Source organism: Pseudomonas serbica, assembly GCF_028823535.1.
In the GTDB taxonomy this organism is placed as follows: domain Bacteria; phylum Pseudomonadota; class Gammaproteobacteria; order Pseudomonadales; family Pseudomonadaceae; genus Aquipseudomonas; species Aquipseudomonas serbica.
Genome location: NZ_JAQIYM010000003.1, coordinates 340,105 through 455,447, shown reverse-complemented (window position 1 = coordinate 455,447; position 115,343 = coordinate 340,105). Strand labels below are relative to the sequence as shown.

Here is a 115,343-nt window from a genome sequence, read left to right as displayed (position 1 = left end):
TGTTGCTTGGGTACGCCGTTGGCAGTTCCGGCGCGTGTGGCGGCATCGAACCCTACGACGAGATCGGTGGCCTGGATGCCGCGCTCATCGGCCCACTGGTAGCGCTGCTGGATGCCCTGGAAATTGCCCACCACGAGCTTTCCCAACCGGCATCGCCCCAGCAATGGAGCCAGCGCTTGCAGGCGTTGATGTCACTTTTTTTCCAGGCCAGTAACGAGCATGACGAGTACTTGCTGACGCAGCTGGAAACGTTGCGTGAGACCTGGCTGGAGAATTGTGAGTCTGTCGGCTTGCACGACGAGCTGACGCTGACCGTCGTCCGTGAAGCCTGGCTGGCCGGTCTCGATCAGGGGCGCTTGTCCCAGCGCTTTCTGGCCGGGGCGGTCAACTTCTGCACCTTGATGCCCATGCGCGCGATCCCGTTCAAGCTGGTGTGCCTGCTGGGGATGAACGATGGCGACTACCCGCGGGCACAACCGCCGCTGGACTTCGACCTCATGGGCAGCGACTACCGTCCAGGCGATCGCTCGCGGCGTGAGGATGACCGCTATTTGCTGCTGGAAGCGCTGTTGTCGGCGCGCGACCAACTCTACGTCAGCTGGGTCGGTCGCAGCATTCGCGACAACAGCGAGCGCCCGGCATCGGTGCTCATTGGTCAGCTCCGTGACCATTTGGCCAGCGGATGGCGATTGGCCGATGAAGGACAGGGTTTGCTTGAGGCCATGACCCAGGAGCACCCGCTGCAACCCTTCAGCGCCCGTTACTTTCACCAGGGCGATGCCCTGTTCAGCTATGCCAGCGAATGGCAGGTGCTGCATCAAGCCAGCGGGCAAGCGCCTGGCCGCGAGCTACTGGATGCCCACGTCCAGGAGGAGCCGTTGAGTCTGGGGCAACTACAGGATTTCCTGCGCAACCCGGTACGACATTTCTTCAGTCAGCGCTTGAAGGTGTTCTTCGAGGCTGCCGAAGTGCCCTTGGCCGATGAAGAGCCCTTTGTCCTCGACGCCCTGCAACGCTATAGCCTGAGCGACAGTTTGCTCGGCGCGGCCCTGGCAGACCTGGATAACACCGACCGGGTGCTGGAGGCGCATGCCACTCGTTTGCAAAACAGCGGGCTGCTGCCCATGGCGGGGTTTGGCGAGTGCCTGCAACGCGAGTTGATCGAACCGTTGCCGGATCTGCTCGCGCGTTATCAACAGCTCCTGGCATTATGGCCAACCCCCCTGGCCAGCGCCCTGCCAGTCAATCTGCAAGTGGATGGCCTGCGTATCGAGGGCTGGCTCAGCGGCCTGCATCAACGTGCCGACGGTGGCTTGCTGTCGGTCACGACGATCCCCAACAGCATCGGTTCGATCAAGTCGCGCAAATGGCATCGGCTGACACGGCCCTGGATCAATCACCTGGTGGCATGCGCCAGCGGCATGGCGATGACCACGGCCCTGGTGGCCAGTGACGACAGCCTGATACTCGACCCCATTGCCCAGGAAGGTGCTTTGCGCACACTGGGCGATCTGTTGCTGGCCTGGCAAGCAGGCATGCGCCAGCCCCTGCCGATTGCGGTCAAGACCGCCTTTGCCTGGCTCGGCCAAACCGATCCGCTCAAAGCCCAGGCCGCTGCCCGCAAGGCCTATGAGGGGGATGGCTTGACCACCGACGGCGAGCGTCGTGAAAGTGTGGCGCTCGCGCGTCAGTTTGGCGACTACGACGCCCTGGTCGCCGATGAAACGTTCGCCGATTGGTGTGACGCCCTGTATCGGCCGCTGCTTGAGGCGCCTTGGCGTTCAGTGTCCAGCGAGGAGCCCCGCCCATGACCACCCAGACCCCCTTGGCCCTGGCGTTCCCGCTACGTGGCAGTCAACTGATCGAAGCCAGTGCCGGTACCGGCAAGACCTTCACCATTTCCGCACTGTACCTGCGCCTGGTCCTTGGCCATGGCGGTGAATGTGGTTTCGGCCGTGAACTGCTCCCACCCCAGATTCTGGTGGTGACTTTTACCGACGCCGCCACTAAAGAGCTGCGCGAACGCATTCGTACGCGCCTGGCAGAAGCCGCGCGGTTCTTCCGTGACGAAACGCCGGCCCCCGACGCGCTGATCAACCAGCTGCGGCAGGAGTACGCGCCCGAGCAGTGGCCCGGGTGTGCCAATCGCCTGGACATCGCCGCGCAATGGATGGATGAGGCGGCTGTGTCGACCATCCACAGTTGGTGTCAGCGCATGTTGCGCGAGCACGCCTTCGACAGCGGCAGCCTGTTTACCCAGACCCTCGAAACCGACCACAGCGATCTGCTGGGTGAAGTCCTGCGCGATTACTGGCGGCTGTTCTGTTATCCGATGCAAGGCGATGCATTGAGCTGGGTGCGCGGCAATTGGGGTGGACCGGCCGCCTTGTTGCCGCGCATCCGCGGGCTGTTCGCCAGCGCGCGCGATACCCTCGCCGGTAAAGAACCGGCGCAGCTGATCAGCGAGTGTCTGCAAGAGCGTCGAGCCGCCTTGCTAGAGCTCAAGATGCCGTGGCGCCAGTGGGCCGACGAGTTGCTGGCCCTGTGTCACGAAGGTGTCGCCAGCAAGAGTGTGGACGGGCGCAAGATGCAGGCGCGGTATTTCGAGCCTTGGTTCGAGAAAATCAAAGCCTGGGCCGAAGATGAGGCCCTGGAGCAACTGGACATCGGCACCGGCTTCACGCGCCTGACCCCCGACGGCATGGCCGAAGCCTGGAAGAAGGGCGCAGTGCCGGATCATCCGGGCCTGGACGCCATGCCCGGGCTCAAGGCCTGCCTCGATGCCTTGCCGACGCCCGATGCCGCCGTGCTGCAACATGCTGCCCATTGGGTAGGCGAACGTTTCGAGGAGGAAAAGCGCCGCCGCGCGGAAATGGGCTTCGACGACATGTTGCTGCGCCTGGACGCGGCATTGCAAAGCGATGGCGGCGAGCGCCTGGCAACCTTGATCCGCGAGCAGTTCCCGGTGGCGTTGATCGACGAATTCCAGGACACCGACCCGGTGCAGTATCGGATCTTCGAGAGCATCTACCGTATTGAAGACAACAGTCCCGACAGCGGCCTGTTCCTGATCGGCGACCCGAAGCAGGCGATCTATGCCTTCCGCGGCGCCGACATCTATACCTACCTGCGCGCCCGTCAGGCGACCACCGGCCGCCTGCATACCCTGGGCACCAACTTCCGTTCGAGCCATGGCATGGTCAGTGCCGTGAACCATGTATTCGACTGCGCCGAGTCTCGCGAGTCGGGGCGCGGGGCCTTTCTGTTCCGGGAGAAAAATGGCGACAACCCGGTGCCGTTTCTGCCCGTCGAGTCCCAGGGGCGCAAGGAAGTCCTGCGCATCAATCATCAGGCCGTCCCCGCGTTGAACATCTGGCACCTGCCGGCCGAACAGCCGTTGTCCGGTGCGGTCTATCGGCAACAACTGGCCGCCGCCTGTGCCAGTGAAATCACCGCCTTGCTCAATGGCGGGCAACAAGGCCTTGCGGGATTCGTACGTGATGATCAGGCGCTCAAGGGCCTGATGCCTGCGGACATAGCCATCCTCGTGCGTGACGGCAAGGAAGCCCAGGCGGTGCGTGCCGAACTTTCTGTGCGCGGCGTGCGCAGCGTTTATCTGTCGGACAAGGACTCGGTGTTCGCCGCGCAGGAAGCTCACGACGTGCTGACCTGGCTCAAGGCCTGCGCCGAGCCGGACGTCGAGCGGCCACTGCGGGCTGCGTTGGCCAGCATCACGCTGAATCTGTCATTGGCCGAGCTTGAACAGCTGAACCAGGACGAACTTGCCTGGGAAGCCCGGGTCATGCAGTTCCGCCGTTATCGCGAGCTGTGGCGCAAGCAAGGTGTGTTGCCGATGCTGCGACGCTTGCTGCATGACTTCAAGCTGCCCCAGGCCTTGATGGCGCGCAGCGATGGCGAGCGAGTGCTGACCAACCTCTTGCACCTGTCCGAGTTGCTGCAACAGGCGGCCGCCGAACTGGACGGCGAGCAGGCCTTGATCCGGCATTTGTCCGAGCACCTGGCATTGTCGGGCCAGGCGGGCGAAGAGCAGATCCTGCGCCTGGAGAGCGACGAGCAGTTGGTCAAGGTCGTGACCATTCACAAGTCCAAGGGGCTTGAGTACCCGTTGGTGTTCCTGCCGTTCATTTGCTCGGCGAAACCGGTGGATGGCAGCCGTCTGCCGTTGCATTACCACGACGCTGCAGGCAAGGCCCAAGTGAGTTTGAACCCCACGGCCGAACTGATTGCGCTGGCCGATGACGAGCGCCTGGCCGAAGACTTGCGCCTGTTGTACGTGGCCCTGACGCGGGCGCAACACGCCTGCTGGTTGGGCGTGGCGGATCTCAAGCGTGGCAATAACAACAGTTCGGTGCTGCACCTGTCGGCACTGGGGTATCTGTTGGGTGGCGGTGCCTGCTTGACCGAGTCGGCGGGTTTGCAGGCCTGGTTGCGCGACCTGCAACAGGGCTGCCCGGCGATTGGCTGGGGCGAAATGCCCGAGGCCACCGTCGAGACTTACCATCCACCACAGAACACCGCGGCGTTGCTGGCCCCGTTGACGGTGCAACGCAAGGCCAGTGAAAACTGGTGGATTGCCTCCTACAGCGCCTTGCGTATTGGCGACAGCCTGAGCATCGGCAGTGATCAGGCGCCGGAAAGCCCCCAGGCGCAGAAACTCTTCGACGACGAACGTCTCGACCCGCAAGCCCCCCGAGAGATGGTGGCCGGCGGTGCCGATATCCATCGATTCCCCCGTGGCCCCAACCCGGGCACCTTTCTCCATGGTTTGCTCGAATGGGCCGGTGACGAAGGTTTTTCCGCCACCCCCCAGGCCGTGGAAGACGCGATTGCCCGTCGCTGCAATCGCCGTGGTTGGGAAGGCTGGATCACCACGCTGAGTGAATGGTTGCAGCACCTGCTCAAGTCGCCATTGCCTGTGGGTAGCAGCCAGGCGCCCGTCATCTTCGCGCAGTTGACCCAATACCAGGTCGAGATGGAGTTCTGGTTCGCCAGCCACAAGGTCGATGTGCTCAAGCTCGACGCCCTGGTGTGCCAATACACCCACAATGGCGTGCCTCGGGTGGCCGCGGAACCCGTGTTGCTCAATGGCATGTTCAAGGGCTTCATCGACCTGACGTTCGAGCATGACGGCCGCTACTACGTCGCCGACTACAAATCCAACTGGCTTGGGGCCGACGATGCAGCCTATACCGAGCAGGCCATGGAACAGTCGATCCTCGACAACCGCTACGACCTGCAATACGTGTTGTACCTCCTGGCCCTGCATCGCCAACTCAAGGCCCGGCTTGCCGATTACGATTACGACCGGCATGTCGGCGGTGCGCTGTACCTGTTCCTGCGGGGTACGCGTGCGCCAAGCCAGGGCGTGTATTTCGCCCGTCCGCCCCGGGCGTTGATCGAGCAACTGGACCGCCTGTTCCAGGGCAAACCGCAGCCCAGGGTCGAACCCGCCTGGGAACAGGGAGTACTGCTATGAACCGTACCTTCGCCGATGTGCTGGCGACGCCACTGAGCGCCGACAGCCTGGCGCAACTCAGCCCCTTGAGTCGTGCCGAAGACCTGTTGCTGCTGCTCTCGCGCTGGGTCGAGCGTGGCTGGTTGCGCGCCCTGGACAAGGCCTTCGTCGGCTTTCTTCACGAACTGGCGCCGGACGACGATCCGCTGGTGCTGCTGGCGGCGGCATTGACCAGCCACCAGTTGGGCCACGGGCATGTCTGCCTGGACCTGTTCGAGACACTCAAGGAGCCGGACTTCGCCCTGTCGCTGCCCCCGGAAGGTGACCTGCAAGGCGGCGCGATGTTGCTGCCTTCGCAGTTGCTGGAATCCCTGGATGGCGCCCATTGGTGCAAGGTGCTGGCGTCCAGCAGCCTGGTTGCCCTGGCCGCGGACGAGCGCGACAGTGTGCAGCAGCGGCCCCTGGTGCTGGCCGGCAAGCGCCTCTACCTGCGGCGTTACTGGGCCTACGAGCGACGTATCGACAATGCGTTGCGTGAGCGCCTGGCGGCCCAGGAAGACGCACCGGATGATTTACCGCAACGCCTGACCGGTCTGTTTGGTCCGGCCAGGCCCGGTGAAGTCATCGACTGGCAGAAACTGGCCTGCGCCCTCGCCACTCGCAGCGCGTTCAGTATCGTCACCGGCGGCCCAGGCACCGGCAAGACCACCACGGTCGTGCGCTTGCTCGCGTTACTCCAGGCCCCGGCAGTAGAGGCGGGCAAACCGCTGCGCATTCGTCTCGCCGCGCCAACCGGCAAGGCCGCGGCGCGGCTGACAGAATCCATCAGTGCGCAAGTGCGCACGCTGAAAGTCGCAGAAGCCCTGCGCGATAAAATCCCTTCCGATGTCACCACCGTGCACCGCCTGCTCGGTAGCCGCCCGGGCACCCGACATTTCCGTCACCACGCTGGCAATCACTTGCCGCTGGATGTGTTGGTGGTTGACGAGGCGTCGATGATCGACCTGGAGATGATGGCCAACCTGCTCGATGCACTGCCGGCCCATGCCCGTCTGGTGCTGCTGGGTGACAAGGACCAGCTGGCGTCGGTGGAAGCCGGTGCCGTGCTGGGCGACCTGTGTCGCGACGCCGAAGCGGGTTGGTATAGCCCGCAGACTCGCCAGTGGCTGCAGGCCGTCAGTGGCGAGAACCTTGAAGCCAGCGGGTTGCAGGAAGATACCCAGGGCACCCATCCGCTGGCCCAGCAAGTGGTGATGTTGCGTCACTCGCGGCGCTTCGGTGAGGGCAGCGGCATTGGTCAACTGGCCCGTTGGGTGAACCAGCAACAGCCCGCCGAAGCCCGAAAATTGTTGGCGGCGCGCAGCCACGACGATGTGTTCTGCCTGCCCCTCAAGAATGAGCAGGATCGGGCGCTGGAACGCCTGTTGCTCGACGGTCACGGTGAAGGGCCGCATGGCTACCGGTATTACTTGAGCCTGCTGCGCAACCAGCGGCCACCGCTTGATTGTCCCCTGGAAGATGCGCGCTGGACCGATTGGGCCCGGCACGTCCTGCAGGCGTTCGACGCCTTCCAGTTGTTGTGCGCCGTGCGCAAGGGCCCGTGGGGCGTCGAAGGCTTGAACCAGCGGGTGACCGACGCCTTGCTCAAGGCGCGTTTGATCGACAGCGACCAGCAGTGGTACGAAGGCCGGCCAGTGCTGATGACCCGCAACGACTATGGTCTGGGCTTGATGAATGGCGACATCGGCATCGCCCTCAAGCTTCCCGAACGCGAGGGACCCGACGCCGGCAAACCGGTACTGCGGGTCGCGTTCCCAAGGAACGACGGCCAAGGCGGCGTGCGATTTGTGTTGCCCAGTCGCCTCAACGATGTCGAAACCGTGTACGCCATGACCGTGCACAAATCCCAGGGCTCGGAATTCGCCCACACCGCCTTGATCCTGCCCGATGCGCTGAACCCGGTCCTCACCAAGGAGCTGATCTACACCGGCATCACCCGGGCCAAGGACTGGTTCACCTTGATCGAACCTCGCGCGGGCGTCTTCGAGGAAGCGGTGCGGCGCCGGGTCAAACGCTTGAGCGGGCTGATGCTGGAACTCAAGGAGGGCAGCGACTGACAGCGTCGATCAGTCGGCAAACAGCATCTGCCGACTGTCACCCATCAACAGGGCCTGGTTCTGCTCGGTCACTGCGCGGATGTAATCCCACAACAGTGTGATCCGCTTGAGCTTCCTCAAGTCTTCCCGGCAGTACATCCAGAACTGCCGGGTGATGGTGACTTCCTGCGGCAGCACCGCCAGCAGCCGTGGGTCCTGGGCGGCGAGGAAACACGGCAGGATGGCCAGTGAACGCCCTTGCTGCGCGGCCACGAATTGCGCGATCACGCTGGTGCTGCGCAGGTTGGCGCTGGCGCCGGGGAGCACGTTGGCCAGGTACAGCAGCTCGGAGCTGAACGCCAGGTCGTCGACGTAACTGATGAACGAATGCTTGCTCAGGTCGGCCGGGCGGCGGATGGCCGGGTGTTTGTCGAGGTATTCCTGGGTCGCATACAGCTGCAGGCGGTAGTCGGTCAGCTTGCAGCAGACATAGGGCCCGTGTTCCGGGCGTTCCAGGGCGATGACGATGTCGGCCTCGCGCTTGGACAGGCTGATGAAGTGCGGCAGCGGGAGGATGTCCACCGATATCGCCGGGTAGGCGTCGACGAAATGACTCAGTTGCGGAGTGATGAAAAAGCTGCCAAACCCTTCGGTGCAGCCCATGCGCACGTGACCGGACAACGCCACCCCGGAGCCCGATACCTGCTCGCAGGCCATGTGCAGCGTGCTTTCGATCGATTCGGCGTACCCCAGCAGGCGCTGGCCTTCGGCGGTCAGGACAAAGCCGCTGGTCCGGGATTTCTCGAACAGCAAGGTGCCCAATGAAGCTTCCAGCGCACTGATACGTCGCGACACGGTGGTGTAGTCGACGGCCAGGCGCTTGGCCGCGGTGCTGGCCTTGCGGGTACGGGCGACTTCAAGGAAAAACTTGAGGTCATCCCAGTTCAGCGAGCTCAGTGATGTGATGTTTTTTTGCATGTTGGACCGGCTTTTATATGCGTTCTTATTAGAAGTTTGCACATCTATACTCCAAAAACAGCCCGATCACCAATTCGCGGCACACGCCTCATCTCAAGGTGACCATTTCGCCTTGGCTCCCAAGATAAAAACAAACATCCGGAGACCGACATGAACGCTTCGCTCACGCCTAACGACACCACCGTACAAAAGGTCAAGCTGTTGATCGACGGCGAGTGGGTCGAATCCCAGACCACCGAGTGGCACGACATCGTCAACCCGGCCACCCAACAGGTGCTGGCCAAGGTACCGTTTGCCACCGCTGAAGAAGTCGACGCCGCCATCAACGCCGCCCATCGCGCCTTCCAGACCTGGAAGCTGACGCCCATCGGCGCGCGGATGCGCATCATGCTCAAGCTTCAGGCGTTGATTCGCGAACACTCCAAGCGCATCGCCGTGGTCCTGAGCGCCGAGCAGGGCAAAACCATTGCCGACGCTGAAGGCGACATTTTCCGTGGCCTGGAAGTCGTTGAGCACGCGTGCTCCATCGGCAGCCTGCAAATGGGCGAATTCGCTGAAAACGTTGCGGGCGGTGTCGACACCTACACCCTGCGTCAGCCAATCGGCGTGTGCGCCGGCATTACCCCGTTCAACTTCCCGGCGATGATTCCACTGTGGATGTTCCCGATGGCCATCGCCTGCGGCAACACCTTCGTGCTCAAGCCGTCCGAGCAGGACCCGATGTCGACCATGCTGCTGGTGGAGTTGGCCATCGAGGCCGGCATTCCCGCCGGCGTGCTCAACGTCGTGCATGGCGGCAAGGATGTGGTGGATGCGCTCTGCACCCACAAAGACATCAAGGCCGTTTCCTTCGTCGGTTCGACGGCGGTGGGCACTCACGTCTATGACCTGGCCGGCAAGCATGGCAAGCGCGTGCAGTCGATGATGGGTGCAAAAAACCACGCCGTGGTCCTGCCCGATGCCAATCGCGAACAAGCGCTGAACGCGCTGGTGGGCGCCGGTTTCGGTGCGGCCGGTCAACGCTGCATGGCCACCTCGGTGGTGGTGCTGGTGGGCGCGGCCAAGCAATGGCTGCCTGACCTTAAGGCGCTGGCGCAGAAACTCAAGGTCAATGCCGGCAGCGAGCCGGGCACCGATGTTGGTCCGGTCATCTCGAAAAAGGCCAAGGCGCGGATTCTCGACCTGATCGAAAGCGGCATCAAGGAAGGCGCGAAACTCGAGCTCGACGGTCGTGAAATCACCGTTCCCGGTTACGAGAAGGGCAACTTCGTCGGCCCGACCCTGTTTTCCGGCGTGACCACCGACATGCAGATCTACACCCAGGAAATCTTCGGCCCGGTGCTGGTCGTGCTGGAAGTCAATACCCTCGACGAGGCCATTGCCCTGGTCAACGCCAACCCGTTCGGCAACGGCACGGGCCTGTTCACCCAATCCGGTGCGGCGGCGCGCAAATTCCAGAGCGAAATCGACGTCGGCCAGGTCGGCATCAACATCCCGATCCCGGTGCCGGTCCCGTTCTTCAGCTTTACCGGTTCGCGCGGTTCCAAGCTCGGCGACCTCGGCCCATATGGCAAGCAAGTGGTGCAGTTCTACACTCAGACCAAGACCGTCACCAGCCGCTGGTTCGATGACGACAGCGTTAACGACGGTGTGAACACCACCATCAACTTGCGTTAAGGAGCCGGACATGAACATCGCTTTTATCGGTCTCGGCAACATGGGCGCGCCGATGGCGCGCAACCTGATCAAGGCCGGCCATTCACTGCGCCTGGTCGACCTGAACAAAACCGTGCTGGCGGAGCTTGAGCAACTGGGTGGCAGCATCAGCCCGACGGCCAGGGAGGCGGCAGAAGGCGCGGAACTGGTGATCACCATGCTGCCTGCTGCCGTGCATGTGCGCAGCGTCTGGCTGGGCGAAGACGGTGTGCTCGCCGGTATCGGCAAGGGTGTGCCGGCCGTGGATTGCAGCACCATCGATCCGCAGACTGCCCGTGATGTCGCCGCGGCCGCGGCCAAACAGGGCGTGGCCATGGCCGATGCGCCGGTCTCCGGTGGCACCGGTGGCGCTGCGGCGGGGACCTTGACGTTCATGGTCGGCGCGACCCCGGAACTGTTTGCGACCCTGCAACCGGTGCTGGCGCAGATGGGCCGTAACATCGTCCATTGCGGTGAAGTCGGCACCGGTCAGATTGCCAAGATCTGCAACAACCTGCTGCTGGGCATCTCCATGGTTGGCGTCAGCGAAGCCATGGCGCTGGGTGATGCCTTGGGCATCGACACCAAGGTGCTGGCCGGCATCATCAACAGCTCCACCGGCCGTTGCTGGAGTTCGGAGATGTACAACCCATGGCCGGGCATCGTCGAAACGGCACCGGCCTCGCGCGGCTATACCGGTGGCTTTGGTGCCGAGCTGATGCTCAAGGATCTGGGCCTGGCCACCGAAGCGGCCCGTCAGGCGCACCAGCCGGTGGTGCTGGGTGCGGTGGCGCAACAACTGTATCAAGCGATGAGCTTGCGTGGGGAAGGGGGCAGTGACTTCTCGGCGATCATCAACGGTTATCGTAAACCGCAATAATCGAACCGATCGACATTTACCGGGAAATCACATCGCGTGATCTCCCGGTTTTTTTGCATCAGGCAAACACGAAATATTTGCGCACGGTTTCCACCACTTCCCACGTGCCTTTCATCCCCGGCTCAATGACGAAAATGTCGCCGGCGCGCAGGTGGATCGGCTCTTTCCCCTCAGGGGTGATGATGCAGTAACCTTCGCGGAAATCGCAGTATTCCCACTTCACGTATTCCACATACCACTTGCCCGGCGTGCAGATCCAGGTGCCCATGATCTTGCTACCGTCTTCGCTGGTGTAGGCGTTGAGGTTGACGGTGTGCGGGTCGCCTTCGAGTTTTTCCCATTTGCAGGCGTCGAGTACGGGCAGCGGGTGGGTGTCGCGAAGTACGGTAATCGGTGCGGACATGATGACTCCGGGCGTGAGGGATAACTGAAGTCGCACCCTATAGGGCCTGGTGCGGTATCAGTTGTCTGTGCTCGACATCGGGGTATCCAGAAACGCAGTGACCTTCACCCGCTCAACGCCTGCCAACGGCTGTGGCGCCATTGAAATTTCCACTCGGTAAACCGCCGATATCTGGCAGTTTGTGCGAAAGCCCCAGGTTTTTTCGAAGGTTTTTGCAAGAACATGCACAGGTATCGCTCGTATCATTCACTTCGGAAAAGGCCGAGAGCTGTGCAATGAAAAAAACAATGTCGTGGTGGGACATCAGCCCGCCCTTGAGTACCGCAACACCGACCTGGCCGGGAGATACGCCGTTTCAGGAAGAACGCGTCTGGACGCTGGGGCCTGAATGCCCGGTGAATGTCGGACGCATCACGCTGTCGCCGCACACTGGCGCCCATGTCGACGCGCCGCTGCATTACAGCAAGGACGGTGCGGCCATCGGCGATGTTTCTCTCGATGTGTATATCGGGCCGTGCCGGGTCCTGCATTGCCTGGGCAGCGACACACTGGTGCAACCCGGGCAACTGCAAGGTCGTCTGGCCAACCTGCCCGAACGCGTCCTGCTGCGTACCTATCAACAGGCGCCGCTGACTAGCTGGGACCCCGAATTCACCGCGGTCGGCAAAGACACCGTCGACCTGCTGGCGAGTCTCGGCGTGCGCCTGATCGGTATCGACACACCGTCGCTGGACCCGCAGCAATCCAAGACCATGGATGCGCACAACGCCGTGGCGCGCCACGGCATGGCCATTCTCGAAGGCATCGTGCTCGATGACGTCCCGGAAGGGGATTACGAGTTGATCGCGCTGCCGCTGCGTTTTGCCAACCTCGACGCCAGCCCGGTCAGGGCTATCTTGCGTCCACTGAATTCACTGCCACATGAGGAGCCTGGTCAATGAGCCAATGTCCGTATTCGCCTGCCAATCAGACAGATGAATGGCATAACGCCGAGCTGAATTTTTCCGACTCCATGAGCTACGGCGACTACCTGGACCTGGGGCGCATCCTCAGTGCCCAGCACCCGTTGTCGCCAGACCATAACGAGATGCTGTTCATCATTCAGCACCAGACCTCCGAGCTGTGGATGAAGCTGATGCTGCACGAGCTCAAGGCCGCCCGCGAACACGTTCGTTTGGGTGAGTTGCCGCCGGCCTTCAAGATGCTGGCGCGGGTCTCGCGGATCTTTGACCAACTGGTGCATGCGTGGACGGTGCTGGCCACCATGACGCCCACCGAATACCACTCGATCCGGCCTTTCCTGGGGCAATCGTCGGGCTTCCAGTCGTTTCAGTACCGTGAAATCGAGTTCATCCTGGGCAACAAGAGCGCGACGCTGTTGCGCCCCCACGCCCATCGGCCGGAGCTGTTGCAGGAGCTGGAAAAAGCCATCGCCACGCCTTCGCTGTATGACGAAGCGATTCGCCTGATGGCCAACGCCGGGCTGACGATCGACCCGCAACGTTTCGAGCGTGACCCAACCGGCCCGACGCAGCATGACGCCTCGGTCGAAGCCGCCTGGCGCGTGGTCTACAAGGATCCGACGCGTTATTGGGACCTCTATCAGTTGGCCGAGAAATTCATCGATCTCGAAGACTCGTTCCGCCAGTGGCGCTTCCGCCATGTCACCACGGTCGAGCGGATCATCGGCTTCCAGCCCGGCACTGGCGGCACGGAAGGGGTGGGTTATCTGCGCAAGATGCTCGATACCGTGCTGTTCCCGGAATTGTGGCGAGTGCGTTCGACCCTTTGATCCAGCAGGCATGAAAAAGCCCCGGCATTCGATGAATACCGGGGCTTTTTGTTGCGCGCTGGATTATTGAGCGACTGGCAAGCGGCGATCGCGCGCCACGCGCACCCGGTAGAACAGGTAGATGATCGCCACCCATACCGGGATGGCGATGACCGAGGCACGAATGCCCGGAATCATCCACATCACGCAGATGATCATGGCCATGAACGCCAGGCACAGGTAGTTGCTGAAAGGAAACCAGAACGACTTGAAGCCCGGCACGATGCCTTGCTGGCCCATGATTTTGCGAAACTTCAGGTGGGTCAGGCTGATCAGCGTCCAGTTGATCATCAACGAAGCGACCACCAGGGCGAACAGCAACTCCAGCGCTTCATGGGGCGCCAGGTAGTTGACCAGCACCGACAGCATGGTGATCAGCGCCGAGATGCCCAGCGCCCGCAGGGGCACGCCCTGTTTGTTCAGTTTCATCAGCGACTTCGGTGCGTCGCCCTGTTCGGCCAGTCCGTAGAGCATGCGGCTGTTGCAGTAGACGCCGCTGTTGTAGACCGAGAGCGCCGCGGTGAGCACCACGAAGTTGAGGATGTGCGCGGCGGTGTCGCTGCCGATCAACGAGAAGATCTGCACGAACGGGCTGCCACTGTAGGCATCGCCGGATGCGCCGAGGGTCTGCAGCAGTTGATCCCAGGGGTACAGCGACAGGAGCACGGTGAGGGCGCCGACGTAGAAGATCAACACGCGATAAACCACCTGGTTGATCGCCTTGGGAATCACCTTGCGCGGCTCGCTGGCTTCAGCGGCCGTGATGCCGACCAGTTCCAGGCCGCCGAAGGAGAACATGATGAACGCCATCGACATCAGCAAGCCGGTGGTGCCGTTGGGGAAGAAGCCGCCGTGGCTCCACAGGTTGCTGACCGACGCCTGCGGGCCGCCGGTGCCGCTGAACAGCATGTAGCAGCCCAGGACGATCATGCCGATGATTGCCACGACCTTGATGATCGCGAACCAGAATTCCATCTCGCCGAAGACTTTGACGTTCATCGTGTTGATCAGGTTGACCAGGACGAAGAACACCGCGGCGCTGACCCAGGTCGGAATCTCCGGCCACCAGAATTGCACGTACTTGCCCACGGCCGTCAGCTCGGCCATGCCCACCAGCACGTACAGCACCCAGTAATTCCAGCCGGACAGGAAGCCGGCATAACCGCTCCAGTACTTGTGGGCGAAGTGACTGAAGGAACCTGCCACCGGCTCCTCGACAATCATCTCGCCCAACTGGCGCATGATCAGGAAGGCGATGAACCCGGCAATCGCATAACCGAGGATCATCGACGGCCCGGCCGACTTGAGCACGCCTGCGGAGCCCAGGAACAGCCCCGTACCAATAGCCCCGCCCAAGGCGATCAGTTGAATATGTCTATTCTTCAACCCCCGCTTGAGCGTTCCCTGTTGCAAGATTTCATCCGCCATCTCGATCCCTTCTGGTTATTGTTGTCAGGCCTGATTTGAAAGATCAGATATTACTCTCGGTAAACTTTTCGTAATACAGGTGAACACTGTCCAGCGCCTGGGCCTGCAACCAGTCCTTGATCGACTCGACCATCGGCGGCGGGCCGCAGACGTACATGTCGACCGGCGCGTCGCGCAGTTCACTGATGTCGAAATGCTCGGCAATGTAGCCGCGCTTGCCCGTCCACTGGGGCGAAGGGTCGCTGACCACTTCGGTGTAGCGAAACCCTGGAAGACGTTCGGCATAGGCCTCGATTCGTGCGCGTTCACACAGATCGGCAGCGTCGCGCACGCCGTAGTACAGATGCACCGGCTGCGCGCAACCGCGTTCGGCGAGATCGTCGAGCATGCCCAGCAGTGCCGACAGCCCGGTACCGCCCGCTACCAGGATCAGCGGTTTGGCCACGTGCCGCAGATAGAAGGCGCCCAGCGGTGCCTCCAGCATGATGTCGTCGCCCACCTGGCAGCGATCACGGATGTAGTTGCTCATGACGCCGTCGGGCAACAGGCGAATCAGGAATTGCAGTTGATTGCGTTCACTCGGCCGATTGGCAAACGAGTAGGAACGCTTGCTTTCGGTCCCGGGAATCGACAACCGCGCGTATTGCCCCGGCAGAAAATCCAGTGTGGGCGTCGTGCCAAGATCCAGGTGCAGGATCGCAGTGCTGGCTGAAACCTGCCTGACTTCAGTTACCGTCGCGCTCAGTTGTGCCGGGCCCGCGGCGTTGCACAGGCTGGAGGCGAAGTCGAAATAGAACGCCGCGTCGGACTTCACCCGCGTCTGGCAGGTGAGCATCTTGCGCTGCTGCAGGTCCAGGCTGGAAAGCGCTTCCTCGTCAACGTAATCCTGGCTGTAGTCGCCCGACTCACAGCGCCCCTGACAGGTGCCGCAAACGCCTTCGCGGCAATCCAGGGGAATATTGATGCCGTTGCGCAGGGCGGCGTCGAGGAGGATTTCGTTGGGTTGTACGGGAAAGAACAGGGTTTTGCCGTCGGCAAAGCTGAACGCTACTTTGTGATTCATGCCTCGGTCTCCAGGGGCTCAGAGGTGGTAGAAGTCGAGTACCGAGTTGATGGTGTCGTTGAGCAGCAGCACATGCTTGCGGCTGATCAGCCAGCTGTCGGCGTGAGGCTTGAGCCGGTAGGTCGCGCGGCCATAGAACTGCTCGGACGTGGCCAGGCGATAGAACAGCGTGTGCCAGTTCAGGCGCACCTCCAGTTCAGCGTTTTCGAGTTCGTCGATCCGCACGTTGTTGATCAGGTGCAAGGTGCGCGGCATTGGCGTCGAGGACGCGGACTTGCCCGTGCGCAGGCGGAACACGCGATCTTCCAGGCCTGAACGGTTGGGGTAGTAGATCAGCGACATCTCGCGCTTGGGGTCGCGGGTGTAGACGTGTTCCGAATCCCATTGCGGCAGGTGGAATTCACTCTGCTCGTCGAACAGCTGGACGTAGGCGTCCCAGTCCTGGGCGTCGCACAGTTCGGATTTGCGGTAGAAAAACTGTTCGATCTGGTACTGCAATTGCGCATTCATCATTGCACCTCACGGAGTTTCAGGGATTTCGCGTCCAGGCCATCGAGCAGGAATTTCTGCCAGTTGCTGTGCTGGTTGACGTAGAGCCCTTCGTGGGTGAACTCGGTGCCGGTCATGGCCGGGGCAATGCCGATCGCCTCGCTGTTGGGCGTGGCGCCGGTGGCCCAGCGATGACTGCCACGGGAAATGTCGCTCCAGCGCTCCAGGCGTGCCTGGAAGCCGCGCTGGGCTTCACGGAATTCCACCAGGTCGTCCGGTGTGCCCAGGCCCGAGACGTTGAAGAAATCCTCGAACTGGCGAATGCGGTTTTCGCGGTCAGCGTCCGACTCGTTTTTCACCCCGATGCACTGGCTGATGATCTCGGTCTTGTTCCAGGCCACCGGGCGGATGATGCGCAGTTGCGAGCTGATCTGGTCGAGGAAAAACAGGCTCGGGTAGATGTTCAGGTTGCGCAGGCGATGCATCATCCATTCGGCCTTTTCCTGGCCGTGTTCTTCGACCAGGCGCGGCATGATGGTGGCGTAGCCCGAGCGTACCGTCGGGTTCGGCATGTCACTGAACAGCACGCTGTGACCGTTGTTGAAGGCGAACCAGCCATCATCGGTATTGGCATCGCCCGCCCCGAGCTTGCTGTAGTCCAGGGTGCTGCCACTGCCGGTGCCGTTCTCGCTGTTGACCTGCTGGCGATGCTGCACCGTGGCCACGTAGTTATAGTGGACGGTGCTGACGTGATAGCCGTCGAGGCCGTTTTCGTTCTGCAGTTTCCAGTTGCCGTCGTAGGTGTAGGCCGACTTGCCGGGCAGCACTTCCAGCTCACCGGTGGGCGACTGGGCGACCATCATGTCGAAGAACACCTTGGCGTCGCCGAGGAAGTCTTCCAGGCTATTGTCGGCATGCACATCGAGGCTGATGAACACGAAACCCTTGTAGCTCTCGATGCGGGCTTTCTTCAGGCCACGGGTGGCCTTGTCGAAACCTTCGGGATACTCGCCAGGCGCCTTGACCTTCACCAGGCGCCCGTCGCTCTTGTAGCACCAGGCGTGGAACGGGCAGGTGAACGTCGACTGGTTGCCCTTGCCGACGCGGGTCAGGGTGGTGCCGCGATGCTGGCAAGCGTTGATCAAGGCGTTGAGCTGACCATCGCCGTCGCGGGTAATGATCATCGGCTGGCGGCCGGCACGCATCGTGACGAAGTCGTGGTTATTGGCCAGCTCGCTTTCATGGCAGGCGTAGATCCAGTTCTTCTCGAAGATCAGTTCCATCTCCAGATCGAACAACTGCGGCTCGGTGAAAATGTCCCGGGCGATGCGGAACACGCCTTCTACCGGACGGAAGTCCAGGCAACCCTGGATAAACGCTTTCCACTGCTCGACGTTTTTTTCGCCACTCATGGGTGTGCACCTGTTTTTTATTGGGGCTAATCGGTGTGCGCATTAGAGGGAGTGGGGTGGGCAGGGGTCTATCCGGTTTGTGGGCGAAGGCAGTCCATAAAATTTGTGGGGTAACACTTGGCTGGGCAGTGACTACCCAAACCGCGCACCAAACGATGAACGGCTGCCCCTGTTTGCAGCAATCAGGTACTGTCTTGCGCAACGTCGAGTGCCTGTTGGAGGCGTTCACCGGCTGCGTTATCCGCATAGTCGAGGATTGCTATCCACTTAGTTGGCGCCGGCGTTCAATGGCTTGGAACTTGCCTTTTCCACGCCTGAGACGCGCCGTCAGAGCGCGCTGGAAAATAGCCCGTGGGTGCACCGTGATGAACAGCAAAACCGATCCGCAGTGTCGCGACATTCGTGTCGACAGCGATGATCTTGAGGCCGCGAGAAACTGGATGTCCGGTATTTGCGGGCCGCATCGACTCGTGACCACGACGCCCGAGCGAATCCGCTTCCATCACAGCGCCAACATGTTCAAGTCGATGGCCACGACCCTGGGCACCATCGAGTACGGCACCGATGTCACCATTGATATCGAAGATCCCGAACACTTCAGCAGTTACAGCCTGAGCCTGCCCCTGGTGGGCGAGCAGGAACTGAGCAAGAACGGCAGCGTGGTGAAATCCGACCGCGACCAGGGGGTGATCATTTCCCCGAATGAAAACCAGCTGCTGGCGATTTCCGGCGATTGCCGCAAAGTCCAGGTGGTAATCACCCGCGTTGCCATGAGCGAGTCCCTGCAAGGCTTGCTGCAAAGACCGCTGGACGAGCCGCTGCGCTTCGAGCCGATGATGGATGCGGTCGACGGAGCGTCGGCGTCTTGGTGGCGCATGGCGCGCTATTTCATCGCCGAGCTGGAACGCAGCAGCGAACTCTACGAGCAGGTCGCCTTCACCCGGGACATTGAAAGCTCTTTGATCAAAGGCTTGATCCTCGCTCAGCCGAACAATTATTCGGAAGAGCTGCGCGAAGTGCTGGGCGTGAAGTTGCCGCACTACCTGATCCGGGCGCGGCAATACATTCACGACAATGCTCGCGAGGCCCTGCATCTGGAGGACATTGAACTCGCCGCCGGGGTTTCGCGCTTCAAGCTGTTCGAGGCGTTCAAGAAGTACTTCGCGTTGTCACCGATGGTCTACCTGAAGAAATACCGATTGAACGGTGTACGCCAGGAGATCCTTGAGCACGGTTCGGCGCGCAATATTTCCGCGATCGCCATGGGCTGGGGATTCAGCCACCTGGGGCGTTTTTCCGCCGAGTACCGCAAGCTGTTCGACGAATCCCCGAGCATGACCTTGCAGCGCAATGAAGCCCGGCGCATGCGCGGCTTCTGAGCGAACCCTGTGGGAGCGGGCTTGCTCGCGAATGCGGTGGTCCAGTGAACATTGATGTCAACTGACACTCCCTCTTCGCGAGCAAGCCCGCTCCCACAGGTTTAGCAGTGCATTGCTCCCTTACTTGCGCACCACCAGGTCCAGCAACGCTTCGCGCTCCTTGATTTTCTGCAGGACGATTTCCGAGCGGATGTCGGTCACGCCCGCCGTGCGGTTCAAGTGGTTGACGATGAAATCGGAGAAGTGCTTGAGGTTGCGCGCTTGCACCCGCAGCACATAGTTGCTCGCGCCGGTGATCACGTACGCGGTGACCACTTCCGGCCACGACTGGACCTTCTTGATAAAGGTCTCGTGCCAGTCCTCGACGTCCTGTCGCAATGACACATGGACGATGGCCTCCAGTTCGATTCCCAGCCGCTCGGCATTCAGCACGGCGCGGTAGCCGGAAATGACTCCCTCGCTTTCCAGCAGACGCAAGCGGCGTAGACAGGCCGACGGCGACAGGGCGACTTTCTCCGCCAGTTCCTGGTTGCTGATACGGCCATCCTGCTGCAGTTGATGGAGGATTCGCAGGTCTGTCGAGTCGAGATTCATGGTTGAAATAAATCCGTGCTAATGGGCATTGAATTCGAATTTTCTGCGAGATAAGTACTATACGGCTGCTCACTTTGCACGAAAATTCTCCAATGCTTCGTTCATTATCTCTCCACAGAAAAGGCCCGAAAACGCCTGAACAAACGCTACGACCTTCAAAGAACAGGACACCCGATGACAACAAGAAACGATTGCCTGGCGCTTGATGCCCAGGACACTCTCGCGCCGCTACGCCAGCAATTTGCGCTACCCGACGGTGTGATTTATCTCGATGGCAATTCGCTGGGCGCGCGCCCGGTCGCGGCATTGGCGCGTGCTCAGGAGGTGATCGTCCAAGAGTGGGGCAATGGCCTGATCCGTAGCTGGAACACTGCCGGTTGGCGTGAGCTTTCCGAGCGCTTGGGAAATCGCCTGGCCGGGCTGATCGGCGCCCGTGACGGTGAAGTGGTGGTGACCGACACGACGTCGATCAACCTGTTCAAGGTGCTCAGTGCCGCGCTACGTGTGCAAGCCAGCAGGTCGCCAACCCGACGGGTGATTGTCACCGAAAGCAGTAACTTCCCCACGGACCTGTACATCGCCGAAGGCCTGGCCGACATGCTGCAGCAGGGTTACAGCCTGCGCCTGGTCGACAGCCCTGAAGAGCTGCCGCAAGCGATCGATCAGGACACGGCAGTGGTGATGCTCACCCACGTCAATTACAAGACGGGTTACATGCACGACATGCAAGCCTTGACCGCACTGGCTCACGAGTGTGGCGCGCTGGCCATCTGGGACCTGGCGCATTCCGCCGGCGCGGTGCCGGTGGACCTGCATCAGGCGGGCGCCGACTACGCCATCGGCTGCACCTACAAGTACCTCAATGGCGGTCCGGGTTCGCAGGCGTTTGTCTGGGTCAATCCACAGTTGTGCGACCTGGTGGCGCAGCCGCTGTCGGGTTGGTTCGGCCACTCGCGGCAGTTCGCCATGGAGTCGCGCTACGAGCCGAGCAGCGGCATTGCGCGCTACTTGTGTGGCACCCAGCCGATCACTTCCTTGGCGATGGTCGAGTGCGGGCTGGACGTTTTTGCCCAGACCGACATGGCCTCCCTGCGCCACAAATCCCTGGCCCTGACGGACCTGTTCATCGAACTGGTCGAGCAGCGCTGCGCCGCTCATGAGTTGACCCTGGTCACACCGCGTGAACATGCCAAGCGTGGCAGCCATGTCAGCTTCGAACACCCTGAAGGTTATGCGGTGATCCAGGCCTTGATCGCCCGGGGCGTGATCGGCGATTACCGCGAGCCGCGGATCATGCGCTTCGGCTTTACCCCGCTGTACACGACCTTCACCGAGGTCTGGGATGCGGTGCAGATCCTTGGCGAGATTCTCGATCAGAAAACCTGGGCGCAAGCGCAATTCCAGGTCCGCCACAGCGTCACCTGATACCGCCGATGTTCACCCTTGTTGCCGGGTTTCCCGGCAGCAGGGTTTCGGTCGTCCTCGATTAACAGTTCTGTGCAATCACAATAATAAGGAGCACGCAGAATGAGACTGTTCACCTGGCCCGCGTTGCCGCTCGCCATCAGCAGTTGCCTAGGACAAATGGCGTATGCCGCCACCGACAATGGATTCGTCGAAGACAGTAGCCTGACCCTGACCAACCGTAACTTCTACTTCTACCGCAACAACCTCAACAACCCGGGTGGTCAGAATTACCGGGATGAATGGGCCCACGGGATCATGCTCGATTACCGCTCCGGCTACACCCAGGGCACGGTGGGGTTCGGGGTCGATGCCTACGCGCAACTGGGCATCAAGCTCGACAGTGGCAAGGGACGTACGGGCACAGGTTTGCTGCCGGTGGATGGAGAGGGTCGTCCCGAGGATGAGTACTCCGAAGCGGGCGGCGCGGTGAAGGCGCGGATATCCCGCACCGAACTCAAGTACGGCAACCTGACGCCGCTCAACCCGGTGTTCGGCACCGGCAATGCGCGACTGTTCACCAGCGTGGCCACCGGCTTTCAGCTGACCAGCAATGAGCTCAAGGCCCTGCAACTGGACATCGGTCATTTCACTGCCGGCAACGACAGCAATTCGACCAATGCCGATGGCGCACTGAAAGCGCTGTACGCTGGCGTGGAAACACGCAGCGTCGATTATCTGGGCGGCAGTTACGCCCTGAGCGATCAACTGAGCGTCAGCCTGTACGGTTCGCAGTTCACCGATATCTGGCGGCAGTACTACGCCAACACCAACTACACCTTTGCCCTGGGTGAAGGCCAGTCGCTGAACCTGGATTTCAACATTTACCGCACTAACGACGATGGTCAGAGCCTGGCCGGCAAGATCGACAACACCACCTGGTCGCTGGCCAGCGCCTACAAGTTCGGTGCCCATCGATTGACCCTGGCGTATCAACAGGTCGATGGCAATGAGCCGTTCGATTACCTGGGTTTCGACCAGCAACCGGGCACTTCGATTTTCCTCGCCAACTCGGTCCAGGTGCTCGACTTCAACGCCCCCAACGAACGCTCATGGCAACTGCGTTATGACCTGGACATGGCGGCCTTCGGCGTGCCGGGCCTGAGCTTCATGTCGCGTTACGTCAGTGGTGACCATATCGACGACAGCCATTACGACGGTGGTCCCAATGGCGCCTATGGACGCTACGGCGACGACGGCAAGCGCTGGGAGCGCGACATCGAAGCGCGCTACGTCGTGCAGTCGGGCAAGGCCAGGGACCTGTCGGTGCGGGTGCGCCAGGCCAGTGTGCGCTCGACCGCACAAGTGGCGCAGGCCGATACCACGGACAACAACGAAGTGCGCGTCATCATCGAGTATCCACTGAGTATTTTCTGATCCGTGTCCTGCTGTGCGTGGCTGATCCCCACCGGGTAAAAACCAAGACGTGCTCTTCAAGAAAGACAATATTCAGAGGACATAAAAAATGACCGATAACACCGGTTTTGAAACGATATCCAACCGCGAACAGGGCCTGCGGCGGCAGCTGACCTCCGGGCAGATGAGCATGATCGCCATTGGCGGTGCGATCGGCACCGGGCTGTTCATGGGCAGTGCCTACGCGATCGGCTATGCCGGGCCGAGCGTGCTGCTCAGCTATGCCATCGGCGCGATCATCACGCTGTTGTTGATGGGCTGCCTGGCGGAAATGACCGTGGCCCATTCGACCTCCGGTTCGTTTGGTGCCTATGCCGAATTCTATGTCAGCCCGCTGGCCGGATTCCTCGTGCGCTACGCCTATTGGGCGGCGATCGTGCTGGCGGTCGGCACGGAGGTAACGGCGGTGGCGATGTACATGAAGTACTGGTTTGCCAACGTGCCGGAGTGGGTGTGGATCGTCTCGTTCTCCAGTGTGCTGATCGTGCTCAACGCGATCAGCGTGAAGACATTCGGTACTTTCGAGTACTGGTTCTCGACCATCAAGATCGGCGCGATTGTCGGTTTCATCATCCTCGCGGTGTACGTGGTGTTCGGTTCCGGCAACCCGGAATACGGCGTGCACAACTACACCGCCCACGGCGGTTTTTTCCCCAATGGCCTGCAGGGCATGTGGGTCGCGGTCATCGTGTCGATCTTCAGTTATCTGAGCGTGGAGATGATCGCGGTGGCCGCCGGTGAGGCACAGGACCCGGAGCAAGCGGTGAAGAAAGCCTTTCGCGCGACCATCGTGCGGCTGGTGGTGTTCTACCTGCTGACCCTCGCCCTGATGCTGGCGATCGTGCCGTGGGTCCAGGCCGGTCATGCCCAGAGTCCGTTCGTCACGGTCATGCAAGCCATCGGCATTCCCGGCGCCACCGGGGTGATGAATTTCGTGATCCTGATCGCCGCGCTGTCGGCGATGAACAGCCAGTTGTACATCACCACGCGCATGATGTTCAGCCTGTCCCGTGGCGGTTACGCACCCAAGTCCATGGGCAAGCTGAGCAAGACCGGGATTCCGCTCAATGCCCTGTTGTTGTCGAGTTCGGGCATTGCCCTGGCGACGTTGCTCAACATCCTGTACCCGGAAAGTTCGTTCACCCTGATGATGGCGATCTCGATGTTCGGCGCCATCTTCACCTGGTTCATGATCTTCCTGACCCACTACTGTTTCCGTCGTTATCACCAGCGCCACGGCGAGCGAAAACTGTCGTTTCGCATGCGCCTGTTCCCCTTCAGCACGCTGTTGGGACTGGTGCTGATGGGGGCGGTGATGATCACCACCTACTTCACCGAGGCCTTCAAGATGACCCTGGTGTTCGGCGTGCCGTTCCTGTTGCTGCTGACGGTGGTCTACGGCCTGTTTTTCAGGAAGCCCAAACCGGCCTCACTCAGTGCGCAAGGCCTCGAGCAGCGCTCTGGCATAACCGGGCAGGCCAGCGAACGAGCGGGCGCACAGCAGTAGTTTTCGCTGTGCCCAATCCTCCTTTAGCGCGTAGCTGTTGAGCGGCTGATCCAGTTCCCGTCGCTGGATCGCCGCCAGCGGCACGATTGCCAGCCCGGCGCCGCGAGCGACCATGCGAATCACCCCGTCGAAGCCTTCCGCACGGATGCGGATCTGCATACGCATACCCGCGTGCAACGCCTGTTCTTCGAGGTACACCGCGAGTGCGCTGTTGGCGGCCAGTCCCACGTAATCGTGCTGCAACGTATCGCTGAAACCTGGCGGTTCGCCCTCGGCCAGGGGATGCCCGGGCGGCATGATCAACACCAGCGGATCGTCACGAAAGGGCAGGGTTTCAAGGGAGTGGGTGTCCACCGCGTCGGAGACGATACCCAGGTCGGCTGCGCCCTGGCGCAAGGCGTGGGTGATGCGCGTGCTGGGCAGTTCCTGCAGGTCGATGTCGAGGTTGGGGTGCTCGCGCAGGAAGTCGGCGAGCAACTCCGGCAGGTATTCGGTGATCGCCGTGGTGTTGCACAACAACCGCACCTGGCCTTTGACGCCTTTGGCATAGTCGGCCAGGTCCTGCTGCATGCGTTCGGCCTGTTGCAGCAGGACGCGGGCGTGTTGGGCGAGGGCCTTGCCGGCAGGCGTCGGTGTGACGCCGCGACGGCCGCGTTGCAGGAAATCTGTGCCCAGTGACGTTTCCATCGCGCGGATTCGTGCGCTCGCGGCTGCCAGGGACAGATGGCTGCGCGCGGCGCCGGCGGTGATGTTGCCGTTGTCGAGGATGTTCAGGTAGAGGCGCAGGTCGGTCATGTCGAAGTGCATCGTCAGCCCATTTACAAGTGTCGTCTGGGAGGGCCCCTTCGCGGGCAAGCCCGCTCCTACAGTGGATCTGTGTCGTTCACATAACCATTGTAGGAGCGGGCTTGCCCGCGAAGGCGTCATTAGCCACAACAAATATGCCAGCCTCTGTATAAACAAGAGGCTCCCTCAGTATATGGCAGATTTTCAACCGTCCAATCCGGGCTCACCATAGCCCCATGAATACCTTCGTCTCGTTCTATCAGAACCTCGGCCTGGCCCTGTCGCTGCTGGTCATCGCCACCTTCCTGCTGGCCGGCGTGATCAAGGGTGTGATCGGCCTCGGCCTGCCAACCATCGCCATGGGCCTGCTCGGCCTGGCTATTGCACCGTCACAGGCTGCCGCGTTGTTGATCATTCCCGCGACCCTGACCAACGTCTGGCAACTGGCCTTTGGCGGGCATTTGCAGGGGTTGATCAAGCGGCTGTGGCCCATGCTGCTGGCGATTTTCATCGGCACTGGTGCGGGTACGCTGTGGATCGGCATGGTCGGTGGGCACTGGGTAGTGCGCGGATTGGGCGCAGCGTTGTTGATCTACGCGCTGAGCGGTTTGTTCCTGCCGACCTTGCGTGTAGGTGCTGGCAATGAGCGCTGGTTAGGTCCGCTGTGCGGCGTGCTGACGGGGGTGATTACCTCGGCCACGGGGGTGTTCGTGATTCCGGCGGTGCCGTACCTGCAGGCGCTGGGCTTGAGCAAGGATGAGCTGGTGCAGGCGTTGGGCCTGTCATTCACCGTCTCGACCCTGGCCCTGGCCGCGGGACTGCTCTGGCGCGGCGCCCTCGGTGGCGGCGAATTGAGTGCGTCGCTGTTGGCGCTGATCCCGGCGGTGCTCGGCATGTGGCTGGGGCAGTGGTTGCGCCAGCGGATCAGCGCCCTGTTGTTCAAGCGCGTGTTCTTCATTGGCCTGGGTTTGCTCGGCGGCCATCTGTTGATCAACGGCTAGCGGGCGACGGGCTGATCATTTCGATGGCACGAATCTCGAAATCCCGCTCCAGGTATTCATCGCGCTGCTCGAGGAACTGCTTCATGTGCGGCAGGTTCGAGTGCACGTCAAGATGCTCCTGGGACTGCCAGATCTCATAGAAGATAAACAGGGTCGGGTCCTGCTTGTCGCGCAGCATGTGGTATTCGATGCAGCCGGGTTCGGCGCGACTTGCTTCTACATAGCCGCTGAAAAACGCTTCGAAGGCGTCGGATTTTTCCGGGCGGGTCTTGGCGTGCAGGATGAAGCCTTGCATTTCACTCATCAGAAAACGCTCCTCAGGTCAGAATTGGCCACAGTCTAAGGCAACAATCACTTACCGATTCGTGCGTGTAGGTCAAATGAATTTTGCGAAAAGTGCGCTTACTCCGCGCGAGGCGGATCGTTAATCTGCCGCCATTCATTTCCTGACCCTTGCCGAGACCTTCCATGAAAAAAGTCCTGTTGCTCAACGGCGGCAAAAAATTCGCTCACTCCGATGGCCGCTACAACACCACCTTGCATGAAGCCGCGCTGAGCGTGCTGGATCGCGGCGGAGTGGATGTCAGAACCACCTTCATCGACGAGGGTTACGACGTCGCTGAAGAAGTTGCCAAATTCCTCTGGGCCGATGTGATCATTTACCAGATGCCCGGCTGGTGGATGGGCGCGCCCTGGACCGTGAAGAAGTACATCGACGAGGTCTTCACCGAAGGTCATGGCAGTCTCTACGCCAGTGACGGCCGCACCCGTTCCGACGCCTCGCAGAAATACGGCAGTGGCGGTCTGGTTCACGGCAAGCAGTACATGCTGTCGCTGACCTGGAACGCGCCGCAGCAAGCCTTCGACGACCCGACTGACTTCTTCGAAGCCAAGGGCGTGGACGCGGTGTACTTCCCGTTCCACAAGGCCAACGAATTCCTCGGCATGACCGCCTTGCCGACTTTCCTCTGTGTGGACGTGATGAAACGCCCGGACATCGAGGCCGATGTGGCGCGTTATGAGCAGCATTTGGCCGAGGTGTTTGGCCTGAAGGCTTGAGGTTCCTTTTGCCCCGCTTCCGGCTACTATCAAGCCTGTTTTTGCATGAGGGGCAACCGTGAAAGCCAGATCCGATGAGTTGCAGATTTTCGTCTGCGTGATCGAGTGTGGGTCGATTTCCGCGGCGGCCGAGCAGGTCGGGCAGACGCCGTCGGCGGTCAGCCGTACGCTGTCGCGGCTGGAGGCCAAGCTCGATACCACGCTGATCAACCGCACCACGCGCCGCATGGACCTGACCGAGGAAGGCAAGTATTTCTTCGAACACGCCAAGCTGATCCTCGATCAGATGGATCAACTCGAGGAGCGCCTGTCCTCACGCCAGCAAACGCCGTCCGGGCGTTTGCGCATCAACGCCGCGTCACCGTTCATGCTGCACGCCATCGTGCCCTACATCGATGAGTTCCGCAGGCTCTATCCCGACATCCAGCTCGAACTCAACAGCAACGACCTGATCATCGACCTGCTCGAGCAAAGCACCGACATCGCCATCCGCATCGGCACCCTGGCCGACTCGACCCTGCACGCCCGCTCGCTGGGGTGCAGCCCGCTGCACATCGTCGCCAGCCCGGCGTATCTGGAACAACACGGCACACCGACCGCCGTGGCCGACCTGGCCAAACATACCCTGCTGGGATTCACCCAGAACGAAGGCCTCAACCAATGGCCGCTGCGCTACGTGCACGGCGATCGCTGGCCGATCCAGGCGTCGCTCAGCGCCTCCAGCGGCGAAACCATCCGCCACCTGGCGCTGGAAGGCCAAGGCATCGCCAGCCTGTCGCACTACATGACCATCGACGACATTCGTGCCGGACGGTTGAAGGTTTTGCTGGCCGAATTCAACAGCGGCTATCGCCAGCCGATCAACGCGGTGTATTACCGCAACTCGCAGCTGGCCTTGCGCATTCAGTGTTTCCTCGACTTCATCCAGAGCAAACTGGCGGTGTACGCTTCCACGGATTTTAGCGGCTGATTCGTGATTCCTGCGCAAGAGTGAATTGGGTCAGCGGGGATTTTTCGCCAGTGATCGCTCCTTGATACTCGTTGCATCACTTATCAACGCAGGGAGTTTCTCCATGAACGTATTCGTTACCGGTGCTGCCGGTTTTATCGGCGGCTCCATCGCCACTGGCCTGATCAAGGCCGGTCACAAGGTTACCGGCCTGGTGCGCAATGCCGAACAGGCGAATGAACTGAAAGCACTGGGCATCACACCCGTAATCGGCACGCTGGATGACAGCGCACTGTTAGCCGAACAGGCCAAAGCGGCCGACGCCGTGATCAACGCCGCCAGCAGCGACCATCGTGGCGCTGTCGAAGCCTTGCTCGATGCCCTGCGCGGCACCAACAAGGTGTTCCTGCACACCAGCGGTTCGAGCATCGTCGGCGATGCCTCGGGCGGCAAGTCCAGCGACGTTATCTACCGTGAAGACAATCTGCCGGAACCCACCGTGGACAAGGCTGCACGCGTGGCCATCGACACTCTCATTCTCGCCGCGGCCAAGGATGGCGTGAACTCGGCCGTCATCTGCAACACGCTGATCTATGGCCACAGCCTGGGCGTCAATCGCGACAGCGTGCAGCTGCCGCGCTTGCTGAAGCAGGCACGCAAAAGCGGTGTGGTCCGGCATGTCGGCACCGGGCAGAACATCTGGTCCAACGTGCACATCGAAGACGTGGTGGCCCTGTACCTGCTGGCGCTGAGCAAAAACGTCCCAGGCACGTTCTACTTCGTCGAAAGCGGCGAAGCGTCGTTCATCGACATGACCACGGCGATGGCCGAGGCGTTGAACCTGGGCAAGCCGCAAGACTGGCCTTTGAAGGATGCCGAAGCCGAGTGGGGCTATGAAATGGCCAACTATGGCCTGGGCTCCAACAGCCGGGTGCGCGGCACGCGTGCGCGGGAGATATTGGGCTGGGTGCCGAAGCGTACGTCGGTATTGGAGTGGATTCGTCACGAGATGGTGTGAGTTCGCTTTAGACCGAGTTGCTGCTTTCGCGAGCAAGCCCGCTCCCACATTAGACCGCGTCCGTCTGGACAATGCGGTTAACTGTGGGAGCGGGCTTGCTCGCGAAGGCATTTCTGAAGTCGCTTAAACTGGCCGCAATGCCCTCGATTCCGTAACATCCGCACACTCATTCTTGCTACTCCCTGCATGCGGTCCCCCATGAAACCAAAACATCTACGCGCCGATGCCCTGGCCGGGCTCACGACGTCTTTCGCCCTGTTACCCGAATGCATTGCCTTCGCGCTGGTGGCTCATCTCAATCCGCTGATGGGGCTGTATGGTGCGTTCATCATTTGCACCTTGACCGCACTGTTCGGTGGCCGGCCGGGCATGGTGTCAGGTGCTGCCGGGTCGATGGCGGTGGTGATCGTCGCGCTGGTGGTGCAGCACGGTGTGCAGTACCTGCTGGCGACGGTGCTGCTGGGCGGGTTGATCATGGCGGCGTTCGGCCTGCTGCGCCTGGGCAAGCTGGTGCGGATGGTGCCGCACCCGGTGATGCTGGGGTTCGTCAACGGCCTGGCAATCGTCATTGCCCTGGCGCAGCTTGAGCACTTCAAGAGTGGTGAGACCTGGCTGAGCGGTACGCCGTTGTACTACATGATCGGGTTGGTGGCGGTGACGATGGCGGTTGTCTATGTGCTGCCGCGTCTGACCCGCGCGATACCGCCGGCGTTGGTGGCGATCTTGGGAGTGGGGTTGGCTGTGCACTTCCTCGGCCTGCCAACCCGGACCTTGGGCGACATGGCACACATCGCCGGCGGCTTGCCGACATTTGCCTTGCCAGACATTCCCTGGAACCTGGAAACCCTAAGCATCATTGCGCCCTACGCGTTCTTGATGGCGATGGTCGGCCTGCTGGAAACCCTGTTGACCCTCAACCTCACCGACGAATTCACCGAGAGCCGCGGTTACCCCGATCGCGAGTGCGTGGCGCTGGGCGCGGCCAATGTGGTGTCCGGTATGTTTGGTGGCATGGGCGGTTGCGCGATGATCGGCCAGACCGTCATCAACTTGAGCTCCGGGGGGCGCGGGCGGCTGTCCGGTGTGGTGGCCGGGGTGTCGATCCTGCTGTTCATCCTGTTCCTGTCGCCGCTGATCGAACGTATTCCGTTGGCGGCGTTGGTGGGGGTGATGTTCGTGGTCTCGCAGCAGACTTTCGCCTGGGCTTCGCTGCGGGTGCTGAACAAGGTGCCGTTGAATGATGTACTGGTGATTATCGCGGTGACGGTGATCACGGTGTTCACCGACCTGGCCATGGCGGTGCTGTGCGGCATCATCATTGCGGCGCTCAATTTCGCCTGGCAGCAAGCTCGGCAGCTGTACGCCGACAGTCATCTGGAAAGCGACGGCAGCAAGCTTTACCGCGTGCACGGCACGCTGTTCTTCGCCTCGACGACCCCTTTCCTCAACCAATTCGACCCGGCCAACGACCCGGCTCAGGTGACCCTCGATTGTCATCACCTGAGCTTCGTCGACTACTCGGCCATTGCCGCGCTGGACACCCTGCGCGAGCGTTACAGCAAGGCCGGCAAACACCTGCGGGTGCTGGGCCTGTCCGAGCGCTGCAAGAAACTGCTCAAGCGCGCCCGGGTGCAACACGACTGAGATCACCGGCGCATCGCCTGCCTGATGATCGTTCCCACGCTCTGCGTGGGAATGCAGCCCGGGACGCTCCGCGTCCCTTCCAAAGCCGAACGCGGAGCGTCCGTGGAGGCATTCCCACGCAGAGCGTGGGAACGATCAGTGCTCGGTGAGGTAATGAAAATCTAGCTGCCTGATTTTCATTATTCGCGACACGCCATATCTCTGAGCGACATCCCTTACCTCTGCACGAAAATTACTTTCACCTCGTTTGAAAGTCGCGCCTCGAAATGTTTTAAGAGTTTCACAAAACTTTCGACGTGACCCTCTCGAGGAGTACCGCATGACCCCGTCCTTCGGCTATTGGCTGCTGGTGTATGCCGCTGTCGCCATCATCGCGCTGATCGTGCTGATCGCCCGTTATCGGCTCAATCCGTTCATTGTCATCACGCTGATTTCCATCGGCCTGGCGCTGGTGGCGGGCATGCCGCCGTCCGGCGTGGTCGGGGCCTATGAGGCGGGTGTCGGCAAGACTCTTGGGCATATCGCGCTGGTGGTGGCGCTGGGCACCATGCTCGGCAAGATGATGGCCGAGTCCGGTGGCGCCGAGCAGGTAGCCCGCACCTTGATCGACCGCTTCGGCGAAAGGAACGCGCATTGGGCGATGGTCTGCATCGCCTTCCTGGTGGGGCTGCCGTTGTTCTTCGAGGTCGGTTTCGTGTTGCTGGTGCCGATTGCGTTCACCGTGGCGCGGCGGGTCGGCGTGTCGATCCTGATGGTCGGCCTGCCGATGGTGGCCGGTCTTTCGGTGGTGCATGCGCTGGTACCGCCGCACCCGGCGGCGATGCTGGCGGTGCAGGTGTACCAGGCGTCGGTGGGGCAGACCTTGCTCTATGCGATTGCGATCGGCATTCCGACCGCGATCATCGCCGGTCCCCTGTACGCCAAATTCATCGTGCCGCGTATCCAGCTGCCGGCGGAAAACCCGCTGGAGCGGCAGTTCCTCGAACGCGAACCGCGCGACAGCCTGCCGAGTTTCGGCCTGACCATGGCGACCATCCTGTTGCCGGTTGTGCTGATGCTGATCGGCGGCTGGGCCAACCTGATTTCCACCCCGGGCAGCGGCCTCAACCAGTTCCTGCTGTTCATCGGCAACTCGGTCATCGCGCTGCTGCTGGCGACCTTGCTGAGCTTCTGGACCCTCGGCCTGGCCCAGGGTTTCAATCGCGAGTCGATCCTCAAGTTCACCAACGAATGCCTGGCGCCCACCGCCAGCATCACTTTGCTGGTGGGCGCCGGCGGCGGCCTCAACCGGATCCTCGTGGACGCCGGTGTCACCGACCAGATCGTCGGCCTGGCCCACGAATTTCACCTGTCGCCGTTGCTGATGGGCTGGTTGTTCGCCGCATTGATGCGCATCGCCACCGGTTCCGCCACCGTGGCCATGACCACCGCCTCGGGCGTGGTCGCGCCCGTCGCCGTCGCCATGGGTTATCCGCATCCGGAGTTGCTGGTGCTGGCGACGGGGGCAGGCTCGGTGATTTTTTCCCACGTCAACGACGGCGGCTTCTGGCTGATCAAGGAATACTTCAATATGACGGTCACCCAGACCTTCAAGACCTGGACGGTGCTGGAGACCCTGATCTCGCTCGTCGCCTTCGGCCTGACCGTGGGCCTTTCCTACCTGATTTAGCCGGAGCCGCCTGCCATGGACATCCTCTACCAGATCCGCGCCCGCCAGGATTCCTTCAGCGCCGGCGAAGGGCGCATCGCGCGCCTGATGCTCGACGATGTGGGGTTCGCCGCTTCCGCCAGCCTCGATGAGCTGGCGCTGCGCGCAGAAGTCAGCACCGCCACGCTCTCGCGTTTCGCCCGTACGGTCGGCTGCAAGGATTTGCGCGACCTGCGTTTGCAACTGGCCCAGGCCAGCGGCGTCGGCAGCCGTTTTCTCGACCCGGCAGGCACGCCGGAGCAGTCGGCATTCTACGGGCAGATTGTCGGCGACATCGAGTCGACCCTGCGCCAGCACCTGTCGGCCTTCGACGAATCGCGATTCGCCGATGCGGTGAAACTGCTGGGCAAGGCGCGGATGATCCACGCTTTCGGCATGGGCGGCTGCTCGACCTTGTGCAGCGATGAGTTGCAAGTGCGCCTGGTGCGCCTGGGCTACCCGATCGCGGTCTGTCATGACGCGGTGATGATGCGGATCACGGCGGCCAGTCTCAGCGTCGATCAGGTAGTGATCGTTTGTTCACTGACGGGCATCACCCCCGAGCTGCTGGAAACCGTGGAACTGGCCCGCAACTACGGGGCGCCCATCCTGGCCATTACCCGAGCCGATTCGCCGCTGGCGCAATTGGCCGACATCGTGTTGCCGCTGCAAAGCGCCGAGACCTCGTTCATCTACAAGCCGACCGCGGCGCGCTACGGCATGTTGCTCGCCATCGATGTGCTTGCCACCGAGCTGGCACTGGCCAATCCTCAAGACAATCAAGAGCGCCTGCGGCGGATCAAACTCGCCCTGGACGATTACCGCGGCGGCGACGATCACCTGCCGCTGGGAGACTGACATGATGTACGACACGCTGATTCGCAATGCCCTGGTCATCGACGGCAGCAACAGCCCTGGCTACCCGGCCGACGTGGCAATCCGCAATGGCCGCATCGAGCGCATCGGCAACTTGCAGGATGCCCAGGCTCGCGAAGAAATCGATGCCGCCGGCCGCGTCCTGGCGCCCGGCTTCATCGATGTGCACACCCACGACGACACGGTGGTGATCCGTCAGCCGCAGATGCTGCCCAAGCTCAGCCAGGGTGTGACCACGGTGATCGTCGGCAATTGCGGGATCAGTGCGTCGCCGGTGAGCCTGCGCGGCGATCCGCCGGACCCGATGAACCTGCTCGGCAGCGCGGCGGCGTTTGTTTACCCGAAGTTCAGCGATTACCGTGCGGCGGTCGAGGCGGCGAACACCACGCTGAACGTCGCCGCATTGGTGGGCCACACCGCGTTGCGCAGCAACCACCTCGACGACCTGTTCCGCACCGCCACGCCGGGCGAAATTGCCGCGATGCGCGCGCAACTGCGTGACAGTCTCGAAGCCGGCGCCCTGGGCTTGTCCACTGGTCTTGCGTACGCCAGCGCGTTCTCGGCCTCCACCGATGAAGTGATGCAACTGACCGAAGAGCTGACCGCGTTCGGAGCGGTCTACACCACCCATTTGCGCAGCGAATTCGAGCCGGTGCTGGAGGCCATGGACGAGGCGTTCCAGATCGGCCGCCATGCGAAATCCCCGGTGATCATTTCCCACCTCAAATGTGCCGGGGCCGGTAACTGGGGGCGCAGCCCGCAACTGCTGGCGTCCCTTGAACAGGCGGCGAAAACCCACCCGGTGGGCTGCGATTGTTATCCCTATGCCGCCAGCTCCTCGACGCTGGACCTCAAGCAAGTCACCGATGCCCACCGCATTACCATCACCTGGTCGACGCCACACCCGCAGATGGGCGGGCGCGACCTGATGGACATCGCTGCCGAGTGGAACCTGTCGTTGCTCGATGCCGCCCGTCAGTTGCAACCGGCCGGAGCGGTGTATTACGGGATGGACGAAACAGATGTGCGACGGATTCTCGCGCACCCGCTGTCGATGGTCGGCTCCGACGGCCTGCCAGAAGATCCGTTTCCCCATCCACGCCTGTGGGGCGCCTTCCCGCGGGTGCTCGGACATTTCAGCCGTGATGTAGGACTGTTCCCACTGCACACCGCCGTGCACAAGATGACCGGCCTGTCGGCGGCGCGATTCGGCTTGAACCAAAGGGGCGAGATCCGTGAAGGCCACTGGGCCGACCTGGTGCTGTTCGACCCGGCGACCATTCGCGATGTCGCGGACTTCAATGATCCGCAGCGAGCGGCCGAAGGCATCGATGGCGTGTGGGTCAACGGGGTATTGAGTTACCAGGACGGTCAGGCGAACGGGCGCAGGGAAGGGCGGTTCCTGGCGCGGGAAGGAGATTTGCGCGAAGGGTTCCAGCACGGCTAAAAGATCGCAGCCAAGCGCGCAGGATCGTTAACCGCTTCGTGCCAGTATTACTCGATCGTTTTGATGGATATGGGAGGCACTTGAATCTACCTGCTCGCCAATGCAGGCACCTAGGTTGTTTGCCATATCCCCTTCGCGAGCAGGCTCGCTCCCACAGGATGCACATCGAACCTGTGGGAGCGAGCCTGCTCGCGAATGGATCTTTCATGCACCGCGCAGTGAGCGTCAGACGCGGAAGTGACTGACCATCATCTGCAACTGATTCCCCAGCCGCGCCAGCTCGACACTGGACGCCGCCGTCTCATCGCTGGCCGCGGCGGTCTGTTCCGAGACGTCGCGCACGTTGACGATGCTGCGGCTGATCTCTTCGGCTACCGCGCTTTGCTGCTCGGCGGCTGCCGCAATCTGCTGGTTCATCGACTGGATGTTGGACACCGTGCGGGTGATGTTCTCCAGTGAGGCGCCGGCCTTGCGGGTCAGGGCCACGCTGCTGTCGGTCAGGGTGCGGCTGTTGTTCATCACGGTCGCCACTTGTTGGGTGCCGTTCTGCAGGGCGGCCACCAGGCCTTCGATTTCCTCGGTGGATTTCTGCGTGCGTTGGGCCAGGCCCCGCACTTCGTCGGCCACCACGGCAAAACCGCGTCCGGCTTCACCGGCGCGTGCCGCTTCGATGGCCGCGTTGAGCGCCAGCAGATTGGTCTGTTCGGCCACGGCCTTGATCACGTCCATGACGCTGCCGATCTTGTCGCTTTCCTGTTGCAACAGGCCCATGGCTTCAGTGGAACGTGCCACCTCGCTGGCCAGGCGTTCGATCTGGGTGATGGCCTCGCCGACCACTTTGTCCCCTTCGCGTGCTTCACCATCCGCCGCGGCGGCGGCCTGGGAGGCTTGCTCGGCATTGCGCGCGACTTCCTGCACAGTGGCGGTCATCTCGTGCATGGCGGTGGCGACCTGGTCGGTCTCGACTTTCTGGCTGTTGACCCCGGCGCTGGTCTGCTCGGTCACGGCCGACAGCTCTTCGGCCGCGCTGGCGATCTGGGTAACGCCGTCGCGGATACCACTGATCAGGTCGCGCAGGGTCACGCCCATGCGGGCAATGCCTTGTTGCAAGACACCCAGCTCGTCGCGGCGCGTCACCCGGACGTCCTGGGACAGGTCGCCGCTGGCGATGCGATCGACCACGGCCAGGGTTTCGCGCAGCGGACCGGTGATCTGCCGGGTGATGACGACGGCGGCAATAATGCCCACCAACAAGGCCAGCAGGGTGCTGATCAGTTGCAGGGTACGCGCCTGGGCGCTTTCTGCGTCACGACGGTCGAGCTGGATCTGATACAGCTGCTCGCTCAGGCTGACGATGGCCGCACCTTGGTCAGTCATTTCCTTGCGCGCCTGCACGGCCTCGCTGTTCGCAGCTTTGTAAGCCTGCAAGGCACTGCGGTAGTTGCCCAGCGCGGTTTCCAGTTGGCGCAGGGCCTCGGGCTGGACGTCGGTGAGATGCACATTGAGCTGTTTCAGGCTGGCAATCGCGGCGTCCAGTTGGGCCACGGCTTTTTGCTCGGTCTCGGCATTGGTGGTCGCGGTGTAGCCACGCACTTCGTAGCGGGCCAGCAAGAACGCTTGCTTGGCCGCGGTGATGGCCTGGAACTGTTCGAAACGCTGATCGCTCGGCGGCAGTTGTTGCACGCGGCTGTTCAGATCGTCGATCAGCGTGTTGGCCGTTTCGGCGTTGGCCCCCATGGCGTCACGCGCGCTGTTGCCCGTGCGGTAGGCACCACGCATCTTCGCCAGGGACGTCTTGTAGGCGTCTATGACAGTGCCTTGCTCTTTGAGCAGCTTGAGGTTTTCCGGGCTCTTGAACTTCGCCAGCAGCGCTTGCTGCTGGTCGGAAAAAGCCTGCAGGGTGGTCTGCACGTTCTGCGCGGTGGCTTCGTCACCGTTGGTCAGCATGTACTGCAGGCGCACCACGCGCAGCTTGGTCAGGCCGGCGTTGAGCTGGGTGATGTCACTCATCCAGTTGCTGCGGTCAATCAGGCTGCCCAGGCTGGTCCAGCCGGTCAGGGCGAGGATGCAGGTCAGGGCCAGGACCAGGCCGAAGCCCAAGCCCAGTTTCAGGTTCACGCTGATGTTGCCGAACCAGCTATTCATCAAAATTCCTCCAGGAACGTGGTGTTTCTTGATCGTCGGTTGGCTGGAAGATTGTTGTTCTTAGGCGCCAGCAAGGTGGGTAGCAGGTCTGTATCGGCCGCAATCGCGAGAGCTGAAAGGATTTTGTCGGACGGATGCTGTAACAAGCTTTTGCCACGGGCTTAAGCTTTTTTTCACATTGGTTTCACTGGTAGCCAACGCCCACCTCCTTACCCTCACGGCACCTAATGACGGGCTGCGAGGCGGCTTGATGTGGAACTGAGACTGAGTCTGTTCGGAATAAACCGCTCGATCGACCTGAGCCGTTTTGCCCGTCATCGCAATGCGCTCGTGGTGCTGGCCTCGGCGCTGCTGGCGCTGCCCTTGACGGTATTGCTGCTACGGCCTGCCGCCGTGCCGGACCTGGCCCATGGCAACGTGGAGGGCGCTCGGGCGCTGTTGGCGGGCTGGGCCAAGGGCGACATGATCGTGCTGGTGCGCCATGTCGAGCGATGCGATCACTCCCGCGCCCCCTGCCTGAGCGGCGACGATGGCATTACCGATCGCTCGCGCAGCGTTGCGGTGGCCGTCGGTGCGCAGTTCGAGCAGCTTGGGCTGGGGAAGGCCGATATCTACAACAGCCCGATGGTGCGTACCGCGCAGACCAGCGGGTACATGTTCAACAGGGTCGACGCTGGCGACGACTGGCTGATCAACTGCAAGGGCACGATGTTGCGCGATGCCCTGGCGCACAAAGTCGCCGGGCGCAACCTGATCCTGGTGACCCACAGCGAATGCATGGCGCAACTGCAAAAGGATCTCAAGCTGCCGGCTTCGACCCTCGGCTACGGTGCCTCGCTCTTTGTTAACGCCCAAGCGCTGCAAGCGCCACGCATGCTCGGTTTCATCGAAGCCTCGGACTGGCAATCGGTGACTACCGAATGAATCTACTCCCTGAATCAGGACACACGATGCAGATGGCTTCCCGCTCGCGTTTTTACTGGCTGAACTTCGGTATCCCACTGGCCTGCGCGGTCGTGGTGTTCCTGATGTTCGATCTGACCCGGATCGACATCGCCTTCAACAATCTTTTCTTTGACCCGGTGACGCAGACGTTCCCGCTGGACCATGTGCACCTGTTCGAAAAAATCACCCATAAATGGGCGCGGATCATTCCGAACTGGACCGGCGAGATCGCTATCATCGGTGCCTTGCTGTCGTTTCTCTGGCCACGCCTGAAGGCGGAAAAACACGCGAAAATCATCGCCTTCCTGGAAAAGATCAAAGTCGCCCCGGTACTGCGCTTTGCCACCCGACATCGTCGGGATTTCCTCTACGTGGTGTTTGCGTTCTCCATCAGCACCGGGGTAATTCACTACCTCAAGGGCCATACCAGTGTGTATTGCCCGATCGAGACCACCCAGTACGGTGGGAAGATCGAGCACAAGGAGTGGTACGAGAATTTCGATTTACTGAAAGTCGCCGGTGACGGTCGCTGCTGGCCGGGTGGGCATGCCTCCGGTGGTTTCACCATGCTCGCGCTGTACTTTGTTGCCCGCCGTTACCGCTGGCGCTATGCCAAGGCGCTCATGTATGGCTCGCTGGCCCTGGGGTTCATCTATGGCACGACGCGGGTGGTGCAGGGCTGGCACTACATGTCCCACACCTTCTGGGCCGGGATCTTCGTGTGGCTGGCGTGTTTGCTGACGGCGCTGGCGTTTTACGGGCGCGCTCGGCTGGAGATGCCGGTGCTGCAAAAGGATTGTCGCAAATTGCGGGTTGAGCGTAGCCCGCAATTTGAGTGAGATGTTCTGTTTTTTTGTTGCCTGGCAAATTGCTTTCGCGAGCAAGCCCGCTCCCACAATAGTCTTTCGGTGGCCGCAGTATTTGCATACGCCGCAGACTAAATGTGGGAGCGGGCTTGCTCGCGAAGAACGATAACGCGGTCTACTTTCCTAGCCCTGCGGATCGACATTATCCAGCGCCCTGTTCACAGCCAGCTCCGCCAGCATGACGATCTGCGCAATCCCCAGTGCGGTGTTGCGTTGGGGGCCTGTGAGGTAAGTGGTGAAATCATTGAGCATGACGCTGGCTGAAGCCAGTGACTCGCAGGCGTGGGCGAGGAGGCTTTCGGAGTTGATGTCGGGGAGGATCGTGAAGAAGGGGCTGGGGCGGTAGGGCTTGGTGGTTTCGAAGGGGGGATCGGGGGTTTGCTTATCCAAGATGATTGACCTCTTGCGTGGGTGCCAGTACTTGCCGTTCTCACACAGCAAAGAGGTGGCAGCTATGTGCGAGGTGAGAATCCGGTCATAGCCACCCGGTCAGACAAAAGTCTGCCCGCACACAGCCGCCATTACGCATCTACAGGCAGCGGACAAGCTGCCGGCAATTATGCGGATACTGGTAGTGCATGGCTATTACTTGCCGGGTTCTCACACCCGATCACTGAGTGGTCAGTGACGACAAAAGATTAATAAGCCCCCTTCCGAGCCACAACCTGAAAGACCTGTGGGATTTTTCTCCGGGATCTGCGCCAGGGTAGGACATTTCTCAAGACAAAAAAAAGCCCGCGGGAGGGCGGGCAAACCGTAGTTTCTTGAATGAGCGAGGGCAAATGTACAGCGAGTTGCCTGAACGCAGGGTGAATAAAAGTTCATGTGGTTCCCGTGGCGCATGCCACCGTGTCTAAGGCAAATGATCCGCGGCAAAATCCTCTTCCGAGCGCGCGCGCAATTTGCCCTTGCGACACGCTTGCTGGAAGCGTTCGAAGTCGCGCTCATTCTGTTCTGCATAGCCCTGGGCATACTGATAGAGCGCATCGGCCAGGGCCTCGCTCTTGCCGATGTAGCCGCTGATGTACGCGGCGCGCCCTGAAGCCTTGGCGTGCGCACGGGCGAGGGCGCGGCCACACAGTTGTGCGTAGGCTGCGAACGCTTCTGCGTCGAAGGTCTCGAGTTCGGCCGAGATCTTCATGTCGCGTAACTGCCGCACGTAGAAGTGACGTCCGTTGGGGCCGGTGGTCCAGCCAAGGAACAGGTCGCTGGCCGATTGCATCAGGCGTTGGCCGTCAACCACGCGCTGACCCTCATGCCTGGCCCGCGACTTGGCCTTCACGTAGCCTGCGAGTACTGAGCGTCGCGCTTCCTTGAATTGCAGGAACAACGGGAATTGCTGCTCGTCGGTCAGCAGCGCCACCAGGCAACGCGTACCGACACTGCCGACACCTGCCACTTTGAACGCCATGTCCTGCACCTCGAAGCGCGACAGCAGTTCGCGGCGGTCGGTTTGCAGCGTGCCGCGGTAGTCGCGCAGGAAGGTGTCATACAGCGGGCGCCAGTCCGAGAGGCGCAGCCAGTCATCGTCGGCATCCAGCAAGGTGGTGTGGTTGTGCAGGTGGAAAATTTCCGGCAGGTCGTCGCGAATGATCAGGCGACCTTGTGTGTCCCGTTCGCTGATTTTCGGCAGCAGTTGCGCATGGGTACGACGCTCGGCTTTCTGTATCGCCCGTTGCACATGCTCCAGGGTGTTTTCGCTCGCCTGTGCGTGTAAGTCGTTGTAAGTGATGGACTCGTACCAGGTGTCCAGCGCGCTTTGTTCGGCGCATTCGAGCATCGTTTGCTGATAGGCGCCCACCAGCTGGTGGCAGACTGTTTCTTCCACGGTACTGCCATGGCGCAAGTCACGGGCAGCCACGAGGAAACTTGCCACCAGCCGCTTCAAGTCCCATTCCCAGGGCCCGGGATGAACCTGGTCGAAGTCATTGACGCTGAACAGCAGATTGCGCTCGGGGGTGGCAAAACCGCCAAAATTCTTCAGGTGACAGTCGCCACAGATCGGCGCAACCAGCCCCATGTCCGGCGTCCCGGCCAGGTCGTGCGCCTGCAGCAGCGCATTGCCGCGAAAGAAACTGAAAGACGACTCCAGCATGCGGCCATAACGCAATTCGACCAGCGATTGGATGCGACCCTCACTCGACGCCTTGATCAGCGGAATCGGATCGCGATGGGCTTTGCCCAGTGCAGCCTGCTGATTGCGCGGACACTTCTTGCGCGCATCCTTGCCTTGCTTGAGGCGGTCTTTGAGTGCGGTCATGGGGGCTCTTTTGGCGGGGGAGCGAGAGGGTGTGCGGTTGAGTGTAGAAGGGGGATGTGTTTTTTTCCGCGCGCCAAAAATGGCTCAATACTCCATCACCTTTTGCCTGCGCAAAATCCATCCCGCCTCCCCAGGCATCAACCGGTACTGAATCTCACGCATTTTCCCGGTCCGCCCCGCCGAGGCCTTCGCGCTGTCATACAGCGCAAAGCGCTGGACCAAAGTGTTTTCCACCACGGCAAACTCGTCCTCGCCCCGATACCCCTCGGCGATCTTCGGGTCTTCGCTGACGGGTGGCAGATAGATCGCACTGAGGGATTTTTTTCGGTTCGCGGCGTAGGCGACGAGCTCGCCAGGCAGTCCGCGTCCCGGTGACCTGATGAAGACATAGATTTCCGGTGAGCCATCCCGATCAAGGTCCCCGACCTCCGCCCGGGCAATGTCGCCCGTCAGGGGGTGAGTCATGGCTGAGTTATCAATTTCCAGCCCTCGCGGAGAGATACGCAGCTCCCGACGGCCATCGACCGATGCCTGCGTCACATGAAAAGCGATGCCTTGCAGTTCGAGCGTCTGGTCGAATGGTCGGCTATAGGCCTCTGTAGCGCCGAGGTTCAACGAGAGACTGTAGTTCGCCACCTCGTTGCGCCGCGCAGCGTTGCGCATGAGGTACACCTGGACAATGTAGTCGCCATCGGCGGGCAGCGGTCCGAGGAAGTGATTGCCCATGATCGAGCCATTGAACAGCGCGTATTCCTCGCCTTTGGCAGTGATATTGAAATAGGCTGAAGCAGTGGAAGGCTTGAGGTCGACCGTCAGCATCTGGCCCGCCTTCGCGCGCAGGCGGTACTCGGCGGTCAGCCGGCCCTTGATCGAGTCGGAGATCCTGATGCTGTCAGCTCCGTTCTTGAAAGAGACATGCTCGACCCGAGGGGCGACTTCGCTGGCGGCCTGTGCCGACAGGCAAACCATTGCCGCTAGGAGGGCGAGAATCCGGGTAGTCATGTTCTGCATTCCTGAATGCTGCTGTTGAATGCCAAGGCAAGTTCGCTCGGCCGAGAATCCGCCAACATTTGAGTCAGTCAGAGTATGTACATTCCTGCCCAATGGGCCCAGATATTCAGTGCAGCACCCATCGAACGACAAACTATCGGAGAGTCTGGCGCCGAGGTTTCTCGCATCTGCTGCATCAACGGCGAACACCTGTTCCTGAAGTCCGAGCCCATTGGCGCGCACAGCGAACTGCCGCAAGAGATTGAGCGTCTGCGTTGGATGAACCGGCTTGATCTGCCTGGGCCAACAGTTCTTGATGCCACAACAGAGAACGATCGCCATTGGTTACTCATGAGTGCCGTCCCCGGACATGACCTGGCCAGTGCCAACGATTTGTCTGCACCTCAAGTGATCAGCATCCTGGCGATGGCGCTGCGTACCCTGCACCAGGTGTCAATTGAGACATGTCCCTTTGACCACTCGCCGGAGCTGCGCATAGAGACCGCCCGGAGCCGAGTGAGTGCCGGGCTCGTTGACGAGGCAGACTTTGACGATGAGCGGAAGGGGCGGACCGCTGAGGATGTTTTCGCAGAGCTGCTGTCGACGCTCCCTGAAACCTGTGATCTGGCGGTCACCCACGGCGATGCGTGCCTGCCGAATTTCATGATCGAAGGCGGCCGCTTTACCGGCTACATCGACTGCGGTCGGCTAGGCATCAGTGATATCTATCAAGACCTTGCGCTGGCCGCCCGAAGCATAGCGCGCAATCTTGGGCAGGCATGGGTAGCGCCCTTTTTTCGTGCCTATGGTGTGGAACCGGATCAGCGACGCATCGCGTTTTACTGTTTGCTGGACGAGTTCTACTGAGCCTGGCTGGCCTCTTCGCGGGCAAGCCCGCTCCCTGCAGGGGGCGTGTGAGCCTTGGTTTACCGAACCCCAGATGCAACAAAACCCGCACTGGGCGGGTTTTGTCTTGCTTCGTATTTGGTGGGGCCGGGGTAATCTGAATCAAGCCGTTATCTTATTGACTTATATGATTAATATCGGTTTTTATTTTTAGATGGAATACCAACTGGAATACCTTGCGAAATTACACCCTAATCAAAGCAGCATCCTCTCGAGTGCAAACAGGCTTTACCAGCACCGGAGCTGGACAGCCTTCTGATGGTTCGCGAATTGGCTGGGCAGGATCAAATTTTTCGACACTGATCAAATCGCAGAGGGGCTCGAGGGATCTGGTGTCTCTGTACAGTGGTCGAAGAACACACACCCGATAAACCTATCGGATCTCTTAGATCTGGGACCCATTGATCGTGTCCAGCTTTACGAAGGTTAAGGCTCAGGCTAAGGTGATGGCATAAGGACATGATTTTCTAACATTTGTCCACGGAAGGTTCTTGATCAGCCGTAGTGAAACTACCGCCCTTCCATTCCGAATTTGTTGCGCCCTGAAAATCGCGTGCCGAGCAAGGTGCTGTCATCGATCGCCAGCGGGATTGGCGATTGACGCATCAATCTGGGTGCTGCAGGCGTCCTGAACATCAAAAAATTGTTTAATTGAAGGCGGAAAGTATGGATTTATCGACGCTGGTGCATCTATGGGGTGCAGCAAGCTCCGAGCAGCTGATCGCGCCAATAACGGTAGTTGGCTTCGTTTTCATTTTGTGCGCTTGGTACTTTGTCCGTTATTTTTGTAGGTCCTTCAAACTTAGCAGTCAGCTGAAAAATCTGACTCAACGCGTGCAGGGTGTAAAAGCGCTCGCCCCGTCTCAGCGGCGCTCTGAATTGGAGCGACTGTTCAATGGAAGCAAGCTGGAGCACTCCTGGCACGAGTACGCTGAAACGCTGCACGACCAGTTTGAGTTTCAGGAAGGCGAGCAGGTCCTTATTCGGTCGCGTGCCACCGCCGGAGCCGCGCATTTTTTCTCCCCTCAAAGTGTGGTTGATACACCGCTGGGGACTGAGTTTTACAAACACCTACCTGGTATTTTGACTGGTATAGGCATTGTCGGAACCTTCTTCGGCTTGATGTTAGGCCTTCAGCATTTTGATCCGAGTACCCCAGAACAGGTAAATGCCAGCGTTGATAAGCTGCTCAAGGACGTGTTGTTTGCGTTCATCGGTTCCTTTATTTCAATCATGGCTTCTATCGCCGTCACGATCACTGAGAAGTGGCGTCTAGGGCAATGCTACAGGCTCCTTGAAACGTTCAACGAAACCATCGACGGGCTTTTCGACAGCGGTGTAGGTGAAGAGTATCTGGCGGAGCTTGTGCGCTCGAGTGCTGAAAGCTCCGTGCAAACCCGTCAGCTCAAGGACAGCCTGGTAACCGATCTGCGGGAAATGCTGCAGAACCTCGTTGATACCCAAGTCCGCGAAAGCCTCAAATTGGCGGATACCTTGTCAACGACCTACCGTGACTCTGGGCAGTTGTTGGCCGATCAGGTAAGCAGTGCGATTGAGAACAGTCTCAAATCCCCCCTTGAAGCTATCGCGGGTGCGGTTCAGGCCGCCAGTGGCGACCAGTCAGGGCAAGTACAGAACCTTCTTCAGGATGTTCTAGTAGCCTTCATGAACAAGCTGGAAGGTACGTTCGGCCAACAGTTTAACGGTCTACACGAACTGATGGGTCAGTCCGTTGCCGCCATGCAGTCGATGCAGCAAGGCTTTTCGACGCTGATCCAAGATATGCGTTCGGCTAGCGAGTCCTCGACCCAAAACAGCTCGACCATGATTGCCCAGTTACTCTCCGATATGCAGGCCGGACAGAATGCCATGCAAGCGGGGATGAACGAGATGCTCGTCAATCTTCAGGCTTCAGTTGCCCGTATCGGTAACGAAGGTGAGGGGGCAGGTGCTCGAATGGCCGAGCAATTGGAGAAGTTGTTTGCTCAAAGCGAGGCTCGCCAACAGGCAATGGCTGAGAATCTCCAGGCTTTTGTTGAATCGATCAAACAGAACATCGGCCAGGGTCAACAGGAAACCATGGCGAAAATTGCGGGCTCCGTTGAGGTACTGGGTGAGCAGCTCTCGGCAGTCTTCAAGCAACTGGAGCATGGTCAACAGCAGATGGATCAATCCACCCGTGCCGCGCAGGCCGACCTGCATCAAGGTACCCGCGACCTGGTGGGCGGGCTGGACGAACAGGTCAAGGCGTTGCTGCAAACAGTGTCTGAGCAACAGAAGTCTGCCCAGGACACCGTCAGGGCATTGAGTGCGCAAACAGAGCAGCATTTGCAAAGCATGCAGCTAGGCGCGGACAAGATGCGGGCGGCGGCTGAACGGTTCGAAACCGCCGGACAAAGTGTTGCGCGAGCCAGTGAGTCGACTGCGGGTCTGATGGGCACAGTCCAGGGCGCAGGTACTGAGCTTGCACAGGCATCACGTGAGCTGAACACCGTGGTCGCGGACTATCGAAACAATCGTGAAGCGCTGGCGAAAACTCTCGCGGTCATCGAAGGCGTTGTTGCAAGTGCGCAAGGGGAGGCCAGCGGTCGCAGCCAGTATCTTCAGGACCTGAAGGTTCAAAGCGAGCGGATGCAGGCGCTTAACCGTGAAGTGTATGAATACCTGGAAAACATCAGTGGTGTGCTGGGTAACGGGTTCAAAGAGTTCGGTGATGGCATGGATCGGACCTTGAGACAGACCTTGGGTAGCCTGGATACCGAGCTCGACAAAGTGGTCAAGCTCCTGGCCGGCGGCGTAGAAGGGGTCAAGGAAAGCATTGATGACTTCGGCGACATCATGGAACGAATCAAGCAGTAACGGAGGCTAGTCGATGTTTGGTAAGCAAATGCCTTCGGCTGCCCGTTCAAAAGACGAGGGAGAGAAGCCTTTCTGGATCTCCTTCGCTGATTTGATGACCGCGATGATGATTCTGTTTCTCGTGGTCATGGTGGCGGCTTTGAGTTCTGTGACGCAGCGTATTAACCAGGCGGAGCAGGGGGAGAAGCAGCGTAATAAGGACATCAGTCAAATCTGCGAGCACCTGAGCCTTAAGGCGAAGACTGCCAGCAAGACCATCGTGGTGGATTGCAAAGATAACCGGATTAGCTTCGGCGACGCTGGGCGCTTTGGGCATAACCAGTACGCGCTGAGCAACGATGGTCAGTCGGCGCTTCAAGAGGTTGTGCCGATGATTCTGGAGGCGGCCAACAGTGAGGTAGGTCGTAAATGGTTCAAGCAGGTGGTGATCGAGGGATCGACAGACACCGACGGTTCCTATCTTTATAACCTGCACCTTTCATTGCAGCGTTCAGAGTGGGTGATGTGCAGTCTGCTCGACAGTCGCAGCCCGCTCCAGGTCGGATTGTCGCCGGAGCATCAGCAGCAAATCAGATCGATGTTCCTGGCGGGCGGTGTGTCCTTTAACAATGCAAAGGACACCAAGGAAGAAAGCCGGCGGGTGGAGTTGCGCATGCAGTTCTTCGGTTTGAAGGAAAAGGAAGACAATCTCAAGCCAGAAGTGCCAGTGTTCAATAACACTGATATGGAAAAGTGTCAGTTGGCGATGAACCGATGACCAGCCCAATCGCCAGGCTATCCGCCGCTATTAACCTGAGTCTTTCCACGCATCGAACAGGGGCGGCGCCTGAACCGTTGGCGCGATTCCCCCGTCTGGGTGCTGCGGGAATTGATCTTTACGAACGATTCGAGCGCGCTGAAAAGGCCTTGCCGCCACCTCAGGAAAAGCGCCGTGCTGCGATAAGCAAATTCCGCAATGTTCTCCCGCTCAACGCCTCTGAATGGCGCTTGGTCTTCGCTGGCCTCTCGGACAAGAGTGAGCGAGTCGGGCCGATTCTGGACGATGACCAGCTATTTGACCGAGTGCACAAAGAAATCCATCACCGTATCGAAAAACGAAAGCTTAGCCGTCGCGATTGGTTGGCGCTGTGCTTTAGCTACTTTGGGTACGAGGCCGCAACGCCTGATCAGAACGCCAATTGGTGTGTGTTGCGGGCAGACGTTCAGCTTGGCTTCGATTGCGTCAGAGGTCAGCAAAAACGCGAGAAGGAATGGGTGCATATTGTCCAGCAACATCAGGAGCTTTTTTCCGAACAGGCAGGTGCCAGGCTGGGTGACCAGATGTTCAAGGGTGAAATCAGCGACCTTTCAGTGCTGCAGACAATTGCGCAGATCCCTGACAGCAGTTGGCTGTGGCGAAGGATCTTCAACGTACTGATCTCTCGTATTTTCATGTTGGATGACGCCGAGTTTTCTCAGCGTTTAGCCGACCTTGTCGAAATTGGTCGGCAGCACCCGCGCTACATGAACGACATTCTGAGTGCATGCCTGTCGCGTTATCACGGGGCAGCCTATCGAGAAAAGCCATCGTCACTGCTTAAGCAGGTTGCACTCGACAATTGGGGCAGCCCTCAGATCCGTTCGAGGCAAAACAGCTGGCTGCAGTATGTTGAAAAAGACGTCTGTGCGATGGTCGTGGCGTGGTTCGCGAAGGAAGATCTGGAGCACTTCTTCAACCTGTTGAAGGGAGACTCCGAGGTTGATCAGTCGCGTCTGTATTATTGGCTGAGATTTGCCAACCAGATGAGTTACACCCGCATTGTCATGGGCTCGGATGCGTGGCATGACAGTGGGCGGGACTTCGTTCATTTCCGTGAGAAGAACAAAGGGCGCCTGAGCAAGTTGGTAGGCGGTCCCGGGCACAATAATGCCGTAGTCATGCAGATTGGAAACTACTTTTTCGTGGAGTTTTCTGGAACAGGTAATGCCTGCTATGTGTACAAAGCAGATGATTCACCGTTCAATCCGGACAAATCTCAGCTTGCACTTAAAGCAGATCTGAAGCAGGCAAGTGCGTTCAATCCTATGCGGCATTCACCTGCACCTAGCCGCCCAAATCGCGTAGAGGGCTGGCTCAGCAAATTCGATGATGCCCTCGAGAAATTGGGTATTCGTGTGCAGAGTCAGGCCGGAGCGCCAGATTCAGCCAGGCAATTGCCTTTCGAAGACCAAGTCCGTGACGCCCTGAAGTCTGTCAAACACAAAGTCTATGACCACCGCGCGCGCGGCGGTGCGTTTCAAGTTCAGCTGGATGACAATGATCAGGCCGCCGTTGCTGCGCTCCAACGCCTGGGCTTCAAGCCCGTCAATCACCAGCCACTCCGGTTCTGGAGACCGTAATGCTCAAGCGTTTCCTCAAAGGCATTGGCCTGCAGCCGAATTCGGCGTTAGAAAATACTGAGCCTGTTTTTTTCATTGAGGAGCAGGGCATTTGTTATCCCCTGAGCTTGGCGGAGAATACGGAGTCCTGGCCGCTGGCAAGCTATCTGGATCAGTTGGAAGAAGAGGAGTTCGTCTCCCAACTCAGCGATCGCTGGTTGTTGACGTGGGATGAACTCTATCGGCTTCTTGATGAACCAGAGCACTTAACCAGTCTGCCGCTATTGGGGTTGCCACCAAAGACTGCACTCATTCCTCAACTGAGCAGCCAAGGCAGCCTTGCCTCCGACGATTTCAAAGTCTCCGTCAGTGGATGGCGTGATCCGCAATCCAACTCAAATGTGCAGGTGCAGCGTACGGGCGGCATCGTCCAGCACCACGGAAAAATGGAGATTTTGCCTGAGTCGTGCTGGAAACTGACCGGTGCGGTACGACAACTTTATCTGGCTCAACAAAACGAGCCTGGTGAAGTAACTAACCAGATTGGCTGGGCCAGCATCAGGAAGTTGGCGCGCAAGGCGGGTGCCGGTATGGATGGCTTCCTGGATAAGACCGTCGTTATCAAACCTGAAAGCTTGCGGCTCAACCCGAGAAAATCGACAGTAGGTAATACGCCGGTTATCGAGCTGCAACCAACCTTCGAAGGCCAGCCGGCAAACTGGCTTGAGAGTTTCGACGGCGCCAATCAGGTTCAGGATCGATACCGGGTGACCGGTGATGATGGATCGTTGACTCACGTCCTGATTGAGCCTGAAGTCAAATCTGTATTGGACTATGTGCGCTCGTTGCCCGGACGTCGGGTCGCAGGCGACGATGCTCTGTCTTTTGTCCGCAATCCGTACAGCGCACTTGGCGAAAGTGCCGCGCAGGTGTTGGATGCCGAGACCTATGAAGACGACCTGGCCGAGGCCGGGATTTTCTTTCACCGCTTTCATCTCGAGCCCAAGCTGGATGAAGCGGGACAGCACATTGTGCAGGTAAACCTGACGCTCGAACCCATCTCGCCAACCCCGCAGCCGCCCATCGAAGTTGAATTCAAAGCGGCTTATGAGCTAGCGCCTTTCGTGCATGAGTTGCAGCTGAAATTGGCCGCTGGCATGCCTGCCGGTTTCTGGCAGGGCTATGAGCTGGAACTCAGCGATTTTGATTTGCGCCAGTTGGCAGGTATCAGCGACCTGCTTAAGCGTTGGCAAAACGAAGCGGCCGGTATTGAGTTCGACTCAGTCCTGGACCTGTCTCTATACGGCGACCGTGTGACTGGCATCGGGGAAGCGGAAAAGATAACTTCGCCTTTCCTCGTCAAAGAGGCGACCGAGAACTGGCTGCCGAAGGATGTGGCGGCGCTGGGCATTGACGCAGAAATTCTTGGGCGTTGGGATCCATCCGACCGCGCTCAATTTGAAGCGTTTGAGCAGCGGTTGGACCAAGCTCGCGCTGCCGGTGATGAAACGGTCTGTTTGCCAGAGTCCGAAACACCGCTCTCGATTGCCGCCGCCGAGCAACTGTTTGAAGCCTGGTCCAAGAAGATCGCCCCTGTCACTACCGGCCTGGTCCAGCAACAGGAAAAGGTCGGCCGCGCCGTACTGCAAATCGGCCACAACATTGACGAGCCGACCTACGTTCAGATTCGGCAGGCAGCCTTACGCGCCGCTTTGGATGCAACGCCTGAGTTGCCCAACCTGCTCAAGCCTGAAGTCGTCTTGCGTGAGCACCAGCTTCAAGGCGTCGCGTGGTTGCAGCATTTGTTCCGCTTGTCCCCCTCGGACGTGTCAGGTTGCTTGCTCGCGGATGACATGGGGCTTGGAAAAACGATCCAGTTGCTCACCTTCCTGGTCTGGTACCTGGAACAGTACCCGGATGACAAGCCAACACTGATCGTCGCCCCGGTTTCGCTGCTCGATAACTGGGAGCGAGAGCTTCACCGGTTCTTCTTCGCTGACGCGCTGCCAGTGCTGAAGCTGTATGGCTCAGCGTTAAGTGCGGTGAAGTTCAAGAAGGAAGAAATCCCTGCTGACTTGAAAGCCAAGGGCATCAAGAATCTGTTGCGCCCGGGTTGGATGGGCGGCGCCCGAATCGTCCTGACGACTTACGAGACACTTCGCGATCAGGAGTTTTCCCTGGCGCGTCAGCAGTGGTCGATCGTCGTGTGCGATGAAGCACAGAAGCTGAAGAACCCCGCGGCACTGGTCACTCAGGCGATTAAAGCCATTCCTGCGAGATTTCGAGTGGCGTGCACCGGTACGCCTGTCGAGAACACCCTGATAGATCTCTGGTGCCTCTTCGACTTCATTCAGCCAGGTTTTCTGGGTGGTTTGAACCAGTTCGGCCGCGAATATCAGCGCCCAATCGAAGCCGCGTTGGAGCGCGATACGGTTGCCCTGGAGCGCCTTCGAGGGCTTATCGATCCGCAGACTTTGCGGCGTACCAAGCAGGACATTGCCAAAGACCTGCCTGCCAAAATTGAAGACACGGCATGCCGTTCGTTGAGCATGCATGCCTTGCAGCGCAATCTGTACCTGTCCGAAATATCCGCGTACAGCCAGAAGCAGCAGATCGAAGAACAGCTCGATCAAAAGACTTCCGGCATGCTTGGGTTGCTGCACAAGCTCAAGCTCATTTGCGCCCACCCTTATAGCGTCCAGCCCGACAAGCGACTGCGCGACAACTCGCCGAAGCTGCAGTGGTTGATGCAGACGCTTGAGTCGATCAAAAGAGCCGGGAACGGCGACAAGGTCATCGTCTTTACCGAGTTGCGTGATATCCAGCGGGAATTGCAGCACTCGATCCAGGAGCATTTCGGGTTTCGGGCAACGGTCATCAACGGCGATACCAGTACCAGCAGTCAGAGCGCCAATAGTCGACAGAAGCTGATCGACCAATTCCAGGAGCTGCCTGGCTTCGCAGTCATCATCCTGTCCACTATCGCCGTCGGGTTTGGAGTGAATGTGCAGGCGGCCAACCACGTCATTCACTTTACTCGTTGCTGGAACCCGGCCAAGGAAGATCAAGCTACGGATCGGGCCTATCGGATTGGGCAGGAGAAGGATGTGTATGTGTACTACCCGACGGTTCGGGATTCGGCGATGCCGACGTTTGAGGCGACGCTGGATGAGTTGCTGAGTAAGCGACGGGCGTTGGCGCGGGACATGTTGCGTGGGGCTTCGGAGATTCAGGCTTCGGATTTTGAGGCGTTGCTGGGGGCGCGCTGAACGCCGAAGCAGACGATTGAAATCCTGATGGTTAACGGGAGATACAAGAATTCACAGGTTTCTGGTTAGCAGGGGTTTGTGATCGGCGATGTGTCAATTATCGGGGCAGGTGGTCCACTTGAATCTACTAAGCAAGCGGTCGTTTCAGTGTGCTGGCGCTGGCTCAACGCAGTAACGCTAGCAAGATCTGAGTGGATTATTTACCTGTGTGCCCGACCAGTATTGGCGCTGACAGCTCAACGGCTTACTGTGCGCGGAAATAGGCATCATGCGTTGCTTAATCCGAAGCGTTCATTGTGTCGATGAGCGCTGAGAGAATCAGCTCGAAAGAGCTGTCACCCGTTATCATGCAGCCCATCTTCACCCGCACCTCAGTGGTTGGGTTTTCATTTTTACAGCGCAGTTTATCTGCGTCGAATGGAGGGAAAAGTCCATGACGGATCAAAAGGGTGGCGAACAAGTCGCTATCAGTCTAGCCGAACAAGCACTTAACGAGGCCCGCGCTCGTTATGCCCCGAGCGAAACCTCAATCAGCGCCGAACCTGAGCCGGTGAAAAAAAAGCGCGGACGTAAGGCCGTCGCTAACACAACCAGCAGCACTCTGCAGGATATGCAGAAAACGCTGTGGGCCACCGCTGACAAGATGCGCGCCAACATGGACGCTGCCGAATATAAGCATATTGTCCTCGGTCTTATCTTCCTCAAGTACATCTCCGACAGCTTCGCCGGCCGCCGTGCTGAGCTGGAGTTGAAGTTTGCTGACGCGAGCGACGATTACTACCTGGGTAGTGAGGACGCCGAGCTGCTGGCCAGCGAACTGGAAGAACGCGACTACTACAAAGAAGTGAATGTGTTCTGGGTGCCGGAAGTAGCCCGCTGGGAGTCGCTGCGCGCCGCCGCCAAACAAGTGGACATCGGCAAACGTATCGACGAGGCGCTGGCCGCCATCGAAGCCGAAAACCCACCACTGAAAAACATCCTCGATAAGCGCTACGCCCGTGCCCAACTGCCAGACGGCAAGCTTGGTGAATTGGTCGACCTGATCTCGATTATCGGTTTCGGTGGCGACGCCAACCAAGCCCGCGATCTGCTCGGCCAAGTGTATGAATACTTCCTCGGCCAATTTGCCAGCGCTGAAGGTAAGAAGGGCGGGCAGTTCTATACCCCGGCCAGCATCGTCAAAACTCTAGTCGCCGTGCTTAATCCGCACCATGGCAAGGTCTACGATCCTTGCTGCGGTTCTGGCGGCATGTTCGTGCAGTCGGAAAAATTCATCGAAGCCCATGGCGGTAAAATCGGTGACGTCTCGATCTACGGCCAGGAGTCCAACCCGACCACGTGGCGTCTGGCTGCGATGAACCTGGCCATTCGCGGCATCGATTTCAACCTCGGTCGGGAGCCGGCCGACACCTTTATCCGCAATCAGCACAGCGACCTGCGCGCCGATTTCGTCATGGCTAACCCACCGTTCAACATTAGCGACTGGTGGCACAGCAGCCTCGAAGGTGACCCGCGCTGGGTGTATGGCACGCCGCCTCAAGGCAATGCCAACTACGCCTGGCTGCAGCATATGCTATTCCACCTCAAGTCCAGCGGCCGTGCCGGCATTGTCCTAGCCAACGGCTCGATGAGCTCCAGCCAGAACACTGAAGGTGATATTCGCCGCGCCATGGTCGAAGCGGATGTGGTGGAGGTGATGGTTGCGTTGCCCGGTCAACTGTTCTTCAATACTCAGATCCCGGCTTGCCTTTGGTTCCTCAGTAAACAAAAAGCCGCTCGCCCCGGCGAAGTGCTATTTATCGACGCGCGAAAACTCGGTAGCAACGTCAGTCGCGTGCAGATCGAATTGCTCGACTGTGAGATTGAAAGTATTGCCCAGACCGTCGCCAATTGGCGTGGGGTGCCGCTGGATGTTGGCGGTGAGATTGCTGAGTATGTCGATGTGGCCGGTTTCTGCCGCAGTGTGCCACTCGCCGAAATCGCCGAGCACGGCCATGTACTTTCTCCGGGACGTTACGTCGGCACCGAGGCGGTCGAAGATGACGACGAAGCCTTTGCTGACAAGATGCAGAACCTCTCCGCTCTGTTGGGTGAACAGCTGGCCAAGGGTGCTGAGCTTGATCAACTGATCCGCCAGAAATTGGGGGAGTTAGGCTATGAGTTCTAAGTGGCCGAGGATCAGTGTTTCGCAGCTTCAGGCTGAAAGTAAGCTCCTTGTAGAGGACGGCAACCACGGCGAGTATCGACCTCGTCCAGACGAATTTGCAGATCGTGGTGTGTCGTTTATTCGTGCTGCAGACATGTCTGATGGACAAGTGTTGTTTAGTTCAGCACAGTGCATTAATGAAGTTGCATGCTTAAGAATTCGCAAGGGGATAGGCAAGCCTGGCGATGTGCTGCTTTCCCATAAGGGGACGGTGGGGAAGGTGGCATTCGCCCCAAAGGACTGCCCTGCTTTTGTGTGCTCCCCCCAAACGACCTTTTGGCGAGTTATGGATGAGCGGATATTAGATAGAAGCTTTTTGTTTGCATATTTGCAGAGCGCCGAGTTCAAGGCACAGCTTGCCTCTCGTAAAGGCGAAACAGACATGGCTGATTATGTCAGCCTGACGGCTCAGAGGCAGTTGCTCTTACCTGTTCCCGATATCTTGACTCAAAGGAAAATTGGGGGCTTTTTCTCGGCATTCAACGACCGCATCATTTTGTTGCGCGAAACCAACGCCACCCTGGAAGACATCGCTCAAGCGCTGTTCAAATCCTGGTTTGTCGATTTCGACCCAGTGCGCGCCAAGGCTGAAGGGCTTGATCCAGACGGCATGGATGCCGCCACCGCAGCGCAGTTTCCTGACAGTTTCGAAGAGTCAGAGTTGGGGGTGGTACCGGTGGGGTGGAAGGCTATGTCCTTTACTGAAACGATCGATGTGATCGGAGGAGGGACGCCGAGGACCTCCATCTCGGACTATTGGAATGGTGATATCCCTTGGTTCTCCGTGGTTGATGCGCCAACAGCGACTGATGTGTTCGTTATCGACACTGAAAAGCACATCACCATTGCTGGTCTTAACAATTCTTCAACCAAGCTTTTAGCAGCTGGAACAACCATAATTTCTGCGCGCGGTACTGTGGGGCGACTTGCACTTGTTGGGCGAGAGATGGCAATGAACCAGTCATGTTATGGCTTGCGTGGCAGGGCTGGTGATGCGTATTTCACTTATTTCAACACTTATCGCCTCGTTGAATCTCTGAAGCAGCGTGCACATGGATCAGTATTCGATACGATCACCCGCGACACTATGGCAGGAGTTTCGATCATTTACCCGGATGAGCAGATCATCTGTGAGTTCGAAAGTGCAGTCTCTCCAGTAATGGAAAAGATCAAGGAAAATCTGAAGCAAACTCAAACTCTCACACAGCTCCGCGATACCCTGCTGCCGCGCCTTATCTCCGGCCAACTGTGCCTGCCAGAAGTGGAAGCCTCCATCGAAAATATGTTGTCGGAGGCGGTCTGAGATGGCTATGAATCTGCGCGAGCGTGTGACTGCACGGCTGAAAAGTGTGCCTGATACCCAACAGACTGCCCGCGAATTGGCGCAGTGGGTCTTCGATGAGTTTCCTGACGAATGCGCGGTCAAGAAAGCAGGCAGTGCCAGCTACATTCAGACTGACAAGGACCTGGTGCAGCAACTGGTGGCCGAGATTGCTGGTTCCCGCCCGCTCTGGCAGCAGAAGCATCCTGAACTGAAAACAACCGAAGGACGGCCACGTCACTATTACTGGTCGGAGATGGATGCCAGCGCTGAAGTAGCGGCGGCTGAAGGGGGCACTCTCGTAACGTCAGACCTGCCTGAGCCTTCGCCGTTGCGTGAGCATGCACTCTATCCAATTTTGGCGGAGTATCTGCTGACGGACGAGCAGAGGGTGTACGCCATGCGGATCAACGAAAAGCGTTCGTCCAACCGGGCTGGTAGTGGTGGCAACGAATGGTTGCATCCAGATCTGGTAGGTCTGGAAGACCTGACTGCTGACTGGACGCAGAACTTACGTGATTGCGTCCGCGTGTTGGGCGAGCGCCGCGCTCGATTATGGTCGTTCGAGGTCAAGCTGCTGCTCAACCGTTCCAATGCGCGCAAGAGTTTTTTCCAGGCAGTGTCCAACTCCTCTTGGGCTCATTTCGGTTACTTGGTAGCCGCCACGGTGGAGGGCGACGGTACGCTCAAAGAGTTACACATGCTCGCCGCAGCTCATGGCATTGGTGTGATTCAGCTCGATGTGCAGAACCCCACGGAAAGCCAGATTCTGATCCCCGCTCGCGAACGTAGTGAAATCGACTGGGATATGTGTAACCGCTTGACTGAAGAGAATGGCGACTTCGCCGAGTTCATTGGCCGCGTACGGCGTTTCCATCAGACCGGTGAGCTGTCAGCCAAGGAGTGGGAGGCCGGCGAGTGATCACATTAGCGGTATTGAACAGCGTGGGCGGGCTGGCTGAGGACCAATCAGGTGGCTGACTAGGCGTTGTAAGTATCAAGAGAGTTTTGGGCCTCGCCGAATTTTAGTGACCGCGCGACTTGCCCAAAACTTTGGACCGGATTTTTGCCGAACATTGCCTTGACCGAGGCAGAGCTGGCAGGCGAACTGAACAGGAAGTGAAATGGAATGACTGAAGACCAACTGGAACAGGAAGCCCTCGGCTGGCTGGCTGAAGTGGGATACACGCGCCTTTACGGACCGGAAATTGCAAATGACGGCGCTAGCCCGGAGCGGGCTCACTACCGTCAGGTGGTCCTGACCGAGCGCCTGCGCAGCGCCATGGCCAAGCTCAATCCCAAGGTGCCATTGGCCGCGCGAGAAGATGCCCTCAAACAGGTGCTCGAGCTGGGCCTGCCAGTACAACTGTCGGCCAACCGCTTGTTCCATCGTCTGTTGGTCAGCGGCGTACCGGTGCAGTACCAAAAAGACGGCGAGACTCGTGGCGACTTCGTCCGCCTGATCGACTGGGCTGACGTTAAGGCTAACGACTGGCTGGCCATCAATCAGTTCAGCATCCAGGGGCCGAAACATACCCGGCGTCCGGACATCATCCTGTTCGTCAACGGCCTGCCGTTGGTGCTGCTGGAGTTGAAAAACCCGGCGGATGTGAAGGCCGACCTGGGTAAAGCCTTCGACCAGATTCAGACCTACAAGGAACAGATCCCGGATCTGTTCCAGTACAACGAAATTCTGGTGATTACCGACGGTAGCGAAGCCCGCATGGGCTCACTGTCAGCAGATGCCGAGCGCTTCATGAGCTGGCGAACCATCGACGGCGAGACTCTCGATCCGTTGGGGCAGTTCAACGAGCTTGAAACTTTGGTGCGCGGTGCATTGGCGCCTGAGATGCTACTCGACTATCTGCGATACTTCGTGTTGTTCGAAGATGACGGCCGACTGGTGAAGAAGATTGCCGGTTATCACCAATTCCACGCCGTGCGCGCTGCCATTCAGCAGGTGGTCACTGCCTCGCGTCCCGGTGGCAACCATAAAGGCGGGGTGGTTTGGCACACCCAGGGCTCGGGTAAGAGCATCACCATGACGTGCTTCGCCGCCCGGGTAATGCAGGAAGCGGCGATGGAGAACCCAACCATCGTGGTGATCACCGATCGGAACGACCTGGATGGCCAGTTGTTCGGGGTGTTTTCGCTGTCTCAGGATCTACTGCGCGAGCAGCCCGTTCAAGTTGAGTCACGAGGTGATTTGCGCACCAAGCTGGCCAACCGACCTAGTGGCGGTATTGTATTTGCCACTATCCAGAAGTTCATGCCAGGGGTTGATGAAGACAGCTTCCCGGTACTGTCACTGCGCCCAAACATCGTCGTCATCGCCGACGAAGCCCATCGCACTCAGTATGGATTCAATGCTGAGCTGAAAGCGCCAAATGGGCTTCAGGCAGCAGAGAGCCAAGCCCGGTATCAGGTTGGCTATGCCCAGCATCTGCGTGATGCGCTACCCAATGCCACCTTCGTGGCCTTTACCGGCACACCGGTGTCCAGCGAAGACCGCGACACCCGTTCGGTTTTCGGTGAATACATTCATGTTTACGACATGCAACAGGCCACTGAAGACGGCGCAACGGTCGCCATCTACTATGAATCGCGGCTGGCCAAATTGTCGTTGAAAGACAGTGAGTTGCCGGCGATCGACGATCAGGTCGATGAACTGGCTGAAGATGAAGAGGACGACCAGCAGTCGCGCCTGAAAAGCCGTTGGGCCGCACTGGAAAAGGTGGTCGGTGCCGAACCTCGGATCAACAGCGTGGCGGCTGATCTGGTTGCCCACTTTGAAGAGCGTAATCAGGGCCTGGTAAGCATGGGGCAGATGCCCGGCAAAGCCATGTTGGTGGCCATGAGCCGCGAGATCTGCGTGCACCTGTACAATGAGATCGTTGCCTTGCGTCCGGAATGGCACGATGAAGACCCGGAAAAAGGCGCGATCAAGATCGTCATGACCGGCAGTGCCTCGGACAAGGCCTTATTGCGGCCGCATATCTATTCTGGACAGCAAAAAAAACGTCTGGAAAAACGCTTTAAGGATCCTCTCGATCCGCTCAAGTTGGTCATCGTCCGTGATATGTGGCTGACCGGCTTTGATGCACCCTGCGTCCATACTCTGTACGTGGATAAGCCAATGAAGGGCCATAACCTGATGCAGGCCATTGCCCGGGTTAACCGTGTCTTCAAGGACAAGCAAGGCGGCCTGGTGGTGGATTACATCGGTATCGCCAATGAGCTGAAAGCCGCGCTCAAGGAGTACACCGGTAGCAAGGGCAAAGGACGGCCGACCGTGGATGCCCATGAAGCCTATTCAGTGCTGGAGGAGAAGCTCGATGTCCTGCGCAGCCTGCTGCATGGCTTCGATTACAGTGACTTCCTAGCCGGCGGCCATAAGTTGCTCGCTGGGGCAGCCAACCATGTGCTCGGTCTGGAAGACGGCAAGAAGCGCTTTGCTGATACCGCGCTGGCTATGAGCAAGGCCTTTACCCTGTGTTGCACCTTGGATGAAGCCAAGGCAGTGCGCGAGGAGGTGGCGTTCTTCCAGGCGATCAAGGTGATCTTGATCAAGCGTGAAGTCAGTCAGCAGAAAAAGACCGACGAAGAACGCGAATTGGCCATTCGCCAGATCATCGGCAATGCCGTTGTCTCTGGCGACGTGGTGGACATCTTCGAGGCGGTGGGCTTGGACAAGCCCAATATTGGCTTGCTCGACGATGCGTTTCTCGCCGAGGTGCGCAATCTTCCAGAGAAGAACCTGGCGGTAGAGCTGTTGGAGCGTTTGCTCGAAGGCGAAATCAAGAGCCGTTACAGCACTAACCTTGCTCAGGAGAAGAAGTTTTCCGAGCTGCTGGCGAATGTGATCAAGCGCTATCAAAACCGTTCTATCGAAACCGCTCAGGTCATCGAAGAGCTGATCGAAATGGCCAAAAAATTCGCTGCCGCTAGCAAGCGCGGTGATGAGCTGGGGCTCAACGATGACGAGCTGGCGTTTTACGATGCCTTGGCCAATAACGAGTCCTCAGTGCGCGAGTTGGGCGACGAAATCCTCGCAAAAATTGCCCACGAGCTGACCGCCAGCTTGCGGGCCAACGTCAGTGTTGATTGGAGCAGTCGTGAAAGCGTGAAGGCCAAACTTCGCATCTTGGTGCGACGGATTTTGCGCAAGTACAAGTATCCGCCGGATCAAGCCGAAGAGGCGGCGCAGCTGGTGCTCAATCAGGCGGAAACACTCTGCGAGGCATGGCTGTAGGCTTAAGCACTGCGAGTCAATGGTGTGGTAGAAGAGGATTCTGTTCGCAGATACGGCCGTAGTTTACGTTGCAGTTGCGGCCGAGATTTGTGAACAGCGCCAGGTCCGTGCAAAGGGTGAGCTTTTTTTGAGTTGTTTAGAACCGTCGAATGCAGCAGCGCAGCGTAGGTCACACGCTTACCATTTGTTCGCCCCCCCGTTTAGTAATTTTTTTACTGCGACCTGTGTACACCAATGCGCCTTACTTGGTCCGGTTAAAGCCATAGTCTTTCCTTTTTAAAAAAACTGGTGTTTGGCGACAAACCCTATCGGTTCGCTCGCTGTGAGTGAACCAATGACTAGCATCGGAAGCTCTCACCAAATGTTTACAGTGACTGAAATAGACAAGGGTTTGTTGCTTCCCTTGAGCGGCCGCGACCCGCTGGGGATCATGCCGTTGTGGCAACGACGGGCCAGAGATTTGGTACCAGCGTTGACTGGTTCGAGTCGACGCGCCGAAGGTTTTCAGGTGCTCCTGACGGCTCTGGCATGGTGGCCGGTATTCGCGCAGGACTCATCGAACAACACACCCAAAGATCAGCAAAAGTTCTTCATTCTGATCGAGCAGGCTTTTGCGCGCGCCTGTCGTTGCGCCGGAGTTGATTGGCTTCTACCAGGGAGTCGGCGCCTGAATAGTGCTGATGAAGGTGTCTGGATTAGTCTGCAAAGTGATCATCAGTTACTCGACAGCCCTTTGGCTAACGGCGTGTGGGGGTTGTATCGCGGACCTGCGCTGAATGCTCAATTGATCGATGCGCATAATCGAATGGACGAAAAACTGGCGAAAAAAATCAGGGAGCAAACACCAATTATCGAGGCATTGTTCAAGGGGGTGAGGGCTGTATTGCGCGGATCTGGGGACCCTGTGCTTTTTGCTCAACGGCCAAGCGCCAGAGTTGTCAGCGGGTTGAAGGTGATCATCGAGCAGGTACCCTCCAGGCGAATTATTCTTGATGCATTCGTTACTCCGGCTAGCTCCACGATTACGCAAGAGCTAGCGATATTGTCGCGAAGCTCAATGCAGGCAGACGACATTCGTCAGTTCGTAACAGTGGCGATCGAGACATTGCCAGCACATGCAGTACACCTTAAGAACGTACAGAGTTGCGAAGGTTATATCGCACCACTGGAGGCTATTTTCGAGTATTTGTGTTCAAAGGCGAATCTAGCTTTAACGCTTGTCGAGAGTGACCTCGCGATAGATCTTCTAGCCCTGCGAGAGGCTGCTAAAGCGTTCGCCGCAGGCGGTAACTATGAGGGCTCATTGCAGGGGCGTGTTGATCAATTGTTAAGGTTGGACCTAAGCAGCAAGCAGCGATTGATTACTTCTCTGCTTGATCATCACCGAGCTGTCAGCGAGTCACGCGGCAATGCGCCTTGGCTACAGCTGGATGAGCAAGGCAAGCTCGAATGCTCGCTGGTCATCAGTACTCCTTCACCTGAGCAACTGCTACCGGGCATTGCCTGGCGCAATGATTACTACCTTGATTGCTTAGGCGCACTCTCTCAACAATTGCGTGCTGGGAGTTCGCGATGAGGGTAACTATTCGAGAGCGACTGTCTGAAGTTGCCAGCCGGTTTAAGCAAATTGAAGTTGCGCTGTTTTCCAGCTTTACGTTCAACGCTGATTTTTTTGAGCAGAATGTTATGCCCGCCCTGTTCGGTGCAGACCCGCAGTCAAGTCGGGCAGTGCGCGAGCAGGTGGTACATCGAGGCCTGCGCAAAACACAGGTCGGAGTGTTCTGTGATCCGGCAGTGATCAAACCGAGTGCAAAAGCATACCGCTACAGCACCTACCCGGTTTTCGTTCAGGGGCGTTTTTTTCACCCCAAGAACATAGTTCTCATTGGCACTGACATGCAGGGGACACGATGGGTTTATGTTGCGGTGATGTCGGCCAATCTTAGCCTTTCGGGATGGGGCCGCCAATGTGAAGGTTTTGCCGATACCTGGCTGCCGGCGCCTCGACAACAGCCGATGCTGGAGCTCAAGAATTTTTTAGACTGGCTCGATAGGAGCGTGCACTCCAAGAACCGTTGTGGTCCGTTGCAACGTGCCATTTCTTTGCTACAAGAAATGCAGCTTCGCCGAAAAATTGCTGACCCTGAACACGCCGAAGCATCGAGAGCTGCTCCCTGCCTGTATTTTTCACCATTACACGATTCGCTCTGGCAATTCGTTCAGCAGCACTACGGAACATTCAGCGCTGTGAAGGCGGCCTCACCTTATTGGGGGGATGTTGCACGAGTGGTTGCACGACTGCCGATGGTTAACTGGACCCTGGTCGCCGCCCGCAAACCGCCGCTTATGAATCAGGTCTATCTCGGTCAGGATACACTTGATCAGTTGTTCGCCAATGACAAGGACCGCCAGGTCATGGCGTGGAAGAGCGCTGCTGGGCGCTTTTACCATATCAAACTCTACGAATTTCAAACCCTAAAGGGACCGGTCACTGCAATTGGCTCTTGCAACTTCACTTGTAATGGCCAGTTTTGGTTGGGCGCTGATGACACACCTGATGGCAATGTGGAAAGCATGTTGTTCGATACCCATGCCCTGCCATGGCCTGAGACCGAACCCCTGAATGCGCAGCAAATACCTGCGACCAGTCAAGAAGAGGAAACGCTCACACCCTGGCCGTTTCATGTTGGTGTGGAGTACGACTGGAAAACCCGGCAATTTACCTGCAGTTTGCACGGTGACATCGCCAGCGGGAAGGTAACTCTTGAATTGCGTGATGCTGGTGCGGCGGTTGTGCTGGATAATCTTAAGCGATGCTACGAGCAGCGAGGTCCTCTGACATCGCGTAGTTTTTTGCTGGCATGGAAAGGGCTTGTTCAGGAAGGCATCGTGACTGAGGTCAATTTGCAGGTTTCGACCGAGGTCTATGGCACCCCCTTGGGCGCGCAGGCAATTCTCGAGTCCTGGCGCTCGGACTTACCTTTTGAGCCGGTACCTAATGACCCAGAAGGACAAGAGCAAGAGAGGCAAGAGGGGACGTTGTGTTTGCCGATGGACGTAGCATTTGAAGCTTCAAACGAGGTGGACTTTGATTCGTTTGACTTGTTTCAGGCACTCAAGGCGCGCCGGAAAAAGCTCGCGGAGGCTGAGCAAGAACAACATCTGGAGTTGCTCATCCATCGTAATGACAGCGTGGCAGCTCTCGTTAAGGCATTCGCACAGGCCAATATTGCCGAAACCGCGAAGTGGATTGTTTACCGTGAATGTAGAAGCTTCTTCGATGCTCACAATGACGACCTGATTCAGGATGTGAGTCGCTACCTCGACGACTCGATCGCCAAAATCCGTCCTGTAGTGCTCCAAACGATTGCCCAAGAATTACAAGGACGTAATGTGGGCGTTGAACCAGAAGGGTTGTTGGCATGGTACGAACGCCAATTCGCCGGGAGTCAAAAATGAAACTGTCTGTCAGCGACGTCAGAGAATTTTTGGATTTCAGTTGCAAAAACCAGTTCGGCGCCAGCGAATCGATGATCAACCTGCAAGCAGAGGGTGTGGCCGCTTTATGCAATATCCTAAAGCGCGAGAGCGTCGCCTACTTGGCCGACGAAGTCGGTTTGGGTAAAACCATGCAAGCGTTGGGTGTGATTGGTCAACTGCTTCGGCGCAAACCCAAGGCGCGGGTGCTTATCATTAGCCCCAGAGAAAATGTCCAGCTCGGCTGGGCGCGAGAGTTTGAAAGATTTCGCGCCCATGTCTGGACCGATCCTGCATGCACACTAGCGCCGTTACAGATGTATGGGTCATTGAGAGAATGGCTTGGCAATCTGCCTGGTGGTCCGAGTATCGCACTGCTGCGTCATCCGAGTTTTACTCGCCCTGTATACGTTGGGGATTCTCAGGATTGGGGGGATGCCGTGCAGAGACTGGCACTTGAGCATATTACGTTGCCGCGGAAAGTGCCGGAAAGCAAAGCGGCCGATCGCAGCCGTGATTTTAATTTGCATTTCGCTAAAGCAGTCAACACTTGGTTACATACTGAAAATATTGAGTTCGATCTGGTTGTAGTCGATGAAGCCCAATGCTTACGGAACCCGTCAAACCAGACCAATAGCGTGCTTCAATCCCTTTTGAAAACTCGGGTGAAACAATGGCTGTTCATGAGTGCTACACCAGCTCATTCTGGGGTCGACAATATCGCCACGGTGCTCAATGGCTATCCGGACCGAGGTCCGTTGATTGAGACTACGCAGCTGACTGCACCCGATAATCATGCAGCAATGAAAACCCTTGCCCGTTTCATGATTCGAAGGCCACGTCGATACGTCGTTGCAGGCAAGGCCCTGAATAAGGGTGACTATCGTAAAGACGACCAGTCCACACTGTCTCTGACCTGCAAGTCGAGTCTTGATCTACTGTCGATAGCCCTAGTGCAGAAGCGCTTGGTGGATGTACTCGATGCTCGGGGAAATCGGTTTCGCAGCGGTTACATGGCTTCGTTTGAGAGCCTTGAAGATTCGCTTAAAGGCCGAGCAACTGGCACTTTAAAAAAAGCTCCGGATGACTTGGACGAAGAGCCAGAACAGGGCGACTTTCATGTTGACACCAATGTCCGCCTCGATGATTCACAGTCACCGGACGCCGGTTTTGTTAGTGCACTGAGCCGTGATTTTGTAGAGAACTTTGCGTTTGATCTGCCGCATCCAAAAATTGATGCGGTTGCGCAAGACCTCGCCCTTGCTGCATTTGGTATTCAAGGTCACCAACGTGCGCAAGTCGGTGGCGTCAAGACTCTGGTGTTTTGCCGCCGGATCAGCAGTGTCCACACCTTGCGCCAGCGATTGATGCAGCAGTACAACATCAGTATCGAGGTGCGAAGCAGGGACTACTGGAAGCAACACCTGGACTGGGAGCATGGGTTTACCGGGAAGAAAGCAGGGCCAGCAGATCAAGAAGCGGATAGCGAATTCTCTGGCGAACCCTACGATGAAGGCGACGGGACCAACAAGCTGCGCGTAGCCCTGCGTCCCAAAAGCTGGTTACGCAATTTTCAATCAACATTCCAGGATGGCCAGCGTAACGCGCTGTTCTTTGAGCACAACTGGTTTGTGCGTCTGTGTCGCGAAGGCGGGGTAGAGCCTCGAGAAGCTTGCGAGCAAATTCCTCCAACGTTGTGGGCCCAGTCATTTGAGTTCGCCACACGAGGCAACAAACGCTACCGGCGCAGCCAGTTCCGCTATTTGCTCTGGCAGTGTCTGCGTAATCATCCACAAGCGGTCTTCGGACTCAGCAGCGAAGCGGCCAAACACTGGCAGAGTGCGTTGGAGCCATTGTTCCCTGAGGTTCATGAGCCTATTGAAGGCAAATCGCTCAAACACCATGAAACCGATCCGGATCTACTGTGCTTCACAAGTCTGTGGAGCTATGTTGAATGCCACACGCAAGATCGGGCACTGGTGTTGCCAGGTGCAGGTATGCATCCGCACATCTCTGAGATCCTATGGCGCCAGATTTTGGGTCACGTGCTTGCGCAATACTTGCGGCTTAGCGACGGGTTGGTCGATCTCTATTGGGCAGATCACCGTGCTAAAAAACAGAAGCAAGGAACGCTACTTGAACCTTTTGTGGAGTGGCTGTTAAGCACTGATAGAGACGCTCAGCGTTTGCGAAGTGTATGGGGGGCATGGGTCAAGGATCATGTATTGATCTTCTCTTCTGCAATCGGCGAAAGCCCAGGTTGCTCAAATGACAAACTGAGCATCCTGGCTCGACGCGAGGACTTTGACTTCCTTCATCAAATGGACCCGGTGGTTGGCATTACCGGAAACAGCAAAGGCCACAAACGCCCGATCCAACAATTCAATACACCGGGGTTGCCCTATGTCATGGTGGGTACCGATACCATCCGCGAGGGAGTCAACCTGCACCTGTATTGTGACCGAGTGATGCATTATGGCATGGCTTGGACTCCGGGCGACCTTGAACAACGTATTGGTCGAGTGGACCGTTATTTCAGTCAGATAGAACGCCGCCTTAATTGCGCTGATACTGAAAAGTCTCCAAAGCTGGAGATCCACTATCCGCATTTGCGTGACACATTAGAGCGCCAGCAAATTGAAATTCTCTTGGAGCGAAAGCGCAGGACCGATGAGGTCGTTGATCCAGTGTTCGCCGTTGGACAAGGAGCCACAGGCAGTGGCGAGATTCGACAGGGGCTGCCTGTCGGCTGGGAGAGCAATCCAGTTGTATCGGTGGCTGCCGGATTTTTTAGTACGGCAAGGCACTTACCAAAGGAAGGCTAGGATTTAATTGATCGTTTAAGCGCGGCGCCTACGGATTCGGAAGCTTGCACCTCATGTTTCGTACACAAGCAACGGATGGCACCAAATAGCGGCATCAATTACAGCTGTGCAAACCGAGGGCAAGAATTTTTCTTGCTCGACGTTTATCTGAGCGCATTTAGTTACATCGCCTTCCGTGGGGCCATGTCGGCATATTTTATCGATCTCTTAAGTTCATCCCACGCATAGTGGGGGCGAGAGTCAGACTCTGATCTGTCAATAAAACGCACCGATCTCCACCTGCTTTCTGACTTCTGCGCAACTGTATCAACACGCTGGGTTGCGTTATGTGCATGAGAAGTTGTCCTGTGCAAGCAACCAGCATTTTCTGGTAACAGAGAGCAGCTTACTCTCGGCTCTCGCGCAGGCTCGTGCAGACCTTCGTGCAGGTGGTGATGCATAGCCATATCAGATTAAAGTGATGGCCTTTTGCTGCTCTGTTTCACAGAGCTGCCCGTTCAAACCTGAGGAAATCGTTTATGCAGGAAGCGGACTCGTTAAAGCCTGGCTTCATGATCATTCACGGCAATCGTTTGGACGATTTGCGTGAGCTAGCGGTGAGCTGGATGCAGCGCTACCCGTTGGCCCCGCTGGAAAACGAAGTCGTGCTGGTGCACAGCAACGGCATTGCTCAATGGTTGAAGCTGGCGCTGGCCGAAGATCCTGATAACGGTGGCTGCGGTATTGCAGCAGCGTTGGATGTGCAGCTTCCTGCGCGTTTCCTGTGGCAGGCCTACCGGTCTGTCTTGGGGGCCGAGACAACCCCCGAGTCGTCGCCGCTGGACAAGACTGCACTGAGTTGGCGCCTCATGCGCTTGCTGCCCCAATTGCTCAACAAAACCCATTTCAGCAGTTTGCAACGTTTCCTCCAGGAGGATGACGATCAGCGCAAGCTTTACCAGCTTTCCGAGCGGTTGGCAGATCTGTTTGATCAGTATCAGGTCTATCGCGCCGACTGGCTGGAGGACTGGGCGGCCGGGCGTGATCAGCTAAAGCACATCAAAGGCGGTGTGAAACCGCTGGATCCCGACAACCTGTGGCAGGCGGAGCTGTGGCGTGAAGTGCTGACGGATGTTGGCGAGGGTGCTCTCGAGCAGAGCCGCGCCGGTGTTCACAAACGCTTTGTAGCACACCTGCGTGAAGCAGGGCAGGCCCCGGCCGGGTTGCCTCGGCGTGTGGTGGTATTTGGTATTTCGTCAATGCCGGCACAGGTGCTCGAAGCCCTGGCCATGCTCTCGCGCTACAGCCAGGTGTTGCTGTGCGTGCATAATCCTTGTCGCCATCAATGGGGCGATATCGTCGCCGACAAGGAGTTGTTGGGCCATACCTATCGCCGTCAGCCGAACAGAAATATTCCCATGGCGGCGAATCAACATGGTCAGCCTTTGCTCGCTGCGTGGGGCAAACAAGGTCGCGACTACATCAATCTGCTCGACCACTATGACGAACCCGCCAGTTATCGCCACTTGTTCGACGGTCTCAATGGTGGGCGTATCGATTTGTTCAATGATCAGCCGCCTGAAAGTCTGCTGAGCCAGTTGCAAAGTGACATTCTTGAATTGCGTCCTTTGGCTGAGACCCGCGAAGTGTGGGGCCCTGTCGACGTGGCACAGGATCGCTCGGTGCGCTTTCACGTGGTCCACAGTGCGCAGCGCGAAGTGGAAGTGCTGCACGATCAGTTGCTCGCCCGCTTCAGTGCCAATCCCCAGCTAAGTCCGCGGGATGTGATTGTGATGGTGCCGGACATCAACGCGTATGCGCCGCACATCGAGGCCGTGTTTGGCCAGGTGCCACGTCATGATCCTCGATATCTGCCCTTTACCCTGGCTGACCAGGGACAGCGTGGGCGTCAGCCGTTGCTGATTGCTCTCGAACACTTGCTCAAACTGCCCCATAGCCGTTTCGCCGTCAGCGATATTCTCGACCTTCTGGATGTACCGGCGCTGCGGGCGCGTTTCGGTATCAAGGAAGCGGATGTGCCGATCCTGCAGCGCTGGATCGACGGTGCCGGCGTGCGCTGGGGACTCGATGCGCAACAGCGCGAGAGCCTGGACATGCCCGCGGACCTGGAGCAAAACACCTGGCGCTTCGGCATGCGCCGCATGTTGCTGGGCTACGCGACGGGCCAAGGGCCGGAGCTGAATGGCATCGAGCCCTACGATGAAGTGTCCGGACTGGAAGCGGCACTGGCGGGGCCTTTGTTGAGCTTGCTTGACCACCTGGAAATTGCCCGCGAAGACCTGCTGCAACCAGCCACACCCGTGCTCTGGGTCGAGCGCCTGCAATCGCTGTTGAAGGTGTTCTTCCGCCCGGTGGGGGATGCCGAAGAATTGCTGGTCAATCAATTGCTCAAGTTGCTCGATGACTGGTTGCGTACCTGCGAGTCCGCGCGGTTCGACGAGCCGCTGCCGTTGAGCGTGATGCATGAAACCTGGCTTTCCGGCATTGAAGAGGGCGGCCTGTCGCAGCGGTTTCTCGCCGGTGCGGTGAACTTCTGCACGCTGATGCCGATGCGTGCGATCCCCTTCAAAGTGGTGTGCTTGCTGGGTATGAACGATGGTGATTACCCACGCCAACAATCGCCGGTCGATTTTGACCTGATGCGTAACGATTACCGCCCTGGAGATCGCTCGCGCCGCGAGGATGATCGCTACCTGTTGCTGGAGGCATTGCTGTCGGCCCGAGAGCAGTTGTACGTGAGCTGGGTCGGCCGAAATATCCGCGACAATAGCGAGCGCGTGCCCTCGGTGCTGATCGGGCAACTGCGTGATCATCTGGCCAGCGGCTGGCGTTCGGCAACGCCCGAGGCGCTGCTGCACGCCTTGACTCAAGAGCATCCGCTACAGCCTTTCAGTGCGGCTTACTTTGTCGACCAGCCTGGGCCTGATGGGCTGTTCACTTACTCCCACGAGTGGCGCGAGGTGCATGATTCTCAGGCTGAGCGGCAATCGGTTGAGCTGCTGCCACAGCTCACGCAAGACACGCCACTGACCCTGCGCCAACTGGCCGGGTTCGTGCGCGACCCGGTCGGGGCGTTCTTCCAGCAACGGCTCAAGGTCAATTTCGACAATGACGAATTGACCAGCCGCGACGACGAAACCTTTCAGCTCGACGGCCTTGAGAACTGGCAGCATCAGGACCGACTCAGCCAGGCGCTCAAGCGTTGGGTTGAAGAGGATTACCGGCCTGAAAACGCAGTGGCCGAGCTTGATCTGCATGTGCAGCGTTTGCAGCGTGAAGGCAAGTTGCCGCTGGGCGGCTTCGGTACGTTGAGCGCATCGGCATTGGCCGAGCCGCTGCCGGACATGCTCGAGCGTTATCACGCGCAGTTGCAGGCGTGGCCGGAAATCGAGGAGGGCCAGACTGCCGCAATGATCGCCTCCCACGAACCGACCCCGGGATTGAGTGACTGGCTGGGCGGCATTCGCCGCAATGCCCTGGGTGAGCGAGCGTACTTGCAGCTGGACAGCAAGAAGCTGTGTAACGACGACAGTTGGCGCTGGCACAACCTGGTTCGTCCCTGGGTGCGCCATCTGGCGTTGCAACTGAGTGAACCGGGCTGCACCACGATTCTGGTCAGCTTGAACGGTGATGTGGTGTTCCGGCCAATGTCAGCGCAACAGGCGCAGGAACAGTTGAAATCGCTGCTCGGCGCCTGGGTGGCGGGCATGCGTGAACCGCTGCCGGTCGCCTGCAAAAGCGCATTCGCCTGGCTCGAAGACACAGGGGCAGGAGGGGAAGACAACGACGCGACTTCCGAGAAAGCCCGCGAGACGTTCGAGGGGGGCTACATGCGTACTGGAGAGGCGGATAGCTCTTTCGCCTTGCGCCGTGCGTACGCAGACTTCGACCAACTGTGCGCCTCCGGTCATTTCACCTCATGGGCCACGCGCCTGTATGGCGGACTATTCAATCATCTTTCTTCGAGCCGCGCAGGGAGCGACCAATGAAACCGCTGAATCTCAACCCCCTCGATTTTCCCTTGCATGGCAGCCGATTGATCGAGGCGAGTGCCGGTACCGGTAAAACCTTCACCATCGCCTTGCTGTATGTACGCCTTGTGCTTGGCCATGGCGGCGAGGCCGCCTTCAAGGACCTGCTGACACCGCCGCAGATCCTGGTCGTGACCTTCACTGACGCCGCGACCCAGGAACTGCGTGACCGTATTCGTGCGCGTTTGACCGAAGCGGCACAGTGCTTTCTTGAGCCTGATCGCAAACACGACAAGCTGCTGCAACAGCTGCGTGCCGAGTACCCGCCGCAGGAATGGCCCGATTGCGCGCGTCGGCTGCAACTGGCGGGTGAGTGGATGGATGAGGCAGCGGTCTCGACCATCCATGGCTGGTGCTATCGGATGCTGCGTGAGCATGCCTTCGACAGCGGCAGCCTGTTCACCCAGACCCTGGAAACCGACCAGAGTGAGTTGTTGGCCGAGGTGGTCCGTGACTATTGGCGTCGGCATTTCTATGAGTTGCCGGTGGAGCAGGTGCGAGCCATTGGTGATTGCTTCAAAAGCCCCCAGGACTTGGGGCATGCACTGAGTTCGTTGTTGTCTCGACGCGATGCGACTTATCAATACAATACCCAGCCCCTTGAAGCCCCTGGCTCTTTGCAGGCATTACTCAAGGAACCCGGTGAATGGTACGGAACAGTCGGCGAACTGGAGCGTAACGCTCGCAAGCTTTGGCTAGAACATCAGAACGAGCTCGAGGATGTGTTGCGCAGCATTCGTCCTCACATGAATGGTAATACCTACAGAAAAATCGATCAGGATGACGTCTTCAACGGTCTCCTGAACAAGCTGGCACAGTGGTCCAGGGGACAACCTGCGCTGCATAACGTGCATGCCTTCGGCCAGGCCGGCATAAAGCTCAAGGGCAAGGCCGTGGTGCCTCAGCATCAGGCGTTTGAGGCAATCGACCTGTGGGTCAAACAGCGCGACGCCAAAGTGGATATCCGCGCTCAACTGCTGCTGCACGCCTTGCATGAAGTGCGCGAGCGCTTCGATGAAGAAAAGCGCCGCCGTGCCGAAATCGGTTTTGACGACCTGCTCAATCGTCTTGACCAGGCCTTGCAAGGCCCGTCGGGCCCGCGTCTGGCCGAGACCATCCGCAAGCAGTATCCGGTTGCCCTGATCGATGAATTCCAGGACACCGACCCGGTTCAATACCGGATCTTTGAAACCATTTACCGCATTCCCGACAACCTGAATGAGTGCGGCCTGTTCATGATCGGCGACCCGAAACAGGCGATTTATTCCTTCCGTGGCGCGGACATCTACACCTACCTCCAGGCACGCGAGGCCACAGCTGGCCGTCATTACACACTGGGGACCAACTATCGTTCCACCAAGGCGATGGTCGATGCGGCCAACCACTGCTTCCGGTACGCCGAGGCCCAGCCTCGCGGCGCGTTTCGGTTCGCCACGCAAGACCAGGGCAACCCGGTGCCGTTCAACACCGTCCTGGCCAATGGGCGCGACGATGTGTTGCAGGTCAAGGGTACGGATCAACCTGCCTTGACGTTCTGGCAGCTGGAAACCGAGGGCGTGGTCAATAACTCCACCTATTTGCGTAAAGCCGCTGAAGCCTCGGCATCGGCGATTCAGGCCTGGCTTGATCCTGCTGCAACCGAGCGTTCCGGTTTGCTGAAAGGCAATGGTGAGTTCGTCGCCTTGCGGCCCGCCGATATCGCCATTCTGGTGCGCAATCGCAAGGAGGCCGAAGCCATCCGCAAAGCCCTGGCGCATCGACAGCTGGCCAGCGTGTATCTCTCGGACAGGGACTCGGTCTTTGAAGGCGAAGAGGCCAAAGACCTGCTGTATATCCTGCGGGCGTGCGCTCAACCCACCAGCGATCGGCTGGTGCGTGCGGCCATGGCGACCCGCAGCGTCGGGCTGTCATGGCAGACACTTGAGCAATTGAATCAGGATGAGTTGTTCTGGGAGCAACAGGTGCTGCTGTTCCGCGATTTTCGGGTGTTGTGGCAGCAACAAGGCGTGCTGCCGATGCTGCGAAAGCTGCTTGCCACCTTCAAGGTACCGGCGCGTTTGCTTCTGGAGGATCAGGGCGAGCGTCGCTTGACCAACCTGTTGCATCTGGCCGAATGGTTACAGCGCAGCGCCGCCGAACTCGATGGCGAGCATGCACTGATTCGCCATCTGGCCGAGCAGGTCGACGGGCAGAGCGAAGAGGAAATTCTGCGGCTGGAAAGCGATTCGGACCTGATCAAGGTGATCACCGTCCACAAGTCCAAGGGGCTGGAATACCCGTTGGTGCTGCTGCCGTTCGCCTGTAGCGCAAGGGAGATCGATGGCAAAAGCACAACACCGCCGATGTTTCACGACAACATGGATCTGGTCATCGAGCTGGCCAAAGGTAAACAGGCCGAGACGGCACAAGGGTGTGCCAACGATGAGCGTATGGGCGAAGAAATGCGCCTGCTTTACGTTGCCCTGACCCGAGCCCGTTACGCCACCTGGATCTGCGTAGCGCCCAAGGGATTTAAGACCGGAGGAAAATCGACAGATCTGCATAAGGCCGGCCTGGGTTACATGCTGGCGGGCGAGAAGCCGATAGCCGCGGAGAATCTGTCCGGCGTGGTCGAGGCATTGGCGAACGGCTGCCCGGACATTGCGGTGTGCGCAGCGCCGGTACCGTCCGACAATGTCCATACGACGTCCGCTCGACCGTCGGTGGGGCCGGCCTTGCGACCCTTGCACAAGCTCGCGGCGAACTGGTGGATTGCCAGTTACTCCGCCTTGGCCATTGCTGACGGCAATGTCCTGATGGGGGCAGAATCGGGTGTCAGTCTTGAGCCTGTGACTGCGCTGGAAGCAAATTTGCAGGAGGAAGACGAAGCTGAAACCTTGCCTGCAGGGGCTGGGATTCACGGTTTTCCTCGGGGTGCGGGCCCAGGCACCTTTTTGCACGGGTTGTTCGAGTGGGCCGGCCGCGAAGGCTTCGCCAAGGCCGCCGGCGATCCGCAAACCCTGCACAACACGGTGGCCCGTCGCTGCAACCTGCGCGATTGGGAAACCTGGATCGAACCGCTGTCCGCCTGGTTGGGCAGCTATCTGAATGCGCCACTGCGATTCAACGGCACCCAGTGCAAACTCTCGACCCTGAGCACCTATCAGGTCGAAATGGAGTTCTGGTTTTCCAGTCGCGCAGTGAACGTTCAGCGCCTTGATGCGCTGGTGCGGCAATACACGTTGGGTGGGGCACCGCGTCCCGTACTGGCCGCCAACGAGTTGAACGGCATGTTCAAAGGCTTCATCGACCTGACGTTTGAACATCAAGGTCGTTACTACGTGGCGGACTACAAATCCAACTGGCTGGGCAGCAACGATCAGGCCTATGGCGCAGAAGCGATGGCCGCGGCGATGCTGGACAAGCGATACGACCTGCAACTGTGCCTGTATCTGCTGGCCTTGCATCGCCAGCTCAAGCTACGCCTTCCGGGGTATGACTACGAACAGCACATGGGTGGGGCGGTGTACCTGTTCGTTCGTGGGCATCAGGCACCGACACACGGTGTGCATTTCGAAAGGCCGCCGCGGCAACTGATTGAACAGCTGGACCAACTCTTCATCGGGCAACACGCGGAGGCCAGCGCATGAACCGGACCCTTAAGCAACTGAGCAACAGCCAGCGCAACGTCGATCATCCGCCAGTATTCATTGGTAATGCCAACAGCGGCGAGCTGCTGCAGCAACTGGACAATTGGGTAAACCGTGGCTGGTTGCGCGCGCTTGATCGCTCGTTCGCCATCTTCATTCTCGAACAGGACCCCCAGGTCGAAGCCAGCGTGTTGCTGGCCGCGGCGATGACCAGTCACCAGCTGGGTCGCGGGCATTCCTGCCTGGATCTGGCTGCCACACTGCATGCCCCTGATTTTGTGTTGTCGTTGCCACCTGAAGGCGAGGAGGGCAGCCAGCTACCGTCACAATGGTTGCAGGGTCTGAATATCGCGCAGTGGCGCCAGGCGTTGTCCTTGAGTCCGATGGTGGAAGACCGGGACGGACCACAGCGTTTCCCGGAACGGCCACTGGTGTTGACCGGGCAGCACCTGTACTTGCGTCGTTACTGGAACTACGAGCGCAGTATTGCTCGGGCGTTGAGTGGCCGCCTGAGTGTGGATGCGCTAACGCCGGAAAAACTCTCCAAGCGGCTCGATGCCTTGTTCCCTGATGCTTTCGAGGTTAACGGTGAACGTTGCAGCGACTGGCAGAAAATTGCCTGCGCACTGGCGGCACGGGGCAATTTCAGTGTCATCACCGGCGGCCCCGGCACCGGTAAGACCACATCAGTCGTCCGTCTGCTGGGGCTGCTGCAAACCCCCGCCGTGGAGGAAGGAAAGCCGCTGCGAATTCGTCTCGCCGCCCCCACCGGCAAGGCGGCTGCACGCTTGTCCGAATCTATTGGCAAGGCTGTCCGTGAACTACCTGTGAGCACCCCGGTGCGTGAGGCGATTCCGACCGATGTTTCTACTTTGCACCGGTTGCTGGGCAGCCGACCGGATTCGCGCAATTTCATCTACCACCGCGATAAGCCGCTGGAACTGGATGTGTTGGTGGTCGACGAAGCCTCGATGATCGATCTGGAAATGATGGCCTGCCTGCTCGATGCCTTGCCCCGCCAGGCTCGCTTGATCCTGCTGGGTGACAAGGATCAGCTGGCATCGGTGGATGCGGGATCGGTGCTGGGCGACCTCTGTCGTGATGCCGAAACCGGTGGCTACAGCGAGCAGACCACGGCCTGGTTGAAAGCCCACAGTGGCGAGGCGGTCAGCGCTCCGGGTTTGCAAACGGCAGTCGGTCTGGGTAATCCGTTGGCCCAGCAGACCGTCATGTTGCGTTACTCCCGGCGCTTCGACGCCCAGCAGGGGATCGGGCGTCTGGCGAAGCTGGTCAATGAGAAAAATGCGGCTGAAGCGCGAGGCCTGCTGGACCAGCAATTGCCGCAGTTATTCAACCTCAAGTTGCGAAGTGAACATGACAGCGCGCTCACTGATTTGATTATCAACGGTAAAGGCGATGCCCCCGGGTATCGTCATTATCTTGAGCAGCTACGAGACCAGCGTCCTGTGAAAGACACTCCCTGGGACTGTAACCTTTGGGCCGGTTGGGCTGGCAAAGTATTGACCGCGTTCGATGAGTTCCGTCTGCTCTGTGCGCTGCGTCGCGGGCCTTGGGGGGTTGAGGGGCTGAATCAGCGAGTGGCCGCCGAACTGCGCCGCTGTGAGTTGTTGTCGGGGGATCAGGGTTGGTACGAAGGGCGACCGGTACTGGTCACCCGCAATGATTACAGCCTGAGCTTGATGAATGGTGACATCGGCATTGCCCTCTGGGTACCAGGTCCCTCCGCAGAACGGGTTCTACGTGTGGCCTTCCCGCGAAACGATGGCAGCGGCGGCGTACGTTTCGTGATGCCGAGTCGGTTGGTGGAGGTCGAGACGGTCTTTGCCATGACGGTGCACAAGTCCCAAGGGTCGGAGTTCAACCATACGGCTCTGGTATTGCCCGACGCGTTGAACCCGGTGTTGACCAAGGAGCTGTTGTACACCGCCATCACCCGTGCCAAACAGTGGTTCAGCCTGGTCGAAAGCAGTTCGGGCGTGTTTGAGGGGGCGGTGAGTCGCAATGTGCAGCGCACCAGCGGCCTGGCGCTGCAACTGCAAGAAGAACTGGTGAAACTTCAACGCACCTGAGTCGGAGCGTTCAGGCATTTGTAGCCTGGGTACTGCGCTTCAGCGGTGACCTTTGCCATGGCGGAGGTCACCGCCTGAACAGTGATGGTGAAGTTGGCTTGGGGGCCTGCGGTAGCGACCACGCGTTGCATGAAGGCTTTGTAGGTTTTCATGGCGTTTTCCTCAATCGCTGTGGGTTTAATCGTTTTCGCCGTTACCACGCGTGCGGGTAATCTTTACCGCTCGACCGAGCGCGAAGAGCACCATGTCGATGTTCACCACGAATCCAGGTTCGGCATCCTGACGCTCTTTGAAGTGCTCGCAGAGCCAGTGTTTGTAACGTTCGATGCAGGCGACATCCTTGTCCCAGTTGATTTTCTTGCGAATGGCCTTGACCTTGGCAGAGTCCGGGGAGTTCAACTGTTCATAGAGTTCGAAGGCGCGAAGCACATGCTGATCGACAATGGATTCCGAACGATCAGCCAGGTGCCGACCGAACTGTCTGAACACCTGCCCTGGACCGTTAATCAGCGATGCTGGTCTGACATCGGCAGCACCTTTGACGATGTGCGCCACTTTCTGCAGGTCACCGTTTTTCCAGACCAGGGCGTAGAGCAGTTTTTCCAAGGGGGTTTCAAGTCGGGCGCTGAGATCGGCATGCAGGCGCAGATCCTCGTCGAGCTTGTCAGCCATGAGTGAGCCGATGTCCTCGGCCGTCAATTCAAGCTGCAGTTCCGGATACTTGCTACGGTCCATTCGCCAGGTGTTCAGCGTCTGGTTGTGGGTCAATATCTTTTTCAATACCGACACGTCGAGGGCGTTCAGGATCGCGGTGAAGGTGTTTTTCACCAGGTCCAAGGCTTCCAGATTATTCAATATCGAGTTCTCTCGTGGGGACTGAGGCAGAGCTTGATCACTTCGTGCGACAGATCATGTCGCACTGCGTCAGGGCTCGGTCTTTTTTGAGGTCGACTGCCAGTGGCAAGGTTGTCGCGAACACGGCAGTCGAAAGGGACCGGTATCAGTCATACAACCAGGGTTTCAGCTCTTTCAGGTTCTCCACCACGATCTGTTGCGCCTCTGGTTTCGGGTCCAGGTTCTTCGGATCAATTTGATACCGCTGCAACACATACTTGACCAGCGCCTGGCGACTGGGAATTTGCAGGCGCCCATCGACCATGCCGAAATCCTCTTCGATGATTGCTTTCTGGGTCAACGTCAGGCGTTCATCGGGTTTGATGATGACGTTGACTTCGCTGTTCCATTGGCTGTCGAGCGCGATGCCATTCTCGGTTTCGCCGTCCATCAAGTCAGGCACTCCACGCAGTCGACTCAGCACAAAGTCCCGGTACTCGCGGTTTTTTTCGCAGTAGGCGCGCACATGCCAGCGCATACCTGTGTAAACCAGCGTATGCGGCGCAATGGTTCGCCCCTCAGGCTTGGGACTGTTCAGCGAGACGTAATCGATGTCCAGGCGTAGATGTTCCCGGCAGGCTTTGAGAAGTGGTCGCAATATCTCGGCCTTGATCGAGCGATCAGGTACCTCCAGGACTTTGGTGTGGGCATAGGCCAATGCCAGCCCTTCAACGTGAGGCGCCCGTGCATTGTTCTGGTAAAGCAGGTGCAGGTAGGCACTGGCGCTGTCATCGATGAACAGTGGCTTGAACTGTTTGCTCGGCACGTAACCTTTGATCTGTCGATCGTATGTAAGGTTTTTAGGCGCATGTTCGGTGATGTAGGTGTTGATGTCCTTGGATGCTTGCTGACGGCTGATGCCGAAGCTCTGCGTCAAGTGCACCGTGGTCAGCCGGCCTTCCCACCACGCGACAGTTTCGATCAGTCGGTAACGAAGGGCGAGGTCCCAACGGACCTGCTCGATGGTTTGTTTGCGTTTCATGTCGCCTCCATGTGAGTGAATACTTTACCTGTACAAGTCTACATTCTAGACGTGTCGTTTGACACTACATATCGTGACTCTGGCAAGTTTGGAGTTGACGACATGAGGGATATGTTTATGGATGGTTTGGATTGGATAGCGTCGGTAGCGATGCTGATGCTGTTAATGATCCTGCTGATGCTTCTGGTGCAGTATCTGCAGACTAACAAAGCCTGGAGATTGCTCGAGCATTGGTATGCGACGACGAAGGAGCGTCAGGCGCGGTTGAGCTGGCACGCCGAAGAAAATCGAGAGCTGAAATCGGCGCTGCGGGCGGAAAAGGCTCATGTGGAGCAGTTGCAGCGCAAAGTTGAGATTCTGCAGGCATTGCTGCCGTAGATGTGAGGGCCTTGGTGCAAGACCCTTTGATTGATGAGCCTGTGCATGAGGTTATGTGCATCCTGGTTTGGTATCGCGAGCCGGTGTTCCGCAGCTAATCTCACGTGTTGATCGTGGTGAGATCAAAGGATTGAATGCTCGGCATATTCACCGTCGCAGAGCAGATTGCAGGGCTGCTGTTTGGCGTGCAGTATGGGGTGATGTCAATTTGATGGCTCGAGTGTTGGGCGGAAAATGACCCAAGTATTTGCCTGAATGGTAACGAGTCAGGAGCGGGTGGCACCGGGCGCTTTATCCAAGATGTTGGTTTGGCTCCGCAAGCAAGTATTTAGCAGAAACGGAATTGGGCGCGGTTGCCCAAACAGGACAATAAGGGGCATGGCTTGTGGCGGTAGATCTGAAGGATGACGGAAATCTGAAGGCAGCCTGTGAGGCGGTATTGGCGCATCATCGTGAGCTGCCTTGGTATCAGAGCTGGCTGAAAAAGCTGTCGGAGTTCCTTCGTAAGGTACAAGACTCTGATCAAGAGGAGTTTTGTAGTCCAGCGTTTCAAGAGCTGCTGTGGGAAAGTGAGGTCATTACAACAACGGGCATGGGCACGGTCAATGTGTCAGAGGTGATCGCCGATCCCAGAGTCGCCGAATGCCTTTGGACTCTTCGGGCATCGTTAAAAAATGCTGACGCTCATCTTCATGATCAAGTGCTCAAGGAAGGCTGGCGCGAGTTGAATCAACTCGTCGCTCCACCCGCTGTGCGGCGCAACCCTCGGCTCAAAAAATATCGTCTATTCGCCGCGTTGTGCCCAACAGAACTGACCACACTCGCTCACTATCCCAAATTGCGTACTTTGGCGTCGTTGATAGGCGTAGGAGGTGCGGAGCGTGATCTTTCTCTGCACCAGGGCGTACTTGAACGCTTGAACAATGTTTTGGGTAAACGGGAAGAAGGGCTGTCAACACCGTCGCTGGAGCGTATGACCCTACCTTGGTTGCTCTATATGAAATTCGTCCAGGAGCAGGAAGCCGAAGCCACGGAAATCGCTGACCCCAGCACGGGTCAGGAGCGTCTAAATCCTTTACCTGCTGAGCGCCGACGCCGCGGCATGCTGGCCATTGGTGGTGGTATCGCGACCATCAGGGCGATCATTGAGTTCGCCAAAGAGGGGTGCAAGCGAGAGGACTTGGTGGAGCACATGCGCTCGATCAACCCAAGTCACGCCACCTCGAGCATCCGAACGCATCTCAATTCACTCATTGCCGAATGGGGCGTGCTGCGGGCTCAAGGCGACGAGATCCATCTGACACCGCGAGGTGAGGGACTGCTGGAGACAGGCGAGCCTGATGAAGTATCGGACTGGCTGCTGACTCGGGTACTCGGGGTTGATCACATGCTCTATGCATTGCGCAGCGGCCCAATGTCTGTCAGTGCGATGAATGAAATCTTGAGAAAGGTAAACCCCGGGTGGACCAGCGACCGAGCATTGACCAGCCTGACGTTTTGGCTGCGTGCCCTGCAATTGGTGGAAACCAGAGCAGACAAACTGCAGCACTTGACCGAGCTTGGCGAAACCTGGGCAGCGCAAATCTACTGGGAACCCCAATCGCTTGCTCCGGAGGCGGGGAGCGTTGCAGCCAGCGTAGTACCGTCCAGTGTAGAGGCAGCGCCATTCGAGCGCCCCTCGCTGGAAACCATCCTGCATAGTTTCCCGGAAGATATCGCCTTCCCGATCAGCCTGGTTGCCCGCCTTGATGCCGGACTGTGGAGTCACCAGCGCCGTCACTTCGCGGTCCTCACCGGGCTCAGCGGTGCCGGTAAGACGGTACTGGCGCGGGGGTACGCGCTTGCGTTGCACGAGGGGCAAACCCACCCCGCAGAGGGACTGCTGACGATCCCCGTGCAGCCTGGTTGGCATGACCCCTCTTGCCTGCTGGGTTACGTCAATCCATTGAATAGCGAGAGCTACGTACGCACGGCATTCGTCGATTTCCTGCTGAGAGCCAGTGCCGACTCCGAGCGTCCATACACGGTTGTGCTCGACGAAATGAACCTGTCGCACCCGGAGCAATATTTGGCGCCGCTGCTTTCTGCCATGGAGACAGGTGATCACATTGAGCTCCATGCTCAGGACAATGATATCAGCGGTGTGCCGGCGACCATCACGTACCCGAGCAACCTGGTGATCATCGGCACCGTGAATATGGATGAAACGACACATGGTCTGAGCGACAAGGTGCTCGATCGGGCGGCAGTGATCGAGTTCTGGGATATCGATGTTGAGGCGTTCCCTGGCTGGAAAACCAGCGCTTTGGTCGAGGAACAAGTTGATAGAGTGCGCAACACGCTCAAAGGGTTGGTCAAGGCCTTGCGCCCGGCACGCCTGCATTTTGGCTGGCGGACGATCCATGATGTTATCGGCTATATCGAGCAGGCCGAGCGCGGTGGTGTGATTGATTTCGATACAGCACTGGATCAAGCCATCTACGCCAAAGTCCTGCCCAAACTTCGCGGTGAAGACACACCACGGGTCCAGACTGCCTTCGCGGACACCAGCACCTTGTTGCGGGATATGAGGCTTGCGGACTCGGCAGCCAAAGTCGCCGAATTACAGGATGATTTGCGCTCTCTGGGTTCCGCCCGGTTCTGGCGCTGAACCATGGCGATTATCCGATGCATTGATAAACAAGGCGGCACGTTCACGGTCAGCCCCGAAGCGTTGGCTTCGGGGTTCATGGAGCGTGGCACTTATTATTTCGAGATTGTCCCCGAGTCGCGCTTGTTTGTTGATGATGAGCCGTTGGAGGCCTCGCGCCATGAGGCATTTGACGCGTGGCGATGGGAACCGGGTTTTTATGCCGGCAAAGTCATCGCTGAGTTGGTTGATACCAGCGGCAAAGTCTTGGCGACCTACCACTTTGATGTGGCTCCAGATCAAAACAAGCTCGGCGAGACTTCGTTTGCCGCGATGCTCGACGAACTCCTTGCCTTCGATACACGGTTGCTGTTGGGCAATGAGTACGCCCAGTTGGAGGTGGGTCGTGAGGGACGAACCAGCAACCCGCACCTGCAATATGCTCGACTGAAACGTTATGGCCCGGCGTTGTTGTCAGCGTTTACCGAAGTCTTGCGCAAGCCGCTGACACGGTTGCACCGAGAGCGCACATTACGGCCAGCGCACCAATTGCGTCGTATCGATCGCCAGACCCTGCGCAGTGCCTTGCAAGATCCTGCGGCGACGGCGTTGCTCTATAACCTCGAACAGGCCAATGCCAGTGGTGAGGTGTTGCACTTTGATGTGCCCACGGTGTTCGAAGACCTGGATAATCCAGCCAATCAGGCTTTGGCTGTTGTCCTTGGCGAAACCCTGCGACGTAGCCGTCACGTTATTGCCGCGTTGCAAAAGATCATTGAAGGGGAGGGCGACACGGGGGCTCGCTCCGCGTTGGTTCCTCGGCTTGGACGGCGGATTGAGTTCCTCGAAGGCTTGCACAGTGACCTTCGTAGAATTCAACGCAGTGAACCGTTTTGCTCCCTGCGTCAGCCTCGTATTACCGCTGCCGGGCTCAATGCTATTTCCGCTCATCCGGCTTACGCTCGGGCTTATCGCCATGGATGGTATGTGCTGCGTCCTGGTATTGACGGCAGTAGCGAGGGAGAGCGCTTATGGATCAGCCCTACGTGGGAGATATACGAGCGTTGGTGCTACCTCCAGGTGGTGGCCATGATGAAGTCGATCTATCCCGACCTGCAGTGGCATGACTGTTGGCCCGGTTCACGCGTGGACGTCGTACGTTGTGAAGGGAGGGGAGCTGAGACTCAGGTCGATGTCTGGCTACAGGTGTGCTGCCCGGCGTTCGACCAAAAAACCAGTCACGGTTTTTCCAGCATTTCTGGAGAGCGCCGTCCTGACATTGTCGTTACGGTGGAAAGCCCGGCGGGGAGCTCGTTCATTGTGATGGACGCCAAGTACCGGGTTGAGCGCAAGTGGGTACTGGAGGGCATGGTGTCGGCGCATTTGTACCGGGACTGCTTGCGCTGGAAGGGCCGCAAGCCGGATTTATCGATATTGCTGGTGCCTCGTTCAGGAGGTGCACCATTATTGGAGACGATGACGTACCAGAAAGCCAATGGTGTTGGCGTCGCGGTGCTGAGCGTTGAACACAATGGATTGAAGGCGGTGTTAAAACCCTTTGTAAGGGGCTGTACAGATTCAGAGTCAGCGGTGCCTCCTATGGCCGCAATTCCTTAGCCACTGAACTGAAATTTACGTAACACTGAAAAAGGAAGCGCGATGACAACAATCATTTCAATGGCTCAAGCGGAGATTGAGCTTGCACTCATGCAAGCCGAAAGTGATTCCATGGCCAGCAGCGATCTTTATATCTGGTTGCTGGAATGCGGTCTCTCGCCCGAAATCGCTATAAGACTCAAAGAGCTGGTGAAAGTGACTCAGCGTATAGGTAACAAGGTTGTCTCCATCGGTAAGCTGATCGTGATGAAGTTGCGTGAATTCATCACGGCGCATAAGGGCTTGGCCATTGGCACTGTATTGGGCGCGGCTATTGCTTCGCTGGTTGCCGCGATTCCGTTGCTCGGTTCGATATTGGCGCCGTTAGGTGCACTGCTTGGCCTGACGATCGCGGTCTCCGGTCATCAAAGCGATAAGCAACCGACCGGAAGAGGCGCAGGTGTGAACCTACTGGAGCTTCCACAGAACCTGATCGAGATCGCTCGGACGTACTTTGATCTATTCATTGAGACTCTCCAGCTTGTCATGGCTGAACTGGCATCGGCGAAAGCATCATGAGTCGGCAGCCGAAGGTCAGCAAAAAGCAGCTACTCAAGGTCATCGATGAGCTTGAACGGTCACCCCACGACCGTGTACGCATCCTGGGGGAGGTGGGTATCAGCACGCTCGGTATCGGCCTCGGCGCCGCTGCAGCAGGCACGGTGGCGAGTATCGCGGGTGCGACCAGTATTCCGGTCCTCACCACAGCCGCCGGTTGGGTGGGTGTCACTGCCGTGGCGGCGACGCCACTTGGCTGGGCACTAGGCGCTGCGGCAGCCGGTGGCGTTCTGGCCTACGGCGTCTCGCGCTGGATTCGGGGAGGTGCGATGTCAGAGGGCCGCAAGCAGGAGTTGTTGCTGGTCTATCAGGAGCGGTTGGCTGAGATGGAAGCCAAGGAGCGCATGGGGGCTGTCACGCTGTTGGATAAGTCCGGGTTTATTTCGTCACTTCGCGAGGTGATCGAGAAAGATGTCATCAGTGCAGATAAGGCGCTGCGGCTGATCGAGGCGGTCGAAGGCGGGAAGATGGCGTTGCCTGAGGCTTATCGATTGGTAAAAGCACTCTTGCAGGAGTAGGGGGCAGGGGGCAGTAGTCAGCAAAACACCGACGGATCATCCGATCACGACACGTCTTGTCGCGCTGCTCCCTCATGCTCGCCTCATCAGCCAACCATGAGGGACCGTAGCATGAAAAACCTGTTCGCAATTATTGGCGTCATCGTCGTTGTAAAGAAGGGCTATGAGTTCTTCCGTGAATACAACGAGATGAAACAGGAGCTGGACAAGCGTGCCGGTGATTCGGCCTGACGACTACTCCAATTTTTCTACTACTGACTGGTGTATCTCTATGCCCTGGCCACCCCATCCTTTCACGTTCACCTGCCCCCAATGCCACTGGCATAAGACAACGGTGCCACCCAGCGACGCACTGCGTGAGGGCAGAGACTGGTTTTCGGCCTGTCCCTCATGCCAGCACGTTGACCTGGATGTCCGGCCTGCTACGGGGCTGGAAATCTTCAAGGCCAAGCTGTTGCGACCGTTCAGCTAAAGTCCCATCTCAGTGCGAGGTTCGTGATGTGTAACGATGAAACCGACAGTCACGCGGATGACACATCACCCTCGCAGGTTGAAGCTGAGGCGGTGGTCGAGTACAGCGACGAATTCGCCGCCATGATCCTTGAGCAGGAGGCGAATGGCCGCTTCCAGGAAATTGATGTCGACGACATGCTCGCAACGCTCGACCGCATGATTCTCGAGGCCCAAGGCTTGGGTAGTGTGCATTAGCTCTCCAGGCAGAGCGTCAACAACTGATCCAGCTTGCAGGGCGATACCTGGCCGTCCATGCCCCAATGATCGCAGGAGTAGGTGCCGCCGCGCACCGCTTTTCCTTCTTCATCATAAACGGCGATGACCGCGTTCCACAGCGATGCCTTGGGTGCTTCGCTGAGCGGGTCCAGGCACAGCAGGTGAGTGGGTTGGTAGACACCATTATCTTCATAGCCTTGATGCCCCACGACCATCAACCAATGGCCTTCCAGTTTCGACCAGCTCACGCAGATCAGAGCAACAGCTTCGCGTTTGATTTCTTCTTGTACAGCTTCCACGAGCTCTTTTTTATTGCCATTGACCAGCTCGGGCAGGATGCCTTCACGGCGAAAATGCTCAGCCAGGCCAATCAGATCCCTTGTGGTCGTGCCTCGGGAAACCAGTGCGCCATGCTCTCGTAATGCGTTACGAAATCGGCCTTCGCGGCTGCGCCCATCCCAGTCACCCATGTAGGCAATATGGTCTCGCTTCAGCGCACCCAGGGTGATCAGGCCCATCATCAGGGCGTAGGGTCCGCAGGCGCCGTCGGCATCACCCTGACGCATGTGGACCAGGCCGGGCTCATCGAGGGCGCAGGTAGTTGGGCCTTCGGGGGAAACCATTAGCCAGGGGCTGACAAACATCTTGTTCATTGCAAATGTCCTTGTCGCAAAACACTTTAAAAGAGAGGCAGTTGTTACCGCTCAATAGCGGGATGTGGCAACTGACTGAGGAAGTCAGAGCTGGACCACCGGGTAGCAGGCATCTCCCCATAGCGTGTCGGGATTATTCAGCATCAACTCAATGATCAACGGGACGAACTTGCCGAGCAGACTGCCGCAGTCACGCAACTGGGAGCGGTTGATGCTGCTGTCCCAAGTGGCGCCGCCGTGCATGATCTGGTTGCGCAGGGTATAGATTCGATTGAACAGCACGGCGAGCACTTCAGCGGTATCGCGTTGCGCCAGAGCCGTCTGTGCTCTGCGTCGACCTGCCGCGAAGCGTTCGGTCCATTGCTCTTGGGTGATCTTGCCATTCTGGTAATCCCAGAAGCTCTGAAAAACGTACTGATTGTCCAGCAGCACCCGAATGCTCCCGGAAAATTCCGACCAAACCAGCTTCTCGATCTGCCGGTCCTGGTCCAGGTCGCACAGCTTGCGCAGGAATGCACGGAAGGTTTCCTGTTCGGACAATCGATAGTTTTCGTCGATGTCAGTGGCATAGGCCGCGTTGAAGGCGATCCACAGAAAAACGAAACGACCGTCGGCATCGTCTGCCTGCTCGGCGCGCTGTAACCAACTTAATGCGCGGTGCACACGCAGGGTCAGGTTGACGGGGTGATGGTCGCGCTCAAGTCGGTGGCGCGCCTTCAGGGTTTGATAGTTCATGAGGACTGGCTCGTCAGAATGGGGGGGAGGTTGTCAGTCAGATTTCGGTGTCATGCAGGGCCAGGCTTTGGCGCTGAGAGTCGATCAAGGTCTGGCGCAAAGTCACCGGCGCATCGACACGAATAGCGCCGGCTTGTGACAGCAGCCACCATTTCAGCTCCCAGCTGTCGTTGACCGTAGCGGTCAAGCGCGCGCCGTCTGGTTCCGCAATCAGCGTCATATCCTCCGATAGCGGTGTCTCGTGCAGGCGTTTGGCCAGGGCAGGGTCGACCCAAGCGTGTAATCGGATCGCTTGGCTAACGCCAAACTGCAAAGCACCACTCTGGATGTAGTCCCTCAGGTCAAAGCCTGCAGGGTGTCGGCCAGGTTTACTCAGCATTGTGACGGCTTCGAAGCGATGTACAGCGTAAAGTCGCACATCGTCGAATGTGTCGGCGCAGGCCACCAAATAGGTGATTTGTCCGCGTTGTACCAAGGCCAGTGGGTTGAGCGTCAGCTCATGGACGCGATTTTTGTTCGCCGACTGGTAGAGGCAGAGCAACTGCAAGCCCTCAAGCAGCGCTCGCTGAAGCAGGTCTAAATGCTCTGCCTTGATGTCTGGGGCAATCAGGTTCAACGACGGTTGTACGCTGGCTACCTTATCGATCCAGCGTGCCGAAGCACTTTCCTCACTCAGTGCCTTGAGCTTCTGTCGCGCTTGGCTGAAACGAGGCTCCAGGCTTTTGAGCATCAGTCCGGGTATCAAGGGGCGAATGCTGTCCTCCACCAGACGCAGGGTTAACGCCTCTCCCACCGTAATGCCAGGCAGGTCAATGGATCGACCGGGTTGCCAATACCAACCATAGGGTGTGCCTTTATCGTTGCAGTGCAGTGGAAACAGGCTCGACAGCTCATTGAGGTCTCGCTCAACCGTACGTTTTGTCGTGCGGTGGCCGGCTTCTTCCAATTGCTGGTGCAGTTCGGCGGCGGTCAGGCCGGGGGCACGATTGGGTAGCAGTTTGAGCATTTCCCATTGGCGGGAGATGGTTCTGCGGGTCGAGTGCGTGGGCAACGCTTGCTTCCTTACTCTGGCTCACGAAGAGCAGAGCATGGCGTGAAGCTCGGGTAATATCAACTGGCCATGCTCTTGGGGAGTAAAGGTCATTCTTGCTGAGTGTGCTGCGCCTTTGGTGGCGTTCTGTTGCGATTCCTCGCGACATGCCGTTTTCTCGGGTCGATCTGATAGCTTTGCAATACTACTTCACCAGCGCTCTGCGACTGGGCACCACTAGTTGGCCATCAATCATGCCGAAGTCAGTTTCGATGATTGATTTCTGCGCTGCGCTCAATCGCCCATCGGCTGTCAGATGACGGTATCTCGGTATTCCAGTCGATATCGTCGACGAACAGCGGCGTGAACGTCTTACTGAGCACGCAGCCTTTTATTTTGTGTCATGCGTAAGATTTTTAGGCGCATGTTCTGTGATGTAGGTGTTGATGTCCTGGACGCCTGCTGGCAGCTGATGCCGAAGCTTTGCATCAAGTGCTCCGTGGTCAACCGGCCCTCCCACCAGGCAACGGTCTCAATCAAGCGATAGCGAAGTGCTAGATCCCTGCGGACCTTTTCGATGGGCTGCTTGCGTTTCATACCCTCTCCATGTGCGCGAATTCTTTACCTGTATAAGTCTACATTCTAGACGTGTCGCTTATCACTACATATCGTGTGTCTGCCTTCGAAATGAATTGAAGTCACGAAAGGAAGTGGACATGAGTATGTCGGAAGCGGTTTCGAGAGGGGCATTGGTGATGATGGGGGCAATCCTGCTGGTGCTTCTGCATCGGTGGTTGAGGTTGTGTGAGCTCTGGCAGATAGCCATGGACTGCCAAAAAAATGCGCGCTGGATGCGGATTTGGGAGGCGGAGAACCGCGAGTTGCGTTCGGCGCTACGCCTTGAAAAAGCGCACATCGAGCAATTGCAAAGAAAGTTGGTGATTTTGCAAGAATTGATCCCGGCTGAGGGATAAGGGAATGGACATGAACAGACTTGAACGGATTAAAGGCTGCCTGCTGGGAGGCGCTGTTGGCGACGCGTTAGGCGCCCCAGTGGAGTTTCTCGAGTGGTCGGTAATCGAAGCCAAGTTCGGTCCACAGGGAATCATTGATTTTGTTCCGGCTTACGGTATCACCGGCGCCATCACCGATGACACTCAGATGATGCTTTTTACCGCGGAAGGCTTGATGCGGGCCTACGTGCGCGGTAGCTCACGAGGTTTTTGCCACGTCCCTGGCGCAATTCATCATTCATTACTGCGCTGGCTGATAACCCAGGGCCATGCTGCTGCGATACCGATTGATCGGGACGGATGGTTGATCGACCAACCGGCGCTCTGGTCTCGCCGCGCGCCAGGTACTACCTGTCTCGCTGCACTCAAGGTCAGTCCGCGGCTGGGCGCTGTGGCTGAGAACAACAGCAAAGGCTGTGGTGCCCTGATGCGTGCCGCACCTTGCGCCTTCTTTGCAAACGCCTTTGACTACGCTGCCCAGTCAGGGCGCCTGACTCACGGAAATCCTACAGGCTATCTGGCGGCCGGGATGTTCGCCGATATTCTCCAACGCATTGTCGATCGGCAAGACAGCCTGGAGCACGCGGTCACTCAGAGCTTGGCCAAATATGGACAAACGCCTGGTATGGAAGAAACACGGAGCCTCATCGAGCGCGTACTTTTCTTCTTTTACGAGGGCTACCGGCCCACTCCACAACGAATAGGCGAGCTCGGTGGCGGATGGGTCGCCGAAGAAACGCTGGCGATCGGATTGTGGTGCGCCCTGGCAGCGCCTTCGTTCGAAGAGGGCGTGATCATGGCGGTGAATCACAGTGGCGATAGCGACAGTACCGGGCTCATCGCCGGGCATTTGTTGGGTGTTCAGTATGGTGCTGCGGCGATTCCTGCTCGGTGGTTCGAGCAATTGGAGCTGCGTGAGGTGATTGTGCAAATTGCCGAGGATATTGAGCGCATTCCGCGTGAGTATTGTGGGTATGGTGGAGAGTTTGATCAGCAGATCGAGCTGGCCTATCCCGGTAGTTGAGAGGCGGAGGGTAATGAATCGGGACAAGTATTTAGGTGAGCAGCAGTGCCAATAAAGCCAGGCTCTCTACCTATGTATGTGACGATTGCGGTTGGAGTAATTTGATCGGCTTTTCGCATTTCTAGTCCCAGAGATTACCTAGAAGCTTGCCAAGATCAGAGGGCGATACGCTCAAGTGGTAAGGGGGCGGGCTTGTTTGGTGCCAAATAAATACGCATTCCGAAGTCACCAAAAACTGCCTCAGCGAATTTTTCCAAAGTGCATAGCCAGGTAGATTGGGATACTGGCAGTTTGCCCTGCCTGCTGGCATGCTCTCGACCATTCGTCAGCAGATGCTGCCGTGCCAAGGAGCGCAAACGTGGGTTTGGAGAAGAAAGCTAAAGCAGCACAACTAAGCGTGCTGAGCAAGTATGGTGTCCTGGCGGATTTTTCCGCGCTGGAAGACGCGGAACTTGAACGCGCGCTCAAGGGCGGCATACCAGCAGCAGTTGCACAAGATCTGACCTTTGCTACTTGGTGTGATCAACTACTTGGGCAGGGTACGCGTGTGCCGGTGGCTCGTTTCGATGGGCCGATTGCAGGACAAACCAAGCTTATTAATCTCGCTGCCGGTCATGAACTAGTCAAAAGCCTCAAGGCACGTGACAAGCAGCTTCAAACCTCGCTCAAGGCGGCCCGATTAGAAATCGTGAAGCTGCAGAGTGAGTTACAAGCGCTTCGGCAAACCAGGGCGCATGCCGTGTTGGTTGAGCCGGTATCCGATATCGCGCAGCAACTGCGCGATTGGTACAACCGCACTACCCCTCCCCTGCATCGCATCCTCTGGGAAATCAAGGAGATCGAAGGGGCTATTTTCGAACACCAGGGACAGCTAAACAGGGACTACCGTAAGCAACTGGTCGAAATCATCCTGAACGCACTGGCAGATCTGGAGCATCTCGGCTTTTTCATCGACGTAGAGTTACGGGATGCTTCGTCTCGAGAACCGATTGCTCCTTCGGTCGTGCTGCATCGCAGCCAACCATTTGATGGCGAAGAGTACGAGCGCGAGGGATTTGCGTTTGTTGTCGATGGCGTACAGCCAGATGTGCTTGAAGCCGCCAGCGAATTCCTCTGGCCTGGACGTGCATTGCCATCGGTCAACAATCAAATACGATTCGATTGCCATGTCAATGTCACTCTCAATCGACGGCTTGTCATGGGTGAGGACGAGATGTTCCATCTCTCGTGCTTCATGCATAAATTGTTCGAGGCCATGGCCCGATCCGGCGATCACCGACCACGGGGAACCTTGCGCGAAAAGGTGATTCTCTGCCTACTGCTGTCCTGTACAGCTCCATGCATGCCCGCCCGATCACAACGGCAGGATTTACCTCTACTACAGGACATCTACTACGGTGGGCATAGGCCGCTCGCTGCGCAAGACACTGACCCGAATGCCTCGGCCGGGAAAATCGTCGAATACTTGTTCCATATCCTGCATGCACAGATCTGGCGGTGATATGACACCGCCTGCCTGGTCGCCTGTTGTTGCAGAGGATCGTCCGGGGTTGATCCCGAGGTTCATGTCCGAAGGATTCGCATCGGTTGTTCGTACCGCTGGACTCTGCGCAAGCAAGAACATCCGTCCTCGATCAGGTTGAGTGGTTGTGCGCGTCGCAGACACCGCTTCAACTCTTCCTGGGTGCAGATATTGGCGCCGTCGGGTTTCGCCAGCAACTCGACGACAGCGTCGGCAAGGGAGAGCTACCTGCTAAGTGGCAAGACTGGCAGGGTTTGGCACGTATTATCGTTGTGGTGCGCTTGGATGCCTCTGTCGACCAAGGTTTGCTGTACTGCTTTTTCCCGCTTGGCGCAGTGGCTGTGGCTCCGTTCGCCGGTTACATCAATGCCAATTTCTATACGAAAATGGATCGTCGCTCGCTCAATGAAAGCATTGGTCTGAACCAGTATTTCATTCAGTTAGCAGCAAAACTTGTGCGTCCGGGGGATTGAGTTCCTCGTTGAGCAGGACTGGCTCACGTCACCTGGTGCAGTGATCGATTTGATGTGTTGGCGTGAACCTTATGCCGACATTATCAGACGGACTATCAGCGAAAGTGTTTCATCGTTCCTGGAACAATCCATCCTTCCAGTGGCAGCCGCGGGTGGTGTTCGTTGGGCGCCTACTCATATATGGGACACAGCCCCTGGAGCGATTTTCTCCAGCGCAGCAATTGTTTCGGCCACATTCACGGAGACCTTTACATCCAGCCTGACGAATCTTCAGCGCGATGATTGGCAGACTCAGGTTCGTAACAGTGTTTCTCAAGCTGCAGGCACTGCTCCGATTGTTTCGCTGCCAGCCAGCGCCTGTAATTGCTTACACCCCTCCTCATTCAGTCTGACGAACGTTTCCCACCTCATTGCTTGCTGATAGTGGAGTGCGTACTGCCGATCGATGCGGCAAATGTCTGGCCGCTGGTCATAGATGCGACACCCTTTATTCACCTCATCCAGGTGCCGGCATACACCATCGCCGCGGTCCATCGCGGCGGTTTCAGAAAGCAGGTGAACACTGCGGCAGCATTCCATGCACCGGCTGCAGGCGAATGCCTGATGGGTGTCAGGCATATTCATCCATGGCAGCCTGGCATTGAACCAGGCGCTCACGATCCTCGCTGAGGCGGCGCTGATTCTGGCTGAGGCTGCCTCGCAGGCTTTGCAGTTTTTCTTTTATCTCTGCGAAGCTGGTTTTCAGGTGTGTCTCGACCATAGCGTTCAGCGATTGTGAGAACTCCCAGGCTGTTTCTTCACCGAAAGCCTGGATGGCCTGGTCGCGACGCTCGCGCTCTTGGGCTTCTCGCTTGGCTTGCTCATTCAACCGCTGTTGCTCAGGGTCGCCCGCGAAAGTTGAATACAGCGTGCTGCCGACCTGCAAGGCAATGCCGATGACCGGGATGACCTTACCGACAATCTGTTCTGCGACCTTGCCCATCGTGGCTGGTCCGATCCCCTTGAAGAGGGTAGGCAGCCACTCTTTGCCGACCTTCATCACGCTGACCACGTGTTCGGCCTTCAGCACGCTGCCTGCCTGGCGTACACCCGATTCGAGCAGTGACATATCGATACCGGGCGATGAAGGCAGTTGATCCGTGTGACCGGCTTGCGCTTCGAGGTCCGGCGCAACTTGGCTAGTGAAGGACTGCGGCTGCACCCGAACTTCCCGGATGACCTCGTCGAGCATTTCGGATGCGTCCAGGCCCAGGCGAGTGAGGGCTTCTTCAAGCTCCGTGCATACCTGGTGATTAGCATGGCCGATGAGTTGTTCGATCTTGCCTTGAGCGCCCTCACTGCTCAGGTGCAGCGCATTGACGGTGCTCTTGCTGATAAAGGCAGCCTTGGCTTCTATCAGCGATTTCAAGCCCCGGCGGATATCGATTTCGCGACGAGCGATTTCTGCGTAGAAGGTATCCAGGCGCTTGATCGAAGCCTGGTCTTGCTTTTCATCCAATGCGTCCACAGTCGCCTGAATGAAACCGCGCATTTCAGTGGCGACGCGTGCAACGATTGCCTTCTGTTGGACCGATGCGAAGAACTCGGCCAGCGCGCTCTCGAATTTCGGGAAGCCCGAGCTGTTCAGCAAGTTCTGTTTGTTCTCCTGCTTTGCCTTGAGCGCAGAGCGGGCATTGACCTCGACGATCGGGATGTGATTCAGCACTTGCTGAGTGCCAGCTTTTAGCTGGATACGCTGTCGGAGTTCATCTTTGATACGTTCAAGGTCGATCGGGTCGAAACGATTTTTGCAGTTGAGCACCAAGAAGATCATCTTCCCTGCAAGCACCAGCTCAAGCAGTACATCGAGGGTCTTCTCTTCCTCAACGACGCCGAGTGGGTTGACCACGAAGATCACGACATCCGACTGAATCAGCTGTTCGCGAGTGATTTCTTCGTGCTCGAGTGGTGCGTCGATACCGGGCGTATCGAGCACTTCGAAATCACCCCAACGATAGCCCTGCACTCGAGCGGTCTCAGGTACATCAGCCACCGCGGCCAGTTCCTGGCCGAGCAGCGCGTTGATCAACGTGCTTTTACCCGCGTTATAAACACCATAAACCATAATGGTTGCGCCGGCCTGGGCCTTTTTGGCCCGGCTCAATTCACGAATGCTGGCGACAGCGTTCGGGTTGTAGGTTTCACACAGGGCATCTACTTCGTCATAGAGGGCCAGCAGCTGTGTCATTGGACCTGGTTTTGTCATTGCACGGTGCTCGTTTCAAGGGTATTGAGTGCCTGGCGCAGGCGCTGCATTTCGATGGTCAGAACCTGGCAGTACTCGAGCATGGAGTTTCGTAGCGGCTCATAAATACTCTTGACCTGTTCGTTCAGGTAGGTAGGTAGTGCATTCGCGTATTGCTCAATAGCGATCTGGCGTTGTTCTTCCTGATTGTCTCCGACGATCACATCGTGTTTTGCGAAGATGGCCTCGGCGTTTCGCCCGATCATGCTGGCAGAACTGCCCAGGGAGGCCCCTGCCATGGCGCCTGCGGGGCCGCCGACGAGGAAGCCGACGACGCCACCGAGCACGGCCCCTCCCGCACCCCACGCCGTTTTTGTGCTGCTTCGGGTACCGCTCATGTACTCCTTCTCGACCGTGACTTCCCGATATTCCGGAATGGCGCCAAGGCGGCTCGTGTCGAAGGCGCGTTGCAGCGCATTCTGCTGAGTTTCGCCGATGGTCTGCATCGCCTCACGGGTCAGTTGGCCGACAACCTTGCGCAACTGTTCTTGCAGCTGAGCTTGCACGTTGGCAGGACGAGGGCCATTGAACAATTGATTGACGAAACTACGCATTTGGGTCGTGCCTTTCTGGCCCAGTATCCGCAATTCTCGCTCTACTGCCTGGTCCTGATCCTGGATCCGTTGCTCGAACGACTCGGTCAGTTCGTTGATGAGGCTCAGGTCTTCGCCGGTTTCCCCCACGGCCTTGCGCAGGTTGTTCAGTGGAGTGTTCAGTTTGAGTTGTAGACCTTGGCCTTGAGACAGGGTTTTAAGTGTATGGAACAGCGTGCCCAGGCCACTTTCCTGCAAGTGCGAAGGGTGCTTTTCAGCGAAGCGGGTAGAGATGGGCAGAATGCTGATCTTCTCCACTACATCATGCTGCATCGCCACCAGGTTGCCTGTGACTTCCTTGATTTGACGTTGCTGAGTGTCTTTGGGCTTCATCAACACGTCGGTGATTACTTGCCCATCGTTGTCTTCATCTTCTTCGGTGATATCGCTGCCGGTCAGCAGAACCATCAGCGAGCGTTGGCCGCTCAACAGGGTGCTGACTTCACTCATATCGGAGCTGCGGCCCGGGGCCTGTGAGTTCATGGTGTAGAGGATCAAGTCCGCTTGATCGACATACTTGCGCGCAAGGTCACCATTCGCGGCATTGGTCGAGTGAAGTCCAGGCGAATCTACCCAAGTGAACCCCGGCAACTTGAATCCCTGGATCGAGCTGGTGGCCTCGGTGGCACCGACTCTGAACTGCTCTGTGCGGCAAGCCTCGCCCTCCGCATCGCCGCTGGCGACATTGGTACGGTCGTGGGAGAAGTAAGCGGGTTTCAGGGCGGCTTGGTCTTTCAGTTGAGCGGAGGGTTCGCTGTGCCCCCAGGCCACATAGTTACCCAGCGAGCTTTTTCCCGACTTGACCTTGCCATACACGAACACCAGCAAGGAGTCGTTGAAATTTTCGCGAAACGCTGCGCCGCTCGCGCGATTCTGTGCGCGCTTTTCCCAAACAGTGAATTGATCTGTCAGGCGCTGGGCCAGCTGAGCTGCCCCCTTTCCTAGTGGGTTGTGCTTGCTGACCGTGGTGGTCATGCGCTCTGTGTTCTGGAGCATCTGCTCCACAAAGCCCGTGCGTAACGCATCGAAGCGCTTCTGGGTATGCGCAAGGTCCTGTTTCTTACTGGAGAATTGCCCCTGCAATTGCTCAAAAACCTGTATCAACTCATCGCGAGTAAGGGTGCTCATTATTAGATTACGCCTGAGAATAAAGTTGACGTTTCAGTTGCTGCAGCCGCTCGATGCGTTGCTGCGCGGCCTGCGCTTGGGCGAGCGCGGCATGGTCGCTGGGGGACGCATCGGCAGTCGCACTCACCGTCTCAAGCAGGTTCACACCTTGTATGAATTGAATGATGTGCCCACTTTCCATCGCGTGGGACGCCTGCAGAATGGCTTTGACCGTCTTGGCATAGCTCGACGTAGAGGACGCGGTGCTGCTGATGCGTTGTTCGAGCTGATCCCCCGTCACGCCATCGAGCGTCAATCGGGTCATTTTGCTCAAGCTTTCGGATGCAGGGTTATGCTTGTCCGATGAGGATGCCAGCGCAGAGGCGGCCCCTCTGAGCTCGGCTTTGAGCTGTTCACGCCGCTCGCTCGCAAGCGATTGGACCCGGGTCTTGAGCTTCTCGTGATCGCGTTTGCGCTTGGCTTCCTGCTCTTGTTGGCGCCGCTCGCTATCGTCGTAGGTCGTCGTGCTGCTTGAGGACGAAGGGCTGTCGTCAGAAACAGCTTTGGCAATGGCGGTAACGGCAGCGACTGCCGCAATGCCGATTAACCAGGGTAGAGGCATTGCAAGTCTCCTTACTTAGAGGCTGTCGAGTTTTTTGCGAGCTTTTTGCATGTCGGACGTATGGGTTTTGAACGTCCGCCTAGCGCCGTCAATGAGCTCAATGAACGCTTTGGCTTTCACCACATACGGCTGGGTAACCTGCTCGATCAGTTTGATTTCCTGTTCTATTGCCACGTCGATACTTTCGCAGAGCTCGAGTGCCCGGCGCGCAAGCCGCTTTTGCCGGGCTTCTTCCAGCGAGTGATTGAGGCTTTTCGAAAGGGTTTGCAGATGCTGCGCCAATTGCGGAATTCCGCTTTTGATGCACAGCCCTTCTTTGTTCTTCTCAACACCACTTTTGAAGCGGGTGCTGGAGATGACGAAGCATTCGGGCTTTGTGCCGAGATGGATCAAGGCCTGACGTTCGATCGTTTGCCGCACCTCGGCAAGGTCGGCGTCCTGAAGCTTGTCCAGTTGGCTGATCACCAGCACTACGCGCTCGCCAACCTCGTCACCATATGCATTGCGCAGTTGATCTAGCAGTGCTACTTCCTCCACGTCCAACTCGCCAGGGGGGGCGTGGACGAAGAGCACAACATCGGCTTTATCGAGACCCTGGTTTGCCTGCTGGGTATCGTCTGCGTCGAAACCCAGGCCTGGGGTATCGACAAGCACGTAGTCATCAAGCTCCAGTGCTTGATTGATACGGGTGGTGCGGATGTCTCCGGTTTGGAAATGCTCATCGCTGGCATGCCCGCTCAGCATGTTGAGCAGAGAGCTTTTCCCTGCTTTCACAAGGCCCCAAGCGGCAATGCGAGGCTTGGCTGGGGCGGCATCGCTGCGCTGGCTGGCGAAAAGCTGGTACTTCGCTTCAAACGCCTCGATTCGTTCTGCTCGATCCATCGGTCTGCGTCTCCTGTCGCATTCGCATCACTGTCTAGGCAGCGCTTCTGTGCGCCGCGGAATTTTAGGGTCAGACCAATGATGTCATATAGCCACAAACTTTGCTGCATGGCCCGATCTCCCCTCAAGCGTTATCGGACGCTGGGCGGAATCCATTAGATGCAAGTTAGAGCAACGGTCCGGAGCAGGGGATGTGGAGTCTGACTTGGAAGTGGTGGCATTATGCCGCGCCCACCCTCCGAGGGATCTTGCTGTCTGCAGCGCTCATTTCGACGCTCGCAATGATTTACAAAACAGCTCATCACGTCCGTCCAGGACTTGCTCAAGGAATGATGCAATGATCAAGAAGTCAATATTGGAACCCGCGTTCGTAAAGTAAGGCCCCGCTACCCACAGTCGAGGTCGACTCGCAGTCCATCGAGAATGCTGGCTTCCGCATCCACTGCACCGTGATGCAGGTGTTGACGCGGTTGGCCGAACAAGGCGCATCGCTGCGTGCGACCCTCTAGATGTACGGTTCTGTCAGCGTCAATTTCAACGAGCGTGCTGGTCTGAATTCCTGCTGGTGCAGGCCCTAAGAAAGTGTTGCTTGCCGTGGGTGCTGGCTTCGAACGGTTGCCGAACGTGAAGTCGCGATTCAGTGACTTTCATCCCCTCATCAGCAGCCCTGCGCACTCTCGAAAGCTTGGTTGGATCACTTCGGCAATCTCGCGCTTGTCTCGCGCAGCATCAACTCGGAGTATGGCAACCTGCCCTACAACGAGAAGCGCCAGCGGTTCGTTAACAAGCGAGCGCTTGAAAAACGACCTGACTCTTTGAAAATGGACCTGATCTTCTCGAATGGCGATTGGGGCGATGCCTGGGCTGAAACTCATCAGGCGGCAATTCTGGAGGCAATGCGACGTCATTACCAAAGGAAGTTCTGCCAAGACTAGCGGGAAGGGAAGGTGAGCCTGGGGGCAGGCTGCCGTCCGACCCAAGCAGACAAAAAATAAAGGCCTGGGACCTTAGCGAATCCCAGGCCTTTATTCAGCAGCCCGCTTGTTTCAGCATTGCTGCCTCCTTACACCGCTTGAGACTCTTCCGTGTAGTGTGGGTCATAGTCGCTCGCGGGTTTTACTGTAACCTCAATTACTTCGGGGCCATACTTGTTCGCCAGGAAACGCTCCCGATAAAGGTAGAAGGCCGCGTCGCAGACTTTCATGGTGAAGTAGGCGTTGAACCCGCCACCCACAGCCGCACCCACAGCGGGAATGGCCTGTGCGAGTTTTGCTTTTGTGAGGCGAATGCCCAGCGCTTTGGCAATTTCTTGGATGATCTTCACAAACACGCTTTTCTCCAGCTCCTGCCATGTCGCTTTCTTTGCGACATCCTGAGAAATCTTGATCAGTTGAGCCATGGCGAGCGCTTTGGAGCTGTCGGTGGGGGAGGAGGCAAGACCCAGCACGTTGAAGGCGAACAGTCGCTCCTCCTGACGTGAGGTATCAAAACCGTAGTAGGCAGCGTACTCGCCGATCGCCCGCAGGTTGAGTGTGATCAGCGCAGGGATATCGACTGCAAGGCCGGCAATGCCCACTGCCCCTGCACCAGCGCCTTCCACCAGAGCGATGCCTTTGTATTTGGCGCCGAGGAAGCCAACGACCTTGTCGATTTGCTCCAGATCCAGATCGTGGATGTCTTTGTGCGCTTTAACCGTGGTGTGGCCGTCGCCACGAAATTCTTCGAAAATTGCTTCTGATCTTACGCTCCACTGCGCCGCATCGTGGCACACACTGGTCAGGCCCTCGATTGCGCCCTGGATCGCGGGGCCGACTCCGGGAGTTTTAAACAGGAGATCGCCGGCTTTGTCCAGCGGTTGGTTGATCACTTTCATCGCCTGGCCGAACCAGCCAATGTCAGGCTCCTTCCAGTTGTGAATTTCCTTGAGTGCGTGTTTCTCGTATTTGCTCAGCGCTGGCATGCAGAATCCTTGGTGGTGATCAATCATCAGTGATTTCGAAGTGCCATTATGCCGTGAGTGATGGAATTTCTGTTGCCGATGTTCGAGGTTTTGCGCTTGTGATGAGCTCCTGGCTCCATCCGTGTTGGTACAAGGCACTGCTGCTCATTGGACCTGACGTGTGGCGCCAGCCCGTGCGTGTCAACGGCTAAGCTGTGATCGAGGAATTAGCGTGCATCAGCCACCTTCTCGCGGGCCACAGCTAAAGATCTGACTGGTGGGGTCGATCCATTAGAGAGGGGTCACTGACAGGTTATATCCAGCTACCGCAATAGGGAGATAGCAATGGGTTGGCGCGACACGTTGGATACAGCTTTCCAGAAAAGCAAAGACAAGATTGTTGAAACAGTAACGGTGGATAACGCAAAAAAAGCGATTTCTGCGGTCGCTGTTGCGGCTGCAACCGCAGCCGTTGAGAAAGTGCGAGAAGAGATGGGGAAGCAGCGCGAACGACGTGAACTGTTTGAGAAAGCATCTGATGATGTTCTCAGTCGCGTAGCAAAATCAGGAGATAGAGAGTCCGATGCCAGTTCACGAATGGCAGCGAGTGTCTTGGAGCGACGACTTAGGGGTTTAGAATCGAAAACAAATGACGAACTGAGAATCATCGCGGCTTCTTACAGCCACAGTGAGGCGGAGCGGGAAAGGGCGTCGGCGATTCTTCGGCGCAGATGAGCGCTGGGCTGGGTAACGCCACGAGCATCAGTGAGAGGGTTGGTGGTCTTAAGCGTGCGTTCGACTCACCTTGCGTAGGGCGGCCCCCACTGATGATGGCAGTAGTTCAGTCTCTTTCTGGCGTTCGCGATCTCCAGCATGAGCTCGGGGGAGCCTTCGGGCGGAAGCGCGGCCATGTTTTCCTTCTTGGGCTTCTTGAAAGCCGCCCGGATGCCACTGAACGGGTTGGCGAAGATCAGCCCGGAGTTTACGCCGTAGGTCATTATCTCGTTGAGCCGCTGGCTAAGACAGTTCACCGTCTCCAGACTGCCTTTCGCTTCGATCGGACAGAGCAATTCGATCACCCATAGGCGCGGTGATTTTCGCGAGTGCCATCGTCTTCAAGTCGTGGAGCACATGCAGCGTGAGCGACCGCCAAATGCCCCCGGTGTAGGCCGGCGTCACCGAGTCTTTCTTGAGCTCGAACCCGGCAGTGATTACGTTCTCGAAGGTGCGTTCCGTTTCCGCGCGCTTGGCCTTGTTCAGCGTATCGCGTTGCCCCTTCGGCCCTATGCCCTGCGCGAGCAGCTCGCGTGTTTCGACCGCCATCTTTCGAGCGTTCGCCAGCGAGAGCTCTGGGTAAGTGCCCAGGCCCATGTTGATTCGGTTCTTGGTCACCGGTTCACGGTAATTGAAACTCCAAGCAGCGAGTCATTGCTGCGCACGCGGAGCTGCAGGCCGTCACCGTCGGTGCGGACGAAATCCTTGTCTTTGGAGTTTGACTGCCTTGAGCTGTCGATCGCAGAGGCGGAGGGCCGGAGCAGACTTGAGATATACCTCAGGCACTGTTTTGGTATTCCAAAAATTAGCACCGAATGGCCTGGAATACCCGAATGGCTGGAACTCAAAAAATCTCAGAGGACCGCAAAAGCGCTGGAGGCCGCGTATTTACTGGTTCGCAGGCACAAAAAAAGACGTCCGTGGACGTCTTTAGATGATTATTTGGTGGAGCCGGGGGGATTTGAACCCCCGTCCGCCAGTACTCCGCTGTCGGTACTACATGCGTAGCCGTGTCTATTAAGTTAACCCTCAGCGACCCGACGGGCAGGGTGCTTTGGGCGAGTTGTGTAAGTTTTAGCCGCTTCGTCCACAACGTACTGCACGGCGATTCTGTTCTATATGACAATCACTTTGGGTTTACAGACATCCCCTGGTGATTGCTGGACCCGAAGGTACCAGAAGCTCAGGGCTAAGGCTGCTTACGCAGCGAGAGCGAATTCCTGGCCGTAGTTTTCGTCATTGGCAACTATAAGTAGTTGCAACAGTGGATTTACGAGTTCTGTTACCAACTCGGCATGCACCTAAAGTTTCGCAACCGGCGTCGAATCCTAAACGGCCCCGAACTCATTGCCCGAAAACCTCGTTGAGCAACAAGCCAGTACAGTGTACGCCAATGAGGCGCGGAAGGCCAACCCGAAGGTTGGCCTTGCCTGTGTTCACTTTTTAGTAGGGCTGCGCTGCTGAATTTTCTCCAGCATCTGACCGGAGATCTCGATGCAGTCTTTCTCGTTACCGGCTGCCTTGGCCTTTTCCGCATCCTTCAGTGCGGTTTCTGCGTTATCCATGGAGCTCTCTGATACGGCAGGCGCGGTGGTGATGGCGTTTTTCAGTTTGGCAATGTTCCCGTCACAAAGATTCTCGTCAGCCGCAAACACCGGCGAGGCCAACAGTGCTGCAGATATGAACAATCCAGCAATTGCAGAGTGCTTCATGGTTATCTCCTTGCGCATGAGGGCTCGGTGCTGCCGGTGAAGGGGGCCGCTGGCCGAGGTGGTTATAAGCCCTTTCACAGGGCCTAGCTAAATGACTATAGCCGCGCGCAGGAATTCGGTTTTTTTTTGCGATTTTGCGGGGAGAAAGGAGCGACCTTGCTTGCGATGGATTTTGGGGTAACGCGTTTATCCAGACAGCACGCGTTATCGTTGACGTCCATCGCGAGCAAGCTTGCTCCTACAGGGCTGAGCGCGCTTGAGTGACGCGGTCTACCAGGTAGACCAGGCTGTGATAATCGATTCCGCCATGCTGGCTCAAGCCGATCTCACAGGTGCGGCTGGTGGAAATGCCTTCGCTGCAATACTGCACCGCATCCTTCAAGGTGCGCAGTGAATGTGCATTCAGCTCGGGGGTGGTGAAGCCCTTGTCACCGGCAAACCCGCAGCAGTGGATGCCTTCGGGGATGACCACGTTTTTGCTGCATTTGCGCGCCAGATCGATCAGCGCCTGGCTTTCGCCCAGATGCTGGGTGCTGCAGGTGACATGCACCGCGATGGGCGCTTCCTGCGGGGTGAACTGCAGTCGATCCATCAAGTGCGTGCGGATGAAACGTACCGGGTCGTACAGGTCCAGGCGCACATCGCCGAGGTCCTGGGTCAGGCGCAACGTGCAGGGGCTGGTGTCGCAATAGATCGGATCGAGCCCGCCACGGCTGGCATGGAGCAGGGCGCCGATCAACTCCTGGCGTTTGTGTTCGGCTTGCTCTGCATAACCCTTGGAAGCGAACGGCTGGCCGCAGCAGAGGTTGTCCAGGTTGTCGGGGAAGACCACCTGATAACCGGCTTTTTCCAGCAGGCCGCGGGTCTTGTCGTAGAGCGACATTTGCTCTTTGTCGCCCGCCGCCGGGCCCATGGCCCGTGAAACGCAGGCTGCCAGGTACACCACGCGCGGGCGTTCGTCGGTCACCGACGGGCTGAAGCGAATGGCTTTTTCCGGCTGCGGCATGGCGTTGGTCCATTGTGGGACCTGGCCTTTGGACAAGCGGGTCAGCGTTGCCGATAATTTTGCCAGGCGTGGCGCACCCAGCAGCATCCGCGCACCGTTGGCCACGTGCAGGGTGAAGCGCGCACCTTGCAGCGCCGTGGCGAAATTGCCTTCAAGCCAAGAGGCGGTTTTAGTATGAGTTGCGTGTAGGCCGCGAAGCTTTTTCACCAGCTCGCCGGTGTTGATTCCCACAGGGCAACGTTGCGCACAAAGACCGGTGGCAGCACAGGTATCGATGCCCTGGTACTCATAGGCCGCCTCAAGTTCGCGGGTATCGATCCCGGCGCGTTTCTTCGCCTGGATGTCTCGCCAGATCACGATGCGCTGGCGCGGGCTCAAGGTCAGGCCTTTGGAAGGGCAGACCGGTTCGCAGAAGCCGCATTCGATGCACTTATCCACAATCTCGTCGGCGGCCGGCAGCGGTTTCAGGTGCTTGAGGTGGATCTGCGGGTCTTCGCTGAGCACCACGTCCGGATTGAGAATGCCGTTGGGGTCGAGCAGGCGCTTGAGCTGCCACATCAACTGGTAGGCATCGCTGCCCCATTCCAGCTCGACGAAGGGTGCCATGTTGCGCCCGGTGCCGTGCTCGGCCTTGAGCGAACCGCCGAACTCAACCGCCACCAGTTGCGCCACGTCGTCCATGAACGCCTGGTAGCGTGCGACTTCTTGTGGGTTGTTGAAGCCTTGGGTGAAGACGAAGTGCAGATTGCCTTCCAGAGCATGTCCGAAAAGGATCGCTTCGTCGTAGTGATGTTTGTCGAACAGCTCGATCAGCCGGTTCACACCGATGGCCAGTTGTTCCACCGGGAAGGTCACGTCCTCGATGATCACCGTGGTCCCGGTTTTACGCACCGCGCCGACGGCGGGGAAGGTGTCCTTGCGGATTGCCCAGAGCCGGGCGTTTTCCAGTGGGTCTTCGGTGAAATCGACTTGCTTCTCCACCGGGAACGAGGACAGCGACGCCATGATCTGCGCCAGTTGTTCCTGCAACAACGAGGAAGATGCCGCGCGGGATTCGATCAGCAGGGCGCAGGCGTTGTTCGACAGCTGTTGTACGAAAGCGGGCATGCCAGGCTTGTTCTGTACCGAACGCAGGCTGCGTCGGTCCAGCAGCTCTACCGCTGACACCGGTTGGCTCTTCAGCACGGTGACCGCGTTGCAGCAGGTTTCCACATCCGGGAACACGATCAACGCCGAGGCCTTGTTGGGGTGATCGATCACCGTGTCGTAGGTCACTGCACTGATGAAACCGAGGGTGCCTTCGGAGCCCACCAGCAGATGGCTCAAGATATCCACAGGCTCGTCGTAATCCACCAAGGCGTTGAGCGACAAGCCGGTGGTGTTTTTCAGACGGTATTTGTGGCGAATTCTTGCAGCCAGTTCGGCATTGGCGCGGGTCTCGCGGCCCAGGGTCGCAAGACGCTCCAGCAGGTCGCCATGACTGGCCCGAAACGCCGCAACACTGGCGGCATCTTCGGTATCCAGACGACTGCCATCAGCCAGCACCAGGCGAATGCCGGCCAGGGTGTGATAGGTGTTTTGTGCGGTGCCGCAGCACATGCCGCTGGCATTGTTGGCCACGATGCCGCCGATTTTGCAGGCGTTGATCGAGGCCGGGTCCGGGCCGATCTTGCGCCCGAACGGGGCCAGCCAGGCATTGGCCTGCGCGCCGATGACCCCCGGTTGCAGGCGGATTTGTGTGCCTTGGCCACGGATTTCGCGACCGTTCCAGTTATCCCCAAGCACGATCAACACCGAATCGCTGATGGCTTGCCCGGACAGGCTGGTGCCGGCAGCGCGGAAGGTCACGGGAACCCGGTCGCGCTGCGCCAGTTGCAGCAGCGCCACCACTTCGTCTTCGGACTCGACGCGAATCACCAATTGTGGAATCAGTCGATAGAAGCTGGCATCGGTGCCGAACGCCAGGGTCGACAGCGGATCGTCGAAACGACGCTCTCGGGGAATCAGTTGCTGCGCATCGCGCAGGAAAGCGGCCGGTAGACTCATTGGTCCTCCAGGATCAACACCACCAGGTCTTTCGGACCGTGGGCGCCGTAGGCCAGGACTTGTTCGATGTCAGCGGTTTTCGACGGGCCGGACACCAGCAGGGCATTGGTTGGCATTCCCTGGGCCCACTCGAACTCCTGTTGGACCTGATAGAAGTTGTCGTGGATTGTACTGGCCTTGAGCAGGGCGAAATGCACCGGTGGCGCCAGGCTCATCAGGCGCGGTTCTTCGCGCGTCGGCCAAATAATCAGGCTGCCCGTGGCGGCGATTGCGCCCAGGGTGGTGGTCAGGCTGGCCGGGGTGTCGTTGAACAGCTCGGCTTTCCATTCTTCAATCGGACGGTCGTAGGCCTTGAGCGCCGGCAGCCCGGGATTTGTCGCCCAGTGCTGAGTGACGCGTTGCCCGTGCGGCGTAGTCGGCGCGATCAACAGGCTGGGCAGTTGGCGCTCCTGCAGCAGTGTCGCCAGCAGCGCTGGCCATTCTTCGCCGGACGTCAGATGGATTTCCGTGTGCACCGCTTCCATCAGTTTGCGCAGCTGCGGGATGCGTTGTTCCGGGGTGTAGCTATAGGGCTGTGTCACCAGAGCGACATCGAAGTTGTCAGCCACTGGCGTGGTGCCTGTCAGGCTTTTGCGCAGTTTGGCGAGGATGTTTTGCTTGGCACTCATCAACGGTCTCCCTGTTTGGCCAGATGCTCGCGAGCCATGTCGTGCAGTGAGCGGGCAGCGGGTTTGGGCGCACTGTGGTTCTGCGTCCACGGGCCGACATTCTTTGGCGCAAGGGCGCGCAGGCGAGTCGCGGCCAGGCCGAACAGGCGGTACAGCGTCGGCGAACTGTTGAGCCTGGCCCAGGCGTTCCAGATGAACCGTTCTTTGCGCGAGTACTTGCTGCCCTGGCCGCGCATCACTTGATGAGGGCTGTCGGGCGCCTTGACGTTTTCTTCCCGCAGGCGACGCAGCAATGCAGGAATCGGAATTTTGACCGGGCACACCTCGCCGCAGGCACCGCACAACGAAGAGGCGCTGGGGTGGTCCGGGACTTTCGCCAGGCCAACCATGTGCGGGGTGATGATTTTTCCGATAGGGCCGGGGTAGACCTCGCCGTAGGCATGACCGCCGATTCGAGTGTAGACCGGGCAATGGTTCATGCAGGCGCCGCAGCGGATGCAGTTCAGGGTCTGGCGCAGTTCGCTGTCGGCAAAGGCCTGGCTGCGACCGTTGTCGAGCAGCACCAGGTGCACTTCCTGAGGGCCGTCGAGCTCATGTTCCTTGCGCGGCCCGGAGATCATGTTGACGTAGGTGGTGATCGGGATGCCCAGGGCCGAGCGGGTCAGTAACGACAGCAGCGGCACCACGTCGCGCAGGTTCTCTACGACTTTTTCGATGCCGGTGACGGCGATGTGCACCGGCGGCACCGTAGTGGTCATGCGGCCGTTGCCTTCGTTTTCCACCAGCAGCAGGGTGCCGGTCTCGGCCACGGCGAAGTTGACGCCGGAGACGCCGATGTCCGCTTCGAAGAATTTCTGCCGCAGGACCCTGCGACCGATCTGAATGAGTTGGTCGACGTCCTTGGTGTATTCCACGCCAAGTTTGTCGTGGAACAAGGACGCGACCTGACCGGCGTTCTTGTGGATTGCCGGCATAATGATGTGTGAAGGCTTCTCGTGGTCGAGCTGGACGATGTACTCGCCCATGTCCGATTCCAGGCATTCAATGCCCTGTTCAGCGAGGACGTGGTTCATCTCCATTTCTTCGCTGACCATCGATTTGCCCTTGATCACTTGCCGCCCCTCGTGAGCGCGGATGATCGAGAGGACGATGCCGTTGGCTTCGTCCACCGTTTCCGCCCAGTGCACTGTCACACCGTTGCGGGTCAGGTTTTGTTCAAGTTGCTCGAGCAGCTCGGGCAACTTGGATAACGCACGGGCGCGGACGGCATTGCCCAGCGCGCGCAGGTGTTCTCTTTCGTGGGCATCGCTGAAAGCCGCGGCCCGCTTGGTCATCAGCGAATCCATCGCCTTGCGGAAGTTGCCTCGCAATTGCGCATCACCCAAGGCCTCGTGAGCCCGGGTGCGGAAGTCTTCTTCTACGGCAACCGTAGGAATAATCTCGACGGCACTCATTGGGCACCCCCGGTACGCTGCCAGAGGAAACTGGCCAGGTGTTGGCCGCGCAACGCTTCCTTCTGTTTCTCCAGCGAGCCGTTGATGTTCATCAGGCAACCGCAGTCGGCACTGAGTACCTGGTGCGCACCGGATTCCTTCAGCGAGCGGGTCTTGTCAGCCACCATCGCGCCGGAAATGTCTGGCATTCGGACGCTGAAAGTCCCACCGAAGCCACAGCATTCGCTTTCGTGACTGTGCTCGACCCGTTCCACGTTGCTCAATTGCGCCAACAGTTCGCGCCCGTGCAGGTGGGTGTTCATTTCACGGCGTGCCGAACACGATGTATGCAGCGCGACTTTCACCGGCGTGCCGCTGTCCTTGAGCTGCACTTTGCAGACAAACAACAGGAATTCGGCCAGCTCATAGGTCCTGGCAGCCAGCGCCTGTACCTGTTTCAACGTGTCCGGCTCATCCTTGAACAGGTCGGCATAGTGTTCGCGCAACATGCCCGCGCAGGAGCCCGAAGGCACCACCACCGGATAATCCCCGGCGAACAGCGCCAGTTGCGAGCGCGCGACGGTCCTGGCCTGCTCGGTGTAGCCCGAAGTGTAGGCCGGTTGCCCGCAGCAGCTTTGCCCTTGCGGGTACTCGACACGGATGCCTTCGCGCTCCAGCAAGTGGATCGCGTCCATTCCGGCTTGCGGGTAGAACAGATCCACTACGCAGGTCCCGAACAGGTACACCCGTTGCGGTTTTTCGCTGGGGTATTGCCGAGGCTCGGGCAGTGGCGGGGCGACACGGGTCGCATTCGGCACAGCGTTGTAAAAAAGCTCGCTCATCAGGCGTGTCTCCGGGTGGGCCCGGTTATCCGTCCGCTGAGGCCGCTGAATATAGACAGAGATGCTTTCAGCAGCCTTACAGACCGGGTGGTGAATAGCTGACGCCGGGGTCGTGGCCCGGCGTCGGTTTTTTCCATGTCGCCTGTAGTACTTAGTGCACCAGCATGCCGGTGAACCAGTAGGCCTGGGCCAGGGTGATCAGGCCGACAATCGTTGCAAAGAACAGGCTGTGCTTGAGGGTGAAGCGGAACAGGTCCGATTCCTTGCCCACCAGGCCGGTCGCGGCGCAGGCCACGGCGATCGATTGAGGCGAGATCATCTTGCCGGTCACGCCGCCGCTGGTGTTCGCCGCCACCAGCAAGGTGTCGTTGACGCCGATCTGGTGGGCGGTGGTCGCCTGCAACGAGCTGAACAGTGCGTTGGACGAGGTATCGGAGCCGGTCAGGAACACGCCCAGCCAGCCAAGGAACGGCGAGAAGAACGGGAAGGCGGCGCCCGTGCCGGCCAGGACCAACGCCATGGTCGAGGACATGCCCGAGTAGTTGGTGACGAACGCGAAGGCCAGCACCATGCCGATGGACAGGATCGGCCAGCGCAGTTCGTAGAAGGTCTCTTTCAAAGTGGTCAGACCAGTTTTGAAGTTGATCTTCAGGACCAGCATCGAGATCAGCGCCGAGAAGAAAATCGCGGTGCCGGTTGCGGAAATCGGGTCAAGCTTGAACACGGCCGGGAGGGCGGTCGGCGCGGCCACGATCGGTGCCACCTTGATCACCATTTGATCCAGGTGCGGGATGGCGAAGTTGAACACGAAGCTGTACATCGAGCCGCCGGCGGCAAACATCGCCTTGAACGGCTTGAGGGTCCAGATGGTTACCAGCACGGTCAGGATCAGGAACGGCGACCAGGCTTTGAAAATTTCACCCAGGCTGTAGGGCGACGCCACGGTGGTGCGCTTCTGGCCGAAACCACCGGCACTGGCGCTGACCACCGAAGCCGATACGGCACCGACGATGTGCTGGCCGGCGGCGCGTCTTGGCTGCCAGACCTTGAGGAACAGGGTCAGGGAAACCAGGCTGGCCAGGGCCGAGGTGATGTCCGGCAGTTCCGGGCCGATGAAGTTGGAGGTGAAATACTGGGTCACGGCGAAGCTCAAGCCCGCAACCAGTGCGGCCGGCCAGGTTTCGCGCACGCCGCGCAGGCCATCCATCATGAACACCAGCCAGAATGGCACGAACAACGACAGCAGCGGCAACTGGCGGCCGGTCATGGCGCCGATCTTGAAGGCGTCGATGCCGGTCACTTGCCCGGCGACGATGATCGGAATACCAAGGGCACCGAAGGCTACCGGCGCGGTGTTCGCGATCAGGCACAGGCCCGCGGCATACAGCGGGTTGAAGCCCAGTCCTACGAGCAGCGCGGCGGTGATCGCCACCGGTGCACCGAAGCCGGCTGCACCTTCGAGGAATGCACCGAAGCAGAAGCCGATCAGCAGCACTTGCAGGCGCTGGTCGTCGGTGATCGACAGCACCGAGCTGCGGATCACTTCGAACTGGCCACTCTTGACCGTCAGTTTGTAGAGAAAGACCGCCGCCACGATGATCCAGGCGATCGGCCACAGGCCATAGGCAAAGCCATACCCGGCGGCGGCGAACGCCATGTCCACGGGCATCTTGAAGGCAATGATTGCCACCAGGATCGACAAGGCCAGGGTGATGCTGCCGGCCACGTGTCCTTTGAGGCGGAACACGGCCAGGGCCAGGAAGAAAAACACGATGGGAATGACGGCTGCGAGTGCGGACAGGCCGAGGCTGCCGAGCGGGCTGTAGAGCTGTTGCCAGGTTTGCATATGGGGTGGCCCCTAATTGTTGTTGGTCAGGCACTGATCAGCGTTCTTGGTTAATTGGTAAGACCAATTTACAATCGCTGTTGGCTAGGGTAAAAGTCTTGTAGGTGGTGTGTCAATTTGCCGCCCTAAAACTTTTGTCGTAGGCAGGGGTTTGCGAAGGATCTGCCCGGCTCGGGCAATGGTCGCGTGGCAGGTGCCTGCGCCTCATGGATAGGCCAGAATAGAGCCCCGGCGCACCGTCGGGATGGTGGAGAAATTGAGTTATGGCGTTTGATCAGATTCGGCAACGCCGTTTGTCTGACGATATTGTCGAGCAGCTCGAGGGCATGATCCTTGAGGGCACGCTGAAGGCGGGTGAGCGCTTGCCGGCCGAGCGCGCCTTGGCCGAGCAATTTGGCGTTTCGCGTCCTTCGTTGCGCGAGGCTATTCAGAAACTGACGGCCAAGGGGCTGCTGGTCAGTCGTCAGGGTGGCGGCAATTACGTGGTCGAGTCCCTGGGCACGACGTTCAGTGATCCACTGTTGCATCTGCTGGAAAGCAACCCCGAAGCCCAGCGCGATCTGCTGGAGTTTCGCCACACGCTGGAAGCGTCCTGCGCCTATTACGCAGCCTTACGCGCCACCGACGTTGATCGCGAACGACTGACTGCAGCGTTCAATCAATTGCAGGACTGCTATTCGCGTCACGATGAAGTCAGTCGGGCGGAAGAGGGGGCGGCGGATGCGAAGTTTCACCTGGCGATCGCCGAAGCCAGTCACAACGCGGTGTTGCTGCATACCATTCGAGGGCTGTTCGACCTGCTCAAGCGCAACGTGGTGACGAACATCGGCGGCATGTACAAGCAGCGCACGGAAACCCGCGACATGCTGATTACGCAGCACCGGGAGTTGTACCTGGCGATTATCGAAGGTCGGGCGGAACAGGCGCGGGAAGTCTCCAGTCGACACATTCTGTACGTGCAGGAGGTGCTGGAGGAGGTGCGTCAGGAAGTGCAGCGCGTGGCTCGGGCGGAGCGGCGCAAGGGCATGTAGTCAGACGGTTTTGGATCAGCGATCGTTCCCACGCTCTGCGTGGGAATGCATCCCGTGACGCTCCGCGTCACAAAGCTGGCGCAGAGCGTCCATAGCTGCATTCCCACGCAGAGCGTGGGAACGATCAGGGCCAGGAATTAATCTTCCTTGCCCTTGTTGCGCACCGCGCGCTGCAATTCGCGCCCGGCGTCGCGTTCGCGCTCGGTATCGCGCTTGTCGTATTCCTTCTTGCCCTTGCCCAGGGCAATCTCGCACTTGACCATGTGCTTGCTCCAGTACCAGGACAGGCACACGCAGGCGTAGCCTTTTTGCTGCACGGCGGCGGCAAGCTTTTCCAGCTCCCGCCGGTTGAGCAGCAATTTTCGCGTGCGCACCGGATCGGCGATGACGTGGGTGCTGGCGGTCGTCAGGGGCGTGATGTGACTGCCGAGCAGCCAGGCTTCGCCATCCTTGAGCAGTACGTAACTGTCAACCAGTTGCAACTTGCTTGCCCGCAGACTTTTTACTTCCCAGCCGGCCAGGACCAGACCAGCCTCGAACCGATGTTCGATGAAGTAATCGTGTCGCGCCTTTTTATTTTGCGCGATGGTCCCTGTTGGGTGTTTCTTCTGTTTAGCCATAGGGGCGGCATTATAGGGAGTTGCGCGCGAGTCGGCTACGGTGTTGCTGCGTGCTTGAGCAGGTTGATTGAATCCCGGACAATGCGGCCTCTTTTTTGAACGCTTGGTCGTAATAACGATGTCGACAGACAAGGTTTCTGTCCACGGCAGTTGGGCTAGCCGCTGGGTCTTCATACTCGCCGCGACCGGTTCGGCCGTGGGCCTGGGTAGTATCTGGAAATTCCCCTACATGGTCGGGGTCTATGGTGGCGGGGCCTTCGTGATGATGTTCCTGGCCTGCATCGCGTTGATCGGTGTACCGGTCATGCTCGCCGAAACCCTGATCGGCCGCCGCGCCCGGCAAAGCCCGGCCAACGCCTTGAAGGTGCTGGCGCTGGAAGCGGGGCATTCGACCAAGTGGTCCTGGGGAGCATTCGCCGGCATGATCACGGCGTTGCTGATCCTGTCTTTCTATAGCGTGGTCGGCGGCTGGTCGCTGGACTACATCATCGACATGGGGCGTGGCGACTTCCAGGGGGCGACGCCGGACCAGGTGGGTGCTTACTTTGGCAATGTCATCGCCGATCCATGGCGCCTGACACTTTGGCACACGATTTTCATGCTGCTATCGGCGGTGGTCATCGCCAAGGGCGTGGTTGCTGGGCTTGAACGCAGCCTGCGGATCATGATGCCGCTGCTGTTCGTGATGATCCTCGTGCTGCTGGGCTACAGCATGACCACCGGGCATTTCATGGAAGGCGTCCATTTCATGTTCGACTTCCATCCGGAAAAAGTCCTCGACGGCTTGCTGCCGGCCATGGGCCATGCTTTCTTCTCCCTGAGCGTCGGGGTGGGTTCGATCATGATCTACGGCGCCTACATGCCCAAGCATTCGTCGATCTCCGGGACCGTTGTGGGTGTGGCACTGCTGGATACCTTTGTGTCCCTGGTGGCCGGCCTGGCACTGTTTCCGATTGTGTTTGCCGGCGGCTTGAACCCGAGCGAAGGCCCTGGCCTGATGTTTGTCAGCCTGCCTTTTGCCTTTGGCAACGTAGCGTTTGGCCAGTTGATGGGCGTAGTGTTCTTCGTGCTGGTGGCGATTGCAGCCTGGAGTTCGGCCATATCCTTGCTCGAGCCCATGGTGGCTTACCTGGTCGAACGCTCGAAAGTCAGTCGTGCCTGGGTCACTTTCTGGCTGGCGTTCACCTGCTGGTTTGTCGGTCTGGGCACGGTGTTTTCCTTCAATATCTGGAAGGAAGCCAAGTTTTTCGTGAACGAAGGCGGGCTGTTCCATCTCTACCAATGGGGGGCGGCGGGCGGCCTGGATTTCTTCGGTGTGATCGATTTCTTCACCTCGCGAATCATGCTGCCACTGGGCGGATTGTGTTTCGTGGTATTTGCAGGCTGGGTAATGGGGCGTGACGCAGTGCGTGACGAACTGTCGATGCGCAGCCCGATGTTGTTTGCCCTGTCCTTGTTCTTGATGCGCTATGTGGCGCCCATCGGCATTCTTGTAGTGTTTGCCGCCCAGCTGTGGAAGTGACGCTGACATGACGACACACATTTCACGTTCGGCCTTGCTGCCGTACCCCGCGCAAGCGCTGTATGACCTGGTCAACGACGTGGCGCGTTACCCGGAATTCCTGCCCTGGTGCTCAACGGCCGAAGTCCTGGAAAGCTCTGCCGACCATATGCGCGCCAGCGTGGGCGTGGCCAAGGGCGGGCTGAGCCAGCATTTCGTGACGCGCAATACCCTGGTGCCCGGCCAGTCGATCGAGATGAATCTCGAAGAGGGGCCGTTCACTCAGTTGCATGGCGTGTGGGTGTTCAAGCCGTTGGGCGAGAAGGCCTGCAAGATCAGCCTGGACCTGTCGTTCGATTACGCAGGCCCGATCATTCGCGCGACCTTGGGGCCGTTGTTCAATCAGGCGGCCAATACACTGGTGGACGCGTTCTGCCAGCGCGCCAAGCAAATGCATGGTTGAGGCGATGATAGAGATCGAGGTGGTCTACGCCGCGGTAGATCGTCAGGTGCTCTTGCCGGTGAAGGTACCGGCAGGAACGTCCGTTCGCGCAGCCTTGCTGAAGTCCGGTGTGGGTCAGGCTTTTCCTGAGCTGAACCTGGCGCAGTGTCCGGTGGGGGTCTTTGGCAAGGTGATCGTCGATGCCGAGAGTCGTCCTGTTCAATCGGGCGATCGCATCGAGATTTATCGGCCGTTGTTGGCGGATCCAAAGGAGGTGCGTCGACTGCGTGCGGCCAAGGCTGCCGAGGCCAAGGCGCGAAATAATTGAGCCCGCCAAATACCAGACAATAAAAAACCCGGGCATGCCGGGTTTTTTTACGTCGCAAATTATTGCGGCGAGGTTTCCAGGGGTTCTGGAGTTGGAACAGGTACGGTTTCGACACCGTCCACTTCCTTCTGGATCTGATCGAGCAACGAACCTGGCTTGACTGGCTTTTCCGGTTTCGGCGGCTCGACGTTCTCTGCCGGTGCGGTGACAGGGGCAGCACTGTCCTTGCCCAGAATGGCTTCGTCGCGGCTTACGCCAGGCATGAAGTCGCCAGAGAGGCTGACAAGCTGGTCATTTGGGTTGAAGATAACGCTGATGCGTTCTTGTTGGCGTTCACCGCCACCCGGTTGCAGGCTATACAGGTAATCCCAGCGATCGGCATGGAACGTATCAGTCAGCAGGGGGTTGCCCATGATAAACCGTACTTGCTTGCGGGTCATTCCCGGGCGTAACTGGTCTATCATGTCCTGCGTGACGACATTGCCCTGCTGGATGTCGATTTTGTAAACCCCGGGGAATGAACAACCGGCGAGTGCGAGCAGTCCCACAAAGGTGAAACTGGTTAGCAAGAGCTTGGTGTTTTGCATCGGTGGGCGACTTCCACTATCTTGGCTGGGACAACGTAAACGCCGATCATACCCGCATTAAGAGAAGCTGCGAAGCAGCATCGCGAGAAAGCTGACCATGGTTGAAAATAGCGAACTACGCAAAGCCGGCCTCAAAGTGACCCTGCCACGGGTCAAGATTCTGCAAATGCTCGACTCTGCCGAGCAGCGCCACATGAGTGCCGAGGATGTCTATAAGGCATTGATGGAGGCTGGCGAGGACGTCGGTCTGGCCACGGTTTACCGTGTACTGACCCAGTTCGAGGCAGCTGGACTTGTGGTGCGGCACAACTTCGACGGAGGCCACGCGGTCTTCGAACTGGACGATGGCAAGCACCACGACCATATGGTCAACGTCGAAACCAGCGAAGTGATCGAATTCTTCGACGAAGAAATCGAGCGCCTGCAAAAGGCCATCGTCGACAAGTATGGCTTCGAGATGGTTGATCACAATCTTGTGTTGTACGTACGCAAGAAAAAGTAAGCATGTCGCGCGGACCCCAGGGTTCGCGAAACGAACGAAGGCGACCCCAGGGTCGCCTTCGTGCTTTCTGCCCATCTCAAATTTTTGCGGTGACGACCATCTTCTTGGCGTGGGCCAGGGATTCCTTGGTCAGGTCGATACCGCCCAGCATCCTTGCCACTTCTTCAACGCGGTCGTTCTTGCTCAGTTTGGATACGGCCGTGCGAGTGGCATCCTCGCCGCGCACTTTATGTACAAACAAATGCTGATGGCCCTGCGCCGCCACCTGTGGCAAGTGCGTAACGGTGAGGACTTGTCCACGCTCGCCGAGACGGCGCAGCAATTGGCCAACGATTTCGGCGGTGGGGCCGCCGATGCCGACGTCCACTTCGTCAAACACCAGGGTCGGTACGCGGGAGGTCTGTGCGGTGATGACCTGGATGGCCAGGCTGATTCGCGACAGCTCACCACCCGATGCCACCTTCGCCAGCGCTTTCAGGGGCTGCCCCGGGTTTGCGCTAACCAGCAGTTCTACCTGCTCGAGTCCGTTGGGCAGCAATTCATTGCTGCTGTTGGGTCGCAGTTCGATGGCAAAGCGCCCACCGGGCATGCCCAGTCGCTGGATCTCCTGTTCCACCGCGCTGGCCAGACTGCTGGAGGCTTGGTGGCGCAGATCGCTCAGCTCTCGAGCCTTCTCCTGATAATGACGCGCAAAAGACGCCAGCTCATCACTCAGTCGCTCGATGGATTCATCGTTGGCGTTCAGGGTTTCGATTTCATCCAGCAAGCGCTGCTGCATCTCTGCAACCTCGGTGGGCTGAATGCGGTGCTTGCGCGCCATGGTGTAGATCGCATCGAGCCGTTCTTCCAGGTATTGAAGGCGTGCCGGGTCTGCGTCGAAATTGTCCAGGAAGCGGTTCAACTCGCCTACAGCTTCTTCAACCTGGATCTGCGCGCTGGTCAGCAAGCTGCTGGCTTCGCCCAATGCGCCAATCGAGCTGTTCACGCTCGACAGGCGATTGAGGCTCGCCGTCAGGGCGTTGAGGACATTGCCGGAATCACTCTCGCTGCATTGCTCGACCACTTGTCGACAGATACCCAGCAAGGTTTCCGCGTTTGTCAGGTTCTTGTGTTCCTGCTCCAGCTGCTCCAGTTCGTTTTCGCCGAGGCCAAGGTTTTCCAGTTCCTCAAGCTGATAGCTGAGCAACTGATGGCGGGCGCGCTGCTCATCGCCGGAGTTGGACAGTCGCTCAAGCTCCTGGTGAGTCTGGCGCCAGCGCTGGGCAGCCAGCTGCACCTGGCGGGCGAGGTCCGTTGCACCGGCGTATTCGTCGAGCAGGCGGCGATGGGTGTCGGTCTTGAGCAAAGACTGATGTTCGTGCTGGCTGTGGATGTCGATCAACAGCTCACCGAGGGCCTTGAGGTCGCCTAGCGGGCAGGGTGTGCCGTTGATGTAGCCGCGCGAGCGCCCCTCGGCGGTGATGACGCGGCGCAGGATGCACGGGCCCTCGTTCTCGAGGTCGCGTTCGGCCAGCCAGGTACTGGCTTCCGGGATGTCGGCCAGGTCGAAGGTTGCCAGAATGTCGGCCTTGTCTGCGCCGGGGCGGACCACGCCGCTGTCGGCTCGATCGCCGAGGGTCAGGCCCAGGGCGTCGAGCATGATCGACTTGCCCGCGCCGGTTTCCCCTGTGATCACGCTCATTCCCCGATCGAGTTCAAGATCGAGATGTTCAACGATGGCGTAGTTGTGTACGGACAGGTGCACCAGCATAAAGGCCGCTCCCAGGCTTTAGGTCTGGTTATTTATACAGTGTTTTGTTTCTGGCTGACAATGCCCTCTGTTAGCTCGTTTTGCTTGAGCCGACGAAATCCTTAGCGCGCCGGGGAATGACAATGCAGAGCTTTTTGTAGGGTTAATCTCATTGAGCCCCTTGAAGCCGGATTTTGCGGCCCCATATAGCTGGACAGAAGCGCGAGTCGAGCTCGCGGACGATATTGAAAGGAGAATTCTATGGCTGACGAACAGACAGTGGATACGCAAAATCTAGACGCCGACCAGGCTCCCCAGGCTTCGGGTGATGACCTGGCGGCGCGTGTACAAGTGCTCGAAGAGCAACTGGCAGGTGCGCAGGATCAGGCTTTGCGTGTAGCCGCCGATCTGCAGAACGTCCGCCGTCGCGCCGAGCAGGATGTAGAAAAAGCGCACAAGTTCGCGCTGGAAAAATTCGCTGGCGACCTGCTGCCGATCATCGACAGCCTGGAGCGCGGCCTGGAGTTGTCCAGCCCGGATGACGAAAGCATTCGTCCGATGCGCGAAGGGATCGAACTGACCCTGAAAATGTTCCAGGACACCCTGAAGCGTTATCAGCTGGAAGCGATCGATCCGCATGGCGAACCTTTCAACGCCGTTCTTCATCAGGCAATGGCCATGCAGGAAAGCGCGGACCTTGAGCCGAACAGTGTTCTGAAGGTGTTTCAGAAGGGCTATCAGCTCAATGGTCGCCTGCTGCGTCCGGCAATGGTCGTGGTCAGCAAGGCGCCTGCGCCAGTTTCGCCTTCGATTGACGAGCAGGCTTGAAATTAGCCGCAAGGCCCCCATTTAGAAGTCAAGCGTTTAAGTGCTACCGCAGTTAGCCACCACTGCTGCGGCAACCAAATCCAAAGTTTCGGGAGAGTGAACATGGGCAAAATTATCGGTATCGACCTGGGGACTACCAACTCCTGCGTCTCCGTGCTGGAAAATGGCAAGGCCAAAGTTATTGAAAACGCCGAAGGCGCGCGTACCACGCCGTCGATCA

The 115,343-nt window shown here is 58.4% G+C and carries 90 protein-coding genes, 1 other RNA gene and 3 pseudogenes (2 of these 94 only partly in view); 55 read left to right on the top strand and 39 right to left on the bottom strand.

The features are described 5' to 3' along the window. The 3 genes in view from recC (NQL71_RS06925) to recD (NQL71_RS06915) are tightly spaced (each overlapping or abutting the next) and all read left to right on the top strand, a layout consistent with a single transcriptional unit that may run on beyond the window. Positions 1 to 1,811, top strand: partial view of an exodeoxyribonuclease V subunit gamma gene (gene recC, locus NQL71_RS06925; protein ID WP_274642453.1) — the 3' portion only. Its footprint begins 1,642 nt before the window's first position; only the last 1,811 of its 3,453 coding nucleotides appear in the window; its start codon lies off the left edge, out of view; it ends in the stop codon at positions 1,809 to 1,811. Further along, positions 1,808 to 5,497 carry an exodeoxyribonuclease V subunit beta gene (gene recB / locus NQL71_RS06920; RefSeq protein ID WP_274642452.1) on the top strand — a complete coding sequence of 1,230 codons (3,690 nt, stop codon included), beginning with the start codon at positions 1,808 to 1,810 and terminating at the stop codon, positions 5,495 to 5,497. Before recC (NQL71_RS06925) ends, recB (NQL71_RS06920) begins: the two co-directional genes overlap by 4 nt. Next, on the top strand, positions 5,494 to 7,593 hold the full coding sequence (gene recD / locus NQL71_RS06915) for an exodeoxyribonuclease V subunit alpha (RefSeq protein WP_274642451.1): 2,100 nt from the start codon (positions 5,494 to 5,496) through the stop codon (positions 7,591 to 7,593). The genes recB (NQL71_RS06920) and recD (NQL71_RS06915) overlap by 4 nt, the downstream gene beginning before the upstream one ends. Before the next feature lie 9 nt (positions 7,594 to 7,602). On the opposite strand, the gene NQL71_RS06910 is transcribed toward recD (NQL71_RS06915), so the two are convergent. Continuing rightward, the gene (locus NQL71_RS06910) at positions 7,603 to 8,550 is read right to left on the bottom strand and encodes a LysR family transcriptional regulator (protein ID WP_274642450.1); all 948 of its coding nucleotides are present in this window, start codon (positions 8,548 to 8,550) and stop codon (positions 7,603 to 7,605) included. Between the two features lie 150 nt (positions 8,551 to 8,700). On the opposite strand from NQL71_RS06910, the gene NQL71_RS06905 reads away from it, so the two are divergent. Together NQL71_RS06905 and mmsB are read left to right on the top strand one after the other, a co-directional pair. Then, positions 8,701 to 10,227 carry a CoA-acylating methylmalonate-semialdehyde dehydrogenase gene (locus tag NQL71_RS06905; protein ID WP_274642449.1) on the top strand — a complete coding sequence of 509 codons (1,527 nt, stop codon included), beginning with the start codon at positions 8,701 to 8,703 and terminating at the stop codon, positions 10,225 to 10,227. A gap of 10 nt (positions 10,228 to 10,237) precedes the next feature. Beyond that, positions 10,238 to 11,125, top strand: coding sequence for a 3-hydroxyisobutyrate dehydrogenase (gene mmsB, locus NQL71_RS06900; protein WP_077186383.1), 888 nt, complete (start codon positions 10,238 to 10,240; stop codon positions 11,123 to 11,125). Between the two features lie 58 nt (positions 11,126 to 11,183). Here mmsB and NQL71_RS06895 read toward each other — a convergent pair whose 3' ends face one another. Then, positions 11,184 to 11,528, bottom strand: a complete 345-nt coding sequence (locus NQL71_RS06895) for a cupin domain-containing protein (RefSeq protein WP_008024653.1) — start codon at positions 11,526 to 11,528, stop codon at positions 11,184 to 11,186. A gap of 275 nt (positions 11,529 to 11,803) precedes the next feature. Between NQL71_RS06895 and kynB the strand changes: the two genes are divergently transcribed. Both kynB and kynA read left to right on the top strand, forming a co-directional pair. Further along, positions 11,804 to 12,469, top strand: coding sequence for an arylformamidase (gene kynB, locus NQL71_RS06890; protein WP_046820671.1), 666 nt, complete (start codon positions 11,804 to 11,806; stop codon positions 12,467 to 12,469). Continuing rightward, complete coding sequence (kynA, locus tag NQL71_RS06885) at positions 12,466 to 13,320, top strand: tryptophan 2,3-dioxygenase (protein WP_046820670.1); 855 nt, start codon at positions 12,466 to 12,468, stop codon at positions 13,318 to 13,320. The genes kynB and kynA overlap by 4 nt, the downstream gene beginning before the upstream one ends. Positions 13,321 to 13,383: 63 nt before the next feature. Here kynA and NQL71_RS06880 read toward each other — a convergent pair whose 3' ends face one another. The 4 genes from NQL71_RS06880 to antA are packed head-to-tail and all read right to left on the bottom strand — an operon-like array spanning position 13,384 to position 17,751. After that, a complete protein-coding gene (locus tag NQL71_RS06880; RefSeq protein ID WP_046820669.1) occupies positions 13,384 to 14,787 on the bottom strand; it encodes an amino acid permease in 1,404 nt (467 codons plus the stop codon). Positions 14,788 to 14,830: 43 nt separating this feature from the next. Then, positions 14,831 to 15,850: an anthranilate 1,2-dioxygenase electron transfer component AntC gene (gene antC, locus NQL71_RS06875; RefSeq protein WP_274642448.1), complete on the bottom strand. Its 1,020-nt coding sequence runs from the start codon at positions 15,848 to 15,850 to the stop codon at positions 14,831 to 14,833. Positions 15,851 to 15,868: 18 nt separating this feature from the next. Then, the gene (gene antB, locus NQL71_RS06870) at positions 15,869 to 16,360 is read right to left on the bottom strand and encodes an anthranilate 1,2-dioxygenase small subunit (RefSeq protein ID WP_166618463.1); all 492 of its coding nucleotides are present in this window, start codon (positions 16,358 to 16,360) and stop codon (positions 15,869 to 15,871) included. Further along, positions 16,360 to 17,751, bottom strand: coding sequence for an anthranilate 1,2-dioxygenase large subunit (antA, locus tag NQL71_RS06865; RefSeq protein WP_248687816.1), 1,392 nt, complete (start codon positions 17,749 to 17,751; stop codon positions 16,360 to 16,362). Before antA ends, antB begins: the two co-directional genes overlap by 1 nt. A gap of 365 nt (positions 17,752 to 18,116) precedes the next feature. Between antA and NQL71_RS06860 the strand changes: the two genes are divergently transcribed. Next, the gene (locus tag NQL71_RS06860; protein WP_046820665.1) at positions 18,117 to 19,130 is read left to right on the top strand and encodes an AraC family transcriptional regulator; all 1,014 of its coding nucleotides are present in this window, start codon (positions 18,117 to 18,119) and stop codon (positions 19,128 to 19,130) included. 120 nt (positions 19,131 to 19,250) lie between these two features. Here the strand turns inward: NQL71_RS06860 and NQL71_RS06855 are convergent, their stop codons facing one another. Further along, the gene (locus tag NQL71_RS06855) at positions 19,251 to 19,724 is read right to left on the bottom strand and encodes an Lrp/AsnC family transcriptional regulator (RefSeq protein ID WP_046820664.1); all 474 of its coding nucleotides are present in this window, start codon (positions 19,722 to 19,724) and stop codon (positions 19,251 to 19,253) included. Positions 19,725 to 19,898: 174 nt separating this feature from the next. Between NQL71_RS06855 and kynU the strand changes: the two genes are divergently transcribed. From kynU to NQL71_RS06840, 3 genes are all read left to right on the top strand, one after another. Continuing rightward, complete coding sequence (kynU, locus tag NQL71_RS06850) at positions 19,899 to 21,149, top strand: kynureninase (protein WP_248687815.1); 1,251 nt, start codon at positions 19,899 to 19,901, stop codon at positions 21,147 to 21,149. Positions 21,150 to 21,251: 102 nt separating this feature from the next. Next, complete coding sequence (locus NQL71_RS06845) at positions 21,252 to 22,565, top strand: OprD family porin (protein WP_274642447.1); 1,314 nt, start codon at positions 21,252 to 21,254, stop codon at positions 22,563 to 22,565. A gap of 88 nt (positions 22,566 to 22,653) precedes the next feature. Beyond that, entirely contained in the window at positions 22,654 to 24,111 is a 1,458-nt protein-coding gene (locus NQL71_RS06840; protein ID WP_046820661.1) for an amino acid permease, read from the top strand. On the opposite strand, the gene NQL71_RS06835 is transcribed toward NQL71_RS06840, so the two are convergent. Further along, the gene (locus NQL71_RS06835) at positions 24,034 to 24,918 is read right to left on the bottom strand and encodes a LysR family transcriptional regulator (protein ID WP_166618460.1); all 885 of its coding nucleotides are present in this window, start codon (positions 24,916 to 24,918) and stop codon (positions 24,034 to 24,036) included. The genes NQL71_RS06840 and NQL71_RS06835 overlap by 78 nt on opposite strands. 215 nt (positions 24,919 to 25,133) lie before the next feature. Between NQL71_RS06835 and NQL71_RS06830 the strand changes: the two genes are divergently transcribed. Beyond that, on the top strand, positions 25,134 to 25,898 hold the full coding sequence (locus NQL71_RS06830; protein WP_248687814.1) for a sulfite exporter TauE/SafE family protein: 765 nt from the start codon (positions 25,134 to 25,136) through the stop codon (positions 25,896 to 25,898). On the opposite strand, the gene NQL71_RS06825 is transcribed toward NQL71_RS06830, so the two are convergent. Continuing rightward, on the bottom strand, positions 25,888 to 26,202 hold the full coding sequence (locus NQL71_RS06825; RefSeq protein ID WP_046820658.1) for a putative quinol monooxygenase: 315 nt from the start codon (positions 26,200 to 26,202) through the stop codon (positions 25,888 to 25,890). The genes NQL71_RS06830 and NQL71_RS06825 overlap by 11 nt on opposite strands. 164 nt (positions 26,203 to 26,366) lie before the next feature. On the opposite strand from NQL71_RS06825, the gene mdaB reads away from it, so the two are divergent. The 7 genes from mdaB (at position 26,367) to NQL71_RS06790 (ending at position 34,578) form a co-directional block, all read left to right on the top strand. Next, complete coding sequence (gene mdaB, locus NQL71_RS06820; RefSeq protein ID WP_046820657.1) at positions 26,367 to 26,957, top strand: NADPH:quinone oxidoreductase MdaB; 591 nt, start codon at positions 26,367 to 26,369, stop codon at positions 26,955 to 26,957. Positions 26,958 to 27,015: 58 nt separating this feature from the next. Continuing rightward, positions 27,016 to 27,927, top strand: coding sequence for a LysR family transcriptional regulator (locus tag NQL71_RS06815; protein ID WP_166618458.1), 912 nt, complete (start codon positions 27,016 to 27,018; stop codon positions 27,925 to 27,927). 103 nt (positions 27,928 to 28,030) lie between these two features. Continuing rightward, the gene (locus tag NQL71_RS06810; protein ID WP_274642446.1) at positions 28,031 to 28,924 is read left to right on the top strand and encodes an NAD-dependent epimerase/dehydratase family protein; all 894 of its coding nucleotides are present in this window, start codon (positions 28,031 to 28,033) and stop codon (positions 28,922 to 28,924) included. A gap of 198 nt (positions 28,925 to 29,122) precedes the next feature. After that, positions 29,123 to 30,568 carry a SulP family inorganic anion transporter gene (locus NQL71_RS06805; protein WP_046820654.1) on the top strand — a complete coding sequence of 482 codons (1,446 nt, stop codon included), beginning with the start codon at positions 29,123 to 29,125 and terminating at the stop codon, positions 30,566 to 30,568. A gap of 319 nt (positions 30,569 to 30,887) precedes the next feature. Further along, on the top strand, positions 30,888 to 32,237 hold the full coding sequence (locus NQL71_RS06800; protein WP_046820653.1) for a GntP family permease: 1,350 nt from the start codon (positions 30,888 to 30,890) through the stop codon (positions 32,235 to 32,237). Positions 32,238 to 32,252: 15 nt separating this feature from the next. Beyond that, positions 32,253 to 33,113, top strand: coding sequence for a MurR/RpiR family transcriptional regulator (locus NQL71_RS06795; protein WP_046820652.1), 861 nt, complete (start codon positions 32,253 to 32,255; stop codon positions 33,111 to 33,113). Between the two features lies 1 nt (position 33,114). Further along, a complete protein-coding gene (locus tag NQL71_RS06790; RefSeq protein ID WP_046820651.1) occupies positions 33,115 to 34,578 on the top strand; it encodes an N-acyl-D-amino-acid deacylase family protein in 1,464 nt (487 codons plus the stop codon). Between the two features lie 225 nt (positions 34,579 to 34,803). Here NQL71_RS06790 and NQL71_RS36735 read toward each other — a convergent pair whose 3' ends face one another. Beyond that, on the bottom strand, positions 34,804 to 35,667 hold the full coding sequence (locus NQL71_RS36735) for a methyl-accepting chemotaxis protein (RefSeq protein ID WP_410454556.1): 864 nt from the start codon (positions 35,665 to 35,667) through the stop codon (positions 34,804 to 34,806). Next, a pseudogene (locus NQL71_RS36730) lies at positions 35,662 to 36,588 on the bottom strand (methyl-accepting chemotaxis protein); the annotation flags it as partial. The pseudogene NQL71_RS36730 and the gene NQL71_RS36735, both read right to left, overlap by 6 nt. A gap of 387 nt (positions 36,589 to 36,975) precedes the next feature. On the opposite strand from NQL71_RS36730, the gene pmrG reads away from it, so the two are divergent. Together pmrG and NQL71_RS06775 are read left to right on the top strand one after the other, a co-directional pair. After that, positions 36,976 to 37,647: a lipopolysaccharide core heptose(II)-phosphate phosphatase PmrG gene (gene pmrG, locus NQL71_RS06780; RefSeq protein ID WP_274642445.1), complete on the top strand. Its 672-nt coding sequence runs from the start codon at positions 36,976 to 36,978 to the stop codon at positions 37,645 to 37,647. A 26-nt stretch (positions 37,648 to 37,673) separates the two neighbouring features. Further along, positions 37,674 to 38,507 carry a phosphatase PAP2 family protein gene (locus tag NQL71_RS06775; RefSeq protein ID WP_046820648.1) on the top strand — a complete coding sequence of 278 codons (834 nt, stop codon included), beginning with the start codon at positions 37,674 to 37,676 and terminating at the stop codon, positions 38,505 to 38,507. Positions 38,508 to 38,657: 150 nt separating this feature from the next. Here the strand turns inward: NQL71_RS06775 and NQL71_RS06770 are convergent, their stop codons facing one another. The 3 genes from NQL71_RS06770 to NQL71_RS06760 all read right to left on the bottom strand — a co-directional run bounded on the left by NQL71_RS06770 (position 38,658) and on the right by NQL71_RS06760 (position 41,796). Beyond that, positions 38,658 to 38,924, bottom strand: coding sequence for a DUF6124 family protein (locus tag NQL71_RS06770; protein ID WP_274642444.1), 267 nt, complete (start codon positions 38,922 to 38,924; stop codon positions 38,658 to 38,660). A 463-nt stretch (positions 38,925 to 39,387) separates the two neighbouring features. Further along, positions 39,388 to 40,794: a DUF2252 domain-containing protein gene (locus NQL71_RS06765; RefSeq protein ID WP_274642443.1), complete on the bottom strand. Its 1,407-nt coding sequence runs from the start codon at positions 40,792 to 40,794 to the stop codon at positions 39,388 to 39,390. Positions 40,795 to 40,878: 84 nt separating this feature from the next. Then, entirely contained in the window at positions 40,879 to 41,796 is a 918-nt protein-coding gene (locus NQL71_RS06760) for a hypothetical protein (RefSeq protein ID WP_274642442.1), read from the bottom strand. 84 nt (positions 41,797 to 41,880) lie between these two features. On the opposite strand from NQL71_RS06760, the gene NQL71_RS06755 reads away from it, so the two are divergent. The 15 genes from NQL71_RS06755 (at position 41,881) to recD (NQL71_RS06685) (ending at position 75,007) form a co-directional block, all read left to right on the top strand. Next, complete coding sequence (locus tag NQL71_RS06755) at positions 41,881 to 42,651, top strand: APH(3')-II family aminoglycoside O-phosphotransferase (RefSeq protein WP_274642441.1); 771 nt, start codon at positions 41,881 to 41,883, stop codon at positions 42,649 to 42,651. 705 nt (positions 42,652 to 43,356) lie between these two features. Then, positions 43,357 to 45,549: a type I Zorya anti-phage system protein ZorA1 gene (gene zorA1, locus NQL71_RS06750; protein WP_274642440.1), complete on the top strand. Its 2,193-nt coding sequence runs from the start codon at positions 43,357 to 43,359 to the stop codon at positions 45,547 to 45,549. Positions 45,550 to 45,562: 13 nt separating this feature from the next. Beyond that, a complete protein-coding gene (zorB1, locus tag NQL71_RS06745) occupies positions 45,563 to 46,306 on the top strand; it encodes a type I Zorya anti-phage system protein ZorB1 (RefSeq protein ID WP_274642439.1) in 744 nt (247 codons plus the stop codon). Further along, the gene (gene zorC, locus NQL71_RS06740) at positions 46,303 to 47,928 is read left to right on the top strand and encodes a type I Zorya anti-phage system protein ZorC (RefSeq protein ID WP_274642438.1); all 1,626 of its coding nucleotides are present in this window, start codon (positions 46,303 to 46,305) and stop codon (positions 47,926 to 47,928) included. Before zorB1 ends, zorC begins: the two co-directional genes overlap by 4 nt. After that, positions 47,928 to 51,176: a type I Zorya anti-phage system protein ZorD gene (zorD, locus tag NQL71_RS06735; protein WP_274642437.1), complete on the top strand. Its 3,249-nt coding sequence runs from the start codon at positions 47,928 to 47,930 to the stop codon at positions 51,174 to 51,176. The genes zorC and zorD overlap by 1 nt, the downstream gene beginning before the upstream one ends. A 433-nt stretch (positions 51,177 to 51,609) precedes the next feature. Further along, positions 51,610 to 53,343, top strand: a complete 1,734-nt coding sequence (locus NQL71_RS06730) for a class I SAM-dependent DNA methyltransferase (RefSeq protein WP_274642436.1) — start codon at positions 51,610 to 51,612, stop codon at positions 53,341 to 53,343. Continuing rightward, complete coding sequence (locus NQL71_RS06725) at positions 53,333 to 54,685, top strand: restriction endonuclease subunit S (protein ID WP_274642435.1); 1,353 nt, start codon at positions 53,333 to 53,335, stop codon at positions 54,683 to 54,685. Before NQL71_RS06730 ends, NQL71_RS06725 begins: the two co-directional genes overlap by 11 nt. 1 nt (position 54,686) lies before the next feature. Further along, positions 54,687 to 55,625, top strand: coding sequence for a COG2958 family protein (locus NQL71_RS06720; protein WP_274642434.1), 939 nt, complete (start codon positions 54,687 to 54,689; stop codon positions 55,623 to 55,625). A 207-nt stretch (positions 55,626 to 55,832) separates the two neighbouring features. After that, positions 55,833 to 58,955: a type I restriction endonuclease subunit R gene (locus NQL71_RS06715; protein ID WP_274642433.1), complete on the top strand. Its 3,123-nt coding sequence runs from the start codon at positions 55,833 to 55,835 to the stop codon at positions 58,953 to 58,955. Between the two features lie 361 nt (positions 58,956 to 59,316). Further along, the gene (locus NQL71_RS06710) at positions 59,317 to 60,531 is read left to right on the top strand and encodes a hypothetical protein (protein WP_274642432.1); all 1,215 of its coding nucleotides are present in this window, start codon (positions 59,317 to 59,319) and stop codon (positions 60,529 to 60,531) included. After that, positions 60,528 to 62,414, top strand: coding sequence for a hypothetical protein (locus tag NQL71_RS06705; protein WP_274642431.1), 1,887 nt, complete (start codon positions 60,528 to 60,530; stop codon positions 62,412 to 62,414). The genes NQL71_RS06710 and NQL71_RS06705 overlap by 4 nt, the downstream gene beginning before the upstream one ends. Beyond that, positions 62,411 to 65,257 (top strand): SNF2-related protein, encoded by a 2,847-nt coding sequence (locus tag NQL71_RS06700; protein WP_274642430.1) that lies wholly within the window; start codon positions 62,411 to 62,413, stop codon positions 65,255 to 65,257. The genes NQL71_RS06705 and NQL71_RS06700 overlap by 4 nt, the downstream gene beginning before the upstream one ends. A gap of 518 nt (positions 65,258 to 65,775) precedes the next feature. Further along, positions 65,776 to 69,246, top strand: coding sequence for an exodeoxyribonuclease V subunit gamma (gene recC / locus NQL71_RS06695; RefSeq protein WP_274642429.1), 3,471 nt, complete (start codon positions 65,776 to 65,778; stop codon positions 69,244 to 69,246). After that, positions 69,243 to 72,917 (top strand): exodeoxyribonuclease V subunit beta, encoded by a 3,675-nt coding sequence (recB, locus tag NQL71_RS06690; protein ID WP_274642428.1) that lies wholly within the window; start codon positions 69,243 to 69,245, stop codon positions 72,915 to 72,917. The genes recC (NQL71_RS06695) and recB (NQL71_RS06690) overlap by 4 nt, the downstream gene beginning before the upstream one ends. Further along, complete coding sequence (recD, locus tag NQL71_RS06685; RefSeq protein ID WP_274642427.1) at positions 72,914 to 75,007, top strand: exodeoxyribonuclease V subunit alpha; 2,094 nt, start codon at positions 72,914 to 72,916, stop codon at positions 75,005 to 75,007. Before recB (NQL71_RS06690) ends, recD (NQL71_RS06685) begins: the two co-directional genes overlap by 4 nt. On the opposite strand, the gene NQL71_RS06680 is transcribed toward recD (NQL71_RS06685), so the two are convergent. The 3 genes from NQL71_RS06680 to NQL71_RS06670 all read right to left on the bottom strand — a co-directional run bounded on the left by NQL71_RS06680 (position 74,995) and on the right by NQL71_RS06670 (position 76,883). Then, positions 74,995 to 75,159: a hypothetical protein gene (locus NQL71_RS06680; protein ID WP_017528830.1), complete on the bottom strand. Its 165-nt coding sequence runs from the start codon at positions 75,157 to 75,159 to the stop codon at positions 74,995 to 74,997. The genes recD (NQL71_RS06685) and NQL71_RS06680 overlap by 13 nt on opposite strands. A 25-nt stretch (positions 75,160 to 75,184) precedes the next feature. Then, positions 75,185 to 75,862: a hypothetical protein gene (locus NQL71_RS06675; RefSeq protein WP_274642426.1), complete on the bottom strand. Its 678-nt coding sequence runs from the start codon at positions 75,860 to 75,862 to the stop codon at positions 75,185 to 75,187. A 145-nt stretch (positions 75,863 to 76,007) separates the two neighbouring features. Next, positions 76,008 to 76,883 carry a helix-turn-helix transcriptional regulator gene (locus NQL71_RS06670; protein WP_274642425.1) on the bottom strand — a complete coding sequence of 292 codons (876 nt, stop codon included), beginning with the start codon at positions 76,881 to 76,883 and terminating at the stop codon, positions 76,008 to 76,010. Positions 76,884 to 76,985: 102 nt separating this feature from the next. On the opposite strand from NQL71_RS06670, the gene NQL71_RS06665 reads away from it, so the two are divergent. The 6 genes from NQL71_RS06665 to NQL71_RS06640 all read left to right on the top strand — a co-directional run bounded on the left by NQL71_RS06665 (position 76,986) and on the right by NQL71_RS06640 (position 83,330). Then, positions 76,986 to 77,261 carry a hypothetical protein gene (locus NQL71_RS06665; protein ID WP_274642424.1) on the top strand — a complete coding sequence of 92 codons (276 nt, stop codon included), beginning with the start codon at positions 76,986 to 76,988 and terminating at the stop codon, positions 77,259 to 77,261. Between the two features lie 385 nt (positions 77,262 to 77,646). Continuing rightward, positions 77,647 to 79,911, top strand: coding sequence for an McrB family protein (locus NQL71_RS06660; RefSeq protein WP_274642423.1), 2,265 nt, complete (start codon positions 77,647 to 77,649; stop codon positions 79,909 to 79,911). A 3-nt stretch (positions 79,912 to 79,914) separates the two neighbouring features. Then, entirely contained in the window at positions 79,915 to 81,507 is a 1,593-nt protein-coding gene (locus tag NQL71_RS06655) for a DUF2357 domain-containing protein (protein ID WP_274642422.1), read from the top strand. Positions 81,508 to 81,549: 42 nt separating this feature from the next. Continuing rightward, positions 81,550 to 82,065 carry a hypothetical protein gene (locus tag NQL71_RS06650; protein WP_274642421.1) on the top strand — a complete coding sequence of 172 codons (516 nt, stop codon included), beginning with the start codon at positions 81,550 to 81,552 and terminating at the stop codon, positions 82,063 to 82,065. Continuing rightward, a complete protein-coding gene (locus NQL71_RS06645; protein ID WP_017528822.1) occupies positions 82,062 to 82,622 on the top strand; it encodes a hypothetical protein in 561 nt (186 codons plus the stop codon). The genes NQL71_RS06650 and NQL71_RS06645 overlap by 4 nt, the downstream gene beginning before the upstream one ends. A gap of 498 nt (positions 82,623 to 83,120) precedes the next feature. Then, entirely contained in the window at positions 83,121 to 83,330 is a 210-nt protein-coding gene (locus NQL71_RS06640; RefSeq protein WP_274642420.1) for a hypothetical protein, read from the top strand. Here the strand turns inward: NQL71_RS06640 and NQL71_RS06635 are convergent. The 5 genes and pseudogenes from NQL71_RS06635 to NQL71_RS36725 all read right to left on the bottom strand — a co-directional run. Then, entirely contained in the window at positions 83,327 to 84,004 is a 678-nt protein-coding gene (locus NQL71_RS06635; RefSeq protein ID WP_274642419.1) for a hypothetical protein, read from the bottom strand. The two genes, NQL71_RS06640 and NQL71_RS06635, sit on opposite strands and share 4 nt — an antisense overlap. An 84-nt stretch (positions 84,005 to 84,088) precedes the next feature. Further along, entirely contained in the window at positions 84,089 to 84,739 is a 651-nt protein-coding gene (locus tag NQL71_RS06630) for a HEPN domain-containing protein (protein WP_274642418.1), read from the bottom strand. A 37-nt stretch (positions 84,740 to 84,776) separates the two neighbouring features. Next, complete coding sequence (locus tag NQL71_RS06625; RefSeq protein ID WP_274642417.1) at positions 84,777 to 85,790, bottom strand: helix-turn-helix transcriptional regulator; 1,014 nt, start codon at positions 85,788 to 85,790, stop codon at positions 84,777 to 84,779. A 184-nt stretch (positions 85,791 to 85,974) separates the two neighbouring features. Continuing rightward, complete coding sequence (locus NQL71_RS36985) at positions 85,975 to 86,067, bottom strand: BrxR family transcriptional regulator (RefSeq protein WP_507189789.1); 93 nt, start codon at positions 86,065 to 86,067, stop codon at positions 85,975 to 85,977. 46 nt (positions 86,068 to 86,113) lie between these two features. Then, positions 86,114 to 86,366 (bottom strand): annotated as a pseudogene (locus NQL71_RS36725) (BrxR family helix-turn-helix transcriptional regulator); the annotation flags it as partial. 119 nt (positions 86,367 to 86,485) lie between these two features. Here NQL71_RS36725 and NQL71_RS06615 point away from each other — a divergent pair. The 4 genes from NQL71_RS06615 (at position 86,486) to NQL71_RS06600 (ending at position 89,801) form a co-directional block, all read left to right on the top strand. Continuing rightward, positions 86,486 to 86,743, top strand: a complete 258-nt coding sequence (locus tag NQL71_RS06615; protein WP_274642416.1) for a hypothetical protein — start codon at positions 86,486 to 86,488, stop codon at positions 86,741 to 86,743. Between the two features lie 10 nt (positions 86,744 to 86,753). Beyond that, the gene (locus tag NQL71_RS06610; protein WP_274642415.1) at positions 86,754 to 87,806 is read left to right on the top strand and encodes an ADP-ribosylglycohydrolase family protein; all 1,053 of its coding nucleotides are present in this window, start codon (positions 86,754 to 86,756) and stop codon (positions 87,804 to 87,806) included. 358 nt (positions 87,807 to 88,164) lie between these two features. Continuing rightward, positions 88,165 to 89,307 (top strand): hypothetical protein, encoded by a 1,143-nt coding sequence (locus NQL71_RS06605; protein ID WP_274642414.1) that lies wholly within the window; start codon positions 88,165 to 88,167, stop codon positions 89,305 to 89,307. A gap of 86 nt (positions 89,308 to 89,393) precedes the next feature. Further along, a complete protein-coding gene (locus tag NQL71_RS06600; RefSeq protein ID WP_274642413.1) occupies positions 89,394 to 89,801 on the top strand; it encodes a hypothetical protein in 408 nt (135 codons plus the stop codon). A 312-nt stretch (positions 89,802 to 90,113) separates the two neighbouring features. Here NQL71_RS06600 and NQL71_RS36665 read toward each other — a convergent pair whose 3' ends face one another. The 5 genes from NQL71_RS36665 to NQL71_RS06580 are packed head-to-tail and all read right to left on the bottom strand — an operon-like array spanning position 90,114 to position 95,289. Next, the gene (locus tag NQL71_RS36665; protein ID WP_343228871.1) at positions 90,114 to 90,419 is read right to left on the bottom strand and encodes a YkgJ family cysteine cluster protein; all 306 of its coding nucleotides are present in this window, start codon (positions 90,417 to 90,419) and stop codon (positions 90,114 to 90,116) included. Then, the gene (locus NQL71_RS06595; RefSeq protein ID WP_274642412.1) at positions 90,412 to 92,046 is read right to left on the bottom strand and encodes a dynamin family protein; all 1,635 of its coding nucleotides are present in this window, start codon (positions 92,044 to 92,046) and stop codon (positions 90,412 to 90,414) included. The genes NQL71_RS36665 and NQL71_RS06595 overlap by 8 nt, the downstream gene beginning before the upstream one ends. Next, positions 92,043 to 93,806 carry a dynamin family protein gene (locus NQL71_RS06590; RefSeq protein WP_274642411.1) on the bottom strand — a complete coding sequence of 588 codons (1,764 nt, stop codon included), beginning with the start codon at positions 93,804 to 93,806 and terminating at the stop codon, positions 92,043 to 92,045. Before NQL71_RS06590 ends, NQL71_RS06595 begins: the two co-directional genes overlap by 4 nt. 7 nt (positions 93,807 to 93,813) lie before the next feature. Continuing rightward, on the bottom strand, positions 93,814 to 94,407 hold the full coding sequence (locus NQL71_RS06585; protein WP_274642410.1) for a hypothetical protein: 594 nt from the start codon (positions 94,405 to 94,407) through the stop codon (positions 93,814 to 93,816). 15 nt (positions 94,408 to 94,422) lie between these two features. Continuing rightward, positions 94,423 to 95,289 (bottom strand): GTPase, encoded by an 867-nt coding sequence (locus tag NQL71_RS06580; RefSeq protein ID WP_274642409.1) that lies wholly within the window; start codon positions 95,287 to 95,289, stop codon positions 94,423 to 94,425. Between the two features lie 689 nt (positions 95,290 to 95,978). Between NQL71_RS06580 and NQL71_RS06575 the strand changes: the two genes are divergently transcribed. Then, complete coding sequence (locus tag NQL71_RS06575; protein WP_274642408.1) at positions 95,979 to 96,224, top strand: GmrSD restriction endonuclease domain-containing protein; 246 nt, start codon at positions 95,979 to 95,981, stop codon at positions 96,222 to 96,224. A 128-nt stretch (positions 96,225 to 96,352) separates the two neighbouring features. On the opposite strand, the gene NQL71_RS06570 is transcribed toward NQL71_RS06575, so the two are convergent. After that, a complete protein-coding gene (locus NQL71_RS06570; protein ID WP_274642407.1) occupies positions 96,353 to 97,249 on the bottom strand; it encodes an EcsC family protein in 897 nt (298 codons plus the stop codon). A gap of 324 nt (positions 97,250 to 97,573) precedes the next feature. Between NQL71_RS06570 and NQL71_RS06565 the strand changes: the two genes are divergently transcribed. Then, on the top strand, positions 97,574 to 97,963 hold the full coding sequence (locus NQL71_RS06565) for a hypothetical protein (RefSeq protein ID WP_274642406.1): 390 nt from the start codon (positions 97,574 to 97,576) through the stop codon (positions 97,961 to 97,963). A gap of 86 nt (positions 97,964 to 98,049) precedes the next feature. Here the strand turns inward: NQL71_RS06565 and NQL71_RS06560 are convergent. The 8 genes and pseudogenes from NQL71_RS06560 to NQL71_RS06525 all read right to left on the bottom strand — a co-directional run. Beyond that, positions 98,050 to 98,788 (bottom strand): annotated as a pseudogene (locus NQL71_RS06560) (integrase arm-type DNA-binding domain-containing protein); the annotation flags it as partial. A gap of 157 nt (positions 98,789 to 98,945) precedes the next feature. Beyond that, positions 98,946 to 99,342, bottom strand: a transfer-messenger RNA (tmRNA) gene (ssrA, locus tag NQL71_RS06555). A gap of 96 nt (positions 99,343 to 99,438) precedes the next feature. After that, a complete protein-coding gene (locus NQL71_RS06550) occupies positions 99,439 to 99,714 on the bottom strand; it encodes a PA2433 domain-containing protein (protein ID WP_274642405.1) in 276 nt (91 codons plus the stop codon). A gap of 238 nt (positions 99,715 to 99,952) precedes the next feature. After that, positions 99,953 to 102,766, bottom strand: coding sequence for an FAD-binding and (Fe-S)-binding domain-containing protein (locus NQL71_RS06545; RefSeq protein ID WP_274642404.1), 2,814 nt, complete (start codon positions 102,764 to 102,766; stop codon positions 99,953 to 99,955). Continuing rightward, positions 102,763 to 103,434 (bottom strand): LutC/YkgG family protein, encoded by a 672-nt coding sequence (locus NQL71_RS06540; RefSeq protein WP_274642403.1) that lies wholly within the window; start codon positions 103,432 to 103,434, stop codon positions 102,763 to 102,765. The genes NQL71_RS06545 and NQL71_RS06540 overlap by 4 nt, the downstream gene beginning before the upstream one ends. Continuing rightward, the gene (locus tag NQL71_RS06535) at positions 103,434 to 104,888 is read right to left on the bottom strand and encodes a LutB/LldF family L-lactate oxidation iron-sulfur protein (protein WP_046820638.1); all 1,455 of its coding nucleotides are present in this window, start codon (positions 104,886 to 104,888) and stop codon (positions 103,434 to 103,436) included. Before NQL71_RS06535 ends, NQL71_RS06540 begins: the two co-directional genes overlap by 1 nt. Next, the gene (locus NQL71_RS06530; RefSeq protein WP_046820637.1) at positions 104,885 to 105,709 is read right to left on the bottom strand and encodes a (Fe-S)-binding protein; all 825 of its coding nucleotides are present in this window, start codon (positions 105,707 to 105,709) and stop codon (positions 104,885 to 104,887) included. The genes NQL71_RS06535 and NQL71_RS06530 overlap by 4 nt, the downstream gene beginning before the upstream one ends. 151 nt (positions 105,710 to 105,860) lie before the next feature. Continuing rightward, a complete protein-coding gene (locus NQL71_RS06525; RefSeq protein ID WP_046820636.1) occupies positions 105,861 to 107,555 on the bottom strand; it encodes a lactate permease LctP family transporter in 1,695 nt (564 codons plus the stop codon). A gap of 263 nt (positions 107,556 to 107,818) precedes the next feature. Here NQL71_RS06525 and NQL71_RS06520 point away from each other — a divergent pair, with 263 nt between their 5' ends. Further along, positions 107,819 to 108,586, top strand: a complete 768-nt coding sequence (locus tag NQL71_RS06520; RefSeq protein WP_046820635.1) for a GntR family transcriptional regulator — start codon at positions 107,819 to 107,821, stop codon at positions 108,584 to 108,586. A gap of 137 nt (positions 108,587 to 108,723) precedes the next feature. On the opposite strand, the gene smpB is transcribed toward NQL71_RS06520, so the two are convergent. Next, a complete protein-coding gene (gene smpB, locus NQL71_RS06515) occupies positions 108,724 to 109,206 on the bottom strand; it encodes an SsrA-binding protein SmpB (protein WP_008057382.1) in 483 nt (160 codons plus the stop codon). A gap of 118 nt (positions 109,207 to 109,324) precedes the next feature. Between smpB and NQL71_RS06510 the strand changes: the two genes are divergently transcribed. From NQL71_RS06510 to NQL71_RS06500, 3 genes are read left to right on the top strand one after another with little or no spacing between them, the layout of a single operon-like run. Beyond that, on the top strand, positions 109,325 to 110,728 hold the full coding sequence (locus tag NQL71_RS06510) for a sodium-dependent transporter (protein WP_077182421.1): 1,404 nt from the start codon (positions 109,325 to 109,327) through the stop codon (positions 110,726 to 110,728). 7 nt (positions 110,729 to 110,735) lie between these two features. Next, positions 110,736 to 111,170: a type II toxin-antitoxin system RatA family toxin gene (locus NQL71_RS06505; protein WP_046820633.1), complete on the top strand. Its 435-nt coding sequence runs from the start codon at positions 110,736 to 110,738 to the stop codon at positions 111,168 to 111,170. Continuing rightward, positions 111,163 to 111,477, top strand: a complete 315-nt coding sequence (locus NQL71_RS06500) for an RnfH family protein (protein ID WP_166618447.1) — start codon at positions 111,163 to 111,165, stop codon at positions 111,475 to 111,477. The genes NQL71_RS06505 and NQL71_RS06500 overlap by 8 nt, the downstream gene beginning before the upstream one ends. A gap of 59 nt (positions 111,478 to 111,536) precedes the next feature. Here NQL71_RS06500 and NQL71_RS06495 read toward each other — a convergent pair whose 3' ends face one another. Next, a complete protein-coding gene (locus NQL71_RS06495) occupies positions 111,537 to 112,064 on the bottom strand; it encodes an outer membrane protein assembly factor BamE (RefSeq protein WP_046820631.1) in 528 nt (175 codons plus the stop codon). A gap of 97 nt (positions 112,065 to 112,161) precedes the next feature. On the opposite strand from NQL71_RS06495, the gene fur reads away from it, so the two are divergent. After that, positions 112,162 to 112,566, top strand: coding sequence for a ferric iron uptake transcriptional regulator (gene fur, locus NQL71_RS06490; protein WP_003197684.1), 405 nt, complete (start codon positions 112,162 to 112,164; stop codon positions 112,564 to 112,566). 76 nt (positions 112,567 to 112,642) lie between these two features. Here fur and recN read toward each other — a convergent pair whose 3' ends face one another. Continuing rightward, positions 112,643 to 114,316, bottom strand: coding sequence for a DNA repair protein RecN (gene recN / locus NQL71_RS06485; protein WP_166618446.1), 1,674 nt, complete (start codon positions 114,314 to 114,316; stop codon positions 112,643 to 112,645). Between the two features lie 240 nt (positions 114,317 to 114,556). Between recN and grpE the strand changes: the two genes are divergently transcribed. Together grpE and dnaK are read left to right on the top strand one after the other, a co-directional pair. Beyond that, entirely contained in the window at positions 114,557 to 115,123 is a 567-nt protein-coding gene (grpE, locus tag NQL71_RS06480) for a nucleotide exchange factor GrpE (RefSeq protein WP_046820629.1), read from the top strand. A gap of 102 nt (positions 115,124 to 115,225) precedes the next feature. Then, positions 115,226 to 115,343 carry the 5' end (the start) of a molecular chaperone DnaK gene (gene dnaK, locus NQL71_RS06475; RefSeq protein ID WP_046820628.1) on the top strand. Its footprint extends 1,799 nt past the window's final position, so 118 of the gene's 1,917 nt are visible here — the first part of the coding sequence; its start codon is at positions 115,226 to 115,228; the stop codon falls past the right edge of the window.

Bases quoted from the DNA above. Each gene is read 5' to 3' on its own strand.
- recB (WP_274642452.1), top strand. From the start codon at position 1,808: ATGACCACCCAGACCCCCTTGGCCCTGGCGTTCCCGCTACGTGGCAGT.
- recD (WP_274642451.1), top strand. From the start codon at position 5,494: ATGAACCGTACCTTCGCCGATGTGCTGGCGACGCCACTGAGCGCCGAC.
- NQL71_RS06910 (WP_274642450.1), bottom strand. From the start codon at position 8,550: ATGCAAAAAAACATCACATCACTGAGCTCGCTGAACTGGGATGACCTC.
- NQL71_RS06905 (WP_274642449.1), top strand. From the start codon at position 8,701: ATGAACGCTTCGCTCACGCCTAACGACACCACCGTACAAAAGGTCAAG.
- mmsB (WP_077186383.1), top strand. From the start codon at position 10,238: ATGAACATCGCTTTTATCGGTCTCGGCAACATGGGCGCGCCGATGGCG.
- NQL71_RS06895 (WP_008024653.1), bottom strand. From the start codon at position 11,528: ATGTCCGCACCGATTACCGTACTTCGCGACACCCACCCGCTGCCCGTA.
- kynB (WP_046820671.1), top strand. From the start codon at position 11,804: ATGAAAAAAACAATGTCGTGGTGGGACATCAGCCCGCCCTTGAGTACC.
- kynA (WP_046820670.1), top strand. From the start codon at position 12,466: ATGAGCCAATGTCCGTATTCGCCTGCCAATCAGACAGATGAATGGCAT.
- NQL71_RS06880 (WP_046820669.1), bottom strand. From the start codon at position 14,787: ATGGCGGATGAAATCTTGCAACAGGGAACGCTCAAGCGGGGGTTGAAG.
- antC (WP_274642448.1), bottom strand. From the start codon at position 15,850: ATGAATCACAAAGTAGCGTTCAGCTTTGCCGACGGCAAAACCCTGTTC.
- antB (WP_166618463.1), bottom strand. From the start codon at position 16,360: ATGAATGCGCAATTGCAGTACCAGATCGAACAGTTTTTCTACCGCAAA.
- antA (WP_248687816.1), bottom strand. From the start codon at position 17,751: ATGAGTGGCGAAAAAAACGTCGAGCAGTGGAAAGCGTTTATCCAGGGT.
- NQL71_RS06860 (WP_046820665.1), top strand. From the start codon at position 18,117: ATGAACAGCAAAACCGATCCGCAGTGTCGCGACATTCGTGTCGACAGC.
- NQL71_RS06855 (WP_046820664.1), bottom strand. From the start codon at position 19,724: ATGAATCTCGACTCGACAGACCTGCGAATCCTCCATCAACTGCAGCAG.
- kynU (WP_248687815.1), top strand. From the start codon at position 19,899: ATGACAACAAGAAACGATTGCCTGGCGCTTGATGCCCAGGACACTCTC.
- NQL71_RS06845 (WP_274642447.1), top strand. From the start codon at position 21,252: ATGAGACTGTTCACCTGGCCCGCGTTGCCGCTCGCCATCAGCAGTTGC.
- NQL71_RS06840 (WP_046820661.1), top strand. From the start codon at position 22,654: ATGACCGATAACACCGGTTTTGAAACGATATCCAACCGCGAACAGGGC.
- NQL71_RS06835 (WP_166618460.1), bottom strand. From the start codon at position 24,918: ATGCACTTCGACATGACCGACCTGCGCCTCTACCTGAACATCCTCGAC.
- NQL71_RS06830 (WP_248687814.1), top strand. From the start codon at position 25,134: ATGAATACCTTCGTCTCGTTCTATCAGAACCTCGGCCTGGCCCTGTCG.
- NQL71_RS06825 (WP_046820658.1), bottom strand. From the start codon at position 26,202: ATGAGTGAAATGCAAGGCTTCATCCTGCACGCCAAGACCCGCCCGGAA.
- mdaB (WP_046820657.1), top strand. From the start codon at position 26,367: ATGAAAAAAGTCCTGTTGCTCAACGGCGGCAAAAAATTCGCTCACTCC.
- NQL71_RS06810 (WP_274642446.1), top strand. From the start codon at position 28,031: ATGAACGTATTCGTTACCGGTGCTGCCGGTTTTATCGGCGGCTCCATC.
- NQL71_RS06805 (WP_046820654.1), top strand. From the start codon at position 29,123: ATGAAACCAAAACATCTACGCGCCGATGCCCTGGCCGGGCTCACGACG.
- NQL71_RS06800 (WP_046820653.1), top strand. From the start codon at position 30,888: ATGACCCCGTCCTTCGGCTATTGGCTGCTGGTGTATGCCGCTGTCGCC.
- NQL71_RS06795 (WP_046820652.1), top strand. From the start codon at position 32,253: ATGGACATCCTCTACCAGATCCGCGCCCGCCAGGATTCCTTCAGCGCC.
- NQL71_RS06790 (WP_046820651.1), top strand. From the start codon at position 33,115: ATGATGTACGACACGCTGATTCGCAATGCCCTGGTCATCGACGGCAGC.
- NQL71_RS36735 (WP_410454556.1), bottom strand. From the start codon at position 35,667: ATGGGCGTGACCCTGCGCGACCTGATCAGTGGTATCCGCGACGGCGTT.
- NQL71_RS06775 (WP_046820648.1), top strand. From the start codon at position 37,674: ATGCAGATGGCTTCCCGCTCGCGTTTTTACTGGCTGAACTTCGGTATC.
- NQL71_RS06765 (WP_274642443.1), bottom strand. From the start codon at position 40,794: ATGACCGCACTCAAAGACCGCCTCAAGCAAGGCAAGGATGCGCGCAAG.
- NQL71_RS06760 (WP_274642442.1), bottom strand. From the start codon at position 41,796: ATGACTACCCGGATTCTCGCCCTCCTAGCGGCAATGGTTTGCCTGTCG.
- NQL71_RS06755 (WP_274642441.1), top strand. From the start codon at position 41,881: ATGTACATTCCTGCCCAATGGGCCCAGATATTCAGTGCAGCACCCATC.
- zorA1 (WP_274642440.1), top strand. From the start codon at position 43,357: ATGGATTTATCGACGCTGGTGCATCTATGGGGTGCAGCAAGCTCCGAG.
- zorB1 (WP_274642439.1), top strand. From the start codon at position 45,563: ATGTTTGGTAAGCAAATGCCTTCGGCTGCCCGTTCAAAAGACGAGGGA.
- zorC (WP_274642438.1), top strand. From the start codon at position 46,303: ATGACCAGCCCAATCGCCAGGCTATCCGCCGCTATTAACCTGAGTCTT.
- zorD (WP_274642437.1), top strand. From the start codon at position 47,928: ATGCTCAAGCGTTTCCTCAAAGGCATTGGCCTGCAGCCGAATTCGGCG.
- NQL71_RS06730 (WP_274642436.1), top strand. From the start codon at position 51,610: ATGACGGATCAAAAGGGTGGCGAACAAGTCGCTATCAGTCTAGCCGAA.
- NQL71_RS06725 (WP_274642435.1), top strand. From the start codon at position 53,333: ATGAGTTCTAAGTGGCCGAGGATCAGTGTTTCGCAGCTTCAGGCTGAA.
- NQL71_RS06720 (WP_274642434.1), top strand. From the start codon at position 54,687: ATGGCTATGAATCTGCGCGAGCGTGTGACTGCACGGCTGAAAAGTGTG.
- NQL71_RS06715 (WP_274642433.1), top strand. From the start codon at position 55,833: ATGACTGAAGACCAACTGGAACAGGAAGCCCTCGGCTGGCTGGCTGAA.
- NQL71_RS06710 (WP_274642432.1), top strand. From the start codon at position 59,317: ATGTTTACAGTGACTGAAATAGACAAGGGTTTGTTGCTTCCCTTGAGC.
- NQL71_RS06705 (WP_274642431.1), top strand. From the start codon at position 60,528: ATGAGGGTAACTATTCGAGAGCGACTGTCTGAAGTTGCCAGCCGGTTT.
- NQL71_RS06700 (WP_274642430.1), top strand. From the start codon at position 62,411: ATGAAACTGTCTGTCAGCGACGTCAGAGAATTTTTGGATTTCAGTTGC.
- recC (WP_274642429.1), top strand. From the start codon at position 65,776: ATGCAGGAAGCGGACTCGTTAAAGCCTGGCTTCATGATCATTCACGGC.
- recB (WP_274642428.1), top strand. From the start codon at position 69,243: ATGAAACCGCTGAATCTCAACCCCCTCGATTTTCCCTTGCATGGCAGC.
- recD (WP_274642427.1), top strand. From the start codon at position 72,914: ATGAACCGGACCCTTAAGCAACTGAGCAACAGCCAGCGCAACGTCGAT.
- NQL71_RS06680 (WP_017528830.1), bottom strand. From the start codon at position 75,159: ATGAAAACCTACAAAGCCTTCATGCAACGCGTGGTCGCTACCGCAGGC.
- NQL71_RS06670 (WP_274642425.1), bottom strand. From the start codon at position 76,883: ATGAAACGCAAACAAACCATCGAGCAGGTCCGTTGGGACCTCGCCCTT.
- NQL71_RS06665 (WP_274642424.1), top strand. From the start codon at position 76,986: ATGAGGGATATGTTTATGGATGGTTTGGATTGGATAGCGTCGGTAGCG.
- NQL71_RS06655 (WP_274642422.1), top strand. From the start codon at position 79,915: ATGGCGATTATCCGATGCATTGATAAACAAGGCGGCACGTTCACGGTC.
- NQL71_RS06650 (WP_274642421.1), top strand. From the start codon at position 81,550: ATGACAACAATCATTTCAATGGCTCAAGCGGAGATTGAGCTTGCACTC.
- NQL71_RS06645 (WP_017528822.1), top strand. From the start codon at position 82,062: ATGAGTCGGCAGCCGAAGGTCAGCAAAAAGCAGCTACTCAAGGTCATC.
- NQL71_RS06640 (WP_274642420.1), top strand. From the start codon at position 83,121: ATGTGTAACGATGAAACCGACAGTCACGCGGATGACACATCACCCTCG.
- NQL71_RS06635 (WP_274642419.1), bottom strand. From the start codon at position 84,004: ATGAACAAGATGTTTGTCAGCCCCTGGCTAATGGTTTCCCCCGAAGGC.
- NQL71_RS06630 (WP_274642418.1), bottom strand. From the start codon at position 84,739: ATGAACTATCAAACCCTGAAGGCGCGCCACCGACTTGAGCGCGACCAT.
- NQL71_RS06615 (WP_274642416.1), top strand. From the start codon at position 86,486: ATGAGTATGTCGGAAGCGGTTTCGAGAGGGGCATTGGTGATGATGGGG.
- NQL71_RS06610 (WP_274642415.1), top strand. From the start codon at position 86,754: ATGAACAGACTTGAACGGATTAAAGGCTGCCTGCTGGGAGGCGCTGTT.
- NQL71_RS36665 (WP_343228871.1), bottom strand. From the start codon at position 90,419: ATGCCTGACACCCATCAGGCATTCGCCTGCAGCCGGTGCATGGAATGC.
- NQL71_RS06595 (WP_274642412.1), bottom strand. From the start codon at position 92,046: ATGACAAAACCAGGTCCAATGACACAGCTGCTGGCCCTCTATGACGAA.
- NQL71_RS06590 (WP_274642411.1), bottom strand. From the start codon at position 93,806: ATGAGCACCCTTACTCGCGATGAGTTGATACAGGTTTTTGAGCAATTG.
- NQL71_RS06585 (WP_274642410.1), bottom strand. From the start codon at position 94,407: ATGCCTCTACCCTGGTTAATCGGCATTGCGGCAGTCGCTGCCGTTACC.
- NQL71_RS06580 (WP_274642409.1), bottom strand. From the start codon at position 95,289: ATGGATCGAGCAGAACGAATCGAGGCGTTTGAAGCGAAGTACCAGCTT.
- NQL71_RS06570 (WP_274642407.1), bottom strand. From the start codon at position 97,249: ATGCCAGCGCTGAGCAAATACGAGAAACACGCACTCAAGGAAATTCAC.
- NQL71_RS06565 (WP_274642406.1), top strand. From the start codon at position 97,574: ATGGGTTGGCGCGACACGTTGGATACAGCTTTCCAGAAAAGCAAAGAC.
- NQL71_RS06550 (WP_274642405.1), bottom strand. From the start codon at position 99,714: ATGAAGCACTCTGCAATTGCTGGATTGTTCATATCTGCAGCACTGTTG.
- NQL71_RS06545 (WP_274642404.1), bottom strand. From the start codon at position 102,766: ATGAGTCTACCGGCCGCTTTCCTGCGCGATGCGCAGCAACTGATTCCC.
- NQL71_RS06540 (WP_274642403.1), bottom strand. From the start codon at position 103,434: ATGAGTGCCAAGCAAAACATCCTCGCCAAACTGCGCAAAAGCCTGACA.
- NQL71_RS06535 (WP_046820638.1), bottom strand. From the start codon at position 104,888: ATGAGTGCCGTCGAGATTATTCCTACGGTTGCCGTAGAAGAAGACTTC.
- NQL71_RS06530 (WP_046820637.1), bottom strand. From the start codon at position 105,709: ATGAGCGAGCTTTTTTACAACGCTGTGCCGAATGCGACCCGTGTCGCC.
- NQL71_RS06525 (WP_046820636.1), bottom strand. From the start codon at position 107,555: ATGCAAACCTGGCAACAGCTCTACAGCCCGCTCGGCAGCCTCGGCCTG.
- NQL71_RS06520 (WP_046820635.1), top strand. From the start codon at position 107,819: ATGGCGTTTGATCAGATTCGGCAACGCCGTTTGTCTGACGATATTGTC.
- smpB (WP_008057382.1), bottom strand. From the start codon at position 109,206: ATGGCTAAACAGAAGAAACACCCAACAGGGACCATCGCGCAAAATAAA.
- NQL71_RS06510 (WP_077182421.1), top strand. From the start codon at position 109,325: ATGTCGACAGACAAGGTTTCTGTCCACGGCAGTTGGGCTAGCCGCTGG.
- NQL71_RS06505 (WP_046820633.1), top strand. From the start codon at position 110,736: ATGACGACACACATTTCACGTTCGGCCTTGCTGCCGTACCCCGCGCAA.
- NQL71_RS06500 (WP_166618447.1), top strand. From the start codon at position 111,163: ATGGTTGAGGCGATGATAGAGATCGAGGTGGTCTACGCCGCGGTAGAT.
- NQL71_RS06495 (WP_046820631.1), bottom strand. From the start codon at position 112,064: ATGCAAAACACCAAGCTCTTGCTAACCAGTTTCACCTTTGTGGGACTG.
- fur (WP_003197684.1), top strand. From the start codon at position 112,162: ATGGTTGAAAATAGCGAACTACGCAAAGCCGGCCTCAAAGTGACCCTG.
- recN (WP_166618446.1), bottom strand. From the start codon at position 114,316: ATGCTGGTGCACCTGTCCGTACACAACTACGCCATCGTTGAACATCTC.
- grpE (WP_046820629.1), top strand. From the start codon at position 114,557: ATGGCTGACGAACAGACAGTGGATACGCAAAATCTAGACGCCGACCAG.